At 69.6% G+C, this 110,057-nt stretch carries 123 protein-coding genes and 1 tRNA gene (1 of these 124 cut by a window edge); 68 read left to right on the forward strand and 56 right to left on the reverse strand.

Features of this window, described 5'->3' with window-relative positions; all coding sequences use genetic code 11:
• A protein-coding gene (locus tag F8566_RS24790) for a hypothetical protein (protein ID WP_151563912.1) crosses the window boundary here: on the forward strand, positions 1-750 show its 3' portion. It extends 459 nt beyond the left edge of the window; only the last 750 of its 1,209 coding nucleotides appear in the window; its start codon lies off the left edge, out of view; it ends in the stop codon at positions 748-750.
• A gap of 8 nt (positions 751-758) precedes the next feature.
• Here F8566_RS24790 and F8566_RS24795 read toward each other — a convergent pair whose 3' ends face one another.
• Both F8566_RS24795 and F8566_RS24800 read right to left on the reverse strand, forming a co-directional pair.
• Complete coding sequence (locus F8566_RS24795) at positions 759-1,199, reverse strand: hypothetical protein (protein ID WP_151563914.1); 441 nt, start codon at positions 1,197-1,199, stop codon at positions 759-761.
• 119 nt (positions 1,200-1,318) lie between these two features.
• The gene (locus F8566_RS24800; RefSeq protein WP_151563916.1) at positions 1,319-1,819 is read right to left on the reverse strand and encodes a hypothetical protein; all 501 of its coding nucleotides are present in this window, start codon (positions 1,817-1,819) and stop codon (positions 1,319-1,321) included.
• Between the two features lie 382 nt (positions 1,820-2,201).
• Here F8566_RS24800 and F8566_RS52355 point away from each other — a divergent pair, with 382 nt between their 5' ends.
• Positions 2,202-2,336: a hypothetical protein gene (locus F8566_RS52355; protein ID WP_264159414.1), complete on the forward strand. Its 135-nt coding sequence runs from the start codon at positions 2,202-2,204 to the stop codon at positions 2,334-2,336.
• Between the two features lie 3 nt (positions 2,337-2,339).
• Positions 2,340-2,618, forward strand: a complete 279-nt coding sequence (locus F8566_RS24805; RefSeq protein WP_151563918.1) for a hypothetical protein — start codon at positions 2,340-2,342, stop codon at positions 2,616-2,618.
• Here F8566_RS24805 and F8566_RS24810 read toward each other — a convergent pair.
• Genes F8566_RS24810 through F8566_RS24820 form a run of 3 tightly spaced genes read right to left on the reverse strand, consistent with a single transcriptional unit; the run spans position 2,615 to position 5,753 of the window.
• Positions 2,615-3,286 (reverse strand): response regulator, encoded by a 672-nt coding sequence (locus F8566_RS24810; protein ID WP_151563920.1) that lies wholly within the window; start codon positions 3,284-3,286, stop codon positions 2,615-2,617. The genes F8566_RS24805 and F8566_RS24810 overlap by 4 nt on opposite strands.
• A complete protein-coding gene (locus tag F8566_RS24815; protein WP_151563922.1) occupies positions 3,283-5,232 on the reverse strand; it encodes a sensor histidine kinase in 1,950 nt (649 codons plus the stop codon). Before F8566_RS24815 ends, F8566_RS24810 begins: the two co-directional genes overlap by 4 nt.
• Before the next feature lie 50 nt (positions 5,233-5,282).
• Positions 5,283-5,753 carry a hypothetical protein gene (locus F8566_RS24820; protein WP_151563924.1) on the reverse strand — a complete coding sequence of 157 codons (471 nt, stop codon included), beginning with the start codon at positions 5,751-5,753 and terminating at the stop codon, positions 5,283-5,285.
• Between the two features lie 82 nt (positions 5,754-5,835).
• On the opposite strand from F8566_RS24820, the gene F8566_RS24825 reads away from it, so the two are divergent.
• Together F8566_RS24825 and F8566_RS24830 are read left to right on the forward strand one after the other, a co-directional pair.
• Complete coding sequence (locus tag F8566_RS24825; RefSeq protein ID WP_151563926.1) at positions 5,836-6,822, forward strand: DUF2207 domain-containing protein; 987 nt, start codon at positions 5,836-5,838, stop codon at positions 6,820-6,822.
• Between the two features lie 87 nt (positions 6,823-6,909).
• Positions 6,910-8,067 carry a glycosyltransferase family 4 protein gene (locus F8566_RS24830; RefSeq protein WP_151563928.1) on the forward strand — a complete coding sequence of 386 codons (1,158 nt, stop codon included), beginning with the start codon at positions 6,910-6,912 and terminating at the stop codon, positions 8,065-8,067.
• Here the strand turns inward: F8566_RS24830 and F8566_RS24835 are convergent.
• The gene (locus tag F8566_RS24835; protein WP_151563930.1) at positions 8,064-8,645 is read right to left on the reverse strand and encodes a hypothetical protein; all 582 of its coding nucleotides are present in this window, start codon (positions 8,643-8,645) and stop codon (positions 8,064-8,066) included. The two genes, F8566_RS24830 and F8566_RS24835, sit on opposite strands and share 4 nt — an antisense overlap.
• 317 nt (positions 8,646-8,962) lie before the next feature.
• On the opposite strand from F8566_RS24835, the gene F8566_RS24840 reads away from it, so the two are divergent.
• The 12 genes from F8566_RS24840 to F8566_RS50110 all read left to right on the forward strand — a co-directional run bounded on the left by F8566_RS24840 (position 8,963) and on the right by F8566_RS50110 (position 17,720).
• On the forward strand, positions 8,963-9,403 hold the full coding sequence (locus F8566_RS24840) for a hypothetical protein (protein ID WP_151563933.1): 441 nt from the start codon (positions 8,963-8,965) through the stop codon (positions 9,401-9,403).
• Between the two features lie 81 nt (positions 9,404-9,484).
• Positions 9,485-9,715, forward strand: a complete 231-nt coding sequence (locus F8566_RS24845; protein WP_151563935.1) for an AtpZ/AtpI family protein — start codon at positions 9,485-9,487, stop codon at positions 9,713-9,715.
• Between the two features lie 112 nt (positions 9,716-9,827).
• Positions 9,828-10,640: a F0F1 ATP synthase subunit A gene (atpB, locus tag F8566_RS24850; protein ID WP_151563937.1), complete on the forward strand. Its 813-nt coding sequence runs from the start codon at positions 9,828-9,830 to the stop codon at positions 10,638-10,640.
• Positions 10,641-10,706: 66 nt separating this feature from the next.
• Positions 10,707-10,931, forward strand: coding sequence for an ATP synthase F0 subunit C (gene atpE / locus F8566_RS24855; RefSeq protein WP_151563940.1), 225 nt, complete (start codon positions 10,707-10,709; stop codon positions 10,929-10,931).
• Between the two features lie 38 nt (positions 10,932-10,969).
• Positions 10,970-11,539, forward strand: coding sequence for a F0F1 ATP synthase subunit B (locus F8566_RS24860; RefSeq protein WP_151563942.1), 570 nt, complete (start codon positions 10,970-10,972; stop codon positions 11,537-11,539).
• Positions 11,536-12,354, forward strand: coding sequence for a F0F1 ATP synthase subunit delta (locus tag F8566_RS24865; protein WP_151563944.1), 819 nt, complete (start codon positions 11,536-11,538; stop codon positions 12,352-12,354). The genes F8566_RS24860 and F8566_RS24865 overlap by 4 nt, the downstream gene beginning before the upstream one ends.
• A 214-nt stretch (positions 12,355-12,568) precedes the next feature.
• Positions 12,569-14,209, forward strand: coding sequence for a F0F1 ATP synthase subunit alpha (gene atpA / locus F8566_RS24870; protein WP_151563946.1), 1,641 nt, complete (start codon positions 12,569-12,571; stop codon positions 14,207-14,209).
• A 6-nt stretch (positions 14,210-14,215) separates the two neighbouring features.
• Positions 14,216-15,112 carry a F0F1 ATP synthase subunit gamma gene (locus F8566_RS24875; RefSeq protein ID WP_151563948.1) on the forward strand — a complete coding sequence of 299 codons (897 nt, stop codon included), beginning with the start codon at positions 14,216-14,218 and terminating at the stop codon, positions 15,110-15,112.
• A 2-nt stretch (positions 15,113-15,114) separates the two neighbouring features.
• Complete coding sequence (atpD, locus tag F8566_RS24880) at positions 15,115-16,545, forward strand: F0F1 ATP synthase subunit beta (protein WP_151563950.1); 1,431 nt, start codon at positions 15,115-15,117, stop codon at positions 16,543-16,545.
• Between the two features lie 77 nt (positions 16,546-16,622).
• A complete protein-coding gene (locus tag F8566_RS24885; RefSeq protein ID WP_151563952.1) occupies positions 16,623-17,009 on the forward strand; it encodes a F0F1 ATP synthase subunit epsilon in 387 nt (128 codons plus the stop codon).
• Between the two features lie 18 nt (positions 17,010-17,027).
• On the forward strand, positions 17,028-17,492 hold the full coding sequence (locus F8566_RS24890) for a DUF2550 domain-containing protein (RefSeq protein WP_151563954.1): 465 nt from the start codon (positions 17,028-17,030) through the stop codon (positions 17,490-17,492).
• Positions 17,493-17,564: 72 nt separating this feature from the next.
• The gene (locus F8566_RS50110; RefSeq protein WP_192809847.1) at positions 17,565-17,720 is read left to right on the forward strand and encodes a hypothetical protein; all 156 of its coding nucleotides are present in this window, start codon (positions 17,565-17,567) and stop codon (positions 17,718-17,720) included.
• Positions 17,721-17,849: 129 nt separating this feature from the next.
• Here the strand turns inward: F8566_RS50110 and F8566_RS24895 are convergent, their stop codons facing one another.
• Together F8566_RS24895 and F8566_RS24900 are read right to left on the reverse strand one after the other, a co-directional pair.
• Entirely contained in the window at positions 17,850-18,791 is a 942-nt protein-coding gene (locus F8566_RS24895; protein ID WP_151563956.1) for a DUF4097 family beta strand repeat-containing protein, read from the reverse strand.
• A 115-nt stretch (positions 18,792-18,906) separates the two neighbouring features.
• Positions 18,907-19,527, reverse strand: a complete 621-nt coding sequence (locus tag F8566_RS24900) for a cob(I)yrinic acid a,c-diamide adenosyltransferase (RefSeq protein WP_151563958.1) — start codon at positions 19,525-19,527, stop codon at positions 18,907-18,909.
• Positions 19,528-19,617: 90 nt separating this feature from the next.
• Between F8566_RS24900 and F8566_RS24905 the strand changes: the two genes are divergently transcribed.
• Positions 19,618-21,192: a GMC family oxidoreductase gene (locus F8566_RS24905; RefSeq protein WP_151563960.1), complete on the forward strand. Its 1,575-nt coding sequence runs from the start codon at positions 19,618-19,620 to the stop codon at positions 21,190-21,192.
• A gap of 37 nt (positions 21,193-21,229) precedes the next feature.
• Here F8566_RS24905 and F8566_RS24910 read toward each other — a convergent pair whose 3' ends face one another.
• The 3 genes from F8566_RS24910 to F8566_RS24920 form a co-directional block, all read right to left on the reverse strand.
• Positions 21,230-22,732 (reverse strand): aldehyde dehydrogenase family protein, encoded by a 1,503-nt coding sequence (locus F8566_RS24910; protein WP_151563962.1) that lies wholly within the window; start codon positions 22,730-22,732, stop codon positions 21,230-21,232.
• A gap of 105 nt (positions 22,733-22,837) precedes the next feature.
• The gene (locus tag F8566_RS24915; RefSeq protein ID WP_225993493.1) at positions 22,838-24,238 is read right to left on the reverse strand and encodes a carotenoid oxygenase family protein; all 1,401 of its coding nucleotides are present in this window, start codon (positions 24,236-24,238) and stop codon (positions 22,838-22,840) included.
• A gap of 128 nt (positions 24,239-24,366) precedes the next feature.
• The gene (locus F8566_RS24920; protein WP_151563966.1) at positions 24,367-25,188 is read right to left on the reverse strand and encodes an NAD(P)H-binding protein; all 822 of its coding nucleotides are present in this window, start codon (positions 25,186-25,188) and stop codon (positions 24,367-24,369) included.
• Positions 25,189-25,306: 118 nt separating this feature from the next.
• Here F8566_RS24920 and F8566_RS24925 point away from each other — a divergent pair, with 118 nt between their 5' ends.
• Positions 25,307-25,951 carry a TetR family transcriptional regulator gene (locus F8566_RS24925; RefSeq protein ID WP_151563968.1) on the forward strand — a complete coding sequence of 215 codons (645 nt, stop codon included), beginning with the start codon at positions 25,307-25,309 and terminating at the stop codon, positions 25,949-25,951.
• On the opposite strand, the gene F8566_RS24930 is transcribed toward F8566_RS24925, so the two are convergent.
• From F8566_RS24930 to nucS, 5 genes are all read right to left on the reverse strand, one after another.
• A complete protein-coding gene (locus tag F8566_RS24930) occupies positions 25,948-27,030 on the reverse strand; it encodes a sensor histidine kinase (protein WP_151563970.1) in 1,083 nt (360 codons plus the stop codon). The two genes, F8566_RS24925 and F8566_RS24930, sit on opposite strands and share 4 nt — an antisense overlap.
• A 190-nt stretch (positions 27,031-27,220) precedes the next feature.
• Complete coding sequence (locus tag F8566_RS24935) at positions 27,221-28,039, reverse strand: site-2 protease family protein (protein WP_151563972.1); 819 nt, start codon at positions 28,037-28,039, stop codon at positions 27,221-27,223.
• A gap of 132 nt (positions 28,040-28,171) precedes the next feature.
• Complete coding sequence (locus F8566_RS24940; protein WP_151563975.1) at positions 28,172-28,756, reverse strand: TetR/AcrR family transcriptional regulator; 585 nt, start codon at positions 28,754-28,756, stop codon at positions 28,172-28,174.
• A gap of 26 nt (positions 28,757-28,782) precedes the next feature.
• Positions 28,783-29,181: a DUF3224 domain-containing protein gene (locus F8566_RS24945; protein WP_225993494.1), complete on the reverse strand. Its 399-nt coding sequence runs from the start codon at positions 29,179-29,181 to the stop codon at positions 28,783-28,785.
• Between the two features lie 36 nt (positions 29,182-29,217).
• Complete coding sequence (gene nucS / locus F8566_RS24950) at positions 29,218-29,898, reverse strand: endonuclease NucS (protein WP_151563979.1); 681 nt, start codon at positions 29,896-29,898, stop codon at positions 29,218-29,220.
• Positions 29,899-29,967: 69 nt separating this feature from the next.
• Between nucS and F8566_RS24955 the strand changes: the two genes are divergently transcribed.
• The 4 genes from F8566_RS24955 (at position 29,968) to F8566_RS24970 (ending at position 32,253) form a co-directional block, all read left to right on the forward strand.
• The gene (locus tag F8566_RS24955; RefSeq protein ID WP_404800339.1) at positions 29,968-30,495 is read left to right on the forward strand and encodes a GNAT family N-acetyltransferase; all 528 of its coding nucleotides are present in this window, start codon (positions 29,968-29,970) and stop codon (positions 30,493-30,495) included.
• Positions 30,496-30,605: 110 nt separating this feature from the next.
• On the forward strand, positions 30,606-30,788 hold the full coding sequence (locus F8566_RS24960; RefSeq protein WP_151563983.1) for a hypothetical protein: 183 nt from the start codon (positions 30,606-30,608) through the stop codon (positions 30,786-30,788).
• 47 nt (positions 30,789-30,835) lie between these two features.
• Positions 30,836-31,756, forward strand: a complete 921-nt coding sequence (mmuM, locus tag F8566_RS24965) for a homocysteine S-methyltransferase (RefSeq protein WP_225993495.1) — start codon at positions 30,836-30,838, stop codon at positions 31,754-31,756.
• 110 nt (positions 31,757-31,866) lie between these two features.
• Complete coding sequence (locus tag F8566_RS24970) at positions 31,867-32,253, forward strand: SCO5389 family protein (RefSeq protein WP_151563987.1); 387 nt, start codon at positions 31,867-31,869, stop codon at positions 32,251-32,253.
• Positions 32,254-32,332: 79 nt separating this feature from the next.
• Here the strand turns inward: F8566_RS24970 and F8566_RS24975 are convergent, their stop codons facing one another.
• Positions 32,333-33,325 (reverse strand): LLM class flavin-dependent oxidoreductase, encoded by a 993-nt coding sequence (locus F8566_RS24975; RefSeq protein WP_151563989.1) that lies wholly within the window; start codon positions 33,323-33,325, stop codon positions 32,333-32,335.
• Positions 33,326-33,418: 93 nt separating this feature from the next.
• Here F8566_RS24975 and F8566_RS24980 point away from each other — a divergent pair, with 93 nt between their 5' ends.
• The 5 genes from F8566_RS24980 to F8566_RS25000 all read left to right on the forward strand — a co-directional run bounded on the left by F8566_RS24980 (position 33,419) and on the right by F8566_RS25000 (position 38,239).
• Positions 33,419-35,113, forward strand: coding sequence for a 3-hydroxyacyl-CoA dehydrogenase family protein (locus tag F8566_RS24980; RefSeq protein ID WP_151563991.1), 1,695 nt, complete (start codon positions 33,419-33,421; stop codon positions 35,111-35,113).
• A gap of 78 nt (positions 35,114-35,191) precedes the next feature.
• Positions 35,192-35,512, forward strand: coding sequence for an ATP/GTP-binding protein (locus tag F8566_RS24985; protein WP_151563993.1), 321 nt, complete (start codon positions 35,192-35,194; stop codon positions 35,510-35,512).
• A gap of 109 nt (positions 35,513-35,621) precedes the next feature.
• Positions 35,622-36,344, forward strand: a complete 723-nt coding sequence (locus F8566_RS24990) for an alpha/beta hydrolase (protein ID WP_151563995.1) — start codon at positions 35,622-35,624, stop codon at positions 36,342-36,344.
• Between the two features lie 119 nt (positions 36,345-36,463).
• Positions 36,464-37,255 carry an alpha/beta fold hydrolase gene (locus F8566_RS24995; protein ID WP_151563997.1) on the forward strand — a complete coding sequence of 264 codons (792 nt, stop codon included), beginning with the start codon at positions 36,464-36,466 and terminating at the stop codon, positions 37,253-37,255.
• A 90-nt stretch (positions 37,256-37,345) separates the two neighbouring features.
• Entirely contained in the window at positions 37,346-38,239 is an 894-nt protein-coding gene (locus F8566_RS25000) for a hypothetical protein (protein WP_151563999.1), read from the forward strand.
• Positions 38,240-38,300: 61 nt separating this feature from the next.
• Here F8566_RS25000 and F8566_RS25005 read toward each other — a convergent pair whose 3' ends face one another.
• From F8566_RS25005 to mce, 3 genes are all read right to left on the reverse strand, one after another.
• Positions 38,301-39,872 (reverse strand): AI-2E family transporter, encoded by a 1,572-nt coding sequence (locus tag F8566_RS25005; protein ID WP_225993496.1) that lies wholly within the window; start codon positions 39,870-39,872, stop codon positions 38,301-38,303.
• A gap of 181 nt (positions 39,873-40,053) precedes the next feature.
• Positions 40,054-41,391: a DivIVA domain-containing protein gene (locus tag F8566_RS25010; protein ID WP_151564004.1), complete on the reverse strand. Its 1,338-nt coding sequence runs from the start codon at positions 41,389-41,391 to the stop codon at positions 40,054-40,056.
• 373 nt (positions 41,392-41,764) lie between these two features.
• Positions 41,765-42,187 (reverse strand): methylmalonyl-CoA epimerase, encoded by a 423-nt coding sequence (mce, locus tag F8566_RS25015; protein WP_151564006.1) that lies wholly within the window; start codon positions 42,185-42,187, stop codon positions 41,765-41,767.
• Positions 42,188-42,282: 95 nt separating this feature from the next.
• Here mce and F8566_RS25020 point away from each other — a divergent pair, with 95 nt between their 5' ends.
• Complete coding sequence (locus F8566_RS25020; RefSeq protein ID WP_151564008.1) at positions 42,283-43,470, forward strand: acetyl-CoA C-acetyltransferase; 1,188 nt, start codon at positions 42,283-42,285, stop codon at positions 43,468-43,470.
• 19 nt (positions 43,471-43,489) lie between these two features.
• Here the strand turns inward: F8566_RS25020 and F8566_RS25025 are convergent, their stop codons facing one another.
• On the reverse strand, positions 43,490-44,227 hold the full coding sequence (locus tag F8566_RS25025) for a DUF4230 domain-containing protein (protein ID WP_151564010.1): 738 nt from the start codon (positions 44,225-44,227) through the stop codon (positions 43,490-43,492).
• A 125-nt stretch (positions 44,228-44,352) separates the two neighbouring features.
• On the opposite strand from F8566_RS25025, the gene F8566_RS25030 reads away from it, so the two are divergent.
• The gene (locus tag F8566_RS25030; RefSeq protein WP_151564012.1) at positions 44,353-44,649 is read left to right on the forward strand and encodes a DUF3817 domain-containing protein; all 297 of its coding nucleotides are present in this window, start codon (positions 44,353-44,355) and stop codon (positions 44,647-44,649) included.
• A gap of 82 nt (positions 44,650-44,731) precedes the next feature.
• Here the strand turns inward: F8566_RS25030 and F8566_RS25035 are convergent, their stop codons facing one another.
• Together F8566_RS25035 and F8566_RS25040 are read right to left on the reverse strand one after the other, a co-directional pair.
• Positions 44,732-45,976, reverse strand: coding sequence for a hypothetical protein (locus F8566_RS25035; protein ID WP_151564014.1), 1,245 nt, complete (start codon positions 45,974-45,976; stop codon positions 44,732-44,734).
• Entirely contained in the window at positions 45,969-46,748 is a 780-nt protein-coding gene (locus F8566_RS25040) for an ATP-binding cassette domain-containing protein (RefSeq protein WP_264159415.1), read from the reverse strand. The genes F8566_RS25035 and F8566_RS25040 overlap by 8 nt, the downstream gene beginning before the upstream one ends.
• A gap of 457 nt (positions 46,749-47,205) precedes the next feature.
• Between F8566_RS25040 and F8566_RS25045 the strand changes: the two genes are divergently transcribed.
• From F8566_RS25045 to F8566_RS25055, 3 genes are read left to right on the forward strand one after another with little or no spacing between them, the layout of a single operon-like run.
• Positions 47,206-48,156: a tetratricopeptide repeat protein gene (locus tag F8566_RS25045; RefSeq protein ID WP_192809848.1), complete on the forward strand. Its 951-nt coding sequence runs from the start codon at positions 47,206-47,208 to the stop codon at positions 48,154-48,156.
• A 42-nt stretch (positions 48,157-48,198) separates the two neighbouring features.
• Entirely contained in the window at positions 48,199-48,897 is a 699-nt protein-coding gene (locus F8566_RS25050; protein ID WP_151564016.1) for a cytidylate kinase-like family protein, read from the forward strand.
• 59 nt (positions 48,898-48,956) lie between these two features.
• A complete protein-coding gene (locus tag F8566_RS25055) occupies positions 48,957-50,360 on the forward strand; it encodes an NAD-dependent malic enzyme (protein ID WP_151564019.1) in 1,404 nt (467 codons plus the stop codon).
• 56 nt (positions 50,361-50,416) lie between these two features.
• On the opposite strand, the gene F8566_RS50115 is transcribed toward F8566_RS25055, so the two are convergent.
• Positions 50,417-51,103 carry a hypothetical protein gene (locus tag F8566_RS50115; protein ID WP_192809849.1) on the reverse strand — a complete coding sequence of 229 codons (687 nt, stop codon included), beginning with the start codon at positions 51,101-51,103 and terminating at the stop codon, positions 50,417-50,419.
• 169 nt (positions 51,104-51,272) lie between these two features.
• On the opposite strand from F8566_RS50115, the gene F8566_RS25065 reads away from it, so the two are divergent.
• The 4 genes from F8566_RS25065 (at position 51,273) to F8566_RS25080 (ending at position 55,137) form a co-directional block, all read left to right on the forward strand.
• A complete protein-coding gene (locus tag F8566_RS25065) occupies positions 51,273-51,848 on the forward strand; it encodes a YqgE/AlgH family protein (RefSeq protein ID WP_151564022.1) in 576 nt (191 codons plus the stop codon).
• Positions 51,849-51,857: 9 nt separating this feature from the next.
• Positions 51,858-52,121 carry a DUF3039 domain-containing protein gene (locus F8566_RS25070; RefSeq protein WP_151564024.1) on the forward strand — a complete coding sequence of 88 codons (264 nt, stop codon included), beginning with the start codon at positions 51,858-51,860 and terminating at the stop codon, positions 52,119-52,121.
• Positions 52,122-52,536: 415 nt separating this feature from the next.
• Complete coding sequence (locus F8566_RS25075; protein ID WP_151564026.1) at positions 52,537-53,361, forward strand: zinc metalloprotease; 825 nt, start codon at positions 52,537-52,539, stop codon at positions 53,359-53,361.
• 36 nt (positions 53,362-53,397) lie between these two features.
• Positions 53,398-55,137: a DEAD/DEAH box helicase gene (locus tag F8566_RS25080; protein WP_151564355.1), complete on the forward strand. Its 1,740-nt coding sequence runs from the start codon at positions 53,398-53,400 to the stop codon at positions 55,135-55,137.
• Positions 55,138-55,141: 4 nt separating this feature from the next.
• Here the strand turns inward: F8566_RS25080 and F8566_RS25085 are convergent, their stop codons facing one another.
• From F8566_RS25085 to F8566_RS25095, 3 genes are all read right to left on the reverse strand, one after another.
• Positions 55,142-55,669, reverse strand: a complete 528-nt coding sequence (locus F8566_RS25085; RefSeq protein ID WP_225993497.1) for a gluconokinase — start codon at positions 55,667-55,669, stop codon at positions 55,142-55,144.
• 103 nt (positions 55,670-55,772) lie between these two features.
• The gene (locus F8566_RS25090; RefSeq protein ID WP_151564028.1) at positions 55,773-56,351 is read right to left on the reverse strand and encodes an isochorismatase family protein; all 579 of its coding nucleotides are present in this window, start codon (positions 56,349-56,351) and stop codon (positions 55,773-55,775) included.
• Between the two features lie 87 nt (positions 56,352-56,438).
• Complete coding sequence (locus F8566_RS25095; protein ID WP_151564030.1) at positions 56,439-57,791, reverse strand: nicotinate phosphoribosyltransferase; 1,353 nt, start codon at positions 57,789-57,791, stop codon at positions 56,439-56,441.
• A gap of 120 nt (positions 57,792-57,911) precedes the next feature.
• On the opposite strand from F8566_RS25095, the gene clpS reads away from it, so the two are divergent.
• From clpS to rdgB, 13 genes are all read left to right on the forward strand, one after another.
• Positions 57,912-58,205: an ATP-dependent Clp protease adapter ClpS gene (clpS, locus tag F8566_RS25100; RefSeq protein ID WP_151564032.1), complete on the forward strand. Its 294-nt coding sequence runs from the start codon at positions 57,912-57,914 to the stop codon at positions 58,203-58,205.
• Between the two features lie 59 nt (positions 58,206-58,264).
• The gene (locus tag F8566_RS25105) at positions 58,265-58,807 is read left to right on the forward strand and encodes a DUF2017 domain-containing protein (protein ID WP_151564034.1); all 543 of its coding nucleotides are present in this window, start codon (positions 58,265-58,267) and stop codon (positions 58,805-58,807) included.
• Between the two features lie 211 nt (positions 58,808-59,018).
• Entirely contained in the window at positions 59,019-59,918 is a 900-nt protein-coding gene (locus tag F8566_RS25110; RefSeq protein ID WP_151564036.1) for an MEDS domain-containing protein, read from the forward strand.
• Positions 59,919-59,986: 68 nt separating this feature from the next.
• Complete coding sequence (locus F8566_RS25115) at positions 59,987-60,862, forward strand: MEDS domain-containing protein (RefSeq protein ID WP_151564038.1); 876 nt, start codon at positions 59,987-59,989, stop codon at positions 60,860-60,862.
• The gene (locus F8566_RS25120; protein WP_151564040.1) at positions 60,859-61,869 is read left to right on the forward strand and encodes a sensor histidine kinase; all 1,011 of its coding nucleotides are present in this window, start codon (positions 60,859-60,861) and stop codon (positions 61,867-61,869) included. The genes F8566_RS25115 and F8566_RS25120 overlap by 4 nt, the downstream gene beginning before the upstream one ends.
• A gap of 87 nt (positions 61,870-61,956) precedes the next feature.
• Positions 61,957-62,373: a Mov34/MPN/PAD-1 family protein gene (locus tag F8566_RS25125; RefSeq protein WP_151564042.1), complete on the forward strand. Its 417-nt coding sequence runs from the start codon at positions 61,957-61,959 to the stop codon at positions 62,371-62,373.
• A 268-nt stretch (positions 62,374-62,641) separates the two neighbouring features.
• Positions 62,642-62,914, forward strand: a complete 273-nt coding sequence (locus F8566_RS25130; protein WP_151564044.1) for a MoaD/ThiS family protein — start codon at positions 62,642-62,644, stop codon at positions 62,912-62,914.
• Positions 62,915-62,930: 16 nt separating this feature from the next.
• Positions 62,931-63,878: a PLP-dependent cysteine synthase family protein gene (locus F8566_RS25135; protein WP_151564046.1), complete on the forward strand. Its 948-nt coding sequence runs from the start codon at positions 62,931-62,933 to the stop codon at positions 63,876-63,878.
• 129 nt (positions 63,879-64,007) lie between these two features.
• Complete coding sequence (locus F8566_RS25140) at positions 64,008-64,802, forward strand: thioesterase family protein (protein ID WP_151564048.1); 795 nt, start codon at positions 64,008-64,010, stop codon at positions 64,800-64,802.
• Positions 64,803-64,916: 114 nt separating this feature from the next.
• Positions 64,917-65,762 (forward strand): glutamate racemase, encoded by an 846-nt coding sequence (gene murI, locus F8566_RS25145; RefSeq protein ID WP_151564050.1) that lies wholly within the window; start codon positions 64,917-64,919, stop codon positions 65,760-65,762.
• 29 nt (positions 65,763-65,791) lie between these two features.
• Positions 65,792-66,541 (forward strand): MBL fold metallo-hydrolase, encoded by a 750-nt coding sequence (locus tag F8566_RS25150; protein WP_151564052.1) that lies wholly within the window; start codon positions 65,792-65,794, stop codon positions 66,539-66,541.
• A 50-nt stretch (positions 66,542-66,591) separates the two neighbouring features.
• A complete protein-coding gene (gene rph / locus F8566_RS25155) occupies positions 66,592-67,311 on the forward strand; it encodes a ribonuclease PH (RefSeq protein ID WP_151564054.1) in 720 nt (239 codons plus the stop codon).
• The gene (rdgB, locus tag F8566_RS25160) at positions 67,308-68,003 is read left to right on the forward strand and encodes an RdgB/HAM1 family non-canonical purine NTP pyrophosphatase (protein WP_151564056.1); all 696 of its coding nucleotides are present in this window, start codon (positions 67,308-67,310) and stop codon (positions 68,001-68,003) included. Before rph ends, rdgB begins: the two co-directional genes overlap by 4 nt.
• 44 nt (positions 68,004-68,047) lie before the next feature.
• On the opposite strand, the gene F8566_RS25165 is transcribed toward rdgB, so the two are convergent.
• Positions 68,048-68,593, reverse strand: coding sequence for a hypothetical protein (locus F8566_RS25165; protein ID WP_151564058.1), 546 nt, complete (start codon positions 68,591-68,593; stop codon positions 68,048-68,050).
• Between the two features lie 53 nt (positions 68,594-68,646).
• Between F8566_RS25165 and F8566_RS25170 the strand changes: the two genes are divergently transcribed.
• Positions 68,647-69,144, forward strand: coding sequence for a SigE family RNA polymerase sigma factor (locus tag F8566_RS25170; protein WP_225993499.1), 498 nt, complete (start codon positions 68,647-68,649; stop codon positions 69,142-69,144).
• Positions 69,145-69,168: 24 nt separating this feature from the next.
• On the opposite strand, the gene F8566_RS25175 is transcribed toward F8566_RS25170, so the two are convergent.
• The gene (locus F8566_RS25175; RefSeq protein WP_151564061.1) at positions 69,169-69,546 is read right to left on the reverse strand and encodes a hypothetical protein; all 378 of its coding nucleotides are present in this window, start codon (positions 69,544-69,546) and stop codon (positions 69,169-69,171) included.
• 114 nt (positions 69,547-69,660) lie between these two features.
• Here F8566_RS25175 and F8566_RS25180 point away from each other — a divergent pair, with 114 nt between their 5' ends.
• Entirely contained in the window at positions 69,661-70,011 is a 351-nt protein-coding gene (locus tag F8566_RS25180; protein ID WP_151564063.1) for a ribosomal protein L7/L12, read from the forward strand.
• Between the two features lie 48 nt (positions 70,012-70,059).
• Here the strand turns inward: F8566_RS25180 and F8566_RS25185 are convergent, their stop codons facing one another.
• The 6 genes from F8566_RS25185 to bcp all read right to left on the reverse strand — a co-directional run bounded on the left by F8566_RS25185 (position 70,060) and on the right by bcp (position 74,809).
• The gene (locus F8566_RS25185) at positions 70,060-70,911 is read right to left on the reverse strand and encodes an MEDS domain-containing protein (protein ID WP_151564066.1); all 852 of its coding nucleotides are present in this window, start codon (positions 70,909-70,911) and stop codon (positions 70,060-70,062) included.
• Between the two features lie 223 nt (positions 70,912-71,134).
• The gene (locus tag F8566_RS25190; protein ID WP_151564068.1) at positions 71,135-72,052 is read right to left on the reverse strand and encodes an anti-sigma factor RsbA family regulatory protein; all 918 of its coding nucleotides are present in this window, start codon (positions 72,050-72,052) and stop codon (positions 71,135-71,137) included.
• The gene (locus F8566_RS25195; RefSeq protein WP_151564071.1) at positions 72,049-72,966 is read right to left on the reverse strand and encodes an MEDS domain-containing protein; all 918 of its coding nucleotides are present in this window, start codon (positions 72,964-72,966) and stop codon (positions 72,049-72,051) included. Before F8566_RS25195 ends, F8566_RS25190 begins: the two co-directional genes overlap by 4 nt.
• 98 nt (positions 72,967-73,064) lie before the next feature.
• Positions 73,065-74,018, reverse strand: a complete 954-nt coding sequence (locus tag F8566_RS25200) for a sensor histidine kinase (protein ID WP_151564073.1) — start codon at positions 74,016-74,018, stop codon at positions 73,065-73,067.
• 181 nt (positions 74,019-74,199) lie between these two features.
• Positions 74,200-74,284, reverse strand: a tRNA-Leu gene (locus F8566_RS25205).
• 57 nt (positions 74,285-74,341) lie between these two features.
• Positions 74,342-74,809 carry a thioredoxin-dependent thiol peroxidase gene (gene bcp, locus F8566_RS25210; RefSeq protein ID WP_151564076.1) on the reverse strand — a complete coding sequence of 156 codons (468 nt, stop codon included), beginning with the start codon at positions 74,807-74,809 and terminating at the stop codon, positions 74,342-74,344.
• A gap of 162 nt (positions 74,810-74,971) precedes the next feature.
• Here bcp and F8566_RS25215 point away from each other — a divergent pair, with 162 nt between their 5' ends.
• On the forward strand, positions 74,972-75,274 hold the full coding sequence (locus F8566_RS25215; RefSeq protein WP_151564078.1) for a DUF3618 domain-containing protein: 303 nt from the start codon (positions 74,972-74,974) through the stop codon (positions 75,272-75,274).
• Here F8566_RS25215 and F8566_RS53045 read toward each other — a convergent pair.
• The 7 genes from F8566_RS53045 to F8566_RS25250 form a co-directional block, all read right to left on the reverse strand.
• Positions 75,228-75,485 (reverse strand): zf-HC2 domain-containing protein, encoded by a 258-nt coding sequence (locus tag F8566_RS53045; protein WP_151564081.1) that lies wholly within the window; start codon positions 75,483-75,485, stop codon positions 75,228-75,230. The two genes, F8566_RS25215 and F8566_RS53045, sit on opposite strands and share 47 nt — an antisense overlap.
• A gap of 33 nt (positions 75,486-75,518) precedes the next feature.
• On the reverse strand, positions 75,519-76,790 hold the full coding sequence (locus F8566_RS25225; RefSeq protein ID WP_151564083.1) for a family 4 glycosyl hydrolase: 1,272 nt from the start codon (positions 76,788-76,790) through the stop codon (positions 75,519-75,521).
• A 29-nt stretch (positions 76,791-76,819) separates the two neighbouring features.
• Positions 76,820-77,956 carry a carbohydrate kinase family protein gene (locus F8566_RS25230; RefSeq protein WP_151564085.1) on the reverse strand — a complete coding sequence of 379 codons (1,137 nt, stop codon included), beginning with the start codon at positions 77,954-77,956 and terminating at the stop codon, positions 76,820-76,822.
• Positions 77,953-78,666: an SIMPL domain-containing protein gene (locus F8566_RS25235; protein WP_151564087.1), complete on the reverse strand. Its 714-nt coding sequence runs from the start codon at positions 78,664-78,666 to the stop codon at positions 77,953-77,955. The genes F8566_RS25230 and F8566_RS25235 overlap by 4 nt, the downstream gene beginning before the upstream one ends.
• A 70-nt stretch (positions 78,667-78,736) precedes the next feature.
• Positions 78,737-79,921 carry an amino acid deaminase/aldolase gene (locus F8566_RS25240; RefSeq protein WP_151564089.1) on the reverse strand — a complete coding sequence of 395 codons (1,185 nt, stop codon included), beginning with the start codon at positions 79,919-79,921 and terminating at the stop codon, positions 78,737-78,739.
• Positions 79,922-79,993: 72 nt separating this feature from the next.
• The gene (locus F8566_RS25245) at positions 79,994-80,938 is read right to left on the reverse strand and encodes an alpha/beta hydrolase family esterase (RefSeq protein ID WP_151564091.1); all 945 of its coding nucleotides are present in this window, start codon (positions 80,936-80,938) and stop codon (positions 79,994-79,996) included.
• Positions 80,939-80,972: 34 nt separating this feature from the next.
• Positions 80,973-82,613 (reverse strand): BTAD domain-containing putative transcriptional regulator, encoded by a 1,641-nt coding sequence (locus F8566_RS25250; protein WP_192809850.1) that lies wholly within the window; start codon positions 82,611-82,613, stop codon positions 80,973-80,975.
• Between the two features lie 152 nt (positions 82,614-82,765).
• Between F8566_RS25250 and F8566_RS25255 the strand changes: the two genes are divergently transcribed.
• Entirely contained in the window at positions 82,766-83,533 is a 768-nt protein-coding gene (locus F8566_RS25255; RefSeq protein WP_151564095.1) for a hypothetical protein, read from the forward strand.
• Between the two features lie 29 nt (positions 83,534-83,562).
• Here the strand turns inward: F8566_RS25255 and F8566_RS25260 are convergent, their stop codons facing one another.
• A complete protein-coding gene (locus F8566_RS25260) occupies positions 83,563-84,954 on the reverse strand; it encodes an MFS transporter (protein WP_225993500.1) in 1,392 nt (463 codons plus the stop codon).
• Between the two features lie 99 nt (positions 84,955-85,053).
• Between F8566_RS25260 and F8566_RS25265 the strand changes: the two genes are divergently transcribed.
• The 4 genes from F8566_RS25265 to F8566_RS25285 all read left to right on the forward strand — a co-directional run bounded on the left by F8566_RS25265 (position 85,054) and on the right by F8566_RS25285 (position 87,993).
• Positions 85,054-85,872, forward strand: a complete 819-nt coding sequence (locus F8566_RS25265) for a helix-turn-helix domain-containing protein (RefSeq protein WP_225993501.1) — start codon at positions 85,054-85,056, stop codon at positions 85,870-85,872.
• A 132-nt stretch (positions 85,873-86,004) separates the two neighbouring features.
• Positions 86,005-87,153 carry an epoxide hydrolase family protein gene (locus tag F8566_RS25270; protein WP_151564100.1) on the forward strand — a complete coding sequence of 383 codons (1,149 nt, stop codon included), beginning with the start codon at positions 86,005-86,007 and terminating at the stop codon, positions 87,151-87,153.
• Positions 87,154-87,301: 148 nt separating this feature from the next.
• Positions 87,302-87,448, forward strand: a complete 147-nt coding sequence (locus F8566_RS25280) for a hypothetical protein (protein WP_225993502.1) — start codon at positions 87,302-87,304, stop codon at positions 87,446-87,448.
• Between the two features lie 86 nt (positions 87,449-87,534).
• On the forward strand, positions 87,535-87,993 hold the full coding sequence (locus F8566_RS25285) for a carboxymuconolactone decarboxylase family protein (protein ID WP_151564102.1): 459 nt from the start codon (positions 87,535-87,537) through the stop codon (positions 87,991-87,993).
• A 77-nt stretch (positions 87,994-88,070) separates the two neighbouring features.
• On the opposite strand, the gene F8566_RS25290 is transcribed toward F8566_RS25285, so the two are convergent.
• The 5 genes from F8566_RS25290 to F8566_RS25310 form a co-directional block, all read right to left on the reverse strand.
• A complete protein-coding gene (locus F8566_RS25290) occupies positions 88,071-89,279 on the reverse strand; it encodes an MFS transporter (protein ID WP_151564104.1) in 1,209 nt (402 codons plus the stop codon).
• 50 nt (positions 89,280-89,329) lie between these two features.
• The gene (locus tag F8566_RS25295) at positions 89,330-90,292 is read right to left on the reverse strand and encodes an RNA polymerase subunit sigma-70 (protein WP_151564106.1); all 963 of its coding nucleotides are present in this window, start codon (positions 90,290-90,292) and stop codon (positions 89,330-89,332) included.
• 195 nt (positions 90,293-90,487) lie between these two features.
• Entirely contained in the window at positions 90,488-91,507 is a 1,020-nt protein-coding gene (locus F8566_RS25300; protein WP_151564108.1) for an LLM class flavin-dependent oxidoreductase, read from the reverse strand.
• A gap of 73 nt (positions 91,508-91,580) precedes the next feature.
• Positions 91,581-91,901, reverse strand: a complete 321-nt coding sequence (locus F8566_RS25305) for a DMT family transporter (RefSeq protein WP_151564110.1) — start codon at positions 91,899-91,901, stop codon at positions 91,581-91,583.
• A 1-nt stretch (position 91,902) separates the two neighbouring features.
• Positions 91,903-92,550, reverse strand: coding sequence for an FMN-dependent NADH-azoreductase (locus F8566_RS25310; protein WP_151564112.1), 648 nt, complete (start codon positions 92,548-92,550; stop codon positions 91,903-91,905).
• Between the two features lie 96 nt (positions 92,551-92,646).
• Here F8566_RS25310 and F8566_RS25315 point away from each other — a divergent pair, with 96 nt between their 5' ends.
• The gene (locus F8566_RS25315) at positions 92,647-93,243 is read left to right on the forward strand and encodes a TetR/AcrR family transcriptional regulator (protein WP_151564114.1); all 597 of its coding nucleotides are present in this window, start codon (positions 92,647-92,649) and stop codon (positions 93,241-93,243) included.
• A 4-nt stretch (positions 93,244-93,247) separates the two neighbouring features.
• On the opposite strand, the gene F8566_RS25320 is transcribed toward F8566_RS25315, so the two are convergent.
• Together F8566_RS25320 and F8566_RS25325 are read right to left on the reverse strand one after the other, a co-directional pair.
• Positions 93,248-94,390, reverse strand: a complete 1,143-nt coding sequence (locus tag F8566_RS25320) for a serine hydrolase domain-containing protein (protein ID WP_192809851.1) — start codon at positions 94,388-94,390, stop codon at positions 93,248-93,250.
• A gap of 122 nt (positions 94,391-94,512) precedes the next feature.
• Positions 94,513-94,980, reverse strand: coding sequence for an NUDIX domain-containing protein (locus F8566_RS25325; protein ID WP_225993503.1), 468 nt, complete (start codon positions 94,978-94,980; stop codon positions 94,513-94,515).
• A 169-nt stretch (positions 94,981-95,149) separates the two neighbouring features.
• Between F8566_RS25325 and purU the strand changes: the two genes are divergently transcribed.
• Together purU and F8566_RS25335 are read left to right on the forward strand one after the other, a co-directional pair.
• A complete protein-coding gene (gene purU, locus F8566_RS25330; protein WP_404800343.1) occupies positions 95,150-95,998 on the forward strand; it encodes a formyltetrahydrofolate deformylase in 849 nt (282 codons plus the stop codon).
• Positions 95,999-96,114: 116 nt separating this feature from the next.
• Complete coding sequence (locus tag F8566_RS25335; protein WP_151564123.1) at positions 96,115-97,344, forward strand: right-handed parallel beta-helix repeat-containing protein; 1,230 nt, start codon at positions 96,115-96,117, stop codon at positions 97,342-97,344.
• Between the two features lie 129 nt (positions 97,345-97,473).
• Here the strand turns inward: F8566_RS25335 and F8566_RS25340 are convergent, their stop codons facing one another.
• On the reverse strand, positions 97,474-98,910 hold the full coding sequence (locus F8566_RS25340) for a cation:dicarboxylate symporter family transporter (RefSeq protein ID WP_225993504.1): 1,437 nt from the start codon (positions 98,908-98,910) through the stop codon (positions 97,474-97,476).
• 140 nt (positions 98,911-99,050) lie between these two features.
• Here F8566_RS25340 and F8566_RS25345 point away from each other — a divergent pair, with 140 nt between their 5' ends.
• The 5 genes from F8566_RS25345 to F8566_RS25365 all read left to right on the forward strand — a co-directional run bounded on the left by F8566_RS25345 (position 99,051) and on the right by F8566_RS25365 (position 104,300).
• Entirely contained in the window at positions 99,051-100,712 is a 1,662-nt protein-coding gene (locus F8566_RS25345; RefSeq protein WP_151564125.1) for a sensor histidine kinase, read from the forward strand.
• On the forward strand, positions 100,709-101,392 hold the full coding sequence (locus F8566_RS25350) for a response regulator (protein ID WP_151564127.1): 684 nt from the start codon (positions 100,709-100,711) through the stop codon (positions 101,390-101,392). The genes F8566_RS25345 and F8566_RS25350 overlap by 4 nt, the downstream gene beginning before the upstream one ends.
• Positions 101,393-101,410: 18 nt before the next feature.
• Positions 101,411-102,244 (forward strand): maleylpyruvate isomerase family mycothiol-dependent enzyme, encoded by an 834-nt coding sequence (locus F8566_RS25355; RefSeq protein ID WP_151564129.1) that lies wholly within the window; start codon positions 101,411-101,413, stop codon positions 102,242-102,244.
• A 350-nt stretch (positions 102,245-102,594) separates the two neighbouring features.
• Complete coding sequence (locus F8566_RS25360) at positions 102,595-103,758, forward strand: thiolase family protein (RefSeq protein ID WP_151564131.1); 1,164 nt, start codon at positions 102,595-102,597, stop codon at positions 103,756-103,758.
• A 65-nt stretch (positions 103,759-103,823) separates the two neighbouring features.
• Positions 103,824-104,300 (forward strand): winged helix-turn-helix transcriptional regulator, encoded by a 477-nt coding sequence (locus F8566_RS25365; RefSeq protein ID WP_151564133.1) that lies wholly within the window; start codon positions 103,824-103,826, stop codon positions 104,298-104,300.
• A gap of 28 nt (positions 104,301-104,328) precedes the next feature.
• Here the strand turns inward: F8566_RS25365 and F8566_RS25370 are convergent, their stop codons facing one another.
• The 3 genes from F8566_RS25370 to F8566_RS25375 form a co-directional block, all read right to left on the reverse strand.
• The gene (locus F8566_RS25370; protein ID WP_151564136.1) at positions 104,329-104,544 is read right to left on the reverse strand and encodes a hypothetical protein; all 216 of its coding nucleotides are present in this window, start codon (positions 104,542-104,544) and stop codon (positions 104,329-104,331) included.
• A 67-nt stretch (positions 104,545-104,611) separates the two neighbouring features.
• A complete protein-coding gene (locus F8566_RS50120; RefSeq protein WP_192809852.1) occupies positions 104,612-104,755 on the reverse strand; it encodes a hypothetical protein in 144 nt (47 codons plus the stop codon).
• Between the two features lie 67 nt (positions 104,756-104,822).
• Positions 104,823-105,548 (reverse strand): class I SAM-dependent methyltransferase, encoded by a 726-nt coding sequence (locus F8566_RS25375; protein ID WP_151564138.1) that lies wholly within the window; start codon positions 105,546-105,548, stop codon positions 104,823-104,825.
• On the opposite strand from F8566_RS25375, the gene F8566_RS25380 reads away from it, so the two are divergent.
• Positions 105,547-106,065 (forward strand): TetR/AcrR family transcriptional regulator, encoded by a 519-nt coding sequence (locus F8566_RS25380; RefSeq protein WP_225993506.1) that lies wholly within the window; start codon positions 105,547-105,549, stop codon positions 106,063-106,065. The two genes, F8566_RS25375 and F8566_RS25380, sit on opposite strands and share 2 nt — an antisense overlap.
• 95 nt (positions 106,066-106,160) lie before the next feature.
• On the forward strand, positions 106,161-106,694 hold the full coding sequence (locus tag F8566_RS25385; RefSeq protein WP_151564140.1) for a hypothetical protein: 534 nt from the start codon (positions 106,161-106,163) through the stop codon (positions 106,692-106,694).
• A gap of 222 nt (positions 106,695-106,916) precedes the next feature.
• Here F8566_RS25385 and F8566_RS25390 read toward each other — a convergent pair whose 3' ends face one another.
• Positions 106,917-107,312, reverse strand: a complete 396-nt coding sequence (locus F8566_RS25390; RefSeq protein ID WP_151564142.1) for a hypothetical protein — start codon at positions 107,310-107,312, stop codon at positions 106,917-106,919.
• A gap of 982 nt (positions 107,313-108,294) precedes the next feature.
• On the reverse strand, positions 108,295-109,557 hold the full coding sequence (locus F8566_RS25395) for an HNH endonuclease signature motif containing protein (RefSeq protein ID WP_151564144.1): 1,263 nt from the start codon (positions 109,555-109,557) through the stop codon (positions 108,295-108,297).
• Between the last annotated feature and the right edge of the window lie 500 nt (positions 109,558-110,057).

The following is a 110,057-nucleotide window of genomic DNA, read 5'->3' on the forward strand; positions in this document are numbered from 1 at the left end:
AGCGACGCTGGAAAGATCATCGGGATGGAGCCGATCGCCGGCGGACCGGTCGCGGGTGTCGGGTCGGGCAACGGAGGACTCGCTGTCACGCCGAACGACACGAAGCTTGCATATGCCGTTCAGGACTGCAGCGCGGAGCGGCGCGACGAGGCGTCGGCGGAGAGAACGCGTATCGCGGTCGTTGATCTGGTTACCAATACGCAACGAGAATGGCATGACTCGGGGCAAGGGGATGGTGCGAACCAACTGTCCTGGGCAGCAGACGGAGGCCACCTCTTCTTCGTGCGCCGGGTTGAGCACAAAGACTCGATTTCCGAAGATACCGAAGAACTGCGAAGAATTAAATCCTCCGTGCCTGGCGGCGCGCAACTGGCTGGTAACAGCAAGCTCATCCAGACGGTGAAGTCGCCTTCCATCTACGTGTCCGCGTTGGCTAGGCCAGATGGCCTTTCCGTGTTCACGTCGACAATGGAATTGCAGCTGGGAGTCGGGTCCGAAGAGCCGGGCAGTGTGCCGGACCCGTCGAGGGACTCCCAGGGGCCGGTGGAGTTGCTTGAACTCTCGGCCCAGGACGGCCGTGTACTGCGTCAGATCCGATTGGCGAGCGCGTCTCGGCTGGAAATCGCCGCCTTCAAGAGTGACGCTTCAGGCCTTTATCTGTTGACCAGCGGCGGGATCGTCGACCTGCACAAGGGCGGTCCGGCACGTCCGCTGAAAGGCCTCGACGGTGTAGTCGACATGGACTGGTGACGGCCTGGCTAGTAGACCTTCTGCCACCTGCCGCACTCGGTCTTATAGTGCTTCTTCGGCGTAAGCCCGCATTCCCGGACGTACAGATGTTTCGTGTAGTCGGAGCTGAAGAACTGGCTGCGGTAGTCCTTCTTGTAAGGAAGGTCGGCCGGTACACCCGCGCTCTTGAAGAAATACACCTTGCTGGTGTGCTTCCCGCTGCCTTCAGTGGCCCTGAATTGGACGGCGGCGGCCAGTCCGTTCTTCTTCAGGTCCTGTAGCCAGCCTTTGATGGTGACCTTTTTCGAGGTACGCGTGTACGCGCCCCCCACCTTGATGTTCGTGTAGCTGGCCTTCGTCGCCCAACTGCGCCCGGCGGCGGCGTTCGCCTCGCTCGTGACGGCGCTGATCGTACTGACGGAGACTGCGGTCACGGATGCGACGGTCGCGGCGGCGAGACGGCGGCGCATGGCGTTCCCTTCAGTGTGGGCCTGGCAGAACGACCCGAACCTAGCACTCACACATGACAAGGGCCCGACCTCTGAGAGGCCAGGCCCTTGCATGGTCCGCGATGGGAGCGGGACAGGGATCAGAAGAGCTTCTTACCCTTGCCGTAGTAGAACTTGCCGTTCTTCGTGCTGCGGCCGCACTCCTGCACCCAAAGGTGGCTGCTGTAGCTGGAACTCGTCCGGATCGTGATCGTGCCCTTGCCATCGAAGGCGTAGCGCGAGCCGTTCGGCCGGACGCCGACGATGTGGTGGCGTGACCAGTAAGCCCTCTTGCCCTCCTGGAAGAGGAATCGGACGCAGGCCGTGTAGTAGTTCGCCTTCGTGTCCCGCAGGTAGGCCTTCACATAGGTCTTGCCGCCGCTACGGGTGTAGGTCCCCCATGCGTCGATGTAGCGGTAGGTGTTGATCGCCTTCCACCCGCGCGCGGCTGCCGAGGCCGTGGGGGCGGCGGCGGTCGAGGCGGCCGACGCGGCGGCGGAGTCCGTCAGCTTGACGGAGTCGGCCTGGGCGGGGGCGCTGACGGCGGCCATGCCGGCCATCAGGGTTCCGGCGGACAGAGCAACGGCTGCAAAACGCCGCATGAATCCCTCCATGCACTGAAATCTCGGAGATAAAGCCAGGTCAACGTAGCAGTCGCAGCAAGATCATTTTTATGATCGGCTTAGGGGTTGACCAGGGGTGGTCGGCTGTGCGAACAAATCCCCTGCAATGGACGTCCAACAGTCTTGGGAGACGCCTGAGACTCGTGTGCCAAGACTTCAGAGCACCTGCCAGGGGGCCATCGTCACTCCAAAAATCGGACAGAAGGCGACAAATTCCCCGATGCTTCGCCTGAGCTTTTCAGTGGAGTGAAGTTGATCACATCTCCACCCTGGGGTTGAGTCTCAGGGCTATCGAAGGGCTGATACGGGTCCATTCCGGCGCATGACGCGCGGACGTGGGGTGACACGGTTCGCTTGGTGCATGGCCGAGAACGAGAAGCAACAGGGCGAGAGCGGCTGGCTGGCGTGGTTCCGTGGCGCGTACGAAGCGCTCATCACGGTCGTGGTCGGCCTGGCCTTCTTCGTAGCGTTCGCGTACGCCAAAGGGGTGTTCTGAGCCATGGCCGCCAACGAGGCAAACCCACAGGACGAGACGGACGACTTCTCGCTTGACGCGTTGTGGGTCGTGGCGGCCGTCCCAGCCGGCGCGGCGTGGGCATCCTTGAAGTTCTCCGGCCATGGTGTGTGGCGCTGGCTGGCCTTCTGCCTGGTCATCGTGGCGGTGGGCATCGCGCTGTGGGGCGTGGTCGGGGCAGTACGACGGCGCCAGTGGAAGGAGCTCGCCGGCTTCTGGACGATCGGGGCCATCGTCGTGCTGGCCAAATGGCTGGTCTTCTAGCGGTTTTGGCCCGGGCGTACGAGACCGGCGTCGTAGGCGAAGATCGTGGCTTGGACGCGGTCGCGGAGGTCCAGCTTCGTGAGGATCGCGTTCACATGGGTCTTCACGGTGGCGGTGCCGATGCCGAGCGTCGTGCCGACCTCGGTGTTGCTCAGGCCCCGGGCCACGTGAACGAGGACGTCGCGTTCGCGCTGGGTGAGGAGATCCAGCCGTTCGTCGGCGGGCGAGGGCGGGGCGACGGTCCCGCTGACGAACGCGTCGATCAGGCGGCGGGTGACGGCGGGGGCGAGCATCGCCGCACCCTCGGCGACCGTGCGGATGGCGTCGACGAGTTCCTGCGGGTCGCAGTCCTTGAGCAGGAAGCCGGACGCGCCCGCCCGGAGTGCGCCGTAGACATATTCGTCCCGGTGGAACGTGGTGAGCACCAGGATGCGGGCCGCCGTCTCCGTGCCGCCGGTGAGCTCCCGGGTGGCGGTCAGCCCGTCCATGCCGGGCATGCGGATGTCCATGAGGACGACGTCGGGCCGTAGCTCCCGTACCGCACGCAGGGCCTCCGCGCCGTCCCTGGCCTGCCCGACCACCTCCAGGTCGGGTTCGCCGTCGATGATCGCGGTGAAGCCCGCGCGGACGACATGCTGGTCGTCCACCACCAGCACCCGGATGCTCACGTCTGCTCCTCCATCGCGTCCAGCAGCTCGCGCATGTCGACGAGTGCGGCCCGTGCCTGTTCGGTGACCACGTCGAGGGCCGCCTTGGCGTCGGTGGCGGTGCCGGCGAGGCCCGCCTCGGCGGCGCGTACGAGCCGGGAGGTGTGGTCGAAGACCGTCCCGCGCAATCCCATCGCGATGCGGTGGCGCTCCGCCAGGACCGCCTCGCCCGTACGGGCGGCCATGGTCTCCAGGGCGTTGATCTCCCAGCTCCTGCTGCGGGCGGCGACGGCCTTCCCCCAGGCCCAGAACGGCAGGAACGCCAGCACGGAGAACGTGCTGCCCGCGATCAGGCCGAACGCGAGCGCGAAGAAGGCGGCGCCGGGCTCGTTCGGATCCGGATCCAGCGCGAGCGCGGAGCCGATCGCCACTCCCCACGGGATGGGAGCGATGAGCACGGCAGGCCAGGTCGGTCTGCCCTTGCGGGCATAACAGGCCACGGAATAGACCGCGATCAGCTCCGCCACGAACCCCATGGCGAGTACGCCCAGGAGCGGTTCGGACATCTGCGCGGCGACGGCCGCCCAGATCGAGTCGGCGACGACCAGGGCGATGAGCGTGCCGTACGGGTTGCGCCGCCGCCACCACAGCGGAATCGCGCGGCCGAACAACGCCACCGTGACAAGCATCATGTCGACGAGCGACCAGCCCCGCAGGATCGACTCTTCCTGGAGTGCGAAGGCCATGATGGTCGGCGTCCCCACGGAGAACGCGATGGCGGTGGCGTCGAGGACCTCCGGCCAGTCCAGGCCCAGCCGTGGCCTGGCCGGGGCGGTGGGGAGGACCGCGGCGACGGTCCAGCCGCCCGCCGGCGACGGGCCCGCGTCGAGCGTGCCCCCAAGCCCGGTCGCCCGTTCCCGCATGCCTGCGATTCCGCGATTGGTGCCGAGAGCAGGCACCACGCCGTCATCGCAGGGACGGTCGTTGGTGACCGTCACCTCCAGGGCGGCCGAGGTGTAGCGGGCCTCAACCTGCACCGGCGCGCCCGACGCGTACCGCATCGCGTTGGTCAGCGACTCCTGAACGATGCGGTACGCGGCGGTGGTGACCTCGGGAGGAAGCTTGCGCGGCCGGCCCTCGACCGTCAGCGAGACCGGGATGCCCAGCCTGCTGAGGCCGTGGCAGAGAGGCGGGAGCAACGACTTCAGCTCGCCGTCTCCGGCTCCCGGTCCCACGACGTCCACGAGCCTGCTCAGCGACTTGAGAACGTCGCGGCCGGTCTCTGCGGCGACCGTCAGGGCCCCGGTGGTCAGTTCCGGGTCGTCGAGGCGGGCGGCCGCGCCGCTGTGGACCACCACCGCGCTGAGATGGTGACCGGCGACGTCGTGAAGGTCGCGGGCGAGCCGCTCACGTTCGGACTCCGCCGCGGCCCGGCGTTCCTGCTCGGCCTCGGCCAGACGGGCCGTCAACTCCAGCCGTCGCGCCTTGCGCTGGCGCCGGATCTGCCCCAGCGCGGTGATCGCCACATAGACGATGACGTTGGCGAGCACGTCCGACCACAGGTCCGTCCCGCCGCTCCAATGGGGGATGGAGGCCAGGCTGACCACGGTGCAGGCGACGAAGGCGCCGATCAGCGCGGTCCGGGGACCGCGGTGCACCGCCAGCGAGTAGAGGGCGATCACGTCGGTCACCCCGTCGATCAACGTGTCGTCGGTGCCGATCGCCAGCTGCCCGACGCCGTCGACGAGAAGGACGGCCGCCAGCACCGCGACGGGCGCCACACGCCGCCAGATCAGCGCGACGCACGAGAAGGCGACGGCGGCGTTGAACACCATCCACTGCCGCTCGTCCAGGGCCTCTTCGAGCGCGATCAGGTAGGTGAGCCCCAACTGGAAGGCCGCCGTGATCGCGGGCACGGCGAAGTCCGCCACGCTCGGCCACCGCTGGACGCCCCCGTCAGTCCTCACGGGAATGACCTTATGGGGCCATTACCCAACTTTCAGCCATCTCTCAGGCCTCAGCCAGGAAGGCAGGGGGTGGTGCCGTTCAAAGTCATCTTGGGGTGGCGGCCGGCTTCGAGGCGGATCTTGAACGTGACGGACGGGTTGTCGCGGGTCATGGCGAACGAGCGGTGTTCTCCCTTGCCGCGGGGTGGTTCGGCGAGGCGGTAGTCGCGGTCGCCGATCAGGCCGAGCATGATGCCGGTGGCCTGGTCGACGAGCACGACGGGGGACGGGCCGGGGCGGAGCGGGAATTCGGCGCGCAGCGTCCGCTGCGCCCGCCCGTCCCCGCATGGGCCCGTCCGGTCGCTGAGCGTGCGGGGCCGGGCGCCTGGCCCGCCGAGGCGTTCGGCGCCGTCGCGCAGAACGTGGAAGGCGTCGGCTTCGAGGCGTTCGGAGGATTCCGAGAGTGCGGGCCCCCAGGCGCAACCTGTGACCAGGGCGGACCCGGTGATTCCCGCGAGAAGGCCGAACCCGACAGTGGACACGGGACGTAGCTTAGACGCGGAGTGCCGCTCTACTCCGTAGGGTAATCACTTCATTACGCAAGCACGCGGCGACGGTAGGGACATGCCTGAGGTGCGTGGCTGGTTCCGGGGCCTGGTGGTCACTGCGGGGATGCTGCTGGCCACCGTTCTCGCGCTGCCCGCGCACGCCGAGCCGCCGGGGGCCGAGAGCATCCCGACGTACGACGTGGTGCTCACGATCCGGTCCGACGGGCTGCTGCACGTCCGCGAGACGATCACCTATGACTTCGATCGGGGCGGCGAGCACGGGATCGTGCGACGCATCTCGTACCGCAAGAACAACCGGCTGTTCGACATCCGCGACGTGCGCACCAGTTCCTCCACCGGCGCGCCGGCGCGGGCCGAGACCGCCAAGTTGCTGCACGACGTGCGCATCGACGTCGGCGACGACCGGCGGCGGGTGCACGGGCGGCAGGCGTATGTCATCGAGTACGACGTGGCGTGGGCGTTCACCCCGTACGAGGACCATGACGAGTTGCAGTGGGACGCGCTCGGCAGCGACTGGGACGTGCCGATCGGGGAGGCGGCCGTACGGGTGGAGGGCCCTGTGCCGCTCAGGCGCGTCAAGTGCCAGGCGGGGACGGCCGGGTCCTCCACGCGGTGCCTGCGCGATCGCGACGGCCCGTTCGCGGTCGACTTCACGCAGAGCGGGCTGCGGCCGCGCGAGACGATGACCATCCGGGTCAGCCTGCCCAAGGGGGCGATCCAGGTGTCACCGCCGCACTACGCCCGTCCGCACTGGCAGGGAACGTGGGCGGGCACCGCTGCGCTTGCCTTGGCGCTCGCAGCCGTCGTCCTGCTGGCGCGGCGTCCCGCGCCCCCGTACGCCGGGGAGACGCTGACGGCGGTGGGCACGATGCTGATCGTCGCGGATCTCGCCGACGACATCCTGGTGCGCGGTTTCTGGGCGTTCTCGCTGGGTGACGGGTGTCTGGCGGGCCTCGCGCTGGTGATCACCGGAGCCGCCGCCGCCAGAACGCGGCGATCTCGGACAACGGAACACGCAGCGGTGACCGGATTGGGAGATTAGAGTTGGTCGGAACTCCGTCAGGACGAACAGATCGTCCTCGGCGGGCTTCTGAATCATTGGCGGCGACGGTGAGGGGAGGCGCAGGGCGTGCGCGAGTACCTGCTCACCATCCTGGTCGCCGCCCTCGTCACCTACTTGCTGACCCCGGCCGTGCGCAGTTTCGCCGTGTGGTTCGGCGCGCAGGCGGCGCCCCGCGACCGCGACGTCCACGTCATTCCGACGCCGCGACTGGGCGGGCTGGCGATGTTCGGCGGGCTGGCTGCGGCGCTCGTGCTCGCCCACGGCCTGCCGGTCATGGGCAAGGTCCTGGCCAACTCGGACATCGGCACCGGCAAGGCCCTGCTGCTCTCGGGCGGGCTCATCGTGCTGGTGGGCATCGCCGACGACCGCTGGGGCGTGGACGCCCTGACCAAGTTCGCGGGCCAGGTCGCGGCCGCCGGCATCTTCGTCATGCAGGGCATCCAGCTCTACCAGCTGCCCCTGCCCACCGGCGAGGCGATGTCACTGCCCCCGACGTACGGCGTGCCGCTGACCGTCTTCGTCGTGGTCGCCACGATCAACGCGGTGAACTTCATCGACGGCCTCGACGGGCTGGCCGCGGGCGTGGTGGGCATCGCCGCGATGGCGCTGTTCTCCTACGCCTACCTGCTCTCGTTCACCAACGGGCTGACCACGCTGACCGGCTCGACCCTGACCGCGGCGGTGCTGGTCGGCATCTGCGCGGGCTTCCTGCCGCACAACTTCAACCCGGCGCGGATCTTCATGGGCGACACCGGGTCGATGCTCATCGGCCTGCTGCTGAGCGCCGCGACGATCATGCTGACCGGAACGTTCGATCCCGCCGTCATCGGCGCCTACGCCCAGATGCCGTTCTACGTGCCCATGCTGCTGGTGCCCGCGGTCGCGGCCGTGCCGTTCATCGACATGCTGCTCGCCGTCTGGCGCCGTACGAACCAGGGACGCTCCCCGTTCGCCCCCGACAAACAACATCTCCATCACCGGCTGCTGGAGCTCGGCCACTCACACCGGCGCGCCGTCCTGATCATGTACTTCTGGGTCGCGCTGATCGCGGCCAGCCTGGTCGGGCTCTCGTTCACCAACTCGGTGGCGCTGGTCTCCTCGGTCACCATCGTGGTCGCGATCGCGGGAGCCGTGGTGATGCTCGGCGTCCCACGCCTGCGCCGCCGCACCCCCCGCCACGCAGGCGGCCCCGCCCCCGCCCCTCGCCCCCGCCAACCCGTCTAGCGGCGCGGAGAAGCGGGAGGCGCGGCATCTCCACGGAAGTCTGTGGGAGATGCCGCGCCCATGAGAAGGCCTGCCGAGATGCCGCTGGCGGCTACCTCAGCGCCACTTCGAGTCCACGAGGTCCTCAGCTTGTTCTTGCTGCAGGCCTTGACGTAGAACTTCTTGGTTCCCTTGACCTTGACGCTGAACCTCCAGCCCTCGGTCTTGCCGGGCTTGCTGTTGTCGATGCAGTCGAGCATCGGCGTCCGCGCGTAGTTCTTGACGTAATAGATCTTGATGCAGGCGGAGCGATGGTCGCCCTTGGTGTCGTACATCTTTCCCGACGCCCAAATCTTGGAGCTGTTCCAGCAGATACGCCCGGTGACCGAGGCGCCGGAGATCTTGCTCCAGGCGTTCCGGCAGGCGGCGGCCGAAACCTGTGGGTCGGCCGGAGCCTGCCGGACGGCGGGAGTCTGCCGGGTCGCGGGAGCCGTCACCTGGGTTGCCTCGGCCGAGGCCGGAGTGCCGGTCAACGCTCCGATGGACAGCGCCGCACCGGCGCAGGCCGTCATCGCCACGATCTTCGCCGCAGGAGCCATGATGGTCCTTTCCTGGGGATCCGCCTGTCTTGGCGGGGGCTTCGTTGAGCCCGGCGCGAGCGAATCAAAGCGACGTCTCCAGGACGTCTTCCCGTTGTCTCCGCGTTGTCTCCGCCGCCGCTCAGGGCAGATACCCCTCTCAGGCCAGGGGCTTTCCAGGGAACGACCTGATGACCTGGGCTACAGTCCGTGTGGGGGAAGTTACAAGGCTGCGAACGTCGATGCGTTACCTCTAGGGTAATTGCGGGCGTTCTGGACGCTTGTGATACCTTTCACGAACAAGAGACGACCACTGAAAGTGACCAGCCGGAGCCCACATGCAGCCTTCCGACGCCCGGACTCTCCGCGGCGCCGCGATCCCGTCCGCCCTCGCGGGTGCCGTCGCCATCGTGGCCGGTCTCCTGCTCGGCGGAGCCAAGGGGGCGCTGGGTGCCGCAATCGCCACCGTCGTGGTGATCGCATTCTTCAGCATCAGTGTGGTGGCTGTCAGCTACGCGTCCAAGATCTCCCCGCAGATGATGTTCGCCGCGGCCGTCTTCAGCTACATCTTCAAGATCCTCGGCATGTTCGTGCTGATCTCGGTCTTCGAGGACGTGACAGCCTGGAACAACAAGGCCTTCGCATGGGCGGTGATCGCCCTGACGCTGGTATGGATCAGCGCTGAGATCCGCCACACCCTCACGACCAAGACGCTTTACATCGACGAGCCCGCAGCGCCCGCAGCCGGCCCCAAGGCCGATGCCGACCGGAGCCCGTGATGTCCCCGTGGGCGGCATTGGCGCAAGTGGACTACTCCAATATGACCACGAGGGGGGTGGCCTGCTATGGTCCGTCCTGCGATGAGCGAGGAGGGGCATCGGCCCGATCCGGGGTCCGAGGATTCGGACCACAGCAGCTTCGCCAACGCCGCTTGGTCCATCCCCAGCTACGTGCTGAGCGGGATGGCCGTCTACGGCGGCCTCGGCTGGCTGTTGGATCGCTGGCTGGGCACCTCGGCGCTGTTCCCCATCGGAATTCTGGTGGGCCTCGGTCTCGCGCTCTACCTGGTCTACAACCGCTACGGACGCTGACGCTCCCGCCCGCGGAGAAGACCACCACCGTCTTTGGAATCAAGCCGCGCCCCTCGGGCACGCACAAGCAAGTACCGACCGAACAGTTGGTCACTGACGAAGGGACTGCCGCGTGAGCGCGCCGCGCCTCCTCGCCGCCGAGGGTGAGACGTTCCAAGACCACGTCCCCGGGCTCAACATCTTCGACTGGCCGCCGCTGTTCGAGAACGGACCCGCGTGGCTCGACTGGCTGACGAAGCCGACCCTTATCGTCCTGCTGTCCGCCCTGGCGATCATCGTCTTCGCGTGGCGTGCGTTCCGTGCGCCGCAGCTGGTGCCGAAGGGCGTGCAGAACGTCGGAGAGGTCGCCTACCTCTTCGTTCGCGACCAGGTCGCCCGGCCCATGATCGGCGCGGACGGCGACCGGTGGATGCCGTTCCTCTTCTCCACCTTCTTCTTCATCCTCTTCATGAACCTGTCCGGCGTGATCCCGGTGCTGCAGCTGCCGGCCACGTCGCACATCGCGATTCCCATCGTCCTGGCCCTCGTGGTCTACGTGATGATGTTGTTCCTCAGCATCAAGCACCAGGGTCTGGTCGGCTACTTCAAGAACATGATGTTCCCGCCCGGCCTGCCGGGGCCGATCTACGTGATCCTCGCGCCGATCGAGCTGCTGTCCAACATCATTCTTCGGCCGTTCACCCACGCGGTCCGGCTCTTCGCCAACATGTTCGCCGGTCACCTGCTGATCGCCTTCTTCGCAAGCGTCGCATGGTGGTTCCTGGCCGAGAAGCTCACGGTCCTGGGCGCGGGCATCGGCATCGTCGGGTTCCTGATGTCGATCATCATGACCGCGTTCGAGATCTTCGTGCAGAGCCTGCAGGCCTTCATCTTCACCCTGCTGGCCGCCTCGTACATCGGCGGCGCTCTGCACCCCGAGCACTGACCGACCTCAACCGCAACCGCAAGCTCCGGTGGACGACTCCACCGGCCGATTGAGAAGGAAATCAGAATGGGCACTCTCGCCGCTGTTAACGGTGACCTCGGCTCCATCGCGTACGGTCTTGCCGCCATCGGCCCGGGCGTCGGCGTGGGCATCATCTTCGGTCAGGGCGTGCAGGCCATCGCGCGCCAGCCGGAGCTGACCAACGTCATCCGCCAGAACATGCTGCTGGGCTTCGCGCTGACCGAGGCGCTCGCCCTGATCGGTTTCGTTGTGGGCTTCGTCCACAGCTGACCCTCCTGGCACTTTCCTGACAGGAAGGCGGAAACCCCATGTACAACCTGCTCGCCGCCACGACGGTGGCGCAGACAGAGAGTGACTACCAGCCGCTGCTCCCTGAGACCGGTGAGCTGGTCGTCGGCACCATCGCCTTCGCCATCGTCCTGATCCTGGTCGGCAAGTTCCTGGTCCCCAAGATCCAGGAGACGCTCGCCGAGCGCTCCAACCAGATCGAGGGTGGGCTGAAGCGGGCTGAGGAGGCTCAGGCGGAGGCTCAGGCCACGCTTGACGACTACAAGGCCAAGCTGGCCGAGGCCCGGCACGAGGCGTCCCGGCTGCGCGAGGAGGCTCGCGAGCAGGGGGCGCAGATCGTCGCCGAGATGCGCGAGCAGGCGCAGGCCGAGGCGCGGCGGATCGTCGAGGCGGCGCAGTCGCAGATCGAGGCCGAGCGGCAGCAGGCGTTGCAGCAGCTCCGGGCCGAGGTCGGCACGCTGTCGGTCGAGCTGGCCGGCCGCGTCGTCGGCGAGTCCCTCGAGGACTCCGCCCGGCAGAGCCGCGTGGTCGACCGGTTCCTCGAGGAGCTCGAGGGCCGGGCTCGTACGCAGGAGCAGATCACATCATGACCATCACGGGAGCGGTGAGCAGGGCGTCGCTGGCGGAGGCCAGGGAGCGGCTGGAGGCGGTCATCCCCTCTGCCGACCTGTCCACCCTTGGCGGCGACCTGTTCGCGGTGCTGAACCTGATCGACCGCGAGCACGGTCTGCGGCGGGCGGTCTCCGACCCGGCGCGGGACGGCGCCGACAAGGCGCAGCTCGTCCAGGGACTGCTCGAGGGCAAGGTCTCGCCGGCCGCTCTCGGGCTGGTCGCCGATGTCGTCCGGCTGCGGTGGTCGAAGCCGTTGGAGCTGTCCGACGCGATCGAGATCCTCGCGGTGAACGCCGAGTCCGCGCGGGCCGAGGCCGACGGGCGGCTGGACGACCTGGAGGACGAGCTGTTCCGGTTCTCCCGGGTCATCGAGGCCGAGCCGCAGCTGCGCGGCGCGCTCTCCGGGCCCGGGCTGCCGGAGGACCGCAAGGAAGGGCTGGTGACCACGCTCCTGGAGGGCAAGGTCACCGCGTCCACGCTGACGCTGGTCACCGAGCTGGTGCTGCGGCCGAGAGGACGTAGCCTGGAGGGCGGGCTCGCCGAATTCGGCAAGCTCGTCGCGCAGCGCCGCGAGCGCCTTGTGGCACTCGTGCGCACGCCGGTGGAGCTGTCGGAGGCGCAGCGGACGAGGCTCGCCGCGGTCCTGGCCACCGCGTACGGCCACGAAGTACACCTGAACATCGAAATCGACCCCACGGCGATCGGCGGCCTGTCGATTCAGATCGGGGACGAGATCATCGACGGCACGATCGCCGGACGGCTGGATGATGTCCGCCGCCGGCTGGCGAGCTGAGGCGGGGGACGATGCCCGCAGCGGAGCGCCAGCGGAGTGAGGAGCTTCGTTCCCCGCGTGCGGGGGTCTGGGGGTCGTCCCCCAGGACGATGCGGACGATGCCCGGAGCGGAGCGCCAGCGGAGTGAAGAGCTTCGTCAGGCCGCTTGCGGGGGACTGGGGGTCGCCCCCCAGATGACAATTGAGCTGACCCCTAAGGGAGCAAGAGAGGAATCATGGCGGAGCTGACGATCCGTCCGGATGAGATCCGGAACGCGCTGGAGCGCTTCGTCCAGTCGTACGAGCCTGAGGCCGCCGCGCGCGAAGAGGTCGGCACCGTTGTCGATTCCGGCGACGGTATCGCCCACGTGGAGGGCCTGCCCTCCGCGATGGCCAACGAGCTCCTCGAATTCGAGGACGGCACCCGTGGCCTGGCTCTGAACCTGGACGCCCGTGAGATCGGTGCCGTTGTCCTGGGTGACTTCAGCAAGATCGAGGAGGGCCAGAAGGTCCGCCGCACCGGTGAGGTCCTGTCGACCCCGGTCGGCGACGGCTTCCTCGGTCGTGTCGTTGACGCGCTGGGCAACCCGATCGACGGCAAGGGTGCGATCGAGTCGACCGAGCGGCGCGCGCTGGAGCTGCAGGCTCCGTCGGTCGTTCAGCGGCAGTCGGTCAAGGAGCCGCTGCAGACCGGCATCAAGGCCATCGACTCGATGACGCCGATCGGCCGGGGACAGCGGCAGCTGATCATTGGTGACCGGCAGACCGGCAAGACCACGGTCTGCATCGACACGATCATCAACCAGCGGGAGGCCTGGCTCTCCGGCGACGAGCAGAAGCAGGTCCGCTGCATCTACGTCGCGATCGGCCAGAAGGGCTCCACGATCGCCAACGTGCGCCGCACCCTCGAAGAGGCCGGTGCGCTGGAGTACACCACGATCGTGGCCGCGCCCGCCTCCGAGCCCGCGGGCTACAAGTACATCGCCCCCTACACCGGGTCCGCGATCGGCCAGCACTGGATGTACCAGGGCAAGCACGTCCTGATCGTCTTCGACGACCTGTCGAAGCAGGCCGAGGCCTACCGCGCGGTGTCGCTGCTGCTGCGCCGCCCGCCGGGCCGTGAGGCCTACCCGGGTGACGTCTTCTACCTGCACTCGCGGCTCCTGGAGCGTTGCGCGAAGCTGTCGGACGACATGGGCGCCGGCTCGATGACGGGTCTGCCGATCATCGAGACCAAGGGCAACGACGTGTCGGCGTTCATCCCGACCAACGTCATCTCCATCACCGACGGCCAGTGCTTCCTGGAGACCGACCTGTTCAACCAGGGCGTCCGCCCTGCGATCAACGTCGGTATCTCCGTCTCCCGAGTCGGTGGCTCCGCGCAGGTCAAGGCGATGCGCAAGGTCGCCGGTACGCTGCGCCTGGCGCTGTCCCAGTACCGTGACCTGGAGGCGTTCGCCGCCTTCGCGTCCGACCTGGACGCGGCCTCCCGCGCCCAGCTGGACCGCGGTGCGCGCCTGGTCGAGCTGCTCAAGCAGCCGCAGTTCTCCCCGTTCCCGGTGGAGAAGCAGGTCGTCTCGGTGTGGGCCGGCACCACCGGTCAGCTGGACGACGTGCCGGTCGAGGACATCCGCCGCTTCGAGACCGACTTCCTCGACTACATGGAGCGCAACGAGAGCGGCCTGCTCACCTCGATCCGCGAGACGGGCCAGCTCGACGATGACGGCCTGACCGCCCTCAAGGACGCCATGGCCGAGTTCAAGAAGGGCTTTGAGACCAGCGGGGGCGACTTCCTCGGCGAGGACGAGTCGATCGAGCCGATCGACGAAGAGGACGTCGAGCAGGAAAAGATCACCCGCGTCACCAAGAAGGCCTGATCGGCGATGGCTGCACAACTTCGCCAACTCCGGCAGCAGATCAGGTCGGTGAAGTCGACTGCGAAGATCACCCGGGCCCAGGAGATGATCGCGACCTCGCGCATCGTCAAGGCCCAGAACGCGGTGGCGGCCTCCAAGCCGTACGCCGACCAGATCACGCAGGCGATCACCGCCCTGGTCAGCCACCATGTCAGCATCGACCACCCGCTGCTCAAGGAGCAGCCGGAGGACAAGCGGTCCGCCGTGCTCATCGTCACGAGCGACCGCGGGTTCTGCGGCGGCTACAACGCCAACGTCATCCGCGAGGCCGAGTCGCTGATCAAGGCGCTGCGGGAGCAGGGCAAGGAGCCGCTGCCGTACCTCGTCGGCAACAAGGCCCTGACCTGGTACCGGTTCCGCGACCGCGACATCGAGGCCGAGTGGACGGGCTTCAGCGACCGACCGGCCTTCGCTGACGCGGAGCGGATCGGGCAGCGGCTGGCGGCCGACTTCCTCAAGACCGACGCCGAGGGAGGCGTCGGTGAGATCCACGTGGTCTACACCGAGTTCGTCTCGATGCTGACCCAGTCGGTGCAGGTCCGGCGGCTGCTGCCGCTCGACATCGAGGAGACCGCCCGTGAGCAGGTCCCCCCGGCGTACGAGTTCGAGCCGACCGCCGAGACCGTGCTCGACCAGTTGCTGCCGGGCTACGTCGAGAGCCGCATCTTCCACATGCTGCTCCAGTCGGCCGCGTCCGAGCACGCCTCGCGCCGCCGGGCGATGAAGTCGGCGACCGACAATGCCAACGAACTGATCGGGGTCTACACGCGCCAGATGAACCAGGCGCGGCAGGCGGCGATCACCCAGGAAATCAGCGAGATCGTCGGTGGCGCTGACGCGCTCGCCGATTCTGGCGGGGAGTAAGAATGACTGCACAGGTAGAAACGGCGATCGCCACCGGGCGCGTCGTCCGGATCATCGGCCCGGTCGTCGACGTGGAGTTCCCCGCCGACGCCATCCCGGGCATCTACAACGCCCTCAAGGCCGACGTCACGCTCGGCGAGGACACCAAGACCCTGACGTTCGAGGTCGCTCAGGACCTCGGTGACAACATGGTCCGCGCCATCTCCATGCAGCCGACCGACGGTCTGGTGCGCGGCGCGGCGGTCACTGACACCGGCGGCCCGATCTCGGTGCCGGTCGGCGACGTGACCAAGGGCCACGTGTGGAACGCCCTCGGCGAGACCCTCGACGTGCCGACGGCCTCCCTGGAGGTCACCGAGCGCTGGGGCATCCACCGCAAGGCCCCGGCCTTCGACCAGCTGGAGTCGCGGACCGAGATGCTGGAGACCGGCATCAAGGTCATCGACCTGCTGTCCCCGTACGTCAAGGGTGGCAAGATCGGGCTGTTCGGCGGCGCGGGGGTGGGCAAGACCGTCCTCATCCAGGAGATGATCCGGCGCGTCGCCCGCAACTTCGGTGGCACCTCCTGCTTCGCCGGCGTCGGCGAGCGGACCCGTGAGGGCAACGACCTCTGGGTCGAGATGGAAGAGGCGGACGTCCTCAAGGACACCGCGCTGGTCTTCGGCCAGATGGACGAGCCCCCGGGCACCCGTCTGCGGGTCGCGCTGTCCGCGCTGACCATGGCGGAGTACTTCCGGGACGTCCAGGGCCAGGACGTGATGTTGTTCATCGACAACATCTTCCGTTTCACCCAGGCCGGTTCCGAGGTCTCCACCCTGCTGGGCCGTATGCCGTCCGCGGTGGGTTACCAGCCCACGCTGGCCGACGAGATGGGCGTGCTCCAGGAGCGGATCACCTCGACCAAGGGTCACTCGATCACCTCGATGCAGGCGATCTACGTTCCCGCGGACGACATCACCGACCCGGCGCCGCACACCACGTTCGCGCACCTCGACGCGACGACGGTGCTCTCGCGTGGCATCTCCGAGAAGGGCATCTTCCCGGCGGTGGACCCGCTCGACTCCACCTCGCGGATCATGGACCCGCAGATCCTGGGTGCCGAGCACTACGCGGTCGCCCAGGAAGTGATCCGGATCCTGCAGAAGTACAAGGAGCTGCAGGACATCATCGCGATCCTCGGTATCGACGAGCTCTCCGAAGAGGACAAGGTCACCGTCAACCGGGCGCGGCGCATCGAGCGTTTCCTGTCGCACCCGATGTACGTGGCCGAGCAGTTCACCGGCCAGCCCGGTGTGACCGTGCCCAAGGACGAGACCGTCGCCTCCTTCAAGGCGATCGCCGAGGGCAAGTACGACCACATCCCGGAGCAGGCGTTCTTCATGTGCGGTGGCATCGAGGATGTCGAGAAGAAGGCCAAGGAGCTGGAGAAGTAGTCCGCTCCGGCGGGCCGGGCCTGAGCTCGAACAGGCCCGGCCCGCCGGACCCGCTCCAGTATTCGGAGGATTGACACGTGGCAACCCTGAAGGTCGGGCTGGTCTCACCGGAGCGTGAGATCTGGTCCGGCGAGGCCAAGATGGTGGTCGCCCAGACCGTCGAGGGCCAGCTCGGCATCATGCCGGGTCACGCCCCGGTGCTGGGCGTCCTGCTCGACGGCAGCGTGGTGAAGGTCGAGCCCGCCGACGGCGGCGAGTGGATCAGTGCCATGGTCGGCAGCGGCTTCTTCTCCATCGCCGGCGACGAGGTGTCGGTCCTGGCCGAGCACGCCGAGCTGGGCACCGACGTCGATGTCGCGGCCGCCCGTCACGACTTGGAGGCCGCCCGCGCGGGCGGCGAAGAAGACTCGACGGCGGAACGGCGGGCCCGGGCGCGGCTGCGCGCGGCGGGCCAAGAGGCTTAGCCGGGAACGGCGGGGGACTTGGGCGGGCACCTGGCACTGGACGTGGGCGGGGTGCTCGCCGCCGTCGTCCTCCTGGTGGCACTCCTGTTCGTCGCGATGTCGGTACGGCGATGGTTGTTCGTACGCGGCGGCGGCGCGGTGGAGTGCAGCCTGCGCGTGCTCGCGCAGGACGGCACCCCGAGCGCGTGGCGGCTGGGCATCGGCCGCTACAAGGGCGACGTGCTCAACTGGCACCGCGTCTTCGGTTTCCGGCGCAGGCCCCGGCAGGTGATTCACCGCCGGGGCCTCGTCATAGCCGGGCGGCGCGTGCCCGAGGGAGAGGAGGCCGCGGGCCTGCTCCCCGATGTGACCGTCATCGAGGTACGGGACGGCGACCTGACCGCGGAGCTGGCGATGAGCAGCTCCGCGCTGACCGGGTTTCTCGCGTGGCTCGAGGCCGCCCCACCCGGCTTCCCGGTCGACCTGCCGCAACACGAACCGTGACCGGTCCACGGACACGAGACGTGACCGGGTTCCACCGATCCGTCCGTATTACACTCTCTGTCTAACCTCACCATGGCGCAGAACATCAACAAGCTGGGCAAGAAGGGCCTGAAGAACAAGGTCCGCTTCGCCTGGTGGGCCGCCGAGGAGTCCGGCCAGGCCCGCGCGGCGGCGAAGGCCGCGGCGTCCCGGTCCTTCGACTGGAAGGGCGGCCGCCTGGTCCGCTGACCGGCCCGGCCACCTGAACGAACGCACAACTGAACGAACGCGAACAACGAACACTGCGGCGCGCCGCCTCCGGGACTTCCCGGGGACGGCGCGCCGCGTCCGTTGGACCTCTGGACGTTGGGATGTTGCTCAGGCGGGGCGGATGCGGATCGGGCCGTCGTCGGTCAAGACCGTGATCTTGCGCTTCGCCGTGCTGTCGGCGCGCACGGAAGGGTCGATGTGCTTGCCGCCGGTGTCGGTGGTGGTGCTGATGTTGTACGACTCGCTGGTCGGGATCTCCAGCTCCACGGAGCCCGTGTCGGTCCGGGCCTGGACGTTCGTCGGCGGGGTGGCGAGGCGGAGCCGGACGGGCCCGTCGCCCGTGCGCGCCTCGATCCTGTCGGCACGCAGCTCGTCGGCGGAGATCGCCCCGGTGTCGGTGGTGAATGTGGCGTTGACGGCCTTGCCGGAAACCTTGATCGGCCCATCGCCCGTCTTGGCGACCAGGGACGTGGTCTGGATGTCGTCGGCGGTGATCCCGCCGGTGTCGGTGGTGAATGTGGCGTTGACGGCCTTGCCGGAAACCTTGATCGGCCCATCGCCCGTCTTGGCGATCAGCGACGTGGTCTGGATGTCGTCGGCGGTGATCCCGCCGGTGTCGGTGGTCAGGCGGAGAGTGCCCCGGAGCCCGGAGACCTCGATGGGGCCGTCGTCGTTGTGGAGGTTGAGCGCCATGGCACGCGGGACCTGGATGCGGTAGGAGAGGCCGCAACTGCTGAAACCGATCACGTTGCCCTCGCAGCGGGTCCGCAGCTTGAGCGTGTCGCCCTCGGTGACGTGTTCCGGCTTGGGCTTGCGGCGCTCGCTCGACCAGGCCAGCCGTTCCGTCACCTTGATGCCCGGCGAGTCGGATCCGACGACCTCCACCTTGCCGTCGCCGGAGTCCAGGTTGATCGCGGTGACCGCGTCGGTGACCGTGTACGACCGTTCCTCATGGTGCTTGGCGCCGTCGACATCGAGGCCGCAGCCGCTCAGTGCGGCGGCCGACACCATCGCGCCGGCCAGCAGAGCCGTACCCGTCAGGGTCTTCACGTCGTCTCCCACCGCTCTTCGGACTCCCCGTACTGCCCAAAGCTTCGCCTGCGGAGCCGGGCCCGGCCAGGAGGCAGCCGGGAGTCTTCATGGTGGGGTTAGCCCCACCATGAATTCAGCGTTCGCCGCCGGGCTTCCACAGGACGTCGCCGTGCTCGGCGTTGGCGACCCGGCAGAGGATGAACAGCAGGTCCGAGAGCCGGTTGAGGTAACGCGCGGTGAGCGGGTTGACGCCGCCCTCGACGTGAGACTCCTCGGTCGCCGCGCCGTGGGCCTCGATCGCCGCCCAGGCGGAACGTTCGGCCCGCCGTGACACGGTGCGGGCGACGTGGAGGAGAGCGGCCCCGGGCGTGCCGCCGGGAAGGATGAAGCTGCGCAGCGGCTCCAGCTCCGCGTTGTGCTCGTCGCAGGCGGCTTCGAGGAAGTCGATGTACGAGTCGTCCACGCGCAGCGGCGGGTACGCGGGCTCCGCGACCACCGGGGCGCACAGGTCGGCGCCGACGTCGAAGAGATCGTTCTGGACCCGGGTCAGCAGCGTGACGAGCGGCTCGGGCAGGGAACCGAGGGCGAGCGCGGTGCCGATGGCGGCGTTGGCCTCTTCCACGTCGGCGTAGGCCGCCAACCGCGGATCGGTCTTGCTGGTACGGGACGCGTCGCCGAGGGCGGTCGTGCCGTCGTCTCCAGTGCGGGTGTAGATGCGGGAGAGTACGACCGGGGTCTCCCTGTTCTTCGCCATGAGGGCCAGCCTACGACGGACCTGTACAAAATGATGTTCGGTAGGGTTTCGCTTACTTTCTCGGCTGGGCATGACAGTTCGGAGGCGGCCGTGTACGACCACATCATCGTGGGGGCGGGCAGCGCGGGATGCGTGCTCGCCGCCCGGCTGAGCGAGGATCCCGGCACCCAGGTGTTGCTCCTGGAGGCCGGGCCGCCCGACGACGCCCCCGAGATCCACATCCCGGCCGCCGTCGCCTCGTTGATCAAGGGCCCGTACGACTGGAACTACGACACCGTCCCGCAGGAGCACGCCGCAGACCGCACGGTCTACTGGCCGCGGGGGCGCACGCTGGGCGGCAGTTCGTCCACCAACGCGATGATCTACATCCGCGGGCACCGGTACGACTACGACACCTGGCGCGACTCGTACGGCTGCGAGGGCTGGGGCTTCGACCAGCTGCTGCCCTACTTCCGGCGTGCCGAGGACCAGCAGCGCGGCGAGTCGGACCTCCATGGCGTCGGCGGACCGCTGCGCGTCGAGGACCTGCGCTACAAGCACCCCCTCAGCCAGGCCTGGGTGCGGTCGGCCAAGGCGTACGGCCTGGCCGCCAACAACGACTTCAACGGCGCCGAGCAGGACGGCGTCGGCTTCTACCAGGTCACCCACAAACGCGGGAAGCGCTGGTCGACGGCCGCCGGCTACCTGCGCCCGGCGCTGTCCCGGCCCAACCTGACCGTGGTGACCGACGCCCTCGTGACCCGCGTGCTGATCGAGAACGGCCGCGCCACCGGCGTCGCGTACGAGGTCCGCGGCGAGACGGTCGAGGCGCGCGCCGAGGGCGAGATCGTGCTGTCCGGCGGGGCGATCAACAGCCCGCAGCTGCTCATGGTGTCCGGCGTGGGCCCCGCCGATCACCTGCGCGAGCACGGCATCGACGTGCTGGTCGACGCGCCGGTGGGACAGGGCCTCCAGGACCACCCGTTCGTGAACGTCATGTTCTCGACGCCCCGGCACAAGGCGTTGTGGGAGCTCGCCGGCGCCCGCAACTTCGCGCTCTACCAGGCGCTGGGCCGCGGTCCGTACGCCTCGAACATCGCCGAGGCGGGCGGCTTCGTCCGTACCGTCGAGGGCCTGCCCGCCCCCGACCTGCAGTACCACGTGCTGCCGACCCCGTTCGTCAGGCAGGGGCTGGTCGAGTCGCACGAGCGGGCCCTCTCGGTCTTCGTCACCGCCCTGGCGGTCGCGAGCCGCGGCACGCTGACGCTCCGTTCGGCGAGCCCGTACGCCAAGCCCCTGATCGACCCGGCCTATCTCGCCGACAAGGCGGATCTGGACACCATGGTCGCGGGCGTCCGCCAGGCCAGGGAGATCGCCGCGACCGGCCCGCTGGCCGGGATGGTCGGCGGCGAGTGGTCCCCGGGCGAGCAGGTCGACGACGACGCCTCGCTCCAGGAGTTCGTCCGCAAGGAGTGCGCCACCCTCTTCCACCCGACCAGCACCTGCGCGATGGGCGGCGGCGACGCGGTGTGCGACCCCGAGCTCCGGGTGCGCGGCGTCGAGGGCCTGCGTGTCGTCGACGCCTCGGTGATGCCGGCCGTGCCGCGCGGCAACACCAACGCCCCCACCATCGCCATCGCCGAACGTGCCGCCGACCTCATCCGGGGCCGCGTCCCCCTCAGCTGAACCGGGGCCGCGTCCCTGACCTGATCGGCGGCTCGACTCAGCGCTTGTAGTGTTTGCCGTGGAGCATGGTGACCATCTGGAGGAGCCGCGCCATCTCCTTCTCGGTGCGGGAGAAGGAGGCGAGGTTGCCCGGGATGGCGAAGCGCTGCCGGGTGATGGCCTTGGCTCGGGCGAACTCGCGGAGGCCGTCGGCGCCGTGGATGCGGCCGAAGCCCGACTCGCCGACGCCGCCGAAGGGCAGCGCGGCGACCTGGGCGAACGCGGCGAAGGCGTTGATGGAGGTCATGCCCGAACGCATCCGGCGAGCGACGTCCATCGCGCGCGCCTTGTTGCCGGAGAAGATCGTGCCGGCCAGGCCGTAGCCGGTCTGGTTGGCCTTCTCCAGCGCCTCGTCGAGGTCCTTGACCCGGTGCACGGTGATCGTGGGGCCGAAGGTCTCTTCGCGCACCGCGGCGGAGTCATCGGGAACATCGGTGAGAACGACGGGCTCGACATAGGGCTTGCGGACCGACTCGGCGCCGCCGACGACGGCCGTGCCGCCCTTGTCGAGGGCGTCCTTGATGTGCCGTTCGATGATGTCCAGCTGGCCGGGCATCGTGATCGGGCCGTACGCGGCCTCGCGGTCGAAGCCGGGCCGCAGGTCCCTGGCCTTCTCGGTGAGCTTGCCGAGGAACGCGTCGTAGGCGGAGTCGACGACGTAGATGCGCTCGACGCCGATGCAGGTCTGGCCGGCGTTGGACATGGCGCCCCACAGCGCCGCGTCGGCGGCGGCGTCCAGGTCGGCGTCGGCGTCCACGATGCAGGCGTCCTTGCCGCCGCACTCGGCGACGAGGGGGGTGAGGTTCTGCGCGCAGGCCGCCATGACCTTCTTGGCGGTACGGGCCGAACCGGTGAACGCGATCTTGTCGATGCCCGGGTGGGCCGCGAGCGCGCCGCCGGTCGGGCCGAGCCCGGTGATGGTCTGGAACACCGGGCGCTCGGGCACCACGGCCGCGAAGAGCTCGGCCAGCAGGACGCCGACGCCGGGGGTGAACTCCGACGGCTTGAAGATCACCGCGTTGCCGGCGGCGAGCGCGTACGCGATCGAGCCCATCGGGGTGAAGATCGGGTAGTTCCAGGGGCCGATGACGCCGACCACGCCGAGCGGCTGGTACTCCAGCACGCACTTCTGGTTGATCGCGATCATGCCGGGGAAGACGTTGCGCGGGCCGAGCACCTTCTGCGCGTTGCGGGCGGCCCAGTCCAGATGGGTGATGGCCATGATCGTTTCAAGCTGGGCGTCCTGCACTGGCTTGCCGGTCTCCTGGTGGATGAGCTCGGCCATCCGGTTCAGGTTGCGGGTGAGGGAGCCCTTGACGTTGAGCAGCCGGAGCCGCCGTTCCTTCCAGCCGAGGGCCTGCCACCATTCGGCGGCGTCGCGGGCCTGCTCGACGATCCCGGCGACCGCCTTCTCGTCGTGGACCGGATGTTCGGCGACGACCTCGCCGGTCGCCGGGTTCAGCGACTCGAAGCTCGTGCTGCTCTCCGTGGCGACGGACATGAGGAAACCTCCCGGGAAGGGCCGACTCGGCGAGCTCAGTAAGTATCCACTTGCAGAAGATACCGGCTAGTAAATCACCCTATGCCCGCAGGAGGCGAGAGTGTCTCAGGCGTCCGGGATCCAGCTCCCGTGGAACCCCGCCGGAACGCGGCGCGGCAGCCGCACCGAGGCGGTCCGGGAGAGATCGGACGCGTCCAGGACGAGCAACTCCGAGCGGGTGGCGGCGAGATCGGAGACGATCGACAGCAGCCAGCCCTCGTCCTCGGCGCGCGCGCCCTGGGCGGGGACGAAGACAGCCTCGCCGGGCGTCAGCTCCGGTCCGAGTTCGAGCGCCTCTGAGGACCCGTCGCGCAGGTCGTACTTCACGATCGCGTCGTCGGCCGCGGTGTAGAGGAAGCGGTGCGGACGCCCCGTACGCGCGTCGTCGTGCGTCGGGAACTCCACACCGCGGTCGTCCAGCGTCTCCTCGGAGACCTTCCCGGACGCCGGGTCGAGCGTCCAGCGGTGCACCCGGGCGTTGCCGGTGGACGCGGCGGCCTGCGCCGGTCCCGCCGCGGCGGCGGTCTCCTGCCCGGGGCCGCCGATGGTCGGCCAGAACGCGGTGAACTCCTCCGGGCGGTACCGGGCGGCGTCGAGCACCACCCGGCCCTGGGCGTCCTCGTGAGCGTTCCCGACGTGGAAGACGTAGCAGGGGTCCACGTCGAACCACCGGACCGTGCCTGCCTGAGTTCCGGTGTGCTGGTCGCGGGGCATCACGCCGATCCGGGCGCCGTACGCGTCGTCCCAGCGATACGGCATGCCGCCGTTCACCAGCTCCAGGTCGAACACCAGCGGTAGATCGAGCCAGATCACATGGTTTTCGGTGATGGCGAAGTCGTGCATCATCGTCGGGCCGGGCACCTCGATCTCCCGGCTCTCCACCAGCCGCCCGTCCGCCGACAGCCGGTGGTAGGTCAGGTACGGCGGCATGAAGCCGTATCCGAAGAACAACAGCTCGCCGGTGACCGGGTCCTGCTTGGGATGCGCGGTCATCGCGCTGGTCAGCCGCCCGTCGAAGTCACACGGCCCGACCGTCTCCAGCTCCGGCGTCAGCTCGTACGGGAACCCGACCTCGACCAGCGCAAGAATCTTGCCGGCGTGCGGGATGACATGCGTGTTGGCCAGCACGGCCGTCCGGTCGATGGTCAGGTCGTCGGCGACGAACGGGGCGCCGTCGGTGAACGAGCGGGTGCGGACCCAGCGGTTGCGGTACCACTCGGCGCGGCCGTCCCGCAGCCGCACGCCGTGGACCATGCCATGACCGGTGAACCAGTGGCCGGAGTCCTGGCCGGGCAGCGGGTTGGGCCCGTTCCGGAAGTAGCGGCCGGTGAGCTCGTCCGGCAGCGTGCCGGTGACCTCCAGGCCGACGGCGTCGATCTCGTCAGGCACGGGCGTCAGGTGTCCGGTGAGCCAGGCGGGGCTGGCGCCGGTCTGCTGCTCGGTCCGTTGCTCGGTCTGCTCGCTCACGGCGGCACTCCCCGATCTTCCAGCTTCGACATGTCGAACGTAGATATCCCTGAAGCGACATGTCAAAGCTGGAAGATCGACCAACCGGAGCCTCGACCAACCGGAGCCTCGATCAGCTGAAGGCTCGATCAGCTGAAGGTGGGGGCGTGGTCGGCCGCCCATTCGGCGAACGTGCGGGCCCTGCGACCGGTGATCTGCTCGAACTCCGGATACACCTCCGCCGGGGTGTCGACGGCGCTCGCGTACATCCGCAACATCGCGTCCACGAAGGGCGCGGGAACACCCCCGCCGATCATCGCCTCGCGGGCGGTCTCGGGGGAGAGCTCCTCGTAACGCACGGACCTGCCGATGGCCTCGCCGATGATGCGGGCCTGGTCGGCATGGGTGAGCGACTCGGGGCCGCTGAGGACCGGCTTGGTGCCGACGAGGTCATCGGCGAGGAAGGCCTGGGCCGCCGCTTCGGCGATGTCCCGTTCGTGCATCGGCGTCGTGTGCGCGCGGGCGTACGGACCGCGCACCACGCCGTCTTCGCGGATCTGCCCGGCCCAGTCGAGCGTGTTGGCGGCGAACGCGCCGGGCCGGAGGAACGTCCACTCCAGGCCGGACGCTTCGATCTCTCGCTCGGCCTCCAGGTGGTGCTGGCCGATCAGGTTGGCCGGGTCGTCCTCGCCCAGGCAGGACATCGACGACAACATCACGACACGGCGGACGCCGTGCGCCTTGGCTTTGGCGAGCAGCTCGCCGGGACCATTCCAGGACGTCGCCGGGTTGAAGAAGACCGCCTCGACGCCGTCCATGGGGGCCTCGTCGGCGCGGGCGACCTCGGCGCCGCTCGGCAGGCCGGCGGTGGCTGGATCGCGGCTGAGCGCCCGGACCTTCCGCCCCGCGGTGAGCAACTCGGCGACGAGGTGGCGGCCGACATTCCCGGTGGCACCGGTGATCAAGATCATTTGCTTCTCCTTGCAGGGGAACGGAACTCAGTTTCATCCAACTGGATGAAATTGTCAAACAGTCGGATGGATGAATACTTCACCCACCCGGCTACCATGGCGTCATGAAGGAGACGTCATGAAGGAGACGACGAGGCGCCCGCGACGCGCGCCCGCACCGGGGGAGCGCAAGCTGGACGCCGAGCGCTCCCGGCGGCTGCTGCTGGAGGCGGCGCTGGACGAGTTCTCCGCCAAGGGGTACGCGGGGGCCCGGGTGCAGGACATCGCCGACCGGGCCGGGGTCAACAAGCAGCTGATCAACTACTACTTCGGCGGCAAGGAGGGGCTCTACGACGAGCTGGGCCGGCAGTGGCTGGAGGAGGAGGCCGAGTTCACTAAGGCCGGGCTGCCGCTGGAGGAGCTGGTGATGCGCTACCTCCGGCCGACGCTCGACGATCCGCGAAGCTCGCGGCTCCTGGCCTGGCGGAGCCTGACCGAGGATCCCGACGACATCCCCGACCTGGGCCGAGAAGACCTCTCCGATCTGGAACGGCGCCAGGAGGCAGGTGAGCTGGCCGAGGAGCTCGATCCGGCCACCGTCATGCTGGTCCTGCAGGCTGCGGTCTCCGCGCCGGCCGTCATGGGGCTCACCGTCCGCCGGATCTTCGGCCTGGATCCCGGGTCACCCGAGTTCAAAGAACGGTACGCCGAGCAACTCCGCCGCATCATCCGCCGCCTGGCGGCCGACCCCAAGCCGGAACAGTCCACGCCGGAAGAGTCCTAGCCGGGCAACTCCACGGTGACCGTCGTCCCCCCGCCTGAGGCGTCGCCGCTGGTCATCGTGACCGTGCCGTCGTGGCGTGCAGCCCGGCGGCGCAGGCCGACCAGTCCGAAGTGCTCGCCCGTCGCCGCGTCGGGGTCGGCGGCGGTCTCGGGAGAGAACCCGGTGCCGTCGTCGGTCACCGTCAGCCGTACCGACGCGTCCTCGTAGGCGAGCCGTACGGTGACCGTGGTCGCGGCCGCGTGCTTGCGCACGTTCGTCAGCGCCTCCTGCGCGGCACGCAGCAGGACGACGTCGAGGTCGGGCGCGAGCGTCCGCGGCGTGCCGTCGATCTCGTAGGACGCGGTGACTCCGGTCTCCTCGCCGAACGTACGGGTCAGGTGGCGCAACGCCTCCGGCACCGGGGCGGCGTCGAGCGCCACCGGAGGCCGTGCCGCGATCAGCGCGCGGGCCTCGGCGAGGTTCTCGCGCGCGGCCCTGATTGCGGGCATGAAGATCGTCTCCCGAATCGGGTCGTCCGGATCGAGCCTCCGCTCCGAGGCCTGGAGCAACATCAGGATCGTGAGGAAGCCCTGGGCGAGGGTGTCGTGGATCTCGGCGGCGAGCCGGTCGCGTTCGGCGGCGACCCCGGCGGCGTGCGACAGCCGTGCCACCTCGGCCTGGCTGGCCTCCAGCCGATCGATCAGATCGGCGCGCTCCCGGCTCTGCACAATGATCCGTTCGATCCAGTATCCGATGAACAGCGCGAACGTGGTGGTGAGGACGCCCGTGGCGATGAGCCCAGGCACCATCTCGGCAGACTCGTGCTGGTCTATCAGGACTGTGGCCAGCGGGAGCAGGTTGACGACGACCACGGCGGCGACGGCCCGCCGGAGCGGCAACAACTGGAAGCAGTGCGGCACGAGGGCGAACGCCGCGAACCACACCCCGTTCACTAGGAACGCGGCCGTTCCGTAGAGGCCCAGCATCGCGGCGATGTAGGCGTATCCCCGGGCCGTTCCCACGTTGTCGGCCTGGATGGGCTCCCGCGCGACCAGGAAGTAGAGCCGAGGATCGCGGCCAGCAGCCCGGCCGACAACCACCGTCCGGTGCCGTCCGTGGTCCCGAACGCCACCAGCACGATCGTCGCGACCAGCACGACGACGGTGTAGATGTCCCAGACGAGTTGCAGCCGCTCCCACACATGCCGGGTGTGCCGCTGAGAGGGGGTCACACGGTCAGTATGTCCCGAGAGCCGGAGTGACCGGCCGCAGAACGATCAGCGCACCATGATCAGCCGCGCCAGAACTGGAAGAGGTAGTGGCCCAGCTGGATCGGGATCTGGTCGAACTCCAGCGACACCCGGAACGGGAACTCACCCAGCCCGAGCGCGTCGGTGACGTTGTAGATCACGTCGAAGAACGCCTCGTTGATCGGCCCGATCCAGAGCAGCGCGATCAGAGCCAGGAAGACGTAGCCGCCGTAGGCGTTGGCCTGGTCCACCCAGCGCCGCGGCAGGTAGGGCTCGATGATCCCGAAGCCGTCCAGGCCGGGGATCGGCAGCAGGTTGAGGATGGCGGCCGTGACCTGGAGGAACGCCAGGAAGGCCAGCGCCGACCAGAACACCCCATGGCCCTTGTCGGCGAAGTTCTTGAAGACGACCGCCAGCATGATGGCGAACAGCACGTTCGACAGCGGGCCGGCGGCGGAGATCAGGCTGTGCCGGATCTTGCCGGGGATCACGTGCCGGTCGATCCAGACCGCGCCGCCCGGCAGGCCGATGCCGCCGAGCAGGATGAACAGCACCGGGATGAGGAAGCTCAGCGTGACGTCGGCGTACTTGGTCGGGTTGAGCGTCAGGTAGCCCCGCGTGGCCACGCTGTGATCGCCCGACCGGTAGGCCAGGTAGGCGTGGCCGAACTCGTGCACGCACAGGGTCAGGATCCAGGCGGCGATGACGAAGCCGAACACCGCCAGCCGTGCCGGGCGGTCCATGACATTGCCGTACCGCCACGCCATGAGGCCGAACAGGATTGTCGCCCCAACGATCGCGAGGAACACCGGGCTCGGGGAGACCGCGGAGCGCCCCCGCATCTGGTGTACCGATCCCATACTGGTCCCTCTCGTTCGCGCGTGCCGCGCCCCTGCTCGCCTTTGCTCGATCTTGACGCTACCTGACCGTCCTCCAGCCCCCGCCCACCACCTTCAATGGACAAGCTTCGCTTCGCAGTTATATGGCCCGTGTCAAGGACCGGTGATGACAGGTACGACGTACGTCCGGAGGAAGCGGCGGGTGTGCTCGGGCGGCCGGTCGCGATCCATGACGATCAGCGAGGTGATGATACGGAAGAGGAACTCCACCGTGCCTTCCACCTCGATGTCCGGGCGCAGGCGCCGTTCCCGCTGGGCCAGGTCGAAGTGGGGCCGCACGTAGTCGCAGCACAAGTTGAGCACGTGCTCGGCCGCGGCCGCCACCACCGCCTGCATGTGCCCCGCCGCCTCCGGCACCAGGAACTGAGCCACCGTCGGTTGCCCGCGGACGAACGCGACCGCGTCCATGGTGCCCTCGACGATCGCGTCCGGCACCGACTTCTCGCGGCGCAGCCGTTCGTTCAGCGCGTCGAGGAACCGGCCGAGGTCCCGCAACACCACGGCGAGGATGAGTTCGTCGCGGCCGCCGGTGATGCTCCGGTAGACGGTCGCTCGCGAGAGCCCGGCCGCGGCGGCGATGTCCTCGACCGTGGTCTTGGCCACGCCGAACCTGCCGAAGCACTCCTCGGCCGCGTCGATGATCCGCTCGCGCGTGGAGTCCGTGGTCGCCGGGGGCATGCCTGAAGATTATCCGGCGGCCCCGATCAGTCCAGCGTGTAGTCCAGGGTCCAGGAGTGGCCGCCGTCCGGGCTCATCTCGATGGTGCCCCGGCCCTGGATGCCGGCGAGTTCACCGGTGCCCGAGGTCGCCACGATCTCCCAGCGCAGCCACTGGCCCTCCGCGCCGCCGCCCGCGCTGTGCTGGAGGACGAAGGTGCCCTCGCGTCCGTGCAGGATCGCCCGCACGGTCTCCAGTCCCACGTACGCGGCGGGCCCGGCCTGCGTCTCCACCGTCAGGAGCTCGGCCGTGCTGGTGCCCACCATGTCGCCGTGGAAGGTCTTGCCGACCTGTACGCGGGACAGCTTGGTGCCGTTCTCCTCTTCGTACGGCTTCTCCGCGTCCCAGGCGTCGATATCGAACGTGCCACCGGCGTGAAGGGTCATGAACGTCATTTTGCCGGACGAGCGCCGGACGATGGCTCAGAAAAGTGTGCCCTCGTGCTCGATTCCGCGCAGCGCGTCGTAGTCGAGGGTCACGCAGTCGATGCCGCGGTCGGTCGCCAGCACCCGGGCCTGGGGTTTGATCTCCTGCGCCGCGAAGATGCCCCGGACCGGCGCCAGGTGCGGGTCGCGGTTGAGCAGCTCCAGATAGCGGGTCAGCTGCTCGACGCCGTCGATCTCGCCGCGCCGTTTGATCTCGACGGCGACCGTGGCGCTGCCCGCGTCGCGGCAGAGGATGTCCACCGGGCCGATCGCGGTCGGGTACTCCCGCCGGATCAGCGTCCAGCCCTCGCCGAGCGTGGTGATGTGCTCGGCGAGCAGTTCCTGGAGATGCGCCTCCACGCCGTCCTTCTGCAGGCCCGGGTCGAGTCCCAGCTCGTGGCTGGAGTCGTGCTGGATCTCCTCGATGGTGAGGATCAGCCGTTCGCCCGACTTGGTGTGGGTGACGGTCCAGCGCGCGATCGCGCCGTTCTCCTCGTACGGCTCCTCACGCAGCGAGCACGGCGGGTTCATCCAGTTGAGGGGTTTGAAGGCGCGGTCGTCGGCGTGGATGCTCACGCTTCCGTCGGCCTTGATGAGAATCAGCCTGAGCGCCATCGGCAGATGGGCGGTCAGCTTTCCGGCATAGTCCACACTGCAGCGGGCGATTACGAGACGCACGATGCACCACCTTAGTGAGCCCGCCGGCCACGCGTCCCCCGGCCGCCGGACTCCGCAACAATGATCGGCGTGACCGAGATCCGCATCGCGCGCCGGGAGGACGACGAGGCGCTGGCCGACCTCGACCGCCGTACCTGGTCGCCGATCCACGCCGTGCTGCCGGAACCCCCGCCGGGCAAGCCGTTCTTCGACGTCGCGCATCCACCCGGGCAGCATCTGGTCGCCGAACGCGGCGGCCGGGTCGTCGGGTACGTCCGGCTCGTGCAGCCGGTCCCCGAGCCCTGCGGTGACCATGTGCGCCAGATCCAGGGCCTCGCCGTCGACACCGGCGAACGCTGCGCGGGAGTCGGCCGGGCGCTGATCGAGGCGGCGTGCGCCGAGGCCGCGCGCCAGGGCGCCCGGCGCATCACGCTCCGGGTCCTCGGCTGGAACACCGCGGCCCAGCGGCTCTACGAGCGGGCCGGCTTCAAGATCGAAGGAGTGCTCCGCGAGGAGTTCCATCTCGACGGCCAGTACGTGGACGACATCCTGATGGCCCGCTCACTCAGATCCCGTGACCTGCCTAAGGCGATGTCGCCTGAGGCGACGTCGATCTAAGGCGATGGGGCGCGGAAGTAAGGCGACGTCCCCATGCGGAGGTGGGGGCCTTAGGCCGAACCTTGAGGATGTCGGGCCAGGGAGAACGGCCCGCACCACAAGGAGGGGTCATGTTCCACAACGACATCATGGACTCGGTGATGCGAGAGCGCGTTCGGGACCTCCAGGCCCAGGCCAAGGCCGACCGTGACGCCACCATCGTTCGCAGGGCCCGCAAGTTCTGGGAGGACCGGACGCTGCGCGCTCCCTCCCGCCGCTCCCGCAAGGTGCGACTGGCGGCCGAGGGCCGCTGACCGACCCTCTGCCGCGTGGCCGCCCACGTCCTCGTAGGATCTCCAAGGTGAGAGGGACATCGCTGGAGGCGGCCATCGACCAGGGGGTCGTCGTGCTCGACGGAGGGCTCGCGACCCAGCTGGAGGCCCAGGGGCACGACCTGTCCGACCAGCTGTGGTCCGCTCGCCTCCTCGCCGATGCCCCCGAAGCGGTCGTCGATGCCCATCTCGCCTTCTTCCGGGCGGGAGCCCAGGTGGTGACCACGGCCAGCTACCAGGCCACCTTCGAGGGGTTCGCCGCTCACGGGCTTACCGCCGAGCAGACCGCCGAACTGCTGCGCCGCAGCGTCACGCTGGCCGCGACCGCACGGGAGCGCCGACACGACGAAGGAGATGGGCGTCCGCTGTGGATCGCCGCCTCGGTCGGCCCGTACGGTGCGATGCTGGCCGACGGGTCGGAGTATCGCGGACGCTACGGGCAGTCGGTGGCCGAACTGACCCGCTTCCACCGGCCTCGCCTGGAGGTACTGGCCGAGGCGGGCGCGGACGTCCTCGCGCTGGAGACCGTGCCCGACATCGACGAGGCCGCGGCCCTCATGGCGGCGATCGACGGACTGGGCAAGCCCGCCTGGTTGTCGTACACGATCGAGGGTGACCGCACCCGGGCGGGCCAACCCCTCGACGAGGCGTTCTCCGTGCCCAGGGGCAACGACGCGATCATCGCGGTGGGCATCAACTGCAGTGCCCCCACCGACATCACCGGCGCGGTACGGCTCGCTCACGACCTCACCGGCAAGCCAGTGATCGCCTACCCCAACAGCGGCGAGGGCTGGGACGCGGTGGCCCGGTCCTGGACCGGCACCTCCCATCACACCTTCGCGCCCGAACGGATCCATGCCTGGCTGTCGGGCGGGGCTCGTCTGGTGGGCGGCTGCTGCCGCGTGGGACCCGCCGACATCGCCGCCCTCACCGACCTCATCCCTCGCTGAGACCCGGGGCCAGGCGCAGAGGGCAGGCTGTCAAGCCTGGAATTCTCGGAGAACCGGACCTAGCGTCACAAGTGGTAGGTGTTCGTCACGGCTGGTGAAAGGAACACGCAATGTCCCTTGATGTGACTCCGGAGCTCCTCGACACGGCGCAGCGGGGCGAGATCGACGACGCGGCCTTCGTCGACTGCATCCGTACCTCCCTCCCGTACGCCTGGGAGATGATCAGCGGCCTGGTGGCCCGGCTGCAGGTGGACGGCGGAGACTTCGCCGACAACCACACGCCACCGCCGGACGAGCAGGCGCGCGGTCAGCTGCTGAGGGTCCTGGCGAGCGACTCCATGCGCGGCACCCTGGAACGCTACTTCGGGGTGAAGCTGGCCTTCCAGAACTGCCATCGCGTCGCGGTGTTCCCGACCGGCGACTCGGAGGCCTACCGCCGCTTCGTCACTCCGCGCGAGCAGATCCTCAACCAGTCGCCCGAACTCCGCGACTGCTGAACGGGCTGCGCCGGAGGGCGCGTGTCGCCCTCCGGCCGCTCGTTCGTCTCGTCACCGCCCGGGGGTCACCGCCCGGGGGTCACCGCCCGGACGTTGCTGCGCGGACCTTGGGAAGGACCTCGCTTCCCAGGCGGGCGATGTTGTCGAGGGTGGCCGTACGCGAGCCGGCCGCCTCAACGTGAAGGATCATGTGCTCGATGCCCGTGTGCTCGGCCGTGGCGAGGATCGCCTCCACACAGTCGTCCGGTGAGCCGATCGGGTGCTGCAGGTCGCACAGGTGGCGTGCGTAGGCGGCGGGATCTCGTTGGGGGCGTGGGCGGTCGTCCACCGCGACGTAGCCGTCCAGACCCGGCCCGAGCCAGCGGGGCATCTCGCGCAGGAGGGTCTCGACGGCTTCGGCTCGCGAGTCGGCGACCTGGGCGAGGTGGGTGGAGATGTGCGGAGCGGGCTTGCCGTAGCGGGCCACCGCCTCGGCCTTGCCATCGTTCCCCACATGCATCCCCAGCAGCATGGGGAGCCCGTGGGCGGCGGCCAGCGCCTCGGTCGCGGGCGACGTACAGGCCACCGAGACCGGGGGAGGGGCGGCCGCACGCGGGACGACGGGGACCTCACGGAACTCGAAGTGCTCGCCCGACCAGCCGACGCGGTCGGACCGCAGCCAGGTGAGCAGGAGATCCAGTGACTCCGCGAAGCCGTCCTCGTAGCGGGACAGTCCTGTGCCGAAGACCTCCAGTTCGCGCCATGGGCCGCCGCGCCCCACCCCCAAGTGGAAGCGGCCACCGGAGACCAGGCTCAGGAGGGCGGCCTGTTCGGCGAGTGCGACGGGGTGCTGGCTGGAGAGGACGCTGACGGCCGTGCCGACGTGGATCCGGCTCGTACGGCCGAGGAGGACGCCTGCGAGTGTCGGTGCCGACGGGCAGACGCCGTACGGCATGAAGTGGTGTTCGGCGATCCAGACGTCGTCGAAACCGGCCCGTTCGGCGGCGAGGGCGGCCTCGACGGTACGGGACAGGGCGTCGGCGTCGGACTGGCCGGGGTAACGGGTTGCGAGGAGGAAGATTCCGAAGCGCACGTGGACGTGTGTACCCGCGCCGGGGTGCCCCCTGCGACCCGCGCCGGGGTGCCCCCTGCGATTCGGGGAAGCGCCTCTGGGAGACTGCCAGGCATGAGTGGTGGTTCGTTCAGCAGGGTCGGAGTCGTCGGACTGGGCACGATGGGCGCGGGCATCGCCGAAGTCCTCGCACGCGGCGGCCTGGCCGTCGTCGGCATCGAGATCAACCAGGACGCCCTGGACCGGGGCCGCGGCAACCTGGAGGGGTCGACGGGGCGTGCGGTCAAGCGCGGCAAGCTCACCGAGGAGGCGCAGCGCGAGATCCTCGACCGGATCACGTTGTCCACGGACTTCGCAGACCTCGCCGAATGCGACCTGGTCATCGAGGCCGTGCCGGAGCGGCTGGAGCTCAAGCGGCGCGTGTTCGAGCAGCTTGACCGGGTCTGCCGCGCAGACGCCGTGCTGGCCACCAACACCTCCTCGCTCTCGGTCACCGACATCGCGGTCACCACCAACCGCCCCGCCAAGATCGTCGGAGTGCACTTCTTCAACCCGGCGCCGGTCATGAGGCTCGTCGAGATCATCGGCACCGTGCTCACCGAGGACGGCGCCGTCGCACGGGTCGCCGACCTGGTGAGGGGGCTCGGCAAGACGCCGGTCACCATCGGCGACCGGGCCGGATTCGTCGCCAACCGGCTGCTCTTCGGATACCTCAACCAGGCCGCGACCATGCTGGAGTCGGGGCACGCGACGCGCGACGACATCGACGCGGCCATGAAGACCGGCGGCGGTCTGCCCATGGGCCCGTTCACCCTCATGGACCTCATCGGGCTGGACACCTGCCTGGAGGTCCTGGAGGCGATCTACCAGGAGTCGCGCGACCGGCGGCACGCGCCCGCCCCGGTGCTGCGTGAGCTGGTCACGGCCGGGTTGCTCGGCCGTAAGACCGGCCGCGGCTTCTACTCGTACGACAAGACGGCGACGGCATCGGCACCGGCACCGGACGCCGAGACCGGGGCTCCGGCGGCCGAGGCGCCGCAGCCGGTCGTCGGAGTCGCCGGCTCCGGCACGCTCGCCGTCGCGATCATCGCGGGCGCCGCGCGGGCGGGCAGCGAGGTCCGGTACGTCGCGGGCGACGGCGACAAGGTGCAGGCGGCGCGCAGCGAGCTGGAGAAGGCCCTGGACGCGGACGCGCTGGCACGGGTGCGCGGCGGTTCCGAGCTGTCGGAGCTGGCCGGCTGCGAACTGATCATCGAGGCGGTGTCCGAGGACGTCTCGGTCAAACGATCGTTGTTCGCGGCGGTCGACAACGTCGCCGCGCCGGGCGCGGTGCTGGCGACCACGGCGTCGACGGTGCCGGTCATCGACCTGGCCATGGCGACCGACCGGCCCGGCGACGTGGTCGGGCTGCACTTCCCCGAGCCCGGCGGTGGACTGGTGGAGATCGCCGGAACGGTCGTGACCTCGCCGGGCGTCACCGACAAGGCGGTGGAGCTGGCCGGGAGGCTCGGCCTGACGGCCGTCCGCTGCCGCGACCGCGCCGGATTCATCGTGGACGCGCTGCGCTTCCCCTATCTGAACGACGCCGCGGCCATGCTGGAAGCCGGGTACGCCGACGCCGACTCCATCGACGCCGCCATGACGCTGGGGTGCGGCTACCCGACCGGCCCGATCGCCGACCTGGACCGGCTCGGCCTCGACCGGGCCGTCGCGGTGCTGCGCGCCCTCTACGCCGAAAGCCGCGAGGCGGCCCTGGCGCCCGCACCGTTGCTGGAGGAGTACGTCACCGCCGGGCGCACCCTCCGCTGAGTGAGGGGCTGCTGAGTGAGGTGCCGCTGAGTGACGTGCCGACCCGCCAATGTCCTGTCCGCCAATATCCTGGTCGTCATGAGTCCGCGTAAGAACCGCCGCCCCGCCCCTGGTCCCAAGCCGGAGGCGGGCGGCGGTTCCTACTGGGACCAGAGCACTGAGGAGGGGGCGGACGGCGACTGGATCGTCCGTACGATCGCCGGGGCCAACGCGGTGAAGGCGTACCGCTGCCCGGGCTGCGATCAGGAGATCCCACCCGGGGTGGGGCACCTGGTCGTATGGCCCGCTGACGGACGCGGCGGCGCGGACGACCGGCGGCACTGGCACCGGCCCTGCTGGAACGCCCGCGGGCGCCGGACCCCCAGGATCCAGCGGTCGCGCAACGCGCCCCGCTACTGAACCACCCTGACACCGATTCCTTACCGACCCGATCAGCGACCCGACCGATGACCGACCCGACCCGATGACCGACCCGAGCCGGTTACCGGCAGCGAGGAGACCCAGGCGCATGGCGGAGATCAGGGCTGCGACGGTGCTGCCCGCCCGGCGGGAGGACATCACGCTCCACACCGCCGACGGGCTGGAGCTGGTGGGCGAGCTCGCGTTGCCCCCGGAGCGGCCGCCGGTGGCGACCCTGGTCTGCCTGCATCCCCTGCCCACGGCTGAGGGGATGATGGACAGCCACGTCCTGCGCAAGGCCTCGTTCCGGCTGCCCGCGTTGGCGGATGTGGCGGTGCTGCGGTTCAACACCCGGGGGACCGCCTCGGCGCGGGGGACGAGCCAGGGCGAGTTCGGCGGGGGCGAGACCGAGCGGTACGACGTCGCGGCGGCGATCGAGTACGCCGAGTTCCACGATCTGCCGCGTCCGTGGTTGCTCGGCTGGTCGTTCGGGACGGAGCTGGCCCTGAAATGGGGACGCGATCCGCTGGTCGAGGGCGCGATCCTGCTCTCGCCGCCGCTCCACCGGGCGGGGGACGCCGACCTCGACGCGTGGGGTGCGGACGGGCGGCCGGTCGTGGCGCTGGTCCCGGAGTTCGACGACTATCTGCGGCCCGCCGAGGCCCGGGAACGTTTCAAGCGGATCCCGCAAGCGGAGGTCGTCGCGGTGGACGGCGCGAAACACCTGTGGGTGGGTGAGCCCTATGTGCGCATTGTGCTCAACGAGATCGTGAAGCGGGTCGCCCCCCAGGCCTCTCCGCTCCCCACCGAATGGGATGAATCGGGCAACTAAACCGGGACGGCCGGACACGGCCACTCCTCTCTGGGAATCGCGCCATCGGGGTGACGATTGCCTAGCCGCCGTGTGCACGGCGGTTTTCGGGCCGATGACCCGGGGAGGGCTACGCCGCCATGACCGTGCAGCTTTACGCCAGGGATGTGGGCTCCGGCACGCCGCTCGTACTGCTGCACGCCTTCCCGCTGTCCTCGGCGATGTGGCTCAACCAGCGGGAGGGGCTGGCCGCGCGCTTCCGTGTGATCACCCCTGACCTGCGCGGCTTCGGCGGGTCGATCCTGGGCGACGATGAGCCGTCGATCGACGAGATGGCCGACGACGTCGCCCGGTTGTTCCGGCGGCTCGGCGTCGCGCGGGCGGTGGTCGGCGGGCTGTCGATGGGCGGGTTCGTGGCGATGGCGCTGTGCCGCCGCCACCCCGACCTGGTCATGGGTGTGGTGCTGGCCGACACCCGGGCCGGTGAGGACTCCCCGGAGATCCGCGCTGCACGGCTCGCGCAGGCGGAACGGCTGGAGAACGAGGGCACCGTCCGGGTGCTGCTGGACGAAGTGCTCCCGCACCTGGTCGGCCCGACGACGTTCCGGCAACGCGCGCTGGTGTACGGGCGGGTGCGCGGTCTCGTCCAGGCCACTCCGGCACGCGCGGCCGCGTGGGCGCAGCGTGCGATGGCCGCTCGCGGCGAGAGCTTCGAGACATTGCGCACACTCAAGGTGCCCGCACTGGTCATGGTGGGTGCCGAGGACACGCTGGCCACCGAGGCGGACGCCCGCGCCATGGCCGACACGATTCCGAACGCCGAACTGCTGGTCATCGCGCGGGCCGGCCATCTGTGCGCGGTCGAACAGCCCGATCTTTTCAACCAGGCCGTCGCCGAGTTCACCGCCGCGATCGCCCGCATGACGGGCTGAGCCGCGATATCCAGATATCGCCTGGCCTGACTCCCGGTTAGTGACATGTCTGATAGGACTCTTTAGGCATGTCCTGAACCAGGAGGCTCAATGAACACACACATAAAGGGCCGTCGCGGCGCCGTCGCGGTCGCCGCGCTGGCCGCCGTGGGCGTCGCCGTGCCGGTGGTCGTCACCCAGACCGGGGGCGCCTCCGCCGCCGAGCAGCGCGCCGCCGCCCCCGTGGCCGCCGTCGCGAAGGCTCCCGCGTACGTCGAGTACCACGCCAAGTCCAAGACCTACCACTTGGCGACCGGCAAGAAGCTGGCGCGCAGCGGTTACCGGCCGATCTCGCTGAACGTCTCGGACCGGGCGAACCCCAGGTACGCCGCGGTGTGGGTGAAGCGGTCGGGCCCGGCGTTCACGCAGGTCGTCGGCCAGACGCGCGCCACGTTCCAGAAGTCGTTCACCAACCTTCGCAAGAAGGGCTACCAGCCGATCACCATCACGGCGACCGGCTCGGGCGCCTCGGGGCTCTACTCGGGGATCTTCGAGAAGAAGAAGGGCGCCTTCTTCTCCTGGGGTGACCTGACCGCGGCCAAGCTCGCGCAGCACAACAAGTACGCGGTGAGCAAGGGCTTCATCCCGATCTCGATCGACGCGTACGGCACCGCGAAGGCGCCGCGTTACCTCGCCGTGTGGGTGGCCAACCCGCGCAAGGTGAAGTGGAGCGTGTCGCTCAACAAGAGCTTCGCGGCGCACGACAAGCTCTTCAAGGCTCAGGTCAAGAAGGGCTGGCGGCCGTCGTTCGTGGCGGTCGGCAGCGGCTACACCGCCATCTGGCGGAACGACAAGATCGGCCCCTGGGTCGAGCTCACCGGCATGACCTCCGCCGTCCTCACCGCCCGGCTCAAGCAGGCCAAGGCCAAGGGTTACTACCCGATCCAGATCGCGGGCGGCGGCACGGGCGCGTCCTCCCGCTACGCCGCCATCTGGCGCAAGTAACAAGCCACACCTGTAGCAGGAACGTGGTCCGGCGCCCCGCCGGGAGACCCGTGACCCCCGGTCACATGGTCTCCTGGCGGGGCACCACCACTTCCCTGATGAGCAACGCGATCGAGGCGGCGGTCGGGATCGCCAGGAGTGCCCCGACGACGCCGAGCAGTGCGCCGCCGATGAGCGCCGCCACGATGGTCACCGCAGGCTGGACGTCGACCGTGCGCTTCATGACGCGCGGATAGACCAGGTAGTTCTCCACCTGCTGGTAGACGATGTAGAAGATGATGCAGACGATCCCGTCGGTCATGGTCCCGGTGAGGAAGGCGACCAGGGTCACGACCACCGCGCCGATGGTGGCGCCGATCAGCGGGATGAGGTCGGTCACCGCGACGATCAGCGCCAGCGCGAGTGCGTACTTCACGCCGAGGATCGACAGGAAGATGTAAGTCGTCAGGCCCGCGATGAACGCGATCGTGAACTGGCCCGCGACGTATCCGCCGATCCGATCCAGGATCTCATCGCCCAGCAGCGCCACCCGGGCTCTCCGCGAGCGGGGCGCCAGCCGGTAGAAGAACGTCTTGATCTGTGGCAGCGAGCTCAGGAAGTAGAGCGTCAGGATCAGGATGGTCAACGTCTGGAAGATGCCGTTGACCGCGACCTTGCCGATGCCGGTGGCCCATGAGGTGAGCTTGTCCTGGAAGCCGCTGCTGTTGACGGTCTTCTCGGCGCGCTCCAGCAGCCCGTAGCGCTTGTCCCACTCGGCGAGGCGGTCGTTCTCCTGGAGCTGTTTCACGTATGCGGGGATGCTCTCCCGCAGTTCGGTGGTCTGCTCCGACACCGGTTGCACGAGTGAGGCGACGAACCCGGCGAAGAAGAGGATCACGCCCATGAACACCATGGCGACCGCCAGGCCGCGCGGCAGGCCGATCTTGCGGAGCCGCTCCACGGCCGGATTGAGGCCGACCGCGAGGAACATCGCCACGATGATCATCACCAGCACCGACTTGGCGTTCAGCGCGGCGTTGAACAGCTGCCAGGCGGTGATGACGCCGAGCGCTGCGACGAACCCGAACACGAACGGGTGCGCCTTGCCGAGCGGCTCTCCAGGCCGTCCGAACGGGTACCGGTGATCGACGCCCGCCTCGATCTTGCGCTGCTCGACGTCGTGCGCGGGATCGGGGGCCTGCTCGGTGTCCCCCGGCACGGTGGTCTTCTCGATGACGGTCCGCTCGACCGTGGCGGGAAGGCGTGCCGGTTCCGCAGCCGCGCCCGCCTCCCGTTCGGCGCCACCGTCGCCCTCGGCGGGCCCTGGAGCTCCCGAGCGCGCGGTGTCACGCGCATCCGTGGCATCGCCGGTGCCTGGGGTGCCACTTGCGCCAGTGGTGCTTTCGGCACGTGTGGTGTCGCTCGCGCCCGCTGCGCCTTCCGCGCGGGTGGTGGTGTCCGCGCCTGTGGTGTCGGTGTCGCCTGCGCGGACGCCTCCCGCGCCGGCGGTGGCGGGGTGGTCGTCGTCGCGGGAGTCGTCGGCGGCCGGGGAGGGAGGGGGCTCCGTACCGCCCGCGGCACCACCCGTAGCGCTGGACGTCTCGTCGTCGCCGGGTGCCGGCGACGTGTCCTTCCGGGGGGTCTCCTCGGCCACGTCGTACTCCTTCATTCCGTTCCCTGTCCGTAACGGCCGGGCTTTGTCGGTCATGGGCCCGCCCGTGTCCGGTTCAGATGACGAAAAGCCTAGAGGTAGTTGCTACCTCTAGGCTTTTCCGCCTCGTACGGATTGAGTCAGATCATGGTGGCCCGGCCGACGCGGCCGGTGGCCGGTGCCGCTACTCCTGCCACCAGTCTTCGTCGTCCTCGTTCTTCTTGGCCTGCGCGCCCTGGCCGCCCTTGGCCGGTCCGGCCTTGGCGGCCGCGGCCTGCTTGGCCTGCTGCTGCCCCTGGCCGCCACCCTGCGGCTGCGCGGCGGGCTTGGCCTCCAGCGCGGGCTTCTCCGCGGTGGGAAGCTCTTCGACGGCGCCCATCGCCGGGGCCACACCACCGATCAGCTGGCGCAGCTGGTTGAGGTGGCTGGTGATGCTGTCGCGCTGGCGGGTGAGCTCGTCCACCTGGCGCTGCGCGGAGGTGCGGACCCGGTCGGCCTCGGACTTGGTCTCGGCGAGCAGCTGCTCGGCCTGGGACTTGGCCTCGGCGATGACCTGGTCGCTGTTCTTGCGCGCGTTGGCCATGAGCTGCTTGGCGTGCGAGTCGGCCTCGCGCCGGGTCTGCTCGGCCTGCTGGGTCGCCTTGGCGGCCCGCTGCTCGGCGGACGCGGCGCGCTGCTCGGCCTCGGCGACGAGCTTCTGCGTGGCGGCCTGCGCGGCGGCGTGCCGTTCGGCGTCCTGGCGGTCGGCCTCCTCGCGGCGGGCGGCCAGCTGGATCTCGAACTCGGCCTCGGCCTGGGCGCGCTGGGCCTCGCTCTCCTCGAGGATGCGCTGGGCCTGCGCGCGCATCTCGTCGGCCTGCCGCTTGGCGGTGGTGAGGATCTCGTCGCGCTCGCGCTTGGTGGACGCACGGAGCTGAGCGACCTCGCGCTCGGTCGTGGTGCGCAGCTTGGCGATCTCACGCTCGGCGGCGGCGCGCTTCTCGGCGACCTCGTGGTCGGCGGTGGCGCGCAGCTTGGCGACCTCGCGCTCGGTCGTGGAGGTCAGCTCGTCGGACTCACGCCGGGCAGAGGTGCGCACCTCCTCGGCCTCACGCTCGGCGGCGTTGCGCATGTCGTCGCCCTCGCGCTGGGCGGTGGCGCGCAGCTCGGAGGCCTCGTTCTCGGCGGTGGCGCGGAGCTCGGCCGCGTCGACCTTGGCGGCCGCCTTGATCTCATTGGCCTCGGAGCGCGCCGCCTGGACGAGCTCGGTGGCCTGCTCCTCAGCGAGCCGCAGCAACTGCTCGATGCGGGCGCCCAAACCGGAATAGGTGGGGCGCTCCTGCTCTTGTAGCTGCCGATGGGCGTCCGACAGCTCGCGCTGCAGCGCCTGGGTCGACTCGCGAGACTGCCGGACCTCGTTGTCGAGCTGCTTGATGTGCTCGTCGACCTGGTGGCGGTCGTAGCCGCGTAGCACCACGTCGAACTCGCGCGGGGGCGTGTCTTCAAAGAAGTTGCTGAGCTGGGCGTCGATGTCGGACTGCATGTGGCTCAATCCTGATGTGACGGGGCTGCGGTTGGTTCCGGGGACCGGTTGATCGCCTGGCTGTACGGGCGCGCGGCCCCAGACCTTCTACCGGCGAGTGAAGCGTACTCCGGTGGCTGCCGTGTTGGGGGCTCATCTGGACGCGCTGCGCACTTTGTCGTTTTTGTCAGCTTGCCCGACGGCGCCCCAGGTGCGCCGGTGTGCAGCCCACAAAACCACCATTCGCGCAGCAACGGCTACAGAGCGGCGAGTCCGGGGCCGTGAAACGCGGGTGTGATTTCAAACACGTCACAATCTGCGCAACGCGGCGGAAGAAGCCGGTTTACAAGATCACCTAGCTGCCTGGGGGATCTCGCAGCCCGTCACTGCGCCCTTACGACTTCTGGACGAGCTCTGTCAGGACCCCATGGCAGTCCTTCGGGTGCAGGAAGGTGATACGGGACCCCATCGAGCCTCTCCGTGGCTGCTCGTACAGCACCCGGACGCCCTTGCCGGCGATGCCGTCCGCCTCCTCCTGGACGTCGCCGTCGGTCCCGAACGCGATGTGGTGCACGCCCTCCCCGTTCTTGGCCAGCCACTTGGCCACCGTCGAGTCCTCCCGGATCGGCGTGATCAGCTGGATGTAGGCGGCCGCGCCGTCGCCGGTCTCGTTGATCTTGAGCATCGCCTCGCGTACACCCTGCTCCTCGTTCACCTCGAAGTGCACGTCGGTGAAGCCGTAGGTCTCCCTGTAGAACTCCACGGTCGCCTCCAGGTCGTGGCAGGCGATGCCGATGTGGTCGATGCGCGTCAGCATGGGCGTTCTCCCGGTCGAGGCGGCGGAATGAGATTCGGCTCGTCCTGGGTATCGTGACAAATGTCGCCGCCGGACCCATGTGGAGGCCCCCTCTTATGAGCACCAACCCGTCCGTGATCGTCGCCGGAGCACGCACGCCGATCGGCCGCCTGCTCGGCTCGCTCAAGGACTTCTCGGCAGCCGACCTCGGAGCCCACGCCATCCGCAACGCGCTGGAGCGCGCGGGCATCACGGGGGACCAGGTCCAGTACGTGATCATGGGGCAGGTGCTGCAGGCGGGGGCCGGGCAGATCCCGTCCCGGCAGGCCGCGGTCAAGGCCGGCATCCCTATGAGCGTTCCGTCGATCACCGTCAACAAGGTCTGCCTGTCCGGCCTGGACGCGATCGCGCTCGCCGACCAGCTGATCCGTGCCGGCGAGTTCGACATCGTGGTGGCGGGCGGCATGGAGTCGATGACCCAGGCGCCGCACCTGCTGCCCAAGTCGCGCGGCGGCTACAAGTACGGCTCGATCGAGGTCCTCGACCATATGGCCCACGACGCGCTGACCGACGCCTTCGACGGCGTCTCGATGGGCGAGTCCACCGAGGGGCACAACGCCAAGCTCGGCATCTCCCGGGAGGACCAGGACGAGTTCTCCGCCCGCTCGCACCAGCGCGCCGCCGAGGCGATCAAGAACGGCGTCTTCGAGGACGAGATCGCGCCGGTCGAGATCCCGCAGCGCAAGGGCGACCCGATCGTCTTCGCCGACGACGAGGGCGTGCGCGGCGACACCACCGCCGAGTCGCTCGCCAGGCTGCGTCCCGCGTTCTCCAAGGACGGCACGATCACCGCCGGCTCGTCCTCGCAGATCTCCGACGGTGCCGCCGCGGTCGTGGTGATGTCCAAGAGCAAGGCCGAGGAGCTCGGCCTCACCTGGCTGGCCGAGATCGGCGCGCACGGCAACGTCGCGGGCCCCGACAACTCGCTCCAGTCGCAGCCGTCCAACGCGATCAAGCACGCGCTCGGCAAGGCGGGCCTGAGCGTGGCCGACCTGGACCTCATCGAGATCAACGAGGCGTTCGCGTCGGTCGGGCTCCAGTCGATGAAGGACCTCGGCGTCGGCCCGGACAAGGTCAACGTCAACGGCGGCGCGATCGCGCTCGGCCACCCGGTCGGCATGTCCGGCGCCCGGATCGTGCTGCACCTCGCGTACGAGCTGAAGCGGCGCGGCGGTGGCCTGGGCGTGGCCGGCCTCTGCGGCGGCGGAGGTCAGGGAGACGCGCTGATCCTCCGCGTGCCGTGACCGGATCGCCGTAGCCCGGTCACTGGGTGGCGGGTTCCACCTTGACGGTCTTGAAGCCCAGGGACTTGAGCAGTTGCTCCATCATCTGCCTGGTGTTCCGGTCCGCGCGTCCGGGCAGGCCGCTCTCGTTGGCGGCGGTCTGGATCTTCTGGGCCGCCAGCACGTAGAGCTGCTGCTGGTTGTTGGGGTTGTTGCCGAAGAAGTCACCGAAGCGGTTGATCAGGCCGCGCTGCGCGGAGAAGACGTAGCTCTTCTGGGTGTCGAGGTTGGTGGGCTCCAGCTGCGCCTTGGGCAGCCGTACCGTCACCGCGGTGCGGTCGGCGTTCACGGTGATCGCGCCGTCGGCGATCTTGCTGAAGTCGACATAGGCGTCGACCGAGCCGTGCCCGACGAACAGCGTCCGGGAGCCGCGCACCGCGCTCGGCAGGAACTTGGCGTCCTTCTCCAGGTCCACGATGACCTGGAAGTTGCCGCTGGCCGCCTCGTACCGGGAGAGGTCGCGGATCGACTGCAGCAGCACCGGGCCGCTGCGGTCCTTGGGCTTCTCGTCGAACGGGTTGATCCAGTCCGGGAGCATCCGCAGTGTCTGCTGCGCGAGCAGCACCAGCGCGATGGTCGCGACGATCAGCAGGAGCGAGACGCGCAGGCCGCCGCCACGGCGGCCGGCGGGGGCGGACGCGGGGGCCGGGGCGGCGGGGGTCGGCTCGGGCTCGGACTCGTTCCCGCGGGTCTTTGCTTCGCGTTCGGATCGGGCCATGTAGGAGGCATTCCCGGCATTGCCCGCTCCTCACCTCACCGCGCGGTGCCGGTGGTCATCCCGGATGTGATCAGGGTCATGGCCATGGCGGAAACACCGCCGAGGTACCGGTACGTTGGTCGACCGTGGACACCGTGCGCATCCTCCGGTACGTCTCGATCGCCGAGGCGACCTCGTTCCTGATCCTCCTGCTCTGCTCCGTGCTCAAGCGCACGGTGGAGTTCGAGGCGGGCGTGCAGATCATGGGGCCGATCCACGGGGTGCTGTTCCTCGCGTTCGTCGCCCTGGTCTTCATGGTCCGGGGACCGCTCGGCTGGGACGTCAAGCGCACGGTGCTCGCGCTGATCGCGTCCGTCCTCCCGCTCGCCCCGTACTTCGTGGAGCGGAGCTGGCTCAGGCAGCCGGCGGCCGCCGCACGGTAACGCTTCTGCATGATCACGGCGGACCTGGGGGGTTCCGTCGTGGTCATGCAGAGGACTCTTCTGTCATCACGCAGGACTCTTCTCAGCGGAAGGCGCGCGCGGTCAGCGCGCAGCGGTGATACGCGCCGAAGTTCGCCCGCAGCCACGCGCGGCGCTGCTGCTCGGTCCAGGTGCCGAAGACCCGGGCGGCGCGCAGGTCGGAGATGTGCGGCTGCTCGGTGCCCAGGAGCCAGGCGTCGACCATGGCCCGGTACTCCGCCGCCCGCCGCCGCTGGGAGGCACAGGCCCGGGTGTCCACCAGCCCGTCCCGTATCTGCCGGACGACCTGGGCCTCATAGCCGGGGGCCAGGCCGTCGAGATGGATGGCGGCAACGCCCTTCGACAGCCCGGCCGGTGCCGTGCCGGGACGTTGTTCGATCTTCGTGAACGCGCCGGGCGTCCCGTTCAGCCGGGCGGCCAGCGGGGTCGTGGCGGTCATCAGCGAGGGCAGCGCGCCGCGCAGCGCCGGATGCACGCAGATCGTGAGCGGCCACTCACGGCAGGACGGGCCGGTCGGTGCCGGTCCCACCGCGCGCCCGTCCGAGGCCTCCAGGCGGACGGTCGCCAGCGCCGTCAGCGAGAGCGCGGCCAGCAGCGGCACGATCATCCAGAGACGCCGGTTGAGCCGCCACACGTACGCGAGGATCAGCGCGGTGGTCAGCCCGGCCGACCACAGCACCCCGTCGGCCAGCACCTGGCTGCGCAGGCCCGTGAACAGCTCCACTTCGTTCAGAGCAGCCGGCGGGAGGAGGCTCCACCACGAGGTGCCCGGCGTCCGTGCGGTCGCCCATAGCCAGGTCGCCACGACCACCACGGCGCTGGTGGCGAGCCGTGGCACCAGCCGCCCGGCCAGGTAGCCGGCGGCCACGTGCATGACCAAGGCCGTCGCGCCCGCCAGGATCCCCATCACCTGCGCCTGGCCCGCCTGTTCGCGGAGCGCCGTGTCGACGGCCACCACGGCCGCGACCGTCCCGTACGCCGCCAGCGCCGCCGCCGAGAGCAGCGCCATGTCCACGAGCGATCCGGTGGCGGGGGACCGGGGTGTCAGATCGCGCAGGTAGTCGAGGCGGCGTTCGCGCACCGAGGCCCAGGCCGCCAGCCCGGCCGCCAAGGGCCCCAGCACCCGCACCGAGTTGACCAGCGCGACCACCGTGTTGTCCCAGTAGGCGACGTCGGGCACCAGCGACAGCCACGCCGTCACCACGCCGACGGCCGTGAGCAACGGCACCGCGATGAGCGGCGCCGTCCGGCGGGCCTCCACCCGGAGCACCCGCCCAAGCTCAGACACTGGCGAGTTTCTTTGGCCTTCGCGGCCTCGGGCCCTCGCCTGGCGGCTCGGCCCCGAACCACGAAAGCGGCGATCGCGACATCGCTTCGCGATCTTCGCGGAGAACCTCGCCTCCGGCTCGTTCTCCGCTCAGCGCCGCGCGCTCCCGGTGCGGGCCGGGCGTTGCGAAGCCGAAAGTACTCCCGTCTGCGGGCGCTGACCTGGTGGCGCGTTCGGTCAATCTGCCTCTGGCCAGGGTGAACACGCGGTCGCACCATCCGGTGAGGGCCTGCGGTGTGGGGGCCGACACCAGGATCGTCGGCGCCAGCGCGCCGATGAGAGGGAGCAGCTCGCTCGCCTCGACATCGCCCACGCCATGCAGCGGATCGTCGAGCAGCACCAGCTCCGGCTCGTGCACGCACGTCGCCGCCAGCCCCGCGCGCAGCCGGACGTCCGGCGGCACCAGGCTCATTTCGGTCGATTCGGATTCGAGGAGATCGAGTCTTTTCAGGATCGACCGGGTCGCATCCGAACGTACACGCTTGTAGTAGGCGGCATAGGCGACGAACTCCCCGACCGTCAGGTTGTCCGCCGAGGTGAAATTGCCCGGCAGATAACCGATCCGAGCCCGTACCGTGCGCAGGTCGGAGTTATTTCCTGTGTCGTATCCGAGAATCTTCAGTACGCCGACATGTGGCCGGCGCAATGTCGCGAACGTGGCCAGCAGAGTGGATTTACCGACACCAGGTGGACCGGCCAGGCCGGTCACGCCTTCGGAGACACCGAAGGCCACCGGGCGTAGGAGCCACCGCCCCCCGCGTCGGACACCCATCCCTCGGGCCACGATCGCGGAATGCTCCGCGATCACTTTGAAACCCCCCATTGTTGCGTCATGCGTTATGCGACAGGCGATGAACGCCGGTGACTTTTCCCCCGTCACCCGCGATGTTCATCCCTGGCCGTCCGATCGCCCTCCCCGGGCCTTCGGACAGCACCCCCTTTTGCCGTCGCACCATGCATCGACATCGCGACTATAACCAGGCTTGGTGATCGCTGTCAGCAGTCTTTCTCCTCTTACGGCCGATGGTCTGAATCCTTTGCCCGCCCAGTGAAGGGGCGATTCAGCGAGAATGTTCGGCTCTGTCCGGAAGCGGGGGCGGAGGCTCGCCGGCCACCCTGCCGTGACGAGGGCGCTCCGCTGGGAGCGGACGAGAGTACGGTCGTGGCGCGTCATGAGGCAGGATGGACCCATGTCTTCTCGGGACTTTTCCTTGTACGGGGCAGTCGATCTGGGTGCCCGCCAGACCGCCGCGAAGAAGCAGCAGGAGCGCCGGGCGGCGACCGAAGCGGCTCCGGGAGCGGGCGCGGCCGGTGGTCCGTACGTCGTGGACGTCACCGACCAGACCTTCAACACCGAGGTGGTGGAACGGTCGCAGACCGTTCCGGTTCTGGTCGACTTCTGGGCCGAATGGTGCGGACCGTGCAAGCAGCTGGGTCCCATCCTCGAAAAGCTCGCCACCGAGGCGGCCGGCAAGTGGGTGTTGGCCAAGGTCGACATCGACGCCAACCCGCAGCTCGGCGCCTACATGCAGCAGATGGGCATCCGCGGGATCCCGTTCGTCGCGGTCGTGGTGGCCGGGCAGCTCATGCCGTTCCTCAACGGCGCCGCGCCCGAGCCACAGGTCAGGCAGGCCATCGACCAGCTCTTTGAGGCGCTGCGTCAGGAGGGCCTCCTGCCCGACGCCCCCCAGGGCGACGAGGTGCCGGGCGCCCCGGCCCAGCCGGAGGTCGACCCTGTCTACGCGGACGCCGAGGAGGCGCTGAACAGCGGCGATCTCGACCGTGCCGCCATCGCGTTCCAGCGGATCCTCGACACCGACCCGCGTGACGAGTACGCCAAGACCGGCCTGGCCCGCATCGAGCTGGGCCGCCGGATCGGCGACCTCGACGCGCAGAAGGCCATCGCCGAGGCGGACGCCGACCCGGCCGACGTGCTCGCGCAGACCCGCGCCGCCGACGTCGAGGTCGTGACGGGCCGGGTCGAGGCCGCGTTCGACCGGCTGATCGGCGCCGTCAAGCGCACCGCCGGCGACGATCGCGACGTGGCGCGCAAGCACCTGCTCAAGCTGTTCGAGATCCTTCCGTCGGACGACCCCCGCATCGGCAAGGCGCGCCGAGCCCTCCAATCAGCCCTCTTCTGACGTCGCGAAGGTAGAAGTCGCCCGAACGGGCATGATTGTTATGTGAGTGCGCGTGTTGTAACGATTTCGGCCACTTTCGGCGCCGGAGGAGGCTCGGTCGGGCCCGCCGTCGCGGAGCGGCTGGGGTTGCCCTTCGTCGACCGGGCGATCCCGGTCACGGTGGCGGCCGAGATCGGCTGCTCGCTGGAAGAGGCGCTCGCCCACGACGACCGGGCCGAGAGCGGGATCGGCCGGATCCTGGCCGGTGCGGCGCGGCTGCCCAACGTCACGCTCGGGGGCATGGACGTCTACCTGCCCGATCGAACGATCCTGCCCGAGGAGGAGTTCGTCGTCCGGACCGAGCATGTGATGACCAGGGCGGCGGAGGGCGAGGGCGGCGTGCTCCTCGGCCGGGCCGGAGCGGTCGTGCTCAAGGACCGGGTGGACACCCTGCACGTTCGGCTTGACGCGCCCAAAGAGCGTCGCCTCGCGCGAGCCCGCGTGGAGCTGCTGGGCACCTCTGGCACGGCCGGGATTTCGGGTGAACCTCCAAAGGAGGTGGGATCCGTCCGGAGCGGGACGTCCCAGCGCGATCTGGAGCGTATGCTCGATGACAATGACCGCGCCCGGGCGGCCTACGTCAAGCACTTCTACGGGGCCGATCCCGCCGATTCGCGGCTCTACCACCTCGTGATCGACAGCACGAGGCTCCCCGAGCCCGCCGTAGTGGACCTGATCGTCGCCGCGGCCCGGGTGGTCTGAGCCGCCTGGAGAGGCCGGGCGGCGGCCCCAATACAGGTCGTAGCAAGGGAGCCAGTGACGTGGCCAGCGTGCCCAGCGTGTCGTACTCCATCACCGTCCGGCTGGAGGTCCCCGCCGGCGGCAAGGCCGTCAGCCAGATCACCCATGTCGTCGAGAACGCCGGCGGCATCGTCACGGCACTCGACGTCAACACCGCCGGGCACGAGAAACTGCGCATCGACGTCACGATCGCGACCCGCGACACCGAGCACGCCGAGGCGATCTCCGCCGCGCTCGAGACGATCGACGACATCAGCATCCACAAGGTCAGCGACCGGACCTTCCTCATGCATCTCGGCGGCAAGATCGAGATGATGTCCAAGGTGCCGCTGCGCAACCGCGACGAGCTGTCCATGGCCTACACGCCCGGCGTCGCGCGGGTCTCGCTGGCGATCGCCCGCAACCCCGAGGACGTCCGGCGGCTGACCATCAAGCGCAACAGCGTCGCCGTGGTGACCGACGGCTCGGCGGTCCTCGGCCTGGGCAACATCGGCCCCGAGGCGGCGCTGCCGGTCATGGAGGGCAAGGCGGCGCTGTTCAAGCGGTTCGGCGGGATCGACGCCTGGCCGATCTGCCTGGACACCCAGGACACCGACGAGATCGTCCGTACCGTGCAGATCCTCGCCCCCGCGTTCGGCGGCATCAATCTCGAGGACATCTCGGCCCCGCGCTGCTTCGAGGTCGAGGCCCGGCTGCGCGACCTGCTGGACATCCCGGTGTTCCACGACGACCAGCACGGCACCGCCATCTGCGTGCTCGCCGCGCTGACCAACGCGCTGCGCGTGGTCGGCAAGGACATCGGCGACGTCCGCATCGCCATGTCCGGCGCGGGCGCCGCGGGCAGCGCCATCCTGCGGCTCCTCCTGCACGCGGGTGCCCGCAACGTGGTGGTGTGCGACTTCTACGGCGCCGTCCACCAGGGCCGCGAGGACCTGGACGACTCGCTGCGCTGGATCGCCGAGCACACCAACGCCGAGGGCTACGCGGGCGACCTCAAGGGCGCGGTCAAGGACGCCGACGTGTTCGTCGGCGTGTCCGCCCCGGGCATCCTCACCGGCGACGACATCGCCACCATGAAGGACGACGCGATCGTCTTCGCGCTCGCCAACCCCGAGCCCGAGGTCTCGCCGGACGAGGCGCGCGAGCACGCCGCCGTGGTGGCCACCGGCCGCAGCGACTACCCCAACCAGATCAACAACGTGCTGGCCTTCCCCGGCGTCTTCCGCGGCCTGCTGGACGCGCAGGCCGACGGGGTCTCCCAGGAGATGCTGCTGGCCGCGGCCAAGGCCCTCGCCGAGGTCGTGACCGACGCCGAGCTCGGCCCCAACTACATCGTGCCGAGCGTCTTCCACCCGGACGTCAGCACCCGCGTCGCGGGCGCCGTCCGCGAAGCCGCCGGCGGCCGCCCGCGGACCGAGGCCTGACCTCGCCCGCGGGCCTGATCGCCTCGCCCGCGGGCCCGGTCACTTCTCCAGTCTGATCACTTCTTCTCGAAGAGCTCCGCGCGGCGCCGAGGCCAGATGCCGCCGTACCAGAAGATGATGATCCCGGTGATCATGGCGGCGCCGCCGGTGACGGCGCGTGCCCACAGAACGGTGTCGTCGGCTCCGGTGACCGGTAGGTTCTCGGGTGGCGCAGCGGCCCTGCAGTTGGCCTTGCGGGTCCTGACCAGCACCGACTCGTTGTCGTGGGTGACCTCGATGCGGGTGCTGCGGTCCTCGCGCAAGGTGATGGTGCTCTCCCGGGTCGCGCCGGCGGCGATGCGGCCCGGGATGGACGCCGAGCCGTCGTCGCGTTCGACCGCGTAGTCCTCGGCCTGCGAGCCGGTGTTGCGCACCGTGATCGTGACCTTGCGGCTGGGGCACGAGGGCGTGCCGATGGTCGCCTTGAGCGGCCGTTCCGGGGGTGCGGACGTCGTCCGGGTCGGGGTCGGGGAGGGAGTGGTCCGGGTGGGAGTCGGCGACGCCGTGCGCGTCGGGGTCGCGGTGTTGGTGCGCATGGTGGCCGTCGGGCTCGGACTGGTGCCCGTCGGCGTGGGGCTGGTCGTCGATCCGGCCGGGGTGGTGGAGGCGTTGGAGTCCCCGGTGGTCTTGATGATGGCAGGGATCGCGATCAGCGCCCCGATGACGAAGAACACGGCTGCGATGACGACCCTGGGCAACTGCATCGCAGTTCCTTCCGCTCGCCGGTCTGCACCGGGTGCGCCCCGGGGCTCCCTAGATCATTTTTTAACGTAAGCCCGTATTCTGTCGATTTCCCCAGAGATAGGGATGCATAACAGGTTAACGAGCGGCGGTACGTGCCGCCGGAGGTATGAGCAACGCATCATGGAACCCATGGACGACGGGATCAGGGTGGGTCTCCTGCTGGTGGCGACACCGCAGCTGGACGACCCCAACTTCAAGCGGAGCGTGGTGCTCGTCGTCGAGCACGACCTCGAAGGTGGCACGCTCGGAGTCGTCCTCAACCGGCCCACCGAGGTCCCCGTCGACCGTGTGCTGCCGCCCTGGGCCGAGCTTGTGACCGGGCCCTCCGTGGTCTTCCAGGGCGGGCCGGTGGCGCTCGACAACGCGCTCGCGCTCGCCCGGCTGCCGGGTGACGACGAGCCGCTCGGCTGGCGGGCGCTGGACGGGGACCCGTCGGTGGCGCGGGTCGGCCTGGTGGACCTGGACGCCCCGCCCGGGCTGCTCGCACCCGAGCTCCTGCAGTTCCGTGTGTTCGCCGGATACGCGGGCTGGTCTGCTGGCCAGCTCCGGTCAGAGGTGGAGGAAGGCGCCTGGTATCTCGTGCCGGCCGAGGCTGGCGACGTCTTCGCGGGAGACCCGGACCGCCTGTGGCAGGAGGTGCTCCGCCGCCAAGGCGGCGACCTGGCCTTCGTCTCGACTTTTCCCGAGGACCCGACGCTCAACTAAGGTGATGCTGTGAGTACGAAAATTCTTCCCGACAGCGATACACAGAGTGATGTCAAGCCGGATCTGTCGCACGGCGACGGTGATCACGAGCGGTTCGCACACTATGTGAAGAAGGCCAAGATCACCGAGAGTGCCGTCACGGGCACCCCGGTGGTGGCGCTGTGCGGCAAGATCTGGGTGCCCAACCGCGACCCGAAGAAATACCCGGTCTGCCCGGAGTGCAAGGAGATCTACGAGTCCATGCAGTCGGGCAAGGGCGGCGGGGACGAATAACCGCCGCCGCGCGGGGCACCACACTGTCATGATCTTGTAGCCGCCGGTCCGGCGGCTACAAGGGCCGAGCACGGCCTGCCCTTTCCAGGGGACTCCCCTTCGCAGGGGAGGCCGGGCGGAGCCGTGGGACGGCATTACGGTTCTTGTACGGGGAGCCATGGGGCGGGGTACCGGGGTTTTGGCGTGCACATTGTCGGTCACATTGTGTGCCGCATTGAGTTCGGCGAGTGATGAGCTGGTGTCGGTGGAACGCCATCCGAAGTCGGCGGAAGGCCGTTCAGGGGAACACGTTGCAGCCGCGCCGTGCGCGTCTGGTCCGGGATCGGCTGCGCGCGGCCGTGGCGTGCCGAGCCGCAGGCCCCGAGGCGGGCCGGAGCGAGACCATGCGGATCTCGGGCGCGGGCAGGTGGTGTCGATGCTGGCCGACCTGCGCCGGACCCTGCGGGCGCGGTACGGCGTGGACGAGCGTGCACTGGACTCCATGCGAAATTCCGCACGAAGGCGGGCGGCGAGGATCGTGGTGCCGGTCCGGCTCCACGTCATCAAGGCCGGGAACCAGGGACGCCTGACCGGGGCGGTCGTCCGGCGGCTGATCGCCACGTTGAACGAGGCGTACGGCGGCCAGAAGGGCGGGGCCGACACGGGCGTCTCCTTCCGGCTGGAAAAGTATGGCGTCCGGGACAACCCCTCGTGGTTCCGCGCACCACAGCGGCACGAGGCCGCGATGAAGAAGGCGCTACGGCGGGGTGGGGCCGGGACGCTGAACCTCTACACCGCCGCGGTCGGCTCGGACATGCTCGGCTTCTCCACGTTCCCGCAGTGGTACCGCAAACAGCCGCGCAACGACGGAGTGGTGGTCGACTACCGCAGCATGCCGGGAGGCTCGTTCCGGCACTTCAACTTCGGTTACACGGCCGTGCACGAGATCGGGCACTGGCTCGGGCTCTTCCACACCTTCGAGAACGCCTGCGAACACCCCGGCGACGGTGTGGCCGACACGCCGTTCGAGGCGGGGCCGGTTGAAAAGTGCCCATTGCTCAGAGACACCTGCTTGCAGCTGGGGACGGATCCGGTGCACAACTTCATGAACTACGGGTGGGACGACTGCATGCACGAGTTCACTCCTGGTCAGGGACGGCGCATTCGTGCAGCGTGGGCGGCTTACCGGGCACCGGGTCACCAGAGTGAACGTCGGCACAGTGGGCCGACTGGGGCGCGTTCTGTCTCTGGGGCTCGGTAGCCTTCGATGACCGTGAGCACTTTCGCCGCATCGAGCATGCCCCCCGCTTTCCCCGAACGGGCCGCGTGGGGGACCGCGTCGTCCCTTCGTGCCTGGCAGCAGCAGGCGCTGGAGGCGTACTTCGGCACGAACGGCGAGGGCCCGGGCCCGCGCGACTTCCTGACGGTCGCGACGCCCGGCGCCGGTAAGACCACGTTCGCGCTGCGGCTGGCCCGAGAGCTGCTGGAGCGCCGGATCATCGCGGCCATCACCGTGGTGTGCCCCACCGAGCACCTCAAGCGGCAGTGGGCGGAGTCGGCGGCCCGCGTCGGCATCAAGATCGACCCTGAGTTCCAGAACGCGCAGGGCCGGGTCGGCAAGGACTTCCACGGCGTCGCCGTCACCTACGCGACCGTGGCCGCGCGGCCAGCGCTGCACCGCAACCGCACCGAGGCCCGCAAGACGCTGATCATTTTCGACGAGGTGCACCACGCGGGCGACGGCCTGTCCTGGGGCGACGCGGTGCGCGAGGCGTTCGAGCCCGCCACCCGGCGGCTGGCGCTGTCCGGCACCCCCTTCCGCACCGACATCAACCCGATCCCGTTCGTGCAGTACGAGGAGGGGCCGGACGGCATCCGGCGCAGCCGGGCCGACTACACCTACGGATACGGCCCGGCCCTCGCCGACGGCGTCGTCCGGCCGGTGATCTTCCTGGCCTACTCCGGTGAGATGCGCTGGCGCACCAGGGCGGGCGACGAGCTGGCCGCCACGCTCGGCGAGCCGCTCACGCAGGACCAGACGGCGCAGGCCTGGCGGGCCGCGCTCGACCCCAAGGGCAACTGGATCAAGCAGGTGCTGGCCGCCGCCGACAGGCGCCTCACCGAGCTGCGCCGGGCCATCCCGGACGCGGGCGGCCTGGTCATCGCGAGCGACCACGAGTCGGCGCGCGCCTACGCCAAGATGTTGCGCGAGGTCTGCGGCCAGGGCGCTACGGTCGTGCTCTCCGACGACCCGACCGCGTCCAAGAAGATCAAGCAGTTCGGCGAATCCGAGGACCGCTGGATGGTCGCGGTCCGCATGGTCTCCGAGGGCGTCGACATTCCTCGGCTGGCGGTCGGCGTCTACGCCACCTCCACCAGCACGCCGCTGTTCTTCGCGCAGGCGATCGGGCGTTTCGTCCGAGCCCGCAAGCGCGGCGAGACCGCGTCGGTGTTCCTGCCGTCGGTGCCGACCCTGATGGGGCACGCCAACGAGATGGAGACCGAGCGCGACCACGTTCTCGACCGCCCGGTCCGCGAGGACGGGCTGGACGACGAGCTTCTCGCCGAGGCCAACCGCCAGCAGGACAACCCCGATGTGGGGGAGGAGCTGCCGTTCGAGACGGTCGAGGCGTCCGCCACGTTCGACCGGGTGCTCTACGACGGCGGCGAGTTCGGCATGCAGGCCCAGCCGGGCTCCGCCGAGGAGGAGGAGTTTCTCGGCATCCCGGGCCTGCTGGAGCCCGAGCAGGTGACGGCGCTGCTGCGCAAGCGGCAGGCCGAGCAGATCGCCAACGAGCGCAAGCGCAAGACCGGCGACCCGAGAGAGGACCGCACGGCCGCCGAGGACATCGCCGCCCTGCGCAAGGAGCTCAACGGCCTGGTCGGCGCATGGAACCACCGCACCGGCAAGCCGCACGGCGTCATCCACACCGAGCTGCGGCAGAGCTGCGGCGGCCCGCCGATCGCGCAGGCCTCCGCCGACGACGTGCGCAAGCGCATCGCCAAGATCCGCGAGTGGGCCGCCAAGCGCCGCTGACGCCTCAGGATCCGGGTGCGGCGAGGCCGAGGGCCTTGACGATGAGCTTGGCGGTCTCGTCGGGGGTGCCGGTGATGGGGACGTGGACGGCGTTCTCGTCCGGCGTGGGCGGCTCCAGATCGCGAAACTGGCTGTCCAGCAGCTCGGCCTGGAAGAAGTGGCCCTTGCGTTCCCGCATGCGGCTCGCGATCAGATCACGGTCGCCGTCGAGATAGGCGACGTGCACCTCGGGGTGGCCGGCGGTCAGCAGGTCGCGGTACGAGCGCTTGAGCGCCGAGCAGGACACCACGCCCGGGGTCCCCGATTCGAGATGCGCACGGATCCATCCGGCGATCGCCTGGAGCCACGGCATGCGGTCGGCGTCGTTCAGCGGATGCCCGGCGCTCATCTTCTCGATGTTGGCGGGCGGGTGGAACGCGTCGGCGTCGGCGTACTCCCAGCCGAGGAGCCCTGCCACCTTGGTGCCGACGGTCGTCTTACCGCTGCCGGAGACGCCCATGACCACGATGACGTGCGGCCCTGCGTTCGCCACGCGCTCCTCCTCTGCTCTCGGATGGCACTGCTCTCGGATGGCACTGCTCTCTGACGGCACTGCTCTCTGACGGCACTGTCCGGTGGCTTTGCCTGCTTGCTGGTCAGGCCTGGACGACCGGTGTGCCGGTCAGTTCGACGCCTTCGGCGCGCAGCATGCTCACGGCGCGCTCGGCGGTGTCCTTGGAGACCGCCGCGGTGAGGTCGAGCCGGATCGTGGTGCGCAGACCGGCGTGGACCGCGTCCACCGCCGTGGCCCGTACGCAGTGGTCGGTGGCGATGCCGACGATGTCGACCGCGTCCACGTGGCGGCTGCGCAGCCAGTCGGCCAGCGGCGTCCCGTCGTCGGCCTGCCCCTCGAAGCCGCTGTAAGCGGCGGTCTCCCGGCCCTTGCTGAACACGACCTCGATCGGCGCCAGCTTGAGGTTGGGGTGGAAGTCCGCGCCCGGCGTGCCGATGACGCAGTGCGGCGGCCAGCTGTCCACGTAGTCCGGGGCCTCGGAGAAGTGGTCACCGGGCTCCAGGTGGAAGTCGCGGGTGGCCACGATGTGCGAGTACTCGGACCTGTGCTCCGCGACGTGGTCAGAGATCGCGGTCGCCACGCCGGCACCGCCGCTCACCGCCAGCGACCCGCCCTCGCAGAAGTCGTTCTGCACGTCGACGATGATCAGAGCCTTGCCCATGACGCTCGCTCCTTGATCCGCTTCCCCCGTACGTCCCCGGACAACAGAGACGCTAATCCGTCCGCCTCCGCTGCCCAAATGATTGTCTCAGCGCCTCGGGCCCCCGTTGACGAACTCGGTCGCGAGCGCGGGCTCGCCCTTGGACAACTGGAGCGCCGTGGCGGGGAGCTCCCGCACGGCGCGCACATGGCGCTCGCGGGCGGCCTCCAGCGGCTCGCGGCCCACGATCATGCCGTTCTGGACGAGTGGTACTTGCAGAACGCGGTCGCGCGCACCCGGCATCGGCTCTCCCGTGGTGACGATCTCGGCGCACGCGGTGCCGTGCGCGTCGATGCGGCGCACGGCCGCCTTGCGGCCGCCGCGGCTGGGCTTGCCCGTCGAACGTTTGGCCACCGGGCGCATCGGGTCGGTGTCCGCCGGGCCGTCCGCGCGGGCGACCAGCTTGTAGACGAGCGAGGCGGTGGGCGCGCCCGATCCGGTGACGAGCGCGGTGCCGACCCCGTAGCCGTCCACCGGCGCGGCGGCGAGCGCCGCGATGCCGTACTCGTCCAGGTCTCCGGTGACCACCACGCGGGTGTCGTGGGCACCCAGCGAGTCCAGCTGGGCCCGCACCCGCCGGGCCACCACGCCGAGATCGCCGCTGTCGATCCGGACCGCGCCAAGGCGCGGTCCGGCGAGCTCCACCGCGGTCTTGACGGCCCGTTCGACGTCGTAGGTGTCGACCAGCAGCGTGGTGCCCTCGCCGAGCGAGTCCAGCTGCGCGCCGAAGGCGTGCCGCTCGCTGTCGTGGAGCAGTGTGAACGCGTGCGCGCTGGTCCCGGCGGTGGGCACGCCGTAGGAGCGGCCCGCCTCCAGGTTGGAGGTGGTGGCGAACCCCGCGATGTACGCGGCGCGGGCGGCGGCGATGGCCGCCTTCTCGTGGGTGCGCCGGGAGCCCATCTCGATCAGGGGCCGGTCCTCGGCGGCCTGCGCCATGCGGGACGCGGCGGAGGCGATCGCGCAGTCGTGGTTGAGGATCGACAGCACGAGCGTCTCCAGGAGGACGGCCTCCGCGAACGTGCCTTCCACCACCAGAATCGGCGAGTTCGGGAAGTAGCAGTCGCCTTCGGCGTATCCCCAGATGTTCCCGGAGAAGCGGTACTCCTCCAGCCATTTCGCGGTCGGCTCGTCGACGATGCCACGGGAGGTCAGGAACTCCAGCATGGGCGCGTCGAAGGTGAAGGCCTCGATCGCGTCCAGCAGCCGTCCCGTACCCGCCACGACGCCGTAGCGCCGCCCCGCCGGCAGGTGACGGGCGAACACCTCGAAGACCGCTCGCCGGGGGGCCGTGCCGCTCCGCAGAGCCGCCTGGAGCATGGTCAGCTCGTACTGATCAGTGAGCAGCGCGGTGCCGTTACCAAGGTCCACAAGTGGAACCCTAAGGCCCGGTGTGTGCACCATGGACGTGTGGCCCGCCACACCCGCCGGTGGACGGGGTGAATAACATCGGTGTCGTGGGCGGCCCGGCCCCGCGAAGAGGCTTCGCGGGGAGACGCTGTGGGGAAGAGGGGATACGCGGCGATGACTGCGCCTGCGCCGGTCGAGCTGGAACGGCCGGATGTCGAAGAGGACCTGAGCTCTGACCGGCCCTGGCTGGCGATCGTCTGGAACGACCCCATCAACCTGATGTCGTACGTCACGTACGTGTTCCAGACCGTCTTCGGCTACCCCAAGACCAAGGCCGAGAAGCTGATGCTGGACGTGCACCACAAGGGCCGAGCCGTCGTGGCCAACGGGACCCGCGAGGAGATGGAGCGCGACGTCGAGATCCTGCACTCGTACGGGCTGTGGGCCACTGTGAAGCGAGACGACTGAGTGAGCGACGGAATGGGCGACGGGATGGGCGACGGAGCGAGCGACCGGATGAACGCCGAGTGAGCGCCGTCAAGCGGACCCGGAAGGGCATCGTCCTGCGGCTGGAGCCGGAGGAGGCCGCGCTCGTGCGAGCGCTGATGGAGCAGCTGCTGGAGCTCCTCGGCGAACCGCCCGCCGCCGACGACGAGCTGGCCGCGGTGGGCATCTCCGGCGACGCCAAGAAGCCGGACGACCCCGTGCTGGCCCGGCTGTTCCCCGACGCCTACCGTGAAGACGGCGACGCGGCGGGGGAGTTCCGCCGCTACACCGAGATGGGTCTGCGCGACGGCAAGCGCGAAGCCGCCGGCACGGTGCTGATGACGCTGGGCGCCGTCGAGGGCGTCGCCGCCGGTGTGGACACCGTCCTGGACGAGGATCAGGCACAGGCGTGGCTGCGTGCGCTCAACGACGTGCGGCTGGCGCTCGGCACCCGGCTGGACATCTCCGAGGAGTGGTACGAGGAGGCGGCGCGGCTGGACCCCAATGATCCCCGCATGGCGATGTTCGCCGCGTACGACTGGCTGACCATGCTGCAGGAAAGCCTCGTGAGAGCGATGTTCTAAAGCGCGCCCCAGGGCTTGGCGACCATGGGGCCGGGCGTGGTGTGAGGCCTGGCCGAGTTCGGCCATCGCTTGCCTGCAGGGCTTACTCAATGTCGATGGTACGTCGCGTTCGGTGTTGATACGTTGACGGCGAGAGCTCGTCGGGGGGTGCTCTCCGGGGGTGCACGGGCCCGCCCGTGGTGGGCCGGAGACCTGCACGGGAGAGACGCGAATGCCTTCTTCAACCGCAGGCAAGACGGTCGGGACGATGGAGTTCGGCGACCATCTCTGCCTCTCTTACGACAATGCCGAGGAGCGCCTGGCGATCCTGCTCTCCTACGTCCGGGACGGGCTCGCCGCCGACCACAAGGTCATCTACCTGTCCGATCAGGATCCGCCGGACAAGGTGGTCGGCTGGATGGGCGCCGTGCCCGGGGCGGCCGGCCTCGATCTGGCCGGTGCGCTGGACGAGGGCCGGTTCGTGGTGCGGACCGCCGAGGAGGCCTACATGGCCACCGGCCGATTCGACCCGGACGAGATCATCGGGCTGTTCGCCACCGAGATCGAGCTCGCCCTCGTCCAGGGCTACAAGGGCGTCCGGGTCACCGGCGAGGAGACGTTCTCGCTGCGCGGCTGGCCGGGCACCGAGCGGTTCGCCGAGTTCGAGCGCAAGATCGACGAGGTGTTCCGCACGTCGCAGGTCAACGCGATGGCCATCTGCCAGTACGACCGGCGCTGGTTCGACCAGGCCCATCTGGAGCAGCTGGAGTCGTACCACGTCGACCGGGTGCGCGCCGACGACCTGCACGACGACGGGGTCCTGCGCGTCGCGCCGTTGTTCGCGCCGCCGGGCCTGGCCCTGGCGGGCGTCATCGACGGCTCCTCCCGCCCGACGCTGACCCGGGCGCTGGACGGGCTCCCCGAGCAGGGCGGCACCCTGTGCCTGGATCTGTCGGCCGTCGAGTTCAGCGACACCGAGGGCCTCCGGCTCCTGGCCAGCGCGCGCGAGACGCCCGCCGGGGTGCAGCGGCAGCTGCTGCTGCGGGGTGTTCCGCCCCGCATCGCCGGAGAATTGCACGAGCTCGGACTCGACGCGATGCCGGGCGTCTCGGTCGAGGAGAGCGCACAATAACGATAGAACGACGCAAGGGCCACGCAGGCTTACGCAGGAGAGCCAACCGTCTCTTTGGGAGGCTCCTGATGTCCTCCAGCTCCACCGCCGTCGGCGAGATGAAGTTCGGCGATCATCTCTGCCTGCCGTACGACAACGACGCGGAACGTTATGCGGTGTTGCTCGCGTACATCCGCGACGGCCTGCGCTCCCAGCACAAGATCGTCTATCTGGCGGGGGAACGGCGGCCGGACGAGACGCTCGCGCGCCTGGTCCGGGCCACGTCCGACCCGGACCAGGCGGCGGTGCTGACGGGCGCGGCCGAAACCGGACAGCTGGCGATACGGCCGGTCGTCGAGGCGACCGGCCGGTTCGATCCCGGCGAGTCGCCGGCCCTGCTCGGCATGGAGATCGAGCGGGCGCTTGCGCAGGGGTACGCCGGCGCGCGCATCACCGGCGAGACCTCGTTCACCCTGCGCGGGCGGTTCGACGAGTTCGAGGACCGGTGCCAGGTGACGTTCGGTGCGCCGGGCGTGCGGGCGATGGCCGTCTGCCAGTACGACCGGCGCTGGTTCGACGACGCGCAGCTGCGCCGGCTGGAGGAGCGCCATGACGGCCGCGTCGGCGTGAACGCCGTCTACGCCGACGACGTGCTGACGATCACTCCTCTCTACACGCCGCCCGGTCTCCGTCTCGCCGGCGCGATCGACGAGTCGACGCTGTCCGCGGTGCAGCGGGCGTTGCGGGAGGTCGGAGGGCGCGGTTCCCACCTGTGCCTCGACCTGTCGGCGTTGGAGTTCTGCGACATGGAGGGCCTGCGGGTCCTGACCCGCGCGAGCCAGAGCGGCACGGGGATCGACAGGCAGGTGGTGCTGCGCGGAGTGCCCGGCTATCTCGGGCTGATGATGCGGATCTACGGCTGGGAGGGGATGCCCGGCGTCTTCGTTGAGGAAGCGGTGCGATGAACGGCCTTCAGGGCTACACGCCCGGCACCGAGACCAAGGGCGAACGCGGCATCCTGCTGCACCGGGCGCTGATGTACGGGTCGGAGCACGATTTCGCCGACGTCGCCGTGCCTTACCTGCGCGAGGGAGTGAAGGCGGGCGACGCCGTGGTGGTGATCACCTCGGGGGCCCGCACCGCGCTGCTGCGCGAGCGCCTGGGCGCCGAGCCGGCCGCGCGGATCGAGTTCATCGGCCAGTCCGACTGGTTCAAGGGCCCGATGCAGGCGCTCGCCGACTACTACGACCGCACCCACCGGGACTGGTGGCCCCGCGGCCGGCTCCGGTTGCTGACCGAGCCGGTGTGGACGGGCCGCACGCCGCTGGAGGTCCAGGAGTGGAAACGGCACGAGGCGATCCTGAACGTGGCGTTCGCCGGTACCCCGAGCACGTTCGTGTGCGCGTACGACACCTCCGCGCTCGACCCGCACATCATCGTCGACGCGGCCCACACCCATCCCGAGCTCGTCGACATCGAAGGCGTGCGGGTGAGCGAGCATTTCGTCGATCCGGCCGAGTTCTACGCCGGGTGCAACGCGCCGCCGCTGATCCCGCCGCCCGCCGGCGCGGCGCGCCGCGCGTTCGCCAGCGGGGAGCTGCCCGGCCTGCGTGCGTTCCTCAGCACCGAGTCCATGCGGCACGGACTCCCCGAGGGGCGGGTCTTGCCGTTCGTGCTCGCGGTCAACGAGGTCGCCACCAACATCATCCGCCGGGGCGGCGGCACCGGCGCGGTGTGGCTGTGGACCGAGGGCGACGAGCTGATCTGCGACGTCGCCGATCCCGGACGGCCGATGGAGGACCACTTCCTCGGCTACCTGCGGCCGCGGCCGCACCAGCCGGGCAGTGCCGCGATGTGGGCCGTGCGGCTGCTCTGCCACATCGTGGAGATCCGGTCCGGTGACAACGGCGTCCTCGTCCGCATGCACCTCAAGCTGCCGCGACCCCCCCGGACCCCTGATCACCGCCCCTGACCACCGACTCCTGACCACCGACCCTGACCTCTGACTCTCTGGCCCCTGGACGCCGGGACGGGCGGCGCCTCCGGGTAGCCTTCGGGCATGCTGACGATCGAGCGTGCCCTGGTTGACAAGATCGTTGCGCATGCGCGCGCCGACCACCCCGACGAGGCCTGTGGCGTGATCGCCGGCGCGGCCGGGTCCGACCGGCCCACCCGGTACGTGGCCATGATGAACGCCGAGCGGTCCCCGACGTTCTACCGGTTCGACTCCCTGGAGCAGCTCAAGGTCTGGCGGGAGATGGACGACCGGGACGAGGAGCCGGTGGTGATCTACCACTCGCACACCGCGACCGAGGCGTACCCGTCGCGTACCGACATCTCCTACGCGTCCGAGCCCAACGCGCACTACGTGCTGGTCTCCACCCGCGACCCCGAGGAGATCGAGTTCCGCTCGTACCGCATCGTGGACGGCACGGTGACCGAGGAAGAGGTCAAGATCGTCGACGGCTACGCCTGAGAGATGGCCGAGGCGGGCACGGGATATCTCGCCGGGGTCGGTAAACTGGCGGTCATGTGGACGATCGAGCAGCGGACAGGCGCGCGTAGGCGCCGTGACCCCGTTCTCGTGATGTCTCCCGTACAGAGCTTCTTGTTCGGGCATTCGCGCGCCGAAGTCGTCTACGACTGTCGCTGACGCGCCGCCCCTGCCTGGAATTCCCCCACGCCCCGCCCTGTTGTGACGCCGTGGCGGGCAAGCCCGTACGAACCCAAAGGAGATCATCGCGATGGCGATCGAAGTCCGGATCCCCACGATCCTGCGCACCCTCACCGACGGCGCCAAGTCCGTCGAAGGCAAGGGCGGCTCCCTGGACGAGCTCTTCGCCGACCTGGACGTCCGCCACCCCGGCCTGCGGGCGCGGCTCGTGGACGACAAGGGCCTGCGCAAGTTCGTCAACGTCTATCTGAACGACGAGGACGTGCGCTTCCTCAGCGGCCTGGAGACCGAGGTCTCCGACGGTGACAACGTCACCATCCTCCCCGCCGTCGCCGGCGGCTGAGCCGGAACCCGTGTCCATGCGTTTCGACTCGCTGCTGGACTCGCTCGGCCGTACCCCGCTGGTCGGCCTGCCCCGGCTGTCGCCCGGCCCGGACGTGCGGCTCTGGGCCAAGCTGGAGGACCGCAATCCCACCGGCTCGGTGAAGGACCGGCCCGCCTTCTTCATGATCGACAAGGCGGAGAAGGAGGGCCTCCTCACCCCGGGGTGCACCATCCTGGAGCCCACCTCCGGCAATACCGGCATCTCGCTGGCCATGGTCGCCAAGCTGCGCGGCTACAAGATGATCTGCGTCATGCCGGAGAACACCTCCGAGGAGCGCCGCCAGCTGCTGCGAATGTGGGGTGCGGAGATCATCTCCTCACCGGCCGCCGGCGGCTCGAACGAGGCCGTCCGGGTGGCCAAGAAGCTGGCGGAGGACAACCCCGACTGGGTGATGCTCTACCAGTACGGCAACGAGGCGAACGCCCTCGCCCACTACGAGACGACCGGGCCGGAGATCCTCGCGGACCTGCCGACCGTGACGCACTTCGTGGCCGGGCTGGGGACGACCGGGACGCTCATGGGCGTCGGCCGCTACCTGCGCGAGCACAAGCCCGACGTCAAGATCGTCGCCGCCGAGCCGCGGTACGGCGAGCTGGTGTACGGGCTCCGCAACATCGACGAGGGCTTCATCCCGGAGCTCTACGACGACTCGGTGCTGACCACCCGGTTCTCGGTCGGCTCGGCGGACGCGCTCCGGCGCACCCGGGAGCTGCTGGAGCAGGAGGGGATCTTCGCCGGGATCTCCACGGGCGGGGCCCTGCACGCCGCGATCGGCATGGCCAACAAGGCCGTCAAGGCGGGCGAGCGCGCCGACATCGCCTTCGTGGTCGCCGACGGCGGTTGGAAGTACCTCTCCACCGGCGCCTACGACGGCACTCTCGACGAGGCCGAGGAGCGCCTGGAAGGCCAGCTCTGGGCCTAGGGCGTGTGTCACACGCTCTCAGACGCCCTCGCGCATGTCGGTAGCCGGAGGCCTGGACCGGCCGTGTCCTGGGGGTAGGGTTCGTACTCGAACGGGATTCTAGAAAGTGGGCGGTCCGGGAGGGCGCGGATGAGCAGGTTCGGCGACGCGACCGCGGTCGAGCGGGTGGCTGATGGGCGCTACAAGGTCGAGCTCGACCAGACGTTCGGGTTCGCCGAAGCGCTCAACGGCGGCTACCTGATGGCCGTGCTGGCCCGGGCCGCCGTGGACGCCTCGCCGCACGAGCACCCCGTCTCGACGGCCGCCAACTTCCTGCGGGTCGCCAAGGCGGGGCCTGCCGAAGTGCTGGTGGAGTCACGCAAGACCGGCCGCACCGCTGCCATGTCCCGTGTGACGCTCGTCCAGGGCGGCGAGCCCGTCGTCGACGCGCTCATCACCACCGGAACGCTGGAGTCCGACCTGGAGCCGCACTGGACCGGGGAGGCTCCGCCCGCGATGCCCTCGCCGGAGGAGTGCTCCACGTTCGCCTCCGGCAAGGACGATCGGGGCTTCGCCGACAACGTCGAGATGCTGTTCGACCCCGCCTCGATGGGCTGGCTCGACGGCCGCCCGAGCGGGCGGCTGGAGGCGCGGGCGTGGCTCCGGGTGCCGGACTACGAGAACGACGGGTACGCGCTCGCCCTCGCCGTGGACGCCCTGCCCCCCGTGGTCCTGAACGTGGGCGCCAAGGGCTGGGCGCCGACGGTCGAGCTGACCTGGCACATGCGCGCCGTCCCCCGGCCGGGCCGGCTGGCCGTGCACGGCGGCGGGCGGCTGGTGGCCGGCGGCTGGTTCGACGAGGAGGTCGAGGTCTGGGACTCGGCCGGGCGGCTCGTCGCCCAGAGCCGCCAGCTCGCCAGGGTGGGCCGCGGCCTGCCGGGATGAACGTGCGCTTGGTCACATAGGCCGTGATGACCTGCTGCGTTTCGGGTATGTGACCATGTGATGTACAACGCATGACGCGTTGCCAGGTCGAGACTTCGCCTAGCCTTGAGGACCATGTCAGACGCGCCGATCGGGATCTTCGACAGCGGGTTCGGCGGTCTCACCGTGGCCCGCGCCATCCTGGACCAGCTGCCGAACGAGCCGATCGTCTATCTCGGCGACTCGGGGCGCCAGCCGTACGGTCCGCGGCCCATCGCCGAGGTGCGCGCCTTCGCCCTGGAGATGCTGGACGAACTCGTCGCCGAAGGGGTGAAGATGCTCGTGATCGCGTGCAACAGCGCCAGCTCGGCGATGCTGCGCGACGCCCGCGAGCGCTATGACGTCCCCGTCGTCGAGGTGATCCACCCGGCGACCCGGCGGGCCGCCCGCGCCACCCGCAACGGCCGGGTCGGCCTGATCGCCACCCAGGCGACCGTCACCAGCCGGGCGTACGAGGACGCCTTCACCGCGGCCCCGCACATCGAGCTCACCAGCGCCGCCTGCCCCCGCTTCGTCTCGTTCGTCGAGCAGGGCGTGACGATGGGCGACGAGGTGCTCGACGCCGCGCACGCCTACCTCAAGCCCATCATCGACCGCGGATGCGACACCCTCATCCTGGGCTGCACCCACTACCCATTGCTTACCGGCGTCATCTCGTATGTCGTCGGCGACGGGGTCACACTGGTCTCAAGTGCCGATGAGACCGCCAAGGACGTCTATCGAGTGCTGAACGACCAGGGGCTCGCCCGTGCGGAGGCTCATCCCCCGCCCGCCCACCGGTTCCGCGCGACCGGTGATCCCACCGTGTTCGCCGTGCACGGCCGCCGGTTCCTGGGGCCGGAGATCGGCCTGGTGGAGACCGCGACGGTGGTCGTGGGGAGCCATGGGGGCGGAACGCCGAGCAAGGCTCTGACCACCTGATCCTCGGGGACACTGGAGGAGGAGTGAGCGTGCGGGTCACTGTGATCGGCTGTTCCGGCAGCTTTCCCGGACCGGACAGCCCCGCGTCCTGTTATCTGATCCAGGCCGACGGCTTTTCCATGCTGCTCGACCTCGGCAGCGGCGCGCTCGGTTCGCTGCAGCGCTTCCACCCGCTGTACGGCATTGATGCGATCTGCCTGTCGCACCTGCACCCCGACCACTGCCATGACATGTGCGGTTACTGGGTGGCGCGGCGCTACCGGCCCGAGGGGATGGCGCCGCGGATCCCGGTGCACGGGCCCGCGGTCACCCCGCGGCGGATGGCCGAGGCGTACGATCTCCCTCCCGACCCCGGCATGTCCGAAGCGTTCGACTTCCACACCCTGCGCACCGGTCCGTTCGAAATCGGACCGTTCCGGGTGACGACCGCGCTGATGTCGCACCCGATCGAGGCGTACGGCTTCCGGATCGAGCACGAGGGCAAAGTGGTCGCCTACTCCGGCGACACGGGGGAGTCCGACGAGCTCGTGGAGCTGGCCCGCGACGCCGACCTCTTCCTGTGCGAGGCGTCCTTCCTCGACGCCCCTGACCTGCCGCCCAAGCTGCACCTCACCGCGCGGGAGGCGGGCGAGCACGCCGCCCGGGCCGGTGCCGACAGGCTCGTGCTCACCCATCTCGTCCCCTGGAACGATACCGACCAGTCACTCGTCGAGGCCAAGGGCAGCGGCTTCGGCGGCACGATCGACCTCGCTCACGTCGGCGCCGTCTACGAGCTCTGATCCGCCCGGGCCCGCCGGATCAAGCCGGCCGGCTCGATAGGGTGAGACGCATGGCTCGCCCTGACGATCGTGCACCTGACCAGCTCCGCCCCGTCCGCATCCAGCGCGGCTGGCTCGACCATGCCGAGGGATCGGTGCTCATCGAGTTCGGCGGCACCCGGGTGCTGTGCGCCGCGTCCGTCCAGGACTCGGTGCCCCGCTGGCGGCGCGACAGCGGGCTCGGCTGGGTGACCGCCGAGTACGCGATGTTGCCCCGCGCCACGCACACCCGTGGTGAACGCGAGTCGGTCAAGGGCCGGCTGGGCGGCCGTACCCACGAGATCTCCCGCCTCATCGGCCGGTCCCTGCGAGCCGCCATCGACTTCAAGGCGCTCGGCGAGAACACCGTCCAGCTCGACTGCGACGTGCTGCAGGCCGACGGCGGCACCCGTACCGCCGCGATCACCGGGGCGTACGTGGCGCTCGCCGACGCGGTGACCTGGATGCGCCAGAAGGGCCTGGTCAAGGGCGACCCGTTCGTCACCTCGATCGCCGCGATCAGCGTCGGCGTGGTCGACGGGGAGGCGCGTCTCGACCTCTGCTACGAGGAGGACGTCGCGGCCGAGACCGACATGAACGTCGTCTGCACGGGCGACGGCCGTTTCGTCGAGGTGCAGGGCACCGCCGAGGGCCAGCCGTTCGACCGGGCCGAACTGGACGCGCTCCTCGACCTGGCCGCGGGCGGCTGCGCCGATCTGGCCCGCCTGCAGGCCGAGGCGCTCGGCGCATGACCAAGGTCATCCTCGCCACCCGCAACGCGGGGAAGATCGCCGAATTGCACCGCATTCTCGCGAACGGCGGCCACGGCGGAGCAAGGGACGCCGTGAGCGAGGCCGGGGGGCCAGGCGGCTCGTCTCCCCAAGGGCAGGGCATCGAGGTCGTCGGGCTCGACGCTCATCCGGACGCGCCCGACGTGCCCGAGACGGAGCTCACGTTCGAGGGCAACGCGCTGCTCAAGGCGCGCGCGATCTGCGCGCACACCGGTCTCCCGGCGATCGCCGACGACTCCGGCCTGTGCGTGGACGCGCTGAACGGCATGCCCGGTGTGCTGTCGGCCCGCTGGTCGGGCCGGTTCGGCACGGCGACCGGCGACAAGGATCGGGCCAACCTCGAACTGGTGCTGGACCAGCTCGCCGACGTCGACGACGAGCACCGGGGGGCCTACTTCGTCGCGGCGGCGGCGCTGGTGCTGCCCACCGGCGTCGAGCACTGCGTGGAAGGCCGGATGTACGGCCGGATCATCAGGGAGCCCCGCGGGTCCGGCGGCTTCGGCTATGACCCGATCTTCGTGCCGGACGGCGAGTCGCGTACCTCGGCGGAACTGACACCGGCGGAGAAGGACGCGATCAGCCACCGGGGCCGGGCGTTCCGCACGCTCGCCGACCTCCTTCCGGAGGCGCTCGCAAATATCCCGGCCGGATGACAACCGCACCGCCCTCGCCGGGGGTTGAAGGGGTGTAGAGATCTTCACCTCCCGAGGAGCGACATGATCGACAAGGGTCGTACCGGCCGTCGCCGCATGGCGATCGTGCTGGCCGGCATAGGCGGTACCGGAGCGCTGGCGGTGGGAATCTGGGCCTCCGCCGCCTCCGGATCGTCGGCGATCACACCGGCGGCGTCGAAGGACAAGGCGGTGGCATCGGCGAAGCCGAAGCCTCCCCCGTCCGTGGTGCCGACGTGCCCGCCCACTGCGAAGCCGCGGCCCCTGCCTCCCACCGCCAAGCCGGGTGTGCCGAAGCCGCGGACCGCCAAGCCACGGCCCGGCAAGCCGAAGCCGCCCATCGCCAGGCCGGGTGTCTCGGCGCCGCCGACGGTGAGGCCGGGTGTGCCGGCGCCGCCGACGGTGAGGCCGCCTGTGCCGGTACCGCCCACTGCCAGGCCGGGTGTGCCCGTGCCGACGGCCAAGCCGGGACAGGGCCGGCCGCCGGTGGTCTGCGCGCCTGGACGTCCCGCGCCGAGCCAGAAGCCGCCAGGTGTGCCGGTGCCGCCGAAGCCCGTCCCGGCGACGCCCAAGTCCGTGGAGTAGGTGCGGTCTGTCCACGCTGAGCGCTCAGGAGATCCGCGGGGTGGAGGTCACGTTCGAGGAGTTCGTGGCCGCCACCGCGGGTCGGCTGCTGCGTACCGCCGTCTTTCTCGTGTACGACCGGCACCTGGCCGAGGACCTCCTCCAGATCGCCTACGAACGGGTGGCGAAGCGGTGGAAACGGCTCGCCAAGGACAACCCCGAGGCGTACGCGCGCCGGGTGCTGGTCAACCTCGCCATCGACGAGAAGAAGCGGCGGGCGAGGCGCGGGGACCTGCCGGTCGGGTCACTGGCCGATGTCGAACGGCTCGCGCGGGCGCCCGTCTCGGACGGCGTCCCCACCGGGGACCTCGATGAGGTGCTCAGGACGTTGCCGGTCAAGCAACGGGCCGTCGTCGTGCTCCGCTACTGGTGCGATCTGAGCGAGCAGGAGATCGCACAGACGCTCGGGATCTCCCGAGGGACGGTCAAGAGTCACACCGCGCGGGCGATGGCCGCGTTGCGAGCGCACATGGAGGAGGGCCGGGCCGATGGACGATGAGCTCGAGACCCTGCTGCGCCGCCATTACCGGCGCGCGGCCGACGACATCCACGCCACCCGGGACCTGATCGAACGTTCCCAGGCCACCGGCCGTGCTGCCGGTCCGCACCGCCGCGGGTCATGGCTGCGCCGCTGGACGGTTCCGGCCGTCGCGGCGGCGGTGACCGTCGCCGTGATCGTGGCGGTGACGATGATCCTCTGGCCCGCCCCGGAACGTCCGCGTCCGATCGCGCCTCCGCCCAGCCCCCGGCCGGTACCCGCCAGCGAGCCACCCCTGCCGACCAGCAAGGGGACACCGGCACCGCCGACCGCGCGGCCGGGAAGGCCCTCATCCTTGCCGGTCGCGCCTCCGAGCGTCCGGCCGGGAGACAAGCACGGGCCGAAGCCCGGCGAAGTGGTCATTCCCAAGCCCGTTGACTCATCGGCTCCGCCAGGCGTCCCGCCTACGGCAGGTACTCCGCCCACAGCGAAGCCCTCGAAGCCCCGCAGATCCCCGGGGCGTTAAGCTCACGCACAATGTGGAAAAAGAAGCCCTCGCAAGGCATGCCGCCGGGCCCTCACCTCGTTCCCGCCACCACGCACACGGCCGTGCTCAGGCTGCTCCACGACCGTAAGGTGATCCACGCGATCAAGCGGGTCCGTGAGGACACCGGCCTCGGCCTCAAGGAGGCCAAGGACTACGTGGAAGGTGTCCGGGACGGCCGGATCCAAGGCCCCGGCCCGGCCGCGCCCGCAGGAATGACGCTCTCGGACCGGGTGCGGGCGTTCAAGGCCGCGGAGGACTTCGAATCGGCGATCGCCGCCGTACGCGCCGAGACCGGCATGACCCGATCCGAGGCCATGCGTTTCATCGACGCGCTGGAGTGAGCCGACTCGCGCTCCAGCCGACCGCCGGGCGGCAGGCCGTGCCGCGGTTCATTGGTCGTCGCTGAGGCGCAGGCCTGGCAGCATGTGCCAGCCCACCGTCTCCATCACGGTGCGGAACTGCGGCGACATCCGGTCGAGGACCAGCGGGCCGTGACCGGCGCGGCGCGCGGCCACGTCGGCCAGCATGTTGATCGCGCCGAGGTCGATGAAGCCGAGGCCGGACAGGTCGAGGTGGATCTCGCTGCCGTTGATCGATGACACCAGCCTGGCGAGCACGCCGTCCAGGACCATGTGCCGGGACGCGTCCAGCTCTCCGATCAGCGCGAGCCCGGTCGGGTCGAAGGTACGGACGATCCGCAGCACCGAGTCCTCGAACTCGGGATCGGGCACCACCACGATGCCGTGCGCCTGGTGCAGGGCGCCGAGCTCCTCGGGGCTGCAGTGGCGGCGGTCGTACTCGCAGATCGCGATGACACTCGTGCTCGGGGCGATGGCGTGCTCGATGCGCAGCTCACTGCCCAGCAGCAGTTCAAGGCCGTTGGGCCGGCGAACCGCCCAGGTCATGTCGGCGGTCACACGGATGGTGCCGTAACCCTCGTCCTCGGCACGCCGGATCTCCTCCACGAGCGCGTCGAGAACGACACGCGGCTGGAACGAACGGCCGTTGAACCCATCCAGCGCCACCATGCTGAGCCGGCCCGGCGGCGGGTTCGGCGCTCCGGGGACCCTGGCGTGCGCCGTCTCGGCCAGGTAGATGACCTTGTCACCCGCGGCCAGCCCGGCACGGACGAAGGAGCCGACGACGTTTCGCTGCTCCTCGTCATTGGCGAAAGTGAGCAGGGCGTGATCACCGGGCCGCAGTTCACGAACCGGTCGGCGGACGGATACCAGGGTCTCCATATCGCCTTCCCTCAGCCCCCACCCAACCACCCTGTCAACGGACAAGCTGCGCTTGAAGCCATACCCTCAGCCCCCACCCAACCACCCTGTCAACGGACACACCGCATCTGGAACCTCTAGTGGCACGCTCCGTGTCGAGTCCCAGCCTACGTCCAGCGCGCGACGGCGTGTAGCCGTACCCTCACGGCCTTTTACCGGTATTTGAGACGGCCGCACGATGGTGTCACCGTCGTACGTGAAGGCGGACGAACGTGCCGTCCCAGCCGGCCTTCAGCTCCACGAGGTCCACCAGCAGCCGGACGGTCCACAGGCCGAATCCTCGCTGGAGCGCCGACTCCGGCGGGAGGAACCCGGTCAGCGGATCGGCGTGCCAGAACCCGTTGTCGCCGATCTCGCAGATGAGGTCGCGGTCGTCACTCCAGATCCACAACCCCATCGGCGGGATGCCGTGCCGGACGGCGTTGGTCGCCACCTCGTTGACCGCGGTCACCAGAGTGCGCGCGACGGTGGTGTCGAGCCCGTGCCCGACGGCGCGTTCGCCGACGAAGGCCCGGATGTCGTGGAGGTCGTCGCTCTCGATGGTCCGGTACTCCGCATGGCGTGGCCGGACGAGCTGGATCATGCTGTCGCAGCCGTTGCCGAAATCCTTGGGATGGACATAGGAGTCGTTGTGCAGGGTGTCCTCGCCCCGTGCGAACTTCGGGTGGGTCCGGCGGGCATGCTCGATGATTTCCTGCGGCAGCACGGACTGGTCGTACGGGCACAACGCCCTCGCGCCGGAGTGCTCGAACGCCACGTTGATGAGCGACTCGTACCGCGCCCATTCCCGGGTCTCGCGCGGCGACTGGCCATGCCAGACCGGCTCGGCCAGCGCCCGCACGGTGTGGGGCCGAGCGTCCTGGACGATGCCCTGGTAATCGCGCAGCGTACGTACGGGATGCTTGTAGAAGACCTCGGATGGATAAAACTCCACGTCCTTGCCGTCGGGGCCCAGGACATCGCGCACCGCGTTCATCCCGGTCTCCCGGACGACCACGACCACCTTCTCGTCCCGCTCCACCCCCTCGCGCAGCCACGGTACGGCGGTGTCCAGGAGTTGCTGAAGCTCGCCGTACATGAACGCCCTGTGCTCCAGTGTCATGAGGCCATTCCTCCCGCGCCGGGGAAGGGGCGTTCTTGCCCGCGAGCCAGGCCGGGCAGCCGGTGCCAGCCCACCATGTCGATCACGTTCTCCACATCGGCCGGCAGATGGTCCAGCACCAGCCCGTCGTCGGTGGGCAGGCCGGTCGCGTGATGGGCCAGCAGGTTGAGCCCGCCGAGGTCGATGAAGCGCAGCCGTGAGAAGTCGAGATGTATTCGCCGCCGTTCGTGGGTGACCAGCGACAACTTCTCGGCGAACACCGCGTGCCGCGCGGCGTCCAGCTCGCCCTCGACCCGCAGGCCGTGTGGCTCGAATGTGCGGACGATCCGCAGGATCCCGTCGTCGAATTCGGGATTCACTTCCACGAGGACCTCGTGAGTGTCGCGTAGGGCGACGAGCTCGTCCTGGGGACACGCGTGCTTGTCCACCTGGCAGATCGCCATCGCCATGGTGCTGGGCGAGACCGCCTCGCCGAACTGGTGCTCGCAGCCCAGCATCTGGGAGAGATCGGACCGGCCGGGCTCGTTGAGCACCCAGCTGAAGTCCGTGGTGAGACGCACGGCGCGGAAGCCCTGGTCGAACGCCGCGTCGACCTCCCGCTCCAGCGTCCGCAACATCCTGTCGGGATCGAACCGCCCCCGTCCGCTGAGACATGCCTGCTCGCGCGGAATGACCCTCAGCTGCCTGGTATCGGTGTAGCTGCGCAACTCGATGCCGTGTCGTGGACGCACACCGGGCAGACGATCGGGTGGAGCGTCCGTCACGTAGACGACCTTCTCCTCCGTGGCGAGTCCGTCGTACACGAAGTCCCCAATGATGTGCGCGCGTTCTTCTTCGCCGGAGAAAGCCAGCCACGCGTGATCGCCAGGTCGTATCGCGTTCACGGATCGTTCGGCTTGGAACCAGCTGTCCATGGCCTGCCCATCAAGGTTGGCGTGGATCTGTCCAGCGTACGCCGCCGGATATGATTTGGAAGCCCTTTGCACAGAGTCCCTTACGCTGCGTTCCACCGCTATACCCCCACGACCGCGGGCACGCTCGGCAGGCTCAGCCGGAGTCGCACGGTGGTCCCGCCTTTGCCCGTGCGGATCTGCACGATCGAACAGAGCAGCCGCACCGCCCACAGCCCGAAACGGCCAGGCCCGTCCGCCCGTGGCGGAATCAGCCCGAACGCCGAGTCCGTCGCCCAGAACCCGTCGTCCTTGACTTCGCACACGAGCTCCCCGGGCTCCATCCACATGCGGAGGACGATCGGTGGCGCGCCGTGCCGCAGCGCGTTGGTCACGACCTCGGTGACCGCGACCAGCAGCCGCTGCAAATCCTCTTCGGCCAGCGGAGTGCGCCGCGCGTAGTCGGTCACCCAGGCCCGCAGCCAGAACAGATCGGGCCGCACGATGTCGAGCCTCTCGGCCCTCGCGGGCGCATCCGGAAGTGCCTCCTGGTCGCACATGGCGCTGTAGGCCCACGGGTCGACATAGCTCGGGTTGTCGAGCGCCTGCTCGCCCCGCAGCGTCTCCGGATGGGTCCGGCGCGCGGACGCGACGACCCCGGCGGGCAGCGTGCGCGCGTACGGGCACAGGATCGCGGCGCCGGTCTCCGCGAACGCCACGTTGACGATCGCCTCGACCCGCTGCCACTCCAGGACCTCCAGCGGCCGCCGCCCGGTCCACGCCGGCTCGCCCAGCACCCGCAGCCGCCGCCCTTGCTCGCACAGCCGGTCGGCGTCACCCAGGCAGTCGGCGAGCGTTCGCGACGGATGCGCGTACCACTGGTTGGCGTCGACGAACTCCACCTCGCCTGCCCCGGGCCCCAGCGCCTCGCGCAGCAGCACCTCGCTGCCGAGGCCGGTGACCACCAGCACCCGGTCGCCCGCGTCGATCCCCGCGTTGAGGAACGGCACGGCTCCGGCCAGGAAGTCGTCGACCCCGTCGTAGGGAAGCACGCGATGGGAGAAGGTTTCGCTCACGGTGTCCCACCTGCGTTGTGATCACAGTGCCACCGCCCGCTCACGGATACGAGCGGACGCACCCAGCGTAAGCCGACCGCCCGGCCGTCGCCGAGAGCGTTTTTCAGATGATGATGAGTAACCCCGCCCTAACCGGTGATACGCCGGGAACGGCTGTCTTTATGAGTGCGGACCTTATGAGTGCGGACGGGGGGACTCGAACCCCCACGGTGTCTCCACCAACAGGACCTAAACCTGCCGCGTATGCCTGATTTCGCCACGTCCGCCAGCCTTCGGGTGTCTCGCACCCGAAGTCGTGCCCCTTAGATCTTAGAGGCCGGACGTCAGAGGTCGAGGTCGCGGCGCAGGCGGTCGACGTGGCCGGTGGCCTTCACGTTGTAGTACGCCTTCTCGATCTTGCCGTCGGCGTCGATGATGAAGGTGGAGCGGATGACACCGACCACCAGCTTGCCGTAGAGCTTCTTCTCGCCGTACGCGCCGTAGGCCTGGAGGACCTTGGTGTCGGGGTCGGAGAGGAGGGGGAAGGTGAGGCCCTCCTTCTCGCGGAACTTGGCGAGCTTGGCGGGCTCGTCGGGGGAGACGCCCACGACGGCCACTCCCGCGGCGTCGAGGTCGGCGAGGTTGCTCTGGAAGTCGACCGACTCCTTGGTGCAGCCCGGGGTCATGGCGGCGGGGTAGAAGTAGAGGATCGCGCGTCGGCCGCGCAGGGACGCCAGGGAGACGGGGTTGCCGTCCGCGTCGGGAAGCTCGAACTCAGGGGCGACGTCGCCTGGCTGCAGCCGCTCGGACACGGGGATCCGCCTTTCGCTTGGATGACAGGTCCACCGTACCGGCTGGGGTAGGGCGGCGTTTCGCAGGAAGACCTGACAAGATATGCGGATCATGCGTTGCTGACGATGTTGCTGAAGACCGACGTTGCTGAAGACCGACGTTGCTGAAGATGGGAACACGGCATGGCTGACAGGCGCGACCCGGAGGCGCTGGAGCGGGAGATCGAGCGCACCCGCCTGGAGCTCGCACGCACCATCGACGAGCTCGCGGACCGGGTCAGTCCGCGGAACGTGGCGGAGCGGGGCAAGGCGCGCCTCAGGGAGGAGGCCGAGCAGGTCGCCAAGACCGCGCGGTCGTTCTTCTACACGGAGGAGCCCAAGGACGGCGAGCCCGGGCAGATCAACCCCAAGGCCGTCGCGATCGGCGTGGGTGTGGCGGTCACCTTGACGGCTCTTGCCCTCTTGAAGCGGCGCAAGCGCCGCTGAAGCGCTTGGCGAAGGCGCCGGACCGCGATCTGCGGCCGGCGCCTTTGCGCGTCCGGGCGAGGACGCGGACGACGTCCTGCAGCTCGTTCAGCTCGGCCTGGCAGGACGCGCACATGGGCAGGTGCGCGCGCAGGTCGGCGGCCTCTGGGCCGGTGAGTTGGCCCAGGGCGTACACGCCGAGATCGAGCTGGTAGCCACAGATTCCTTGCACATCCTTGGGTACGGGCCGCGCCCGTGTCTTCGTTCAGCTGAATTGGGGAAGGTGTGCGCGATGCGCGGCGAGACCTTCGTCAAGGATCTTCTCCGCGGTGTGCTTGCTGGTCACGAAGGGGTGCGCCATCAGGGCCTGGAGGGCGAGCCGGCGCGATCCGGTCACGGCGGCGTCGGAGGCCAGCCGCTCGTATTCGTGGATCGACTGGGTGAGGCCGCGGACGGCGCGGGGGAGGGGACCCTGCGTGAGCGGCACGGGACCCGCGGCGGTGAGGAGGCAGGGTACTTCGACGATCGCCTCGGGCGGGAGTGAGGAGATCGCTCCGTTGTTGGTGGTGTTGACGATGACCCGGCGGCTCTCGTCGCGGTGGAGCGTGCAGATCACGTCGATGGCGAACTCGCCGTGCTCGCCGCCGCCGCGTTCCCGGCTGGGGTCGGGGTCGGGCTTGATGGACTCCTCGGTGATCTGGGCGAAGAACCTGGGCAGCATCGCCTGGATGTCCTCCGAACGAGTGGTGCCCTTGGCGCGGAGCTCTTCGAGCACCTGGTCGTGGAAGAAGTAGTACTTGGAGTAGGAGTTGGGCAGGAAGCCGAGGGCCTTGGCGAGCTCGGCCATGCGTGAGGGGTCGCGCCACGGGGAGGCCCCCTCGCCGGGGATCTCCAGGTCGGCCAGGAGCGCCGGAAGGTCGATCTGCCTGCCGTCGAGGCGCACGCGTTCGGCCCAGGTGGCGTGGTTGAGGCCGATCCAGTCGACTTCGAGGCGTTCGTAGGGGAGACCGAGCAGCTGCGCCCACATCTCGGTGTCGCCCACGAACTGGTCGCAGAGGCCGATGATCCGGATGCCGGTGTTGCGGGTCACGGCGTCGGTGACGATGTTGGTCGGGTTGGTGTAGTTGACGATCCACGCGCCGGGCTCGGCGTGCGCGGCGATCTCCAGGAGCACGGGGATGGAACGGCAGGCCATCATGAACCCGCCGGGCCCCGCCGTCTCCTGCCCGACGACGCCGTGCTTGAGCGGGATCGACTCGTCGAGGTGGCGCGCCGCCATGCCGCCGGGCCGGAACGTGGTGAAGATATAGGCGGCGCCGTCGAGGGCGGGCTTGAGATCGGTGTGGGTGGTGACGGTGAACGTGGCGTCCCCAGCGGTGAACATGTTGGTCGCCAAGCGGGCCATGAGGGCCATGTTGCCGGCGTCCACGTCGTAGAAGGCGAGCTCGGCCCCGGCCAGGTCGTCCGCGCGATGCAGCAGGCCGCGGATGACGCCGGGCATGTATCCACTGCCGGCTCCGATGATCGCGATCTTCATGGTCACCTCAGTGTCGGCTCAGTGTCGGTCTACCTCAGTGTCGGCTCGGCGCGGGTCACGGAGTCGGGCCCGCGTTCCAGCTCGGCTTCGGGGATGTAGGGGACGACGAAGGCGTACCGTTCCAAAACCTCCGCGGGGACCTCGCCGGTCTCGCCGAACGCCGCGATCTCGCCCCAGCAGGGTGCGCCGAGGGAGCCGCTGTAGTGCCGGACGGACAGCCCCGCGCAGAGATTGGCGAACGAGAGCCGCTGGCCGAGGGGCCAGCCCGCGAGCGTGCCGAAGACGAATCCGGCGGCGAACACGTCACCCGCCCCGGTCGGGTCGAGGGCGTCGACGGGCAGCGCGGGCGCGGCGGCGCGTTCGCCCGTCGTGGAGTCGATGGCGATGGCGCCGCGCGAGCCCTGCTTGACCACGACGACCGGCACGCGCGCGGCCAATGCCTCGAGGGCGGCCTCGGGGGTGCGGGTGCGCGTGTAGGCCATCGCCTCGACCGCGTTGGGCAGGAAGACGTCCACGTGTTCGAGCCGGTCGAGCACGTCGGTGGACCAGGTCTCGGTCGGGTCCCAGCCGAGGTCGGCGAAGACGAGCGCGCCCTTGTCACGCATGGCGAGGGCCCAGTCCGGGACCGCACGGTCGATGTCGATGAAGCAGGTGGCGGCCCTGGGGAGGTCGCTGACCAGGTTGTCGGCGGGCATCGGCAGCGGCTTGGTGTAGGTGACCATGCTGCGGTCGGCCGCGTACGCCAGCGAGACCGTGACCGGCGTGGACCAGCCGTTGACCTTGCGGGACCAGCTCAGGTCGACGTCCTCCTGCTCGGACAGCGTGCGCCAGAGGTACGCGCCGAACATGTCGTCGCCGAACGCCGCCGCGAGGCCGGTGCGCAGGCCGAGGCGGCTCATCGCGACCGCGATGTTGGCGATGCCGCCGGGTGCCGAGCCGAGCCCGTCGGTGACCAGCTCGGTGCCGGGCGGCGGCAGGCCGGGCAGCCCGGTGAAGATCATGTCCATGAAGACCTGCCCGGTCAGGAAGACGTCCAGCTCCCCTGTCTCGAATCCGCGCAGGCCAGTCGGGACGCCGGGTCCCCGTTCGGCGCAGGGGTCCTCCAGCGACGGCTCCGGAGGCGCGCCCGGCGCTCCTGTCGTCCCGGCCGTCGTTCCGGCCGTCATGGTGCCTCCAGATCTGATGCGGCGGCCGGTGCCTCCAGGTCGGGGGCGGTCGCGCGGAAGCGCGCCTCGACGGCGGCGCGGACGGTCTGGGTCTCGGGCTCCAGATCGATCGCCTCCGGTGTGCCGGCGTCGGCCGCTCCGCCGAACCCCGGCCCGGCCGCCATCACCGCGTACTCCGGGGCGCCGCCCCGGCCCGGATCGGTGGTGAGGCCCTCGTCGGCCAGCTCCACCAGCCCGGTGAGCCGGGAGCCGAGCGCCTCGGCGTAGCTGCGGGCCCGGGACACGGCCTCGTGCGCCGCCTGCCGCGCGGCGTCCTTGTAGACAGGGCTGTCGCGGCGGAGCTCCCAGGAGGGCCCGTTCACGTAGGTGCGTTCCAAGTCGCCCAGGCGTGTCACCAGCTCGCCCAGCACGGTGAAGTCGGCGACCGTGATCTTGATCCAGACCGTGCCCTGGTAGGCCCGGATGTCGCCCTCCCGCCGCCGGTACTTCAGCAGCGGCGTGATCGAGAGCCCGCCCGTCTCGAGCTTCTCGATCGCTTCCCCGTATGACTTGACCAGGTCGAGGCAGTGCTGGTTGCGCTCGACGAGCCGGTCCAGCGCCTTGCGCCGGTCGCTCTCCTGGGTCTGCACATGCACGTGGAGACGTGCGATCTCCGGCTCGACCTCCAGCACGGCCTCGCCCCGCACGCTGATCAACGGTGCGTCGGTCATAAGGGCCAACTTAACCGGTCCAGCTCCGAACCGGTCATTGTCGGACGAGGTGAGGACCGGGGCGGAATCATCAGAGGAAGGTGCGGCCCTCACCTCGGTAGGTGGGCACGGTGCGGACGTGACGTTCACCCTCGATCAGGTGCAGCGCCTCGAAGCGTTCGCACAGCTCACCGGCCTTGGTGTGGCGGAACCAGACGCGGTCGCCGAGCCGCAGGAGATCGGCGGAGTCGCCGAGGAGGGGCGTCTGCACCTCGCCGGCGCCTTCGTTCGCGTCGAACGAGAGCCCCGTGGGCAGGTACGGCTGCGGCAGGCGGATCTCGTCCCCGGGCCCGGACGCCAGGTAGCCGCCGCCCAGGCACGTCACGACCCCCGGGCCGGGGCGCCGCACGACGGGCAGCGCGAACAGCGCGGCAGGCCGGCCCTGGAAGTTGGAGTAGTAGTCGAACAGATGCGGCTGGTAGAGGCCGGAGCCCGCCGCGACCTCGGTGACGGCGCGTTCGGCGGTGGTCTTCTCGACGCTGCCGGTACCGCCGCCGTTGACGAACTCGAGGGCTCTCAACTCGCGTACGGCCTTGACGATGGCGGCGCGGCGGCGGGCCAGTTCCAGGCGCGAGCGCTTCTGCATGGCGCGGATCGTGAGTCCCCTTGCCGCCTTGCCGGGCGGGACGTCGCCGACGCCCGCGATCTGCGACTCGTACGCCATGAGGCCGACGAGGTCGAACCCGGGACGCTTGAGCACGGCCTCGGCCAGCCCGCGGACCTGGTCGGGGCTGTGCAGCGGTGATCGCCGTGCCCCGACCCTGAGCTTGCCGCCGAGCGCCCGGTAGGAGGCGTCGATGTCGATGCAGACCCGGATCGGGCGGCCCCCGGCGCACTCCTCGATCAGGTCGAGATGCTCGGTCGAGTCGACCATGACGGTGATCGTCGCAGCCGCCCGGCCGTCCGCCGCCAGGGCGCGCAGGGCGGTCCGGTCGGCGGTGGGGTAGGCGACGAGGATGTCGTCGCTGAGCCCGTGTTCGGCGAGCCAGAGGGCCTCGGGCAGGGTGAACGCCATGATCCCGGCGAAGCCGTCCATCGCCAGGACCTCTTCCAGGAGCGCGCGGCACCGCACTGATTTGCTCGCCACCCGGATCGGCTTGCCGGCGGCGCGGCGGACGAGATCGGCGGCGTTGGCGCGGAACGCCTGGAGGTCGACGACCGCGAAGGGCGCCTCGAGGTCGGCGGTGGCGGCGTCGTAGCGCTCCCGGAGGTTCATACCAGCCAGGTTGCCACAGAAAACGCTAGATGTGAAAGTTATTCATGTCTGTTCGCCCGGGACTGCGGTGGGCTATCCCTGCGGGTGGGCCGAGAAGAAGTCCCAGAGCGTCCGGCTCGCCCCTGCGGGCCAGCTGTGCGTGCCTCCAACGATCTTGCAGAACGTCACTTCGGCCCCGCGGGTTCCCTTGCCGGTAGAACTGCATTCTGCCCCGCCCTCGGCGCGAACGTGCCGGCGCATCTCGGGAAGCCTTCCCGTCTTGCGCCAGAAGTCCACGGCGTACGAGACCGGCGGGAACCCCCGGCTGTCGTTGAAGTCCCGGCGCCCTCCCCCGTTGAACGGCACACTCCGGTCAGCGGTCCCATGGAAGATCATCGCCGATACGGGCCGGCCGGGCTCGCACGGGGTGACCAGAGCGCCCTCGACCACCCCGATCCCGGCCACCTTGTCCGGCCGTTCGCAGGCCATCCGGTACGCCATCCCCGCGCCGTTGGAGAACCCCGCCACGTACACCCGCTTGGCATCGGCGAGCCCGGCGCCGGTCAGCTTGTCGATGAGCTTGCTCAGGAAGTCGACGTCCTTGATGTTGCCGAGTTTGGCGGCGCCGCAGCAGCTTCCGGCGTTCCACGTGGTCATGAAGCCGTTCGGGTAGGCGACCAGGAAGCCCTTGTCGTTCGAGACCTTGTCGAATCCGGTCAGCGCCCTGAAGCCGTTCATGTTGGAGAGACCGCCGTGCAGGGCCAGGACGAGGGGCAGCGGCTTGGCCGGCTTGCCGTTCCGCCACTTGCCCTTGGTGAGTTTGGGGGGGACGTGGAGAAGGTACTCGCGGTGGCCGGGCGTGCCGACCTCAAGCTTCTGCTTGTGCGTGCCGGTGGCGGTCGGGATGCCCGCGACCTCGGCGGGCCGCTTGTCGTCGGCGGCGCCGTTGCCCTTGCCGCCGCCGCCCTCCTTGGTCTTCTCCGTACAACCGGCGAGCACGAGGGTGACCGCCAGCGCGAGGAGCAGGATTCGCCGCATGGGTGCGAATTTAACCTCTTAAATCCTTCGCAAACTACTGGCCGGTAGCCGAGGGGTCCGGCTCCGGTTCGGCGGGGATGGCGATCAGGACCTCGTGCAGCGCGCGGACGACATGGGCCGGGAGCAGGCCCTGCACGATCAGGTCCTCGGTGGAGGCGAAGGGTCCCTTGCCCTCCCGGACGGCCACGATCAGCATCGCGTGGTGCGGGCCGACTCCGGGCAGCCCCGCCAGGACGTCCCGGGGGGCGTCGTTGACATCCACCAGCCCGCCGTCGTCGAACGTGCGCGACACGTCCGGCCGCCCGACCCGGAGCCGCCGCGCGATCTCGGGATGATCTCGGACGAGTGCCCGCGCCTGCTCGCGACGCGTTCGCCGCTCCAGGAGCTCGACCAGGACGGGATCGACGCGCCCGAGGTCCCTCGCTCGTTCCGGATCAGACGGGCCGGACGACATCAGCAGGACGATGTGCGCCGCGGCACCGAACATCGCCACGAACCACGCGATCATCATCGGCACGTCCCAGGGCGTCGCCACGTCGGCGTCCGTGTGCAGCGCCACGGCCATGAAGATCGCCTCTGCGGCGAGGTAACCGGCCGCCGCCAAGCCCAGCGGGACGCTGCGGCGGCGGGCGGCGAAGAAAGCGATCACGGCCCAGCCGACGGTTCCGCAGGTGATCACCGGTATCGAAGCCACGAGCAGCTTCAGCGGCCAGGAGGGCGAGGTGCGCACCGTTCGGGGCGATCCCGAGGGTGCTGTGGCGTCCCCGCCGGCCGGTGGAGCCCACGAGACCGGCGCGACCGGCGAGACTGGCGCGTGGGCGGGCGTGGGCGGCGCGATGGCGGGCGCCGGCCCGGAGGCCGGACCGGACGTGGACGCGGCGGGGCCGCCGAGGGCCGGGTCGGAACGCAGGATGCCGAGCTGCAGTTGCTGAAGCCGCTCGCCGGGCTCGACGCCGAACTCCTCGATCAGGAACGCACGGGCGTCACGGTAGGCGGCGAGCGCCTCCGCCTGCCGGCCGCAACGGTAGAGCGCGAGGATCAGCAGATACCGCAGCTGCTCGCGCAGCGGGAAGTCGGCGACCAGGCGGGTGAGCTCCGGCACCAGTTCCGCATGGCGCCCCAGTTCGAGTTCGATCTCGGCGCAGGCCTCCAGCGCGGACGCCCGCTCGTCGCTGAGGCGGTCGCGGGCGGCGTCGAAGACCGGGCCCTTGATCCCGGCCAGCGCGTCCTCCCGCCAGATCGCCAGCGCCGCGCGCAGCAGGGCGGCGGCCTCCGCCGCGTCGCCCCCGGCGCGGACGGCCAGCGCGTGCCGGACCTGCCGCTGGAACACCTCGGCGTCCAGCCCGCCCGGATCCACCTTCAGCGCATAGCCGGCCGGGCTGAGGGTAAGTAACTCACCCGGCGAACGTGGCGACCGGCCTGGTTCGAGCACTCGCCGCAGCCCGGCCACGTACTTCTGGACGACGTTGGCGCCGTTGTCGGGCGGGTCGTCGCCCCAGACGGCGTCCACGATCGCCGGGACCGGGACGGGACGGCCCGCGTTCACCAGCAGCACGGCCAGGACGGCGCGCTGCTTGCCCGGGCCCAGCTCCAGTTCTTCGTCGTCACGCCAGGCACGCAGCCGACCCAGGATCTCGAAGCGGAGCGACCCGGCGGCACCAGAGCCCTCGGTCACGAACACCCCCTCAGCCGCCCGACCGCAGTCGTCCGGCAGCGCGGGCGCAGTGACAGCAGCATAACGACAGTGATTGCGCACAGAGGTCCATCACGCTCCTCGGTGACGGAAACCGGCCATATCGCGCACAGGTCAGTAACAAGGGGGAATCGATGCGCATCCACAGCACGTTCAGGTCGGCGTTGGTGGTCTCGGCGGCACTCGGGTTCACGCTCACCACCACGGGGTGCAACTCGGACTCAAAGGACGACGCCGGTTCGGTCCGTCCGGCGAGTCCGGCGACTTCGGCGAGCCCGGCGGCGTCTGCGAACGGCATCGAGAAGCAGAGCGCGCAGAAGATTCTCGCCGCCGCCCGCAAGGCGACGGCGTCCGCCGCCACGCTTCGCATCAAGGGCCAGATCAAGGAGGGCGGCCAGGCCATCGCCCTCGACTTCAGCTATTCCGGGAAGGAGTCGGCGACCGGTGAGCTCACCATGGACGGCCAGCGGGTGGCTCTGACCCGCATCGGGTCGGCCGTGTACGTCAAGCCTGACGACAAGTTCCTGCAGAAGCTGGGCGGTAAGGCCGCCGTGCAGACGCTGGCCGGCAAGTACCTCAAGACCAAGCCGGGCGACAAGGACTTCGCCGACATCGCCACCTTCACCACCCTGCCCAAAGTCGTCAACGGCATACTGACGGCCGAGGGAACTCCGGCCAAGGGGGAAGTGGCATCCCTTGAGGGACGACCGGCGATCGCACTCACCGACGGTGGCAAGGGCAAGCTCTACGTGTCCACTGTCGGCGAGCCCTATGCCCTTCGCATCGACGGCGGTGCGGATGGCCGAATCGACTTCCTCGACTACGGCAAGGCGGTCACCGTGCAGGCCCCGCCCAGCAACCAGGTCGTGGACGTGTCGGGCCTGAAGGGAGCTGGAGGCTAGGCGGCGTTGCGGCGAGCTCGCCGGCTCGACTACGGCGGGCTCATCGATTGCGGAGAACTCGCCGACCGCACTCGTTGAGCGCAGAGGGCACCGATCACCAGCAGGCCGGTGATCGCGGCCACGACGCGTACGAGGCCGTCGGCGGAGGCGGGTGCGGCGAAGTACACGCTGCCGAGCCCCGCGACCGCTGTCACGCTCGCCAGGAGGGGGCCGGTGGAGTTGAGCGCGGACACCGCCGAGGCGTACCGCGTGTCCACCAGGGACGACACCTGGGCGATCAGCGGACTGTACCCGGCGGCGTGGCCTGCCCCGGCGATCGCGAGGATCGGCACGGAGACCAGGCCCGGCCACTGATCGCGTGCGAGCAGCGCGATCGTGGCCGCTCCGGTGGCGAACGCGACAGGTCCGAGCAGTGGAAGCACGTTCTGCAGGCGGGGGTGGAAACGATTCCAGCTCAGACTGAGCGAGCCGAATCCCACGGCGTAGGGAACGAACGCCACCCCTGCCTCGAACGGAGTGAACCGCAGCGCCGACTGCAGATGCAGGGTCAGCGTGAGAAGGAAGACGGTGTAGCAGCCCATGATGATCCAGCAGGCGGCCAGTCCCGGCTTCACTCCCACGGGCCGCAGGGCCTTCGGGTCGAGAAGCGGCTGCCGAGCCTTCGCCTCGTACCGGACGAAGGCGGCCAGCAGGATGGCGCCGCAGCCGAGTGCGATCCACGCCCACACTGGCCAGCCACTGTCCGGGCCGAAGATGAGCGGTGCGGTGAACGCCGTCATGGCGACGGTCAGCACGGCCACACCGGCGAGGTCCAGCCCGGGCGGATCGTCCGAGCGGGCCCCGAGCAGCACACGCGGCCCGATCACCAGCAGGACGACGCCGATCGGGATGTTGATGAGGAAGACGGGGCGCCAGCCGAGCCCGAAGAGGTCGGCGCCGACGACGAGCCCGCCGACGATCTGCCCGAGCGCGACGCCGAGCGCCAACACCATGCTGTAGATGCCGATGGCCCTCCGGCGGGCCGCCCCCTCCCAATGCAGTTGGATGAGCGAGAAGACCTGCGGCATCAACAGCGCGGCCCCGATGGCCTGGGCGATCCGCGCGACCACCAGGACGGCGGCGTTCGGCGCCAGGCCGCACAGCAGCGACGCCACGGTGAACCAGGCCAGGCCGAGCAGGAACGCGCGGCGGTGCCCGAGGATGTCGCCCAGCCGGGCGCAGGTCACCAGGAGCACGCCGGTGGTCAGGAGATAGCCGGACACGATCAGCTGGATGGCTGCGCCGCCCGCGTCGAGGTCCGCCCGGATCGTCTGCGCCGACACCGAGACGATCGACCCGTCCATGGACGCCATCACCTGTCCGGCGAGCAGCACCGCCAGCATCGGACCCCGGCGCACCGTCGCGGTGGCAAGTGTGATCATGACCAGAGCATCGCCAGGTCCGGGGCCCCGGGTCTTGAAGAAATATGCGGCCCGCCGGAATGCCGCCGGATGTCAGAGGCACCCCGTAGAGTCGCGCTCGTGCGTACTGCCCAGGTGGTGGCCGAGAGCCCGCACTTCGTGATCCACACGGTGGAGTGTGCGGACGACCATGCCTGGTGGTCCGAGCCGGAGCTGTCGGTCGCCGCGCAGATCATCCTGGTCCGCCGGGGGCGGTTCCGGGTCTCCTCCCGCGGGCGCGAGGTGATGGTCGATCCCACCGTCGGCTACCTGCACGGTGCGGGAGAGGAGGAACGCTTCTCCCACCCGGCGGGCGGCGACAGCTGCACGTCCGTCACGTTCACCGCGGGCGCCCTGATCGATGAGCTGTGGCCAGAGCCCGCCGGCGGCTCGCGGTCGGCCGTGTCACCCGCTGTGTCACCGGCCGTGCGCGTGGACCCGCGGCTGGAGTTCGCTCACCGGATGTTGCCGCGCTCTCTCGACGACCCTGCGTTCGGCGGGGCCGAGGCGGTGCTCGATCTGCTCACGCTCGCGCTCCGCGGCAGCAGGGGTGCCTCTCCCGGGCACGCGCCCGGTCGTGCCGGCCTGGCCGAACGGGCACGCGAGGCGATCGCCGCAGCCGAGCGGGAAGCGGCCGACCTGGTCGGGCTCGCCCGGCTGCTGGAGACCTCGCCGTCTCATCTGAGCCGCACGTTCCGCCACCACGTCGGCATGACCGTGAGCCGCTACCGCAACCGGGTGCGCGTCAGCCGCGCCCTGGCCGCCATCGAAGCCGGGGAGACCGACCTCGCCGCCCTGGCGCTCGCCCTTGGTTTCAGCGACCAGGCGCACTTCAGCCGGGTCATGCGCGACGAGCTCGGTCACACCCCGGGCCGCGTCCGGGCGCTGCTGGCCGCCTGAGCTGGCCTTGACCGGCCACGTTGGCCGGTGGATCGGGTGCCTACCATCGACTCACCCCGTTCGAAGTAGTGGAACGGAATCATTCGTTCTGATAGTATTGGAGCAGAACATTCCGTTCAAGGGAGGTCGGAGATGTCCGAGATCAAGCCGTTCCGCATCGAGATCGCGCAGGCCGACGTGGACGATCTGACGAGTCGGCTCGCTCGCACCCGCTGGGCCGACGAGCTGCCCGCCGAGGAGGTCGCGGGCAAGGTCGAGGGCGTGCCGGCGCCGCCCGGCTGGGAGTACGGCGTCCCGCTGTCCTACGTCCAGCGGCTGGTCGCGCGCTGGCGCGACGAGTTCGACTGGCGCGAGCAGGAAGCCAGGCTCAATGAGTACCCGCAGTTCACCACCGAGATCGATGGGCAGAACATCCACTTCGTGCACGTGCGGTCACCCGAGCCGGACGCGACCCCGCTGATCCTCACGCACGGCTGGCCCAACACCTTCGTGGAGTACCTGGGCCTGGTCGGTGAGCTCACCGACCCTCGCGCGCACGGCGGCGACCCGGCCGACGCGTTCCACGTCGTGATCCCGTCGATCCCGGGCTTCGGCTTCTCCGGCCCGACCAAGAGCCGCGGCTGGAACGCGGCGCGCACCGCCCAGGCATGGGCGGAGCTGATGAGCCGTCTCGGGTACGAGCGGTACGGCGTCCACGGCAACGACGCGGGCGCCATCGTGGGGCCGCTGCTGGGCGAGGCCGACAAGGATCACGTCATCGGCGTGCACGTCAACCAGATCTTCTCGTTCCCCCGGGGCGACGAGGGCGAGTTCGAGGGGCTCGCGCCGGAGGACTTCCAGGCGCTGCAGTTCGGGCAGGCGTTCGTCGAGCACGCGATCCACGACAGGTCGCAGCAGGCCCAGCCGCAGACCCTCGCGCACGCCCTGTCCGACTCGCCCGCGGGCCAGCTCGCCTGGATCGGGCAGTTGTTCGGGGAGGCCCTGGAGCCCGACGACGTGCTGATCAACGCGTCGATCTACTGGTTCACCAACACCTCGGCCTCGTCGGCGCGGTTCTACTACGAGAACCACCACGCTGAGCTGCCGTCGGAGCCGACGACCGTTCCGATGGGGCTGGCCGCGTTCGCCTACGACTTCAAGGCGCCGCGCAAGTTCGCCGAGCGCGACCACTCCAACATCGTGCACTGGAACGAGTACGAACGCGGCAGCCACTGGGCCGCGCACGACGCCCCCGACCTGCTCATCGCCGACGTCCGCGAGTTCTTCCGGAAGCTCGGCTGAGACCGAAAGCCTGTCGCTGAGGCCCCCGGTTTCGGGGGCCTCAGCGGCGATCAGGCGGTCTTGACGGTGCCGCCGACGTTGTTGACCAGCAGGTCGATGCCGCCGAGCTCGTCGGCCGCACGGGCGACGAGCTCGACCGGGCCTTCCGGTGTGGAGAGGTCGGGCACGCCGCGTCTACTACGCGCTCATCCACGAGGCAGCGCAGGAACGCGGCGAGGACGCCGACGCGCTCGCCACCCGGCTGGTGGACACCCTCCTGCGCGGCATTGGCAGCGCTGACCAGCGCCTCAGTTGAACATCAGAATTCTTTCGCGCGGGCGGTCACATCGTTCCTCCGGGGTTCGTCAGTGCAGTGACGAACCACGATGAAGGAGCGCAGTGATGGAAGCTCGCATGAAGAACCCCGCCTACGTTCTCCCCGACGCCCTCAAGGGCATCCAGAACATCTTCAAGGGCATCAACTCCAGCGGCCTGTCGCAGGAGATGCAGGAACTGGTCGGCTTGCGGGTCAGCCAGATCAACGGTTGCAGCGCCTGCGTGCACGCCCACGTGCAGAACCTCAACAAGGCAGGAACGAGCGCGGACAAGGTCGCCACGGTCGCCGCTTGGCGGGAGTCGCCCTTCTTCGACGACGCCGAGCGCGCCGCCCTCGCCCTCGCCGAGGCCGCCACCCGCATCGCCGATCGTTCAGGTGAGGCCGTGCCGGACGACATCTGGGACGCCGCCGCCGACCACTTCAACGAGCAGGAGCTTTCGGCGGTCATCCTCGTGGTCGCCGTGACCAACCTGTTCAACCGTTTGAACGCCACCATCAAGGAACTCGCAGGCGCCACCTGGTAGCCCGCCGGACGCTGGTGGTCACCTCGATGGACGGCATCGAGGTGACCGGGCGGCGTGGTCGCACTGGGCTGGGCGGGTCAGGCGTGCTCGGGGATCGGGTCTGTGGCCGTCTCCTTGTCGGTCAACGGTGGCTTGAGGAAGGCGGTGGCCCAGGCGACCCCGATGGAGACCACGGCGATGGCGAGGCCGGTGAGGACTGCGGCGGAGGCGGTGGAACGGTCGATCGCGACACCGCCCGCCAGCGAGCCGAACGCGATGCCGAAGTTGGCCGCGGAGGCGGGCAGCGACTGTGCCAGCGTGCCGCCCGGACCGGCCAGGTTGACCACGCGGTACTGGAGTGAGGGCACCATGCCCATGCCGAACACGCCCCAGGCCAGCAGCACCAGCGCCACGAGGAACGCCGTCGAGCCGACGAGGTAGAGCGCCAGCAGGGAGGCCGCGAGGCCGACGGTCGCGAAGATCAGGGTGCGGGCGGCGTGCCGGTCGGCGAAGCGGCCGCCACCGAACGAGCCGACCGCCGTGGCCGCCCCGTAGGCCAGCAGGAACACGCTGACCAGCGCGCCGGAGATGCCCGTGACGTCCTCCAGGAACGGCACGATGTAGGTCAGCGCCGCGGACATGGCCGCGAAAACCAGGAACATCAGGAACAGCACGGCGAGCACCCGCGGGGCGAACGCGTGCTTGGCCTGGCCGCCCGTGCCGCCGCCGCTGACCGGGGCGGAGGGCACCAGGGCCAGCGTGGCGACGAGCGTGAGCACGACGAGCACCACGATCGCGGTGAACGAGCCGCGCCAGCCGAGTGCCTGGCCCACCAGCGTGCCCAGCGGCATGCCCAGCGCGGCCGACACCGTGACCCCGGAGATGATCACTGCGATGGCCCGTCCCATGCGCTCCGGCGGGACGACCGACAGGCCCGCGGCGAAGGCGGCGCCGATGAAAAGGCCCTGGAGGGCGCCGGTGCCCACTCGCGCCGCGAGGAACAGGGCGTAATCGCTGGACAGGACACTGACCAGGTTTCCCGCGACGGACAGGGCGAGCGCGCCGAGGAGGACGGTGCGTTTGTCCAGCTTGATGGTCAGCGCGGTCAGGAGCGGGCCGCCGATCGCCAGGCCGAGCGCATAGCCCGTCACCAGCGTGCCGGCTGTGGAAACGGAGATCTGGAGGTCGGCGGCGATCAGGTTCAGCACGCCGACGACGAGCAGTTCGGCGCTGCCCAGTACGAACATTCCGACGAACAGCGTGGCCAGGACGAGGTTCGCCCTGCCCTGGCTCAGCGTCGAGCTCATATGCATCGTCCTTGTATGTGTGGAGCGGGCGTCCGCCCGCGTCGGGGGTTTCAGGCAGTGAGCACGGGCGCGAGGCCGAACGACGGCACCAGGCTCGGGTCGTGGAACGCGGTGATGCGGCTGATCCGAGCCCCGATCAAAGTCAGGACCTCGACGCCCTTCGCCTCGTACCGGCCGTCGCCCATGTGCTCGTAGGCGACGGCGGCGGGCTGGCCGTTGGCGCGGGTCGTCGCCATCCGCCACCGGTCCCTGCGCAGTACGCGGCTCGCCAGGAATCCGACGACGGCGTCCCGGCCGGTGAACCACGTCGGGATCGGCGGCATCTCCAGTTCGACGTCGGCCCGCAGCAGGGTCACCAGGGCCTTGGGGTCGGCACGGGTGAACGCGTCGACATAGCCGTCGAGGAGCGTCCGCTGGATCTCCTCGTCCGGTTCGGCCAGATCGTCCGCCACCGGTCCGGCCTCGGCCAGGCGGGCCCGGGCGCGGCGGAGGGCGCTGTCGACGGCTGCGGTCGTCGTGTCCAGCATCTCGGCGACCTCGGCCGTCTGGAACGCCAGGACGTCGCGCAAGGTCAGCACGGCCCGCTGCCGCGCCGGCAGGAACTGGAGCGCGGCGATGAACGCGAGCCGGACCCCGTTCCTGGCCGCCACGACCGTCGCCGGGTCGTCGGCGCCGAACAACCTGTCAGCCGCCGGCTGGAGCCACGACACCGACGGGTCGCGGGGAGCCACCGCCACCCGGTGATCGTCCGAGGGTGCGCCCAGGCCCGACGGAAGGGGCCGCCGGGAGCGCGTCTCCAACGCCGTCAGGCAGGCCATGGTGGCGATCTTGTAGAGCCACCGCCGTACCGAGGAGCGACCCTCGAACCGGCCGAACGCGCGCCACGCCCGCAGGTAGGTCTCCTGCACCAGGTCTTCGGCGTCATGGACCGAGCCCAGGAGCCGGTAACAGTGCGCGAGCAGTTCCGGCCGGAACGGCTCGGCAAGGGTGGCGAACTCGCCTTCCGAGGGCATCGTGGCTCCTCCCAGGAGTTTCACTGTAGGCAGCCGATCAGGCGACCGGGCGTAGCCCGGTGCCCTTGATGAAGGAGTCGGACATAGGACACTCCGAAGGGGTGGTCGAATCGGTCCACTTCAAGACCAGCCACCGGAGGGAAATCCGTCGCGACAAGAGACGTGATCTGAGTCACAGCCTCCGCGGGCCGCGGCTCAGCTGGCGGTGCGAAGCGAGACGCGGTCCAGCCCGGCGATCCGGGCCAGGCGGCGGTGCGAGTCGAGGCGGGCGTCGCGGTCGTACGTGCTGGTGTGCACGAGGATCTCGTCCGCTCCCGTGCGTTCGATGAGACCTTCGAGCTGTTCGGCGACCTCGTCCTCGGTGCCGTGGACGTGGCCGCGCATCGAGTCCTCGAAGACGCGCCGTTCCCGGTCGGTCATCTCGCGGGCGAGGATCTCGTCCGGCGGGGAGAGCGGCGGGAACTCGCCGCGCGTCCGGGAGTGGGCGTTCGACCAGGCCTCCGGGACGAGAAGCCGGCGCGCCTCCTCGGTGGTGCCGGCGATCGCCACGGTGCCGGACACGATGACGTACGGGATCCGGCCCTGGAAGTTCGCCCGGTACCGGCGGATCGCCTCGATCATCCGTTCCTCGCCCCGCGCGGCGGCGATCACCAGCGGCAGCCCGAACTCGGCGGCGAGGTCGGCGCCGGATCCGGTGGCCAGGATGTACGCGGGCACGCGCAGGCCGTCGGCGGGCCACGCGTGCACGCCCGGGTGAGCGTCCTGGTCACCGGAGAAGTAGCCCAGCAGCTCGGTCAGCTGATCCCCGAAGCGGTCGGCGTCGTCCTTGCCGTGCCCGAGCGCGCGCCGCACACCGCCCGTGAAGCCGACCGAGCGGCCCAAGCCCATGTCGATCCGTGCCGGATACAGCGCCTCCAACACCCCGAACTGCTCCGCGACCACTAGCGGGCGGTGGTTGGGGAGCATCACGCCGCCGGTGCCGACCCTGATCCGCGAGGTGGCCGCCGCCACGGCGGCGGCGAGGACCGTCGGCGCCGAGCCGGCGACCCCGGGGACGCTGTGGTGCTCGGAGACCCAGAAGCGGTGGTAGCCGAGCTCCTCGGCCTGCCGCGCGAACTCGACCGTGGCGCGCAGCGCCTCCGGGTGGCCCTCGCCCACCCGCGTCCGCGACCGGTCGAGGATCGAGAACCGCGTCGAGCCCAGCGCTGAGGTCATGGTCATTCCAACGCCCCAGCGCTTCCGTCATTCCACCGGTGACGCAGGTCACGGCCTCACCGCGCCGGTCCGGTCATTCGGGGTTCGTCAGGCGGGCCAGCACGACGCCGCCCAGGATGAGGCCGAGGGCGATCGTGCGGCCCGCGGTGACCGGGTCCTTGTGGACGGCGATGCCGAGGCCGATCGCACCCACGGCGCCGATGCCGGTGAAGACGGCGTACGCGGTGCCGACCGGGAGCGTCTGCATCGCGCGCGACAGGAAATAGACGGCGATCGCGGCCAGGACGAAGCAGACGAGGGTGGGGAGGGGACGGGTGAAGTTCTGGGTGGGCTTGATGCTCTGCGACCAGGCGATCTCGACCAGCCCGGCCAGCGCGAGGAAGACCCAGGCCATGTCAGAAGTCCTTTCCGAGGTCGTGTGCGGCCTGCAGAGCGGCGGCGAGGGATGCGTCGTGGGCGGTCCGCAGGTGGGCCAGGGCGGGGTCGAGTCGCGAGTTGGCCAGCTCGGCGTTGATGAACGTGGTGTCCTCGACGGCGAAGTGGCCGGCGAAGAAGTCGCGCAGGAAGCGCTCCTGGTAGTCGAACCTCGCCTTCGGCGCGCCCGGGGAGTAGGACCCGCCGCGCGCGGTGGCGACGACGAAGCGGCGGCCGGCCAGGGACATCTTGGGGAACGTCACCTGGTCGAGCCATGCCTTCAGGGACGCGGGGATCGAGTAGTTGTACATCGGCGTCGAGATGAGGACGACGTCCGCCGCGACCAGTTCGTTCAGCAGCGGTTCGACGACGGCCCAGGCCTCGGCCTGCGCGGGGGTCCGCACCGCCTCCTTGTAGCGGTCGATCTCGGTGATGGTGTTCGCCAGGATGTGGTCGCAGAGTTCGGTCCACGCCTCGCCGATGAACGGGACGGGGTCGAGGGCGAGATCGCGGTGCAGGTAGGTGCCGCCGGGGTGAGCGGCCCGCCAGGACGCGGCGAACGCCTCGCCCACCTCGCGGCTGATCGAACGGCGGCGGGCGCTGGCTTCCAGGTGCAGCAACGTGGCCATGAGACTCTCCTCATTAAGTGGACGTTGTGTCCGCTTGAACGGTAGAGATAACCGGGCATGATGTCCAGTTATTCCGATCTCGGCTACAGTCGCCGCATGGAGAGCCGAAGGGATCTGCTGGCGGAGGGGCCGGCCCCGCCCCGCGAGCGGGCGGACGCGGCGCGCAACCGCGCGAAGGTGCTGGCCGCGGCCGCCGAGCTGTTCGCCGCCCGGGATCCGCGCGAGGTCACGATGGACGACATCGCCAAGGCGGCGGGGGTCGGGCGCGGCACGCTCTACCGCCGCTATCCCGACACCGCCTCCATGGCCCGCGCTCTGCTCGACGAGCATGAACGCGAGCTCCAAGAGCGGCTCCTGAGGGGCGAGCCGCCGCTCGGACCGGGCGCCCCGCCGGCCGAACGGCTCGCCGCGTTCTATGCCGCGATGGTCGAGCTGCTGGAGACCCACGCCCCGCTGGTGCTCGGCGCCGAGAGCGGGAGGCTGCGCTACTCCACCGGGGCGTACGGCTTCTGGAGTGCGCACGTACGAGCCCTGGTGGCGGAGGCGGGCATCGCCGAGCCTGAAGCGCTCGTGGACGTGCTGCTGGCGCCGCTCGCGTCAGAGTCGTACCTGCATCAACGCGAGCAAGGACGCACGCCCCGGCAGATCACCGCTGCCCTGTCGCATCTGGCACGCAGCGTCCTGGCCGGCTGATGACCTAGCCGCACAGGGCCTCGGTCGCGGTCTGCTGGATCGCGTTCCAGATCTTCGGGTAGCCCGGGCCGAAGAAGTCGGGGAGCGTCACCGAGAGGCTGACGTGACGGCGGCCGTCGGCCGAGTGCAGCGACTGCGTGGTGAACCCCTGGATGCCGCCGTCCTTGCCCCACGCCGCCACGCCGCAGGCCAGCCGGATCTTGCCCATGCCCAGCCCGTCCGCGGAGCCATCCGGGCTGGGGGTGGGCACGGTCGTCTGCATCTGGGCGAGCTGGGCGGGCGGCAGGAGCCTGCCGCCGAGCAGCGCGTCGAAGAAGCGGTTGAGGTCCCCGGTCGTCGAGATGATCTCGCCCGCCGCCCAGCTCCAGGACGGGTTGAGCCGCGTGATGTCCACGGTCTTGTCCTGGCCATGGGAAACGAACCGCAGGTAGCCGTGCGCATGTGGACCGCGAATCCCCGTCCGCGTGCCGGGCAGGTAGGTGTGCCGCAGCCCGAGCGGCCGCACGATGCGGCGGCGGACTTCGGCGGCGTACGAGCTGCCCGTCACCTTCTCGATGATGAGCCCTGCCAGCACGTAGTTGGTGTTGGAGTAATGCCAGGCGGTCCCCGGCGGGAAGTAGGGCGGCCGCTTCGTGCTGAGGCGCACCAGATCCTTGGGCGCCCAGGTCGCGTAGCGCACCTTGGTGAGGAACGCGTCGCCGTCCATGGGGAGCGCCTCGGTGTCCTCCAGGTATTCGCGGAGGCCGGAGGTGTGGTTGAGGAGCTGGCGCACCGTGATGTGATCCCCGTTCGGGACCAGGCCGGGCAGGTGACGTTCGATCGGGCTGTCCAAGCCGACCTTCTTCTCCGCGACGAGCTGCAGGAGGACGGTCGCGGTGAACGTCTTGGTGGTGCTGCCGATGCGGAACCGCCCTTGCTCGGGGACGGGCTCCCGCCCACCGAGCCGCGCCGTACCGGCGACGCCGCGCCACCGGCCGTGCGGCCCGACCGCCTCCGCCTGCACACCGACCGCGCCCGCCGCCACGATGGCGTCCAGCGACCGTTGCAGGTCCGTCCGATGATCCACCGCGGCCGAGCCGGGCAGCGCAGGCGCGGCGAGGACCGCCGCCGCGACGGTGACTGCGACGAAAGCCGTTCGTACACCCATTGAAAATCCTCCAGAAATCGCACGAGCCGCCGGGAACGAGTCCATCGGTCGCGCTTTTCCGGCACCTCCCGCGCTGGGGTGAACAGCCTGACCCGAACGGGTGAAGGCGAGCCCTGGGGCGCTCAGGCGGCGCGGTCCAGCAGGAGGATGATCGCCGCGAGGAGATCGGGGGGTTCGAGGTCGTCCAGCTCGCCGATCTCGTCCAGGGTGTGCCAGCCGAACGCGACGAACGTCTCGTCCTCCTCCGGGGTGAACGCGGCCGGGGCGACCCGGGGTTCGCCGTCGAAGTGGGCGAGGAAGAACGGCTCGATCTTCTTGAAGCGCCGGCCGAGCCAGTAGGAGTCGCGTTCGACCGGGATCGAGACGTCCAGGACGGCGTCGGGTGCCAGGCCTGTCTCCTCGTGAAGCTCGCGCCGGGCGGTGTCCAGCGGCGTCTCGTCGCCCTCGATCCCGCCGCCCGGCGGCTCCCAGAAGACCCGCCCGGTCACGGTGTCGCGCCAGCGGATCAGCAGGACCCGGCCGCCCCCGTCCACGCAGATGATCCGTACGGCTGGCCGCGTCTGCACGTCGTCGTCTTCACCGGTCGTCACAAGATCTCCACGATCGGCCACGAGAGGCCAGCGGGTCAAGCACGCCGTGTTTCCGTGAGGGCCCCGTTTCCGTGAGGGCCCCGTTTCCGTGAGGGCCCCTGTGAGCACGGCGTAAGCTCGTGTCCACCCCCAAAGGCCTGTATGACCCGACGGCAGTGAAAGTGAAATCGTGACCGAATACGTGCTGACGCTCTCATGCCCGGACCGGCCGGGCATCGTGGCCGCGGTGTCCGGGCTCCTGGCCGAGCGCGGGTGCAACATTCTCGAGAGCCAGCAGTTCAGCGACCTGGACACCGGCACGTTCTTCATGCGCGTGCAGTTCGCGGCTCTGGCCGGTACCGATGAGGACGCCCTGCGCGGCGAGTTCGGGGCGCTGGCCCCCGAGCTGGGCCTGGAGTGGCGGTTGGACGCCACCTCCACCCGCGAACGTGTGCTGATCATGGTCTCGAAGGGCGGCCACTGCCTGAACGACCTGCTCTACCGCCAGCGCTCTGGCCTGCTCGACATCGACATCGTCGCGGTCGTCTCCAACCACCCCGACCTGCGCCCGCTGACCCAGTCGTACGGCATCGACTACCACCACCTGCCGGTCCGCCCCGGCGGCAAGGCGGCCCAGGAGGCCGAGGTGCTGACGCTGGTCGAGCACTACCGCGCCGACCTGGTGGTCCTGGCCCGCTACATGCAGATCCTGTCCGACGAGTTCTGCGCCAAGCTGCCCGGCCGGGTGATCAACATCCACCACTCGTTCCTGCCGAGCTTCAAGGGCGCCAAGCCCTACCACCAGGCGCACGCCCGCGGGGTGAAGGTGATCGGCGCGACCGCGCACTACGTCACCGCCGACCTCGACGAGGGGCCGATCATCGAGCAGGAGATCGCCCGGGTCGACCACACCCAGAGCCCCGAGGCACTCATGGCCGTCGGCCGCGACATGGAATGCCTCGCGCTGGCCCGCGCCGTGCGCTGGCACGCCGAGCACCGCATCTTCCTCAACGGGACGAAGACGGTCGTCTTCCGCTGATTTTGGGGTCGGTGAGAGCCCTCCACTGGGCCCTAGGGCCCTGGGGCGGGGCCGCCCTCCGTTCGTACCGTTCCTGCTGATCAGTCGGATACATGACGCCAGCAAGGAGCGAGTTCATGCGCAAGCCGGTGATGTTGATCGGTCTGTCCACCGCCGCGGTCGTGGGCGCGGGGGCCTTCGGGGTGGCGGCCTGGACACCCCAGTCGTCGAACCTGGTCACGGCTTCGGGTGACGAGGTCGTCGTGTACGTGAGCCCGCCCGGCGAGGGTGACGGGGGCTCGGCGGGTGATGGGGGTTCGGCGGGTGACGGGGGCTCTGTGGGTGACGGGGGTTCGGGTGGCGAGATGGGTTCGGGGGACGGCGGCGGGCTGGCGGGCGGTGGTACGGAGATGGCCGCCAAGTCGTCGTCGGGCGGAGGGTCAGGGTCCTCCGGAGGCTCAGGCTCCTCGAAGGTGAACGTGACGTCGCTGGACGAGGCTGAGGACGCACTGCGCCAGAAGGGGGCGACCAAGGGCACCGTGCTGGTCAAGGGCGGCAGGTACAAGGGCCAGTCGTTCACCTGGAGCTACATGCCGGCCGGCGGGGAGTTCACGATCAAGCCCCAGCCCGGCACCGGGCGCCCGGTGTTCGACGGTGGCGGGCAGGACGGCTACTGGACCAGCGTGGCGGCGGGCGACGCGAAGCTGCACTTCCGCGGCATGACCGTCCGCAACTACGTCACCGGCGGGATCCACTTCGACGGCAGCAAGGGCGGGGGAGGCTTCTCCGGCGGCTCGGTCCGCAACATGATCTTCGAGCGCATGGGGACGATCGAACGCGGCGACAGGGGCTACGCGGCACTCCACCTGCAGAACGTCAACAACATCGACATCGCGAACAACGACTTCTGGGACCTGCGCAACCGGCTGGACGAGGCGGCCGGCACCAATCCCGGCCAGGTCCACGGGATCTACTTCTCCGAAGGCGGCGGCAAGGGGAGCACGGTCTCCGGCAACACGTTCCACAAGATCACTGGGGACCCGGTACGGGCGAGTGACGGCGCGGGCGGGATCAGGGTGACCGGCAACACGTTCAAGAGCACGGGCTGGTACGGCGTCTTCACCTTCTGGCGCTTCGACCGCGACCGCGACTGCAGCACGGGCAGCATGTTCTCCGGCAACACCTACGGCGACGGGCACCCGCGGCGCTCCGAGGCGACCGGCAAGATGAAGACACAGAACTTCAAGGGCGCACCCACCAGGTCGGGTCAGGATTTCAAGGGCGCCGAATGCAAGCCCGAGCCCATCCGTAACGGCAGCAACAGTTACGCGCCCAACGCCGGCATCAGCATGGTCAACAAGGGCTGATCAGAAAGGGCTGATCCGGCCGCGCGCTCGCTCACGCCCGATCTCCGGACATGGCACCGCGCACCCGGCGCACGGGGGACGCCGGGTGCGCGGCCGTTTCGGGCGTGCGCGGTCGTTCGGGGCGCGCAGCTAGGAGCGGGCCGTGGTCAGGGGATTCTGGCCATCGGTGATGGTGTCGGCCGGCGGCTTGGTCAGGTCCGGCGGCCTGGTGTCGGCGGGAGCCGTTTCGTCCACGAGTGTGGCCTCGTTGAACGGGTCCTCGCCGGCGAGCACCGCACGGGCGCGCTGGGCGTCGAACTCCTTGGTCCAGGTACCGATCAGGACGGTCGCGACGGCGTTGCCGGCGAAGTTGGTCAGCGCCCGCGCCTCGGACATGAAGCGGTCGATGCCGACGATGAAGCCGACGCCGTCGACCAGTTCGGGCTTGTGCGACTGGAGGCCGCCCGCGAGCGTGGCCAGCCCGGCGCCGCTCACGCCCGCCGCGCCCTTGGACGCGATGATCATGAACAGCAGCAGCGGGATCTGAGCGCCGATCGACAGCGGGCTGCCCTGCGCGGACGCGATGAACAGCGTGGCCATGGTCAGGTAGATCGCGGTGCCGTCGAGGTTGAACGAGTAGCCGGTCGGGACGGTGATGCCGACCACCGGGCGGCTCACGCCGAGGTGCTCCATCTTCGCGATCAGGCGGGGCAGCGCCGTCTCGGAGGACGAGGTCGACAGGATCAGCAGGAACTCGCGGGCGAGGTAGCGCAGCAGCGTCAGGATGTTGATCCGGGCGCCGAGCCACAGCACCGTGCCGAGCACGCCGAAGACGAACACCACGCAGGTCACGTAGAAGCCCAGCATGATCACCGCGAGGCTGCGCAGTGCGTCCCAGCCGGTCTCGCCGACGACCGCGGCGATCGCGCCGAACGCGCCCACGGGGGCGGCCCACATGATCATCGCCAGGATCCGGAACACCCAGCGCTGGATCATTTCGACGCCGCGCAGGATCGGCTCGCCGGCCGGACCGAGCTTCTGGAGCGCGAACCCGGCGAGCAGCGCCACCAGCAGTGTCTGCAGGACCTCGCCCTCGGTGAGCGAGGACAGCATCGAGGTCGGGATGATGCCGAGCACGAAGTCGGCCAGGCTCTCGCCGCCCTTGGCCTGCTCCTGCGCCTTGGCCGCGGACGCCGGGTCGAGGTGCATCCCCGCGCCGGGGTGCAGCAGGTTGCCCACCACAAGCCCGATGAGCAGGGCGAACGTGGACATCGCCGTGAAGTAGGTCAGTGCGATCACACCGACCTTGCCGACCTTGGCGGCCTTGGCCACCGAGCCGATGCCCAGGACGATCGTGCAGAAGATGATCGGCGAGATCATCATCTTGATCAGGTTGACGAAGCCGGTGCCGAGCGGCTTGAGTTCCTTGGCGACGTCGGGCGCGACGAATCCCACGATGACGCCCAGCACGACTGCGACGATCACTGAGATGTAGAGGTAGTGCATGCGGTCCCGGCGTCGGCCGGGTTTGCCGTCGGTCTGGGGGCTGGACGCGGCGTGACCGTCCGTGTGCGGGCTGGATGCCACGGGGGTCGCCTCCTTTGCGGGTCGGGGTGGGCTGTGCTGCTTCCTGTCCCGCGAATATCGAGGTTTCTGTGACCGGGGTCACCCTTGTGTACATTTCGTTCACGACCGAGGTATGCAGGTAAAACCGAAGGTGAGCGCGTATGCGGTGGAAATGGGCGCCAGTGCGGCACTGGCCGGTGCGGCACTGGAGCGTCGCCCGGCAGCTGCTGGTCCTCCAGGCGGTCGTCGTCGGTCTGCTCGTGGTCGCGGGGACCGTGCCCGCCTACGTGGACGCGCAGGACGCGGCCGGCGACAGGGCCCGCGAGACCGTCTCCGCCGTCGCCGCCACGGTCGCCGATGCCCCGAGCGTGCGCGCCGCGCTGGCCGCCCCGGAGCCGAGCCGTTCGCTCCAGCCGTTCGCCGAACGGGTCCGCGCCGACACCGGGGTCGACTTCATCACGATCATGAATCCGGCGGGCATCCGGTACACCCATCCCGACCCGGCCCGGATCGGTCAGCGGTTCATCGGCAACACGGCCCCCGCGCTCGCCGGCCGCCCGTTCACCGAGACCTACACCGGCACGCTCGGCCCCTCCGTCCGGGCCGTCGTCCCCGTCTTCGAGGGCAAGCGCGTCGTTGGGCTGGTGGCGGTCGGCATCACGGTCCGCGCGATCACCTCTGAGCTGCGCGGACGCCTGCTGTGGCTGGCCGCGATCGCCGTCGCCGTCCTGGCCGCCGGGATCGCCGGCAGCTACCTGGTGAGCGCGCGCCTGCGGCGGCAGACACGGGGCGTCGCGCCGGACGAGCTCCGCCACATGTTCGACTACTACGAGGCGATCCTGCACGCGGTACGCGAGGGCCTGGTGATCCTCGACAGGGACGGCCGGGTGGTCCTGTGCAACGACGCCGCCCGCGAACTGCTCGATCTGGATCCCGGCGCCGATCCCGCCGGGACGCCCATCGACGCCCTCGGACTCCCACCCGGGCTGGCGGAGGCGCTGGTGTCGGCCGAGACGAGATCGGACGAGATCCATGTGAGCGACACGCGCGTCCTGGTGGTCAACACCGTGCCGGTGCGTTCGCGCGGGCGGGCGATGGGCACCGTGGCGACCCTGCGCGACCACACCGACCTGCAGGCGCTGATGGGGGAGCTCGACACCGTGCGCGGCTTCGCCGAGGCGCTGCGCGCGCAGGCCCACGAAGCCGCCAACCGGCTGCACACGGTGGTGTCGCTGGTCGAGCTGGGCCGTACCGAGCAGGCCGTCGACTTCGCGACCGCGGAGCTCGCCACCGCCCAGGCGCTCACCGACCGGGTCGTCGGCGCGGTGAGCGAACCGGTGCTGGCCGCCCTCCTGCTGGGCAAGTCCGCCGAGGCCGCCGAACGGGGCGTCGAGCTGCGGATCACCGAGGACACCGCGATCGACGACACGCACGGGGCGATCGATCCGCGCGACCTGGTCACCGTGCTGGGCAACCTGATCGACAACGCCGTCGACGCGGCGATGGCGGGAGACGGCCCGCCCCGCGTCGAGGTGAGCGCCCGCACCATGGACACCGAGCTCGTGCTGCGGGTCGCCGACACGGGGCCAGGGATCGATCCCGAACTCGTCCCGGCGGCGTTCCGGCGCGGCTGGACCACCAAGCCGCCCGACGGGCCGGTCGGACACGGCCTCGGCCTCGCGCTGGTCGGCCGGGCGGTGCGGCGCTACGGCGGCGACATCACGGTGGAACGGGACGTGGGCGCGGTCGTCACTGTCTCGCTTCCGATACAGGCCCTCCCGGTACAGGCCCTGCCGGTCGGGCGCCCGGACGGTGACTCGTGATCCGCGTGCTGGTGGTGGAGGACGACGCGGTGGCCGCCGAGGCGCACCGGCGCTATGTGGAACGGGTCGCGGGCTTCGCGGTCGCCGGCGTGGTGCACTCGGGCGCCGACGCGCTCCGGTTCTGCGAGCAGCGGCGCGACGCGGTCGACCTCGTCCTCCTCGACTTCTATCTGCCGGACACGCACGGGCTCAAGGTCTGCCGGGCGCTGCGGGCGGCCGGTGTGCCGGTGGACGTGATCGCGGTGACGTCGGCGCGGGACCTGGCGGTGATCAGGTCGGCCGTCTCGGTCGGGGTCGTCCAGTACCTGCTCAAGCCGTTCACCTTCGCCTCGCTCCGCGACAAGCTGGAAAGCTACGCGCAGTTCAGGCACCGTGCGGGCCTGCCCGGCGAGGTGGCGGGCCAGGCCGACGTGGACCGCATGCTAGCCGCGCTGCGCACCCCGGAACTGCGTTCTCTGCCCAAGGGCATGAGCGGCGAGACGCTACAGACGATCACCGAGGCGCTGACGGGCTCGGCCGAGGGGCTCTCCGCGGCGTCGGCGGCCTCGCTGATCGGGGTGTCCCGGGTGACCGCCCGCCGCTACCTGGAGTACCTCGCGGACAACGGCCTGGCCGAGCGCCGCCCGCACTACGGTCAGGTGGGCAGGCCCGAGGTCCGCTTCTACCCCTCGGCGGGCTGAGCGCCTAGGGTGCTGCTCGTGAGCGATGACCCGGTGGCTTCGGCGGACGGCGGCATGGCGGCGAACGTCGCCGCGTTCGAACAGACGGTGCGGTCCACGATCGCGCTCGCGGAGACCTTCGCCGAGGGCGACTGGGACCTGCCGACCGAGTGCCCGGGCTGGAGCGTCAAGGACGTCGTCTCGCACATCGTCAGCGTGGAGACGCTGCTGCTGGGCGAGGACCCGGCGCCCGGCCACGTCCTGCCCGACGATCTTCCGCATGTGCGCAGTGACTTCGGGCGCATGCTGGAGACGGGCGTGGACGCGCGCCGCCCGGTCCCGGGGACGGACGTGCTCGCCGAGCTGCGTGACGTGCTCGAACGCAGGCTGGCGGCGCTCGCCACGACCGACCCCGAGCAGGAGACCATGGCGCCGACCGGGCGGATGGTCCCGTACTCGATGTTCATGGTGTTCCGGGCGTTCGACTGCTGGGTCCATGAGCAGGACATCCGCCGTGCGGTGGGCCGCCCCGGCAACCTGGACGCCCCCGGTGCGGAGTGCGCCCGCATGATCCTGCGGCCGGGGCTGCCGATGGTCGTCGCCAAGCGGGCGGGCGCGTCGCCGGGGCAGTCGGTCGAGTTCAGGATCATCCGGCCCACGCCGACGACCGAGTACGTCCAGGTCGGGGCGGACGGCCGCGGACGGCTGGCCGGCGATGCGGCCGGACCCCCGACCACGACGCTGAGCATGGACTGGGAGACCTACGTACGGCTGGCGGCCGGGCGGTGCGTCCCCGCGGACGTCGAGGTCGAGATCAAGGGCGACGCCGAGCTGGGCGCACGGGTCCTGGCCCACCTGGCCATCACCCCCTGAGCTTGGGGAGGGCTTTGAGGGTTATTGGGGTATCGGATCCACAAATCCCCTGGTCACTGCGTTACTGTCCGGAGTGACCGCTCTGCACGTCGAGGGGATGGGGGGCAACGCTTGAGAGAGACTCCAGGATCCGCCGGCTCCAGGTCGGAGCCCTTCGACGCTCGGGGGGATATGACGGACAACAGCTCGGGCCCCTTCCACTAGCGGCCCGTCCCACTCGAAGGCCGTGGCACCCAGCGCCACGGCCCTCGAGCTTTTTACGGGGCAGTGGGTTGCCTTTTCAAACTTACTTCGATTATGGTCGGGCTCCAGCAGTAAGTTGGTTTTTCAAACTCACTGGGGAGGGCATCATGCGGGATGCGGTGATCGTCGAGGCCGTGCGCACGCCGGTCGGCAAGGCCAAGCCGGGCGGGGCCCTGCACGCCGAGCATCCGGTGGACCTGCTGGCCCGGACGCTCCAGGCATTGGTCGAACGCAGCGGGATCGACCCCGCGCTGGTGGACGACGTGATCGGCGGCGTGGTGACCCAGGTGGGCGACCAGGCGATGAACGTCACCCGCTCGGCCGTGCTCGCCGCCGGGTTCCCCGAGAGCGTGCCCGCCACGACCGTCGACCGGCAGTGCGGCTCGTCCCAGCAGGCCGCCCACTTCGCCGCGCAGGGCGTGATCAGCGGCGCGTACGACGTCGTGATCGCGTGCGGTGTGGAGTCGATGTCGCGCGTGCCGATGGGGTCCAACGTCCTGCCGGGCAGCGACCCGTTCGGCCCCGGCGTGCACGCCCGCTACCCGGAGGGCCTGGTCGGGCAGGGCATCAGCGCCGAGCTCATCGCCGCCCGCTGGAAGCTCTCCCGCACCGACCTCGACGCGTTCGCGTACGAGTCGCACCGGCGCGCCACCGCCGCCTGGGAGCGCGGCGAGTTCGATCGCGAGGTCGCCTGGACGGGCCAGCGCGACGAGACCGTGCGGCCGGGCACCTCGATGGAGGTGCTCGCCGGGCTCAAGCCCGCCTACCACCATCCGTCCTACGCCGAACGCTTCCCGGAGATCGGCTGGCAGATCACCGCGGGCAACGCATCCCCGATCAACGACGGCGCCGCCGCGCTGCTCATCATGAGCTTCGACGCCGCCGCCCGCCTGGGCCTGCGGCCGCGCGCCCGCTTCCACGCGTTCGCCGTCGCCGGTGACGACCCGCTGCTGATGCTCACCGCGATCGTCCCCGCCACCGAGAAGGCCCTCGCCCGTTCCGGCCTGGCCCTTTCCGACATCGACCTCTTCGAGGTGAACGAGGCGTTCTCCCCGGTCGTCCTGGCCTGGCAGCACGAGACCGGCGCGGACCTCGACAAGGTGAACGTGCGCGGCGGCGCGATCGCCATCGGCCACCCCCTCGGCGCGAGCGGCGCCCGCATCATGACGACGCTCCTGCACGCCATGGAGGACCGCGGCGCGCGCTTCGGCCTCCAGACCATGTGCGAGGCCGGGGGTCTGGCCAACGCCACCATCCTCGAACTCCTCTGACCCGACCCACCACTGCACGCGAGGTCGGTCGAAGAACCCAACCGACCACGCCTAGGCTGGCTGCCATGCCCACCCACCCGTCCAAGCCCGCCCACGCATCGAAAAAGGACGCACAGCCGCGGGAGTGTTCCGTCGCCGACGCCCTGCAGATCGTGGGTGAGCGGTGGACGCTCCTGGTGATCCGCGAGCTGCTCTACGGCGTCCGCCGCTTCGACGGGATCGCGCGAAATACCGGGGCCTCCCGCGACATCCTCACCGCACGGCTGCGCAAGCTGGAGGGTGCTGACCTCATCCGCCGCGAGCTCTACAACGAACATCCGGCCCGGTACGAATACCACCTGACTCCGGCAGGGCGTGAGCTGAGCGATGTCCTGTCCACGCTCATGAAATGGGGAGACCGCCACATCAACGCCGCGGATCCGCCCGTCCGCTGGATCCACACCTGCGGCGAGGTGCTCGATCCGGTCGTCGTCTGCAGCCACTGCGGGAGGCCAGCCCGTGACGGCGGCACCCCGACCGGGCGCGGCACGCTGGTCGATTGAGCCGCAGCAACGGACACCGCGGTCTGGCTCAACCCACATGGAAGGTGAACGTCACATCCCGGGCAGAGCCCTTTGACTGCGGCAGTCCTTGGATCTGGACCGTAGCCTTGCCCGCCCGTACGGGAGCCACGATCCACTCCGTGTAGCCCGGATCGACGATGTAGTTGACCTGGTTCAGCCGTACGGATCCGCCGAGGACCTTCGGCTCCTGCCAGACCCACCCATGGCTCAGCCGGATGCTCACCCCAGGCGAGCGAACGGTCACCTCCCGCCCGCTGTCCCGCTCAGTGAGCACACCCGAGCCTACGGGACTAGGCGAGGCCGCCCTCGGGCCAGCAGCCGAGCTGCCCGGTGCCGAGCCAGCGGAAGCCGAGCTGCCCGGTGCCGAGGCGGCGGGAGCCGAAGTGGCCGGCGCGGACTGGGGCGTGGTCGCGGTCTCGTCCTCGCCAGAACACCCCAGGACGCCAAGGCAAGCGACGAGCAGGACGGGAAGTGAGGACCGCATGACCCCCAACGTAATCCCTAATCAGTTCGCGTCGCGGTGACCACCACCGCGGTGTAATGCATCGTGAAGCTGCCTCCCGCCGCGTCGATGGCGGCCCCGACACCCTCCAGAATCTCTCGCAACTTGGCCTGTGGAAGCCGGGTGTGGAAGCCCTGGGTGGGCAACTGGTCCAGCCACTCATCCCTTTCGTAGGCCCGCTCCCAGTCGAATCGCCACTGCTCCGGCTCGCTGAACGCGCCCGCCTCCCGAATCCTGTCGGCCACCTTGGCCAGAATCGCCGAATACCCATCCGACGCGCGATAGGCCGGCATCTCGGGCATCACGCGGGCGTAAACAGCCGAAAAGGCGTCCGCCAACTCGGCCTGAGGATCGCCCACGTTCCAGAACACGGTCAGCCGCCCACCTGGTCGCAACACCTGGGCCGCCTTGTTCGCGCCGGCGACCGGATCGACCCAATGCCACGCCTGCCCGGCGACGACCGCATCGAACGTTCGCCCGGCGGGATCCCACTCTTCAAAGGTCGACACCTCGCTCTCGACCCCGCTCTGCCGTGCCAGTTCGGCCATCCGCTGGTCGGGATCGACGCCCAGCACCCGGCATCCAGCCGCCTGGAACTGCCGAGCGGAGATGCCGGTTCCGGAGCCGACATCAAGGACGTTCCGTCCAGGGCTGGCGGCGACGATCCGTTCCACCAGAACGGCGGGATAGCTGGGCCGCGTCCGGTCGTAACGTTCGGCATCCATGCCGAACGACTCCGCGACCGGTGTTGCCATGCGCGACGCGCGCCAGCAACTCTTCGACGCCGCCGAACGCGTCCTCCTCCGGGGCGGCCCGAACGCACTGACCAGCCGCGCGGTCACCACCGAGGCGGGCTGCGCCAAGGGCGTCCTGCACCGCCACTTCGCCGACTTCGACGCCTTCCTGGCCGAACTCGTCCAGGACCGCATCGCCCGCATCGAAGCCCAAGCCGACGCCCTCCGCGCCTCGACCGGCACCGTGGCCGACAACCTGACCGCCGCCCTGACGGACCTGTTCACTCCACTCGCCGTGGCGATCGTCGGCCTCGTCACCTTCAGAGACGACCTACGCGCCCGCCTCCGCGAAACCAGGCCGACCGGCGTTCCCCTGCTGACCGAGGCCGCCGCCATGATCGCCTCTTACCTCGCCACCGAACGAGATCGGGGCCGCCTGGCCCCCGACGCCGTCCGCAAGGTAGTGACCACAGTCATGACCAGCACGCTTCGACCCCCACCGTCCTAGGGGCGTTCGCGCGGGAAGGCTGGTGCTCTCAACCGCCTTCGCGAGGAGTTCGTTGATCCGTCCGGAATACAAATACTGTGTTTAAACATACCAAAATGGTATCGCTGCCAATTGGCCGGACGTGGGATAAAAAAGATGATCTTGGGCCTTGTATTCTCAAGAATGCCGCTCCTAGACTCGCCACGACCGGCAAGATCATCCGGCGAGAGGATGCATTCATGAATTACCGCCGTCTCGGCCTTGTGGCCATGACGTCAATCGCGGTCGGTGCGGCCACCCTTGTTCCGGCCGTTCAGGCCAGTGCGACGCCGGCCGCTCTCCATGCGACCGCCAAAGCCAGTGCCGATCCCACGGTCAGGATCCAGCAGAGGCCCAGCTCCAAGTGCAAGTCGCCGAAGGGTAAGAAGATCAGGGTCTCCTACCAGCCGGGCTGGCTCAGTACCACGTTCTACTTCAACAACCACTGCAAGCAGCGGCGCGCATTCAAGGTCATGGGCACCAACGGCCAGAAGCCCCCGAAATTCGGCACGCTGGCGTGTATTGCGGTGAACGCCAAGACGAAGGGCGACAAGAAGGTCCGGCATCCCGGATTCTCCGTCACGCACATCAAGTTCATCAAGAAGTGCTAGTGCACTGATGAGCATGGCTGTCAGAACGTGCTCATGGTCGCCTTCAAGCAGTTGAAGGCGACCATGTGGTGTCCATCGTCAGCACTCGATGACGTTTACGGCCAGGCCGGCTCAAGTGCAGAGCCAGGTACACGTTAAGGCGATCGGTGGGCACGCCGTCCTGAAGGCACCAGCGCAGGGGCTGGAAGCCACTCGAATACGACTGCAGCCCTCGCCGGGGTATCACACATCGCTGCTGTCGGTCGTCCCGACGACGACCTTTTCCCGGTCGATCGACCTGATCGAAACCATCAAGTTGGCGCTCTGTCTCTGGCCTTCAGCCGAATCCTTCCTCACCGTGAGCGGGACTCCGGCGACTTTGAGCGTGATTTGCTCGCCGTCCCGCGCGACCTGCATCAACTCGATCTCGGTACCGAAAACGACAGCGCTGGACTTGGCGGCTCCGCGTTCGAAGGTCACATTGCAGGGCGCCTTTTCAGAACCCCAGAACTCGTGTGCGCAGTCGACTTCGGCGTTCGTGGTCTTGTGCTCGCCACCGCAGGCGGTCACTCCGGCGCCCAGCGGCAGGAGCACGAGCGGCAGAACGGCCAGTCTGCACCTAGCCCTCTGGAAGCCCATGGCGATCGAGTCTCGTGATCTTCGACCACTCCCGTCAACCGGCCAGGCCAGGCCGCCTCTACCGCCGCCGGCGAGTGAACCCTGGCCCTCCCGACCCATGACCTCTGCCCCTTTACCGGCTCTGTCCCTGATCTTGTGACGTTGTTGTTCAGGTGCGGAGCAAGATCCGCTTTCGGAGGAGGCCGAAGTTCGCCCTTCCGTATCCCTGGCCAGCTTCACTCGTGTGTTCTGTCCTTCGGCCTGGCCAGAGCTCCATGGGAGGGATAGGCCGGCGGTGACGGCGTCCAGGTCGCAGGTGAGGCCGACGGCGAATTGCCGGAGATAGGGCAGGTCGTCGTCGCGGACGGCTGCGATCCACTCCGGGAGGCGTTCGCCGTTGGTTGCTGCCAGCGTTTAGCTTGCGGTGGGTGAGTTCGGCGTCGGGCGCCCATTGGTAGTGGCCGTTCACCCGTCTGCGGCTGGGAGCGAGGCCGGGGCACAAACTCGGCAGCGAGGTGGGTGGGGGTGGGGCTGTGCGCTGAGGCGGCGCTTGATGGTGGTGAATGACCTTGCCGCGCTGGCGCGCGGGTGGCTGGTTCTGCTGCTTTCTGGTCACGCTTATGCCTGCCGTGGCCCGGGGCGTGCGAATCCGGCATCGGTCGCCCTTGTGTGCGGTGGGTGGCCTGTCTGCGGGACGTTGCGGGGATGGGGTTCAGACTCGGCAGCGAAGTAAGCGGGAGAGGGCGATGCGCCTGCGTGCCGCCGGTTGACGGTAGGGGCTTTGTGGGCTGCGCAAGGGGAGGCTGGCATGTTTTGGCCGCGTTCACCTACGCGGCGGACCAAGGTCCCTGAACTTGGCATCGCTCTTGTGTGACGGGTTGGCCGTATGCGGGCGGTCGCGGGGTGGGGTGAATCAACGGGCGCGGGGTCGTTGGGGTGGTGTGTTGGGGTGGTATTGCCCGGCGTGGTGGTGCGCCGGGCCGCAGGCTGGTGATGGGAGTGGTCAGGCCGCCAGGTGTTGGTCGTGCCAGGGGTTGGCGGTGGGATCGATGACGCTGCCGCGTTTGGATCTGGCGATCCCGTCGGGTGGTAGGGCCCGGTAGCGGTAGCGTCCGTCGGTCTTGGTGATTTGTATCTGGTCGGGGTGGGTGTGTTTCCAGCGGTTGTGCCAGCCGCAGCACAAGGTCAGCTTGTCGATGTCGGTGGGACTGTCGCCGAGTGCCCATCCGTTGACGTGGTCGACTTCGCAGAGGAACCCGGGCACTTCACAGCCGTGGACGGCGCAGGTGTCGTACAGGGTTTCCAGGACGCGGCGCTGCCCGGAGGTGGCGATGCGGACCGCATGGCCGAGATACAGCGGCTCGTGGTCGGCACTCAGCAGGAGGGGTGAGACTCTGGCGGTGAGCGCTAGGCGCCGCACCTGCGCGGCCGGGATTGGCGTGCCGTCACGCAGCCAGCCGGGCTGGTCGTCGCCGGTGAGGGTTTCCAGGTGGGTGATGACGGTGATGCGGGTGTTGCGGTGCCCGCCTGAGAGCACGGTGGTGAGGGCGGCGGCGGTGCGTTCGGCCAGGTCGCGTCGGTCGTCGGTGCCGGCGGGCTTGGCCAAGGGTGCCAGGGTGCCGTCCAGGATGGCGGTGTCTTCGGGGTTGAGCCAACCTTTGACGTAGCAGCCGCCATCCAGCGACCGGCTCACCGCCAGCCACGAGCGTTCATAGCCTCGTCGCGCGTCTTCTGGTGGCTGGTCGGTGCCGGTGCGTTCGGTCACCCGGTCATGGATCGTGTTACCAAGCCGGGCGACCTTGCCCGCTGACAAACCCTCACCCGCCGCCTGCAGCAGGATGTCTTCAGCCGTGGCGCAGTCGTCGTCGTTGAGGCGGTGGACGGCGTCGGCGATGGTCGCGGCATACCCATACGACAGGTCACCGGTGGCCATCTGCTTGGTGACCCGCTCCAATCGTGGGAGTTGCCGGGCCAGGGTGATGCGTTCTTTGGCGCGGCCTTCGCGCATGCCCATGCGGCACCGCAACCACGCCTGGGTGGACGGCAGCCCCCAATGTTTCATTTCACCGGTCCGATCCACCACCGCGATCAAACCGGCGAGCACGTATTCGGCTTGGTCGATGGCGGTGGCCAATTCCTCGGCCAACTCCATGCACGCCGAACCGGCTTCGGGGGCCGAACGTTGCGCGAGTTCGGTAAAGATCGCGGCTGCCGCTTCCACCAATTGCGCGGTGGAAGCGGAGGAAAGGTCCGCGATCGAATCCATGCTGTTATTGTATCGTCACGTTCAGTCATATGGCAAGGTGTTGGATATTTTCGGCGCTCGTGGTTGGCAACCAGGTTGCCGGCACATTTTGGGTGTTTTGTGTACCGGCCTTTGTTGTTGAACGGCGGGTGGGTTGGGGATTGAGCCGCCATGCTTTTCCGGTATTCGTGTCCGTGTGATGGCCGTCGTTATGGGTGGCCGGGTGGGCTGCCGTCCCCCGGTTGCTGCGTGGTTGAGGGCGGGTGAGTCGGGGGTTAAGCCGGCTGATGTGGATGGGTGGTTGAGCGGTGCCGAAGTGACCGTTTGTGCGTCCGGTGCGGCGTGCTGTGTGTGTTGCTGTCACGTTGGTTGCGGTCGCGGGGAGTTCAGCCAGGCGCGAAGGGTGAGGGTAGGCCGCCACCTCAGGTTGCGCCACATCCCGCGCTCTGTACAGCCGAGGTCGAACATCAGCCACCAGCAACCTGCGCCTTCCGAACGTGCCTTGTCCACCCGCCTCCTTT

The organism is Actinomadura rudentiformis, from assembly GCF_008923185.1.
Lineage (GTDB): Bacteria > Actinomycetota > Actinomycetes > Streptosporangiales > Streptosporangiaceae > Spirillospora > Spirillospora rudentiformis.

Excerpts from the sequence above, each read along its gene's own strand:
- F8566_RS24795 (WP_151563914.1), bottom strand. The coding sequence starts at position 1,199 with ATGCGCCGCCGTCTCGCCGCCGCGACCGTCGCATCCGTGACCGCAGTC.
- F8566_RS24800 (WP_151563916.1), bottom strand. The coding sequence starts at position 1,819 with ATGCGGCGTTTTGCAGCCGTTGCTCTGTCCGCCGGAACCCTGATGGCC.
- F8566_RS52355 (WP_264159414.1), top strand. The coding sequence starts at position 2,202 with ATGGCCGAGAACGAGAAGCAACAGGGCGAGAGCGGCTGGCTGGCGTGG.
- F8566_RS24805 (WP_151563918.1), top strand. The coding sequence starts at position 2,340 with ATGGCCGCCAACGAGGCAAACCCACAGGACGAGACGGACGACTTCTCG.
- F8566_RS24825 (WP_151563926.1), top strand. The coding sequence starts at position 5,836 with ATGCCTGAGGTGCGTGGCTGGTTCCGGGGCCTGGTGGTCACTGCGGGG.
- F8566_RS24835 (WP_151563930.1), bottom strand. The coding sequence starts at position 8,645 with ATGGCTCCTGCGGCGAAGATCGTGGCGATGACGGCCTGCGCCGGTGCG.
- F8566_RS24840 (WP_151563933.1), top strand. The coding sequence starts at position 8,963 with ATGCAGCCTTCCGACGCCCGGACTCTCCGCGGCGCCGCGATCCCGTCC.
- F8566_RS24845 (WP_151563935.1), top strand. The coding sequence starts at position 9,485 with ATGAGCGAGGAGGGGCATCGGCCCGATCCGGGGTCCGAGGATTCGGAC.
- atpE (WP_151563940.1), top strand. The coding sequence starts at position 10,707 with ATGGGCACTCTCGCCGCTGTTAACGGTGACCTCGGCTCCATCGCGTAC.
- F8566_RS24860 (WP_151563942.1), top strand. The coding sequence starts at position 10,970 with ATGTACAACCTGCTCGCCGCCACGACGGTGGCGCAGACAGAGAGTGAC.
- F8566_RS24865 (WP_151563944.1), top strand. The coding sequence starts at position 11,536 with ATGACCATCACGGGAGCGGTGAGCAGGGCGTCGCTGGCGGAGGCCAGG.
- atpA (WP_151563946.1), top strand. The coding sequence starts at position 12,569 with ATGGCGGAGCTGACGATCCGTCCGGATGAGATCCGGAACGCGCTGGAG.
- F8566_RS24875 (WP_151563948.1), top strand. The coding sequence starts at position 14,216 with ATGGCTGCACAACTTCGCCAACTCCGGCAGCAGATCAGGTCGGTGAAG.
- atpD (WP_151563950.1), top strand. The coding sequence starts at position 15,115 with ATGACTGCACAGGTAGAAACGGCGATCGCCACCGGGCGCGTCGTCCGG.
- F8566_RS50110 (WP_192809847.1), top strand. The coding sequence starts at position 17,565 with ATGGCGCAGAACATCAACAAGCTGGGCAAGAAGGGCCTGAAGAACAAG.
- F8566_RS24900 (WP_151563958.1), bottom strand. The coding sequence starts at position 19,527 with ATGGCGAAGAACAGGGAGACCCCGGTCGTACTCTCCCGCATCTACACC.
- F8566_RS24910 (WP_151563962.1), bottom strand. The coding sequence starts at position 22,732 with ATGTCCGTCGCCACGGAGAGCAGCACGAGCTTCGAGTCGCTGAACCCG.
- F8566_RS24920 (WP_151563966.1), bottom strand. The coding sequence starts at position 25,188 with ATGATCTTGATCACCGGTGCCACCGGGAATGTCGGCCGCCACCTCGTC.
- F8566_RS24925 (WP_151563968.1), top strand. The coding sequence starts at position 25,307 with ATGAAGGAGACGACGAGGCGCCCGCGACGCGCGCCCGCACCGGGGGAG.
- F8566_RS24935 (WP_151563972.1), bottom strand. The coding sequence starts at position 28,039 with ATGGGATCGGTACACCAGATGCGGGGGCGCTCCGCGGTCTCCCCGAGC.
- F8566_RS24940 (WP_151563975.1), bottom strand. The coding sequence starts at position 28,756 with ATGCCCCCGGCGACCACGGACTCCACGCGCGAGCGGATCATCGACGCG.
- F8566_RS24945 (WP_225993494.1), bottom strand. The coding sequence starts at position 29,181 with ATGACCCTTCACGCCGGTGGCACGTTCGATATCGACGCCTGGGACGCG.
- F8566_RS24960 (WP_151563983.1), top strand. The coding sequence starts at position 30,606 with ATGTTCCACAACGACATCATGGACTCGGTGATGCGAGAGCGCGTTCGG.
- F8566_RS24970 (WP_151563987.1), top strand. The coding sequence starts at position 31,867 with ATGTCCCTTGATGTGACTCCGGAGCTCCTCGACACGGCGCAGCGGGGC.
- F8566_RS24980 (WP_151563991.1), top strand. The coding sequence starts at position 33,419 with ATGAGTGGTGGTTCGTTCAGCAGGGTCGGAGTCGTCGGACTGGGCACG.
- F8566_RS24985 (WP_151563993.1), top strand. The coding sequence starts at position 35,192 with ATGAGTCCGCGTAAGAACCGCCGCCCCGCCCCTGGTCCCAAGCCGGAG.
- F8566_RS24990 (WP_151563995.1), top strand. The coding sequence starts at position 35,622 with ATGGCGGAGATCAGGGCTGCGACGGTGCTGCCCGCCCGGCGGGAGGAC.
- F8566_RS24995 (WP_151563997.1), top strand. The coding sequence starts at position 36,464 with ATGACCGTGCAGCTTTACGCCAGGGATGTGGGCTCCGGCACGCCGCTC.
- F8566_RS25000 (WP_151563999.1), top strand. The coding sequence starts at position 37,346 with ATGAACACACACATAAAGGGCCGTCGCGGCGCCGTCGCGGTCGCCGCG.
- F8566_RS25010 (WP_151564004.1), bottom strand. The coding sequence starts at position 41,391 with ATGCAGTCCGACATCGACGCCCAGCTCAGCAACTTCTTTGAAGACACG.
- mce (WP_151564006.1), bottom strand. The coding sequence starts at position 42,187 with ATGCTGACGCGCATCGACCACATCGGCATCGCCTGCCACGACCTGGAG.
- F8566_RS25020 (WP_151564008.1), top strand. The coding sequence starts at position 42,283 with ATGAGCACCAACCCGTCCGTGATCGTCGCCGGAGCACGCACGCCGATC.
- F8566_RS25025 (WP_151564010.1), bottom strand. The coding sequence starts at position 44,227 with ATGGCCCGATCCGAACGCGAAGCAAAGACCCGCGGGAACGAGTCCGAG.
- F8566_RS25045 (WP_192809848.1), top strand. The coding sequence starts at position 47,206 with ATGTCTTCTCGGGACTTTTCCTTGTACGGGGCAGTCGATCTGGGTGCC.
- F8566_RS50115 (WP_192809849.1), bottom strand. The coding sequence starts at position 51,103 with ATGCAGTTGCCCAGGGTCGTCATCGCAGCCGTGTTCTTCGTCATCGGG.
- F8566_RS25065 (WP_151564022.1), top strand. The coding sequence starts at position 51,273 with ATGGACGACGGGATCAGGGTGGGTCTCCTGCTGGTGGCGACACCGCAG.
- F8566_RS25075 (WP_151564026.1), top strand. The coding sequence starts at position 52,537 with ATGCTGGCCGACCTGCGCCGGACCCTGCGGGCGCGGTACGGCGTGGAC.
- F8566_RS25080 (WP_151564355.1), top strand. The coding sequence starts at position 53,398 with ATGCCCCCCGCTTTCCCCGAACGGGCCGCGTGGGGGACCGCGTCGTCC.
- F8566_RS25090 (WP_151564028.1), bottom strand. The coding sequence starts at position 56,351 with ATGGGCAAGGCTCTGATCATCGTCGACGTGCAGAACGACTTCTGCGAG.
- F8566_RS25095 (WP_151564030.1), bottom strand. The coding sequence starts at position 57,791 with ATGGTGCACACACCGGGCCTTAGGGTTCCACTTGTGGACCTTGGTAAC.
- clpS (WP_151564032.1), top strand. The coding sequence starts at position 57,912 with ATGACTGCGCCTGCGCCGGTCGAGCTGGAACGGCCGGATGTCGAAGAG.
- F8566_RS25110 (WP_151564036.1), top strand. The coding sequence starts at position 59,019 with ATGCCTTCTTCAACCGCAGGCAAGACGGTCGGGACGATGGAGTTCGGC.
- F8566_RS25115 (WP_151564038.1), top strand. The coding sequence starts at position 59,987 with ATGTCCTCCAGCTCCACCGCCGTCGGCGAGATGAAGTTCGGCGATCAT.
- F8566_RS25120 (WP_151564040.1), top strand. The coding sequence starts at position 60,859 with ATGAACGGCCTTCAGGGCTACACGCCCGGCACCGAGACCAAGGGCGAA.
- F8566_RS25125 (WP_151564042.1), top strand. The coding sequence starts at position 61,957 with ATGCTGACGATCGAGCGTGCCCTGGTTGACAAGATCGTTGCGCATGCG.
- F8566_RS25130 (WP_151564044.1), top strand. The coding sequence starts at position 62,642 with ATGGCGATCGAAGTCCGGATCCCCACGATCCTGCGCACCCTCACCGAC.
- F8566_RS25135 (WP_151564046.1), top strand. The coding sequence starts at position 62,931 with ATGCGTTTCGACTCGCTGCTGGACTCGCTCGGCCGTACCCCGCTGGTC.
- F8566_RS25140 (WP_151564048.1), top strand. The coding sequence starts at position 64,008 with ATGAGCAGGTTCGGCGACGCGACCGCGGTCGAGCGGGTGGCTGATGGG.
- murI (WP_151564050.1), top strand. The coding sequence starts at position 64,917 with ATGTCAGACGCGCCGATCGGGATCTTCGACAGCGGGTTCGGCGGTCTC.
- rph (WP_151564054.1), top strand. The coding sequence starts at position 66,592 with ATGGCTCGCCCTGACGATCGTGCACCTGACCAGCTCCGCCCCGTCCGC.
- rdgB (WP_151564056.1), top strand. The coding sequence starts at position 67,308 with ATGACCAAGGTCATCCTCGCCACCCGCAACGCGGGGAAGATCGCCGAA.
- F8566_RS25175 (WP_151564061.1), bottom strand. The coding sequence starts at position 69,546 with ATGACCACTTCGCCGGGCTTCGGCCCGTGCTTGTCTCCCGGCCGGACG.
- F8566_RS25180 (WP_151564063.1), top strand. The coding sequence starts at position 69,661 with ATGTGGAAAAAGAAGCCCTCGCAAGGCATGCCGCCGGGCCCTCACCTC.
- F8566_RS25185 (WP_151564066.1), bottom strand. The coding sequence starts at position 70,911 with ATGGAGACCCTGGTATCCGTCCGCCGACCGGTTCGTGAACTGCGGCCC.
- F8566_RS25190 (WP_151564068.1), bottom strand. The coding sequence starts at position 72,052 with ATGACACTGGAGCACAGGGCGTTCATGTACGGCGAGCTTCAGCAACTC.
- F8566_RS25195 (WP_151564071.1), bottom strand. The coding sequence starts at position 72,966 with ATGGACAGCTGGTTCCAAGCCGAACGATCCGTGAACGCGATACGACCT.
- F8566_RS25215 (WP_151564078.1), top strand. The coding sequence starts at position 74,972 with ATGGCTGACAGGCGCGACCCGGAGGCGCTGGAGCGGGAGATCGAGCGC.
- F8566_RS25225 (WP_151564083.1), bottom strand. The coding sequence starts at position 76,790 with ATGAAGATCGCGATCATCGGAGCCGGCAGTGGATACATGCCCGGCGTC.
- F8566_RS25230 (WP_151564085.1), bottom strand. The coding sequence starts at position 77,956 with ATGACGGCCGGAACGACGGCCGGGACGACAGGAGCGCCGGGCGCGCCT.
- F8566_RS25235 (WP_151564087.1), bottom strand. The coding sequence starts at position 78,666 with ATGACCGACGCACCGTTGATCAGCGTGCGGGGCGAGGCCGTGCTGGAG.
- F8566_RS25240 (WP_151564089.1), bottom strand. The coding sequence starts at position 79,921 with ATGAACCTCCGGGAGCGCTACGACGCCGCCACCGCCGACCTCGAGGCG.
- F8566_RS25245 (WP_151564091.1), bottom strand. The coding sequence starts at position 80,938 with ATGCGGCGAATCCTGCTCCTCGCGCTGGCGGTCACCCTCGTGCTCGCC.
- F8566_RS25255 (WP_151564095.1), top strand. The coding sequence starts at position 82,766 with ATGCGCATCCACAGCACGTTCAGGTCGGCGTTGGTGGTCTCGGCGGCA.
- F8566_RS25260 (WP_225993500.1), bottom strand. The coding sequence starts at position 84,954 with ATGATCACACTTGCCACCGCGACGGTGCGCCGGGGTCCGATGCTGGCG.
- F8566_RS25270 (WP_151564100.1), top strand. The coding sequence starts at position 86,005 with ATGTCCGAGATCAAGCCGTTCCGCATCGAGATCGCGCAGGCCGACGTG.
- F8566_RS25285 (WP_151564102.1), top strand. The coding sequence starts at position 87,535 with ATGGAAGCTCGCATGAAGAACCCCGCCTACGTTCTCCCCGACGCCCTC.
- F8566_RS25290 (WP_151564104.1), bottom strand. The coding sequence starts at position 89,279 with ATGAGCTCGACGCTGAGCCAGGGCAGGGCGAACCTCGTCCTGGCCACG.
- F8566_RS25295 (WP_151564106.1), bottom strand. The coding sequence starts at position 90,292 with ATGCCCTCGGAAGGCGAGTTCGCCACCCTTGCCGAGCCGTTCCGGCCG.
- F8566_RS25300 (WP_151564108.1), bottom strand. The coding sequence starts at position 91,507 with ATGACCTCAGCGCTGGGCTCGACGCGGTTCTCGATCCTCGACCGGTCG.
- F8566_RS25305 (WP_151564110.1), bottom strand. The coding sequence starts at position 91,901 with ATGGCCTGGGTCTTCCTCGCGCTGGCCGGGCTGGTCGAGATCGCCTGG.
- F8566_RS25310 (WP_151564112.1), bottom strand. The coding sequence starts at position 92,550 with ATGGCCACGTTGCTGCACCTGGAAGCCAGCGCCCGCCGCCGTTCGATC.
- F8566_RS25315 (WP_151564114.1), top strand. The coding sequence starts at position 92,647 with ATGGAGAGCCGAAGGGATCTGCTGGCGGAGGGGCCGGCCCCGCCCCGC.
- F8566_RS25320 (WP_192809851.1), bottom strand. The coding sequence starts at position 94,390 with ATGGGTGTACGAACGGCTTTCGTCGCAGTCACCGTCGCGGCGGCGGTC.
- F8566_RS25335 (WP_151564123.1), top strand. The coding sequence starts at position 96,115 with ATGCGCAAGCCGGTGATGTTGATCGGTCTGTCCACCGCCGCGGTCGTG.
- F8566_RS25345 (WP_151564125.1), top strand. The coding sequence starts at position 99,051 with ATGCGGTGGAAATGGGCGCCAGTGCGGCACTGGCCGGTGCGGCACTGG.
- F8566_RS25360 (WP_151564131.1), top strand. The coding sequence starts at position 102,595 with ATGCGGGATGCGGTGATCGTCGAGGCCGTGCGCACGCCGGTCGGCAAG.
- F8566_RS25365 (WP_151564133.1), top strand. The coding sequence starts at position 103,824 with ATGCCCACCCACCCGTCCAAGCCCGCCCACGCATCGAAAAAGGACGCA.
- F8566_RS25380 (WP_225993506.1), top strand. The coding sequence starts at position 105,547 with ATGCCGAACGACTCCGCGACCGGTGTTGCCATGCGCGACGCGCGCCAG.
- F8566_RS25375 (WP_151564138.1), bottom strand. The coding sequence starts at position 105,548 with ATGGATGCCGAACGTTACGACCGGACGCGGCCCAGCTATCCCGCCGTT.
- F8566_RS25385 (WP_151564140.1), top strand. The coding sequence starts at position 106,161 with ATGGTATCGCTGCCAATTGGCCGGACGTGGGATAAAAAAGATGATCTT.
- F8566_RS25390 (WP_151564142.1), bottom strand. The coding sequence starts at position 107,312 with ATGGGCTTCCAGAGGGCTAGGTGCAGACTGGCCGTTCTGCCGCTCGTG.
- F8566_RS25395 (WP_151564144.1), bottom strand. The coding sequence starts at position 109,557 with ATGGATTCGATCGCGGACCTTTCCTCCGCTTCCACCGCGCAATTGGTG.